Genomic DNA, 110,191 nt, shown 5'->3' with positions numbered 1-110,191 from the left:
GGCGCTCGGGCCGGCTTTCGTAGCCTCGGGCGCGATTGCCTTCGCGACGGCGATGGGGGCGTTCGGGACAGCCTTCACGCTTGCGACCAACATCGATGTGCTGCCAATGCTGATCTATACCGAGTTCACATTGGCGGCGAATTTTGCGATCTCGGCGGCGCTGTCGATCGGACTCGGCGTGATCGCCTGGGCAATCCTCGCGCTGGCCCGCTCAATGAGCGGCGGCGCTGTCGCGGCGGCGGGGTAAGCCGATGCGCGATCGCCTGATTTTCGCTGGCCAGCTCGGCTTCACACTGCTCGTCGCGGCGTTCCTCGTCGTGCCTGTTGTGCTGTCGATTTCCGCTGGCGTCACCGTCAATTACTTCCGTGGCATCCAGTCGGGCGTCACCCTGCAATGGGTGGTACAGGTCTGGAACCTCTATGCCGGTGAAATCGGGCTGTCGTTTCTGATCGCCTTCGCGACCCTGGCGGTGACGCTGGTTGTCGGCGTGCCCGCGGCTTATGGGTTACACGTGAAGAGCGGTAGGTTGTCGCGCGTGATCGAGGAGATCATCACGCTGCCGCTGGCAATCCCTGGCCTGGCCATCGCGCTGGCGCTGCTGCTCACCTATGGCGGTTTCGGTGGCTTCAGGCAGTCGTGGGTCTTCATCCTTACTGGCCACGTGATCTTCACCATGCCCTTCATGGTGCGCTCGGTGATGGCGGTGTTCGCTTCGGTGGACATTAAGACGCTGGACGAGGGCGCTGCCTCGCTCGGCGCCTCGCCATGGACGCGGTTTTGCAATGTCATCGTGCCGAACGCCATGCCCGGCATTCTCGCCGGATCGCTGATGGTGGTGACGCTGTCGCTCGGCGAATTCAACCTGACCTGGATGCTGCACACGCCGCTCACCAAGACGCTGCCGGTCGGCCTCGCCGATAGTTACGCGTCGATGCGGCTGGAAGTGGCATCGGCCTACACACTGATCTTTTTCATCATGATTGTGCCTCTTCTGGTGGCGATGCAGATGTTTGCCGAGAAGGGCGAAAAGAAATGAGCGGGATCGCAGGCCACGGTGCGGCCGTCCATATCGAGAACTGTGGCAAGACCTTTCCGGACGGTACGCAGGCTCTGGCGCCGGCTTCGCTGGATATCGTCAGTGGTGAGACGCTGGTGCTGCTCGGTCCCTCCGGCTGCGGCAAGACCACCATGCTGCGGATCATTGCCGGGCTGGAGACGCCCGATGTCGGTGGTCGTGTGCTGTTCGACAAGACCGACATGACGGCGGTGCCGATCGAGCAGCGCCATGTCGGCATGGTGTTCCAGTCCTATGCGCTGTTTCCCAACATGACGGTGGCCGAGAATATCGGCTACGGGCTCAAGATCCGCGGCGTCGACAAGGCCGCGCGGCAGGCGCGCATCGCCGAGATGGTGGCGCTCACCAATATTGGCGGGCTCGAAAACCGCCGGATCGATCAATTATCTGGCGGTCAGCGTCAGCGCGTCGCGCTGGCGCGCGCGGTGGCCGTGCGCCCACGGGTGCTGCTGCTGGATGAGCCGTTGACCGCGCTCGATGCGTCGCTGCGCGACCGGCTGCGCAGTGAACTCAACAGCCTGCTACGCTCGCTCGGGATCACCGCGATCTATGTGACTCACGATCAGGCCGAAGCGATGGAACTCGGTGACCGCATTGTGGTGATGCGCAAGGGCGCTATCGCCCAGATCGGAACGCCGCGAGAGATCTACTTTGCTCCCCAGAACCGCTTCGTCGCCGAATTCGTCGGCGCGGCCAATATCGTCGAGGGGCCGGTGAGCGGCGGTCGGCTGACGCTGCCCGGCGGCTGGCTGGCGCTCAATGACGCCGCCGACAACGCTGCGGCGGTGGCGATGATCCGGCCAGAGACCATCGGAATTGTCGCCGAGGCAGACGCCTTCCTGCGCGGCATGGTCGAAAGCGTCGCCTTTATCGGTGATCGCCAGCGTCTCGGGGTGACGGGTGCGGCGAACAAGCCGTTGACGGTGGACGCGCCGAACACCATCAATGTGCGTGCAGGGGAGCGCGTCGGCCTGTCGGTCGCGCCTCAAGCGGTTCGCGTGTTGCCGAAAGAAGATTGATGTCGAAGCCCACCATCATCGCGCAGATCTCCGATCTGCATATCAAGGCGCCGGGCGAGCTGGCCTATGGCAAGGTCGACACGGCGAGGGCGCTGGAGCGCGGTGTCGCCGAGCTGAACGCGCTCGATCCGCGGCCCGATCTCGTTGTCATCTCCGGCGATCTCGTGGATACGCCGACGCCGGGCGAATACGAGCATCTGTGGCGGCTGCTCGCTCCGCTCAAGATCCCCTTCATCGGCGTCCCCGGCAATCACGACGCCCGCGACATGATGCGCGCGGCATTTCCAGATTGGGCCTATGCCAAGTCGTTGGGCCCGCTCGATCAGGCGCGGACGGTTGGCCCGCTCGATATCATCCTGCTGGACTCGCATGTGCCGGGCAAGCCGCATGGCACGCTGGAAGTGGCAACGCTGGCGTGGCTGGATGCCACGCTGGCATCATCGCGCGAGCGGCCGGCTTTATTGTTCCTGCATCATCCACCGTTCCGCACCGGTATCGAGCACATGGACGTGCAGGACCTGTTCAACGCGGATGACCTCGCAACCATCGTCCGCAGGCATCCGCGCGTGCGCATCGTCGCCGCCGGTCACGTCCATCGCGCGACACTGACGACATTCGCCGGGACGGTTGCGACCATCTGCCCGGCGCCGAACCATGCGGTCGATCTCGACATCGCCGAATTGCGTCCGCCGTCCTTCCGTGTCGAACCGCCCGCTTTCCACCTGCATGTCTGGTTTCCGGATGGCGAGGAGGGCGGCCATCTGGTCACGCATCAGGTGCCGATCGGCGACTTCGACGGCCCGCATCCATTCTTCGGCGCTGACGGGAAGTTGCTCTGAGCTAGACCAGCGCGTTCGCCGCGATCAGGCTGCGATAGAACTCCGCGCTGAGCTTTGGCGTTCGTTTCTGCGTGGCGAAGTCGACGTGATAGAGGCCGAAGCGCTTTTCATAACCATCCGACCACTCGAAGTTATCCATCAGGCTCCAGTGGAAATACCCCGCTACGGGGATGTCTTCCGACGTCGCGCGCTGCAGATGCGTGAGATAGTTCCTGAGGTACATGACGCGGTCGAGGTCGTGGATCTTGCCGTCGCCGGCTGGCCGGTCGGCAGCCGATGTGCCGTTCTCGCTGATGTAGATCTGCTTGACGTTCCAAACCTTCGCAACATTGCGCGGCGCCCAATACAGCGCTTCCGGTCCGATCCGCAGCCAGTCTGAATCCATGCGCGGGAACGAGATCGGGAACGGCACCAGGGCGAAGCCGTGCTGATCGCCACTCGCTACCACATAATATTGCGGCATGTAGACGTTGAGACCGACGAAATCGACGGGGGAAGAAATGATCTTCAGTTCTTCGGCGGTGAAGCTCGGCGCATTCTTGCCGGCATAGGCCAGGAATGCATCGGTGTATCTGCCTTCGAGGATGACGGTCATGTAGCCACCATTCATCTCGCGCGTTGCGATTTCGGCTGCGCGGATATTGGCAGGCGTCTCGATGGCCGGAACGCAGGATGCGACATTCTCGGCAACGCCGACCTTGGTGTCGGCGCGTCCATTGGCGCGGATCGCCTGCACAGCCATGCCGTGGCCCAGTGCGACGTGATGGCGAACCTGGTTGAGCTGCGGCTGTGGCAGCTTGAGGCCGGGCGCGAGCTCGACCGGGCCGTGGCCATAGCCGAAATCCACGAAGGTCCCGCATTCATTGATGGTGAAGATGTTTTTGACGCGGTCGGTGATGCGCTGTGCGACATGGCCAGCATAGTCGCCGAACGCCTTCGGCGTATCTGATGACGCCCAGCCGCCAACGCTATCCTGCAGCGCCTGTGGCAGATCCCAGTGATACAGAGTGGCGAATGGCTCGATGCCATTGGCCAGCAACTCGTCGATGAGACGATTGTAGAAATCCAGCCCTTGCGGATTGGGCGTGCCCACGCCCGTCGGAAACACGCGCGACCATGAGATGGAGAAGCGATAGGCCTTCGCGCCCAACGCCCTCATCAGCTGGACGTCTTCCTTGTAGCGATGGAAATGATCCACCGCGTGGTCGCCGTTGCCGCCGCCACGGATCTTGTTCGGCGTGTGCGAATAGCTATCCCAGATTGAGGGGCCGCGGCCTTCGGCCGCGACGGCACCTTCGATCTGATAGGCCGACGTGGCGGTGCCCCAGACGAAATCCGCGGGAAAACGCCGGTCGTTGGCAAGCGCCGCCGGTGTGGCCGAGACTGTTTGAGCTTCGGCCTTTCCAGGCGGGACGGCGAGGCCGGCGGCGAGCGCGCCGGCCGCCCCAGTGAAATCGCGGCGCGTGAAACGATGGGACACTTATACTCCCTGCTAGTCCGGGACGCGACGATCAGTCGTCATGCGGCTCATGATAGTTCTCTGCGCCGCCTTTCCAATAGCCAGACGCCTTGACCCACGCCTTGGGATGCTGGCGCTCGTCGACGAGAATCTTGCGGAGGCGCTTGGCGACTTCGGATTCCGCGGCGATGAAGGCGTAGCCGTCTCCAACGGGAAGTTTGAGGCTGCGCAGGGCATCTTCCATCAGGGTGGTCGAACCGGCGCTCTGCTGGCCACGATGCAACCAGTTGATGGTGACGGAGGCCTTGGATGCGAAGATCTGCTCCTCGGCAGCATCGGCGACTTCCGCGATCACGATGGCCCGTGTGGCAGGACGCAGTTCTTCAAGTCGGCGGCCGATGGCGGGCAGGGCAGTTTCGTCGCCGATCAGCAGGTACCAGTCGAAGTCGTCCGGCACCACGAACGAACCGCGCGGGCCGCCGATACCGACTTTATCGCCTGGCTTGGCTTGGGTGGCCCAGGTCGTGGCAGGCCCCGCATCATGAATGGCGAAATCGATGTCGAGCTCTTTCGCGGCTTCGTCATAGCGCCGCGGCGTGTAGTCCCGCGCGATTGGCCGCGCGCTCTCATCGACCAGCACGCGGCCTTCGCTGAAGGCGGGCATCAGGGGCTCGGCTTCGCCGGGGCGCGGGAAGAACACCTTGACGTGGTTGTCATAGGACGCGCTGACGAAGCCATCGAGGTCGTCGCCCGTGAGGGTGATGCGCTTCATATGCGGCGTCACCGACGTCACGCGCTTGACGGTCAGCAGGCGGCGCTTCAGCTCGTGCCGAACGCGCGTGATGCGATGAAGATCGTTGGAAATGGTGTCTGAAGATGTGTCGGTCATGTGGATTCCCGGGGAATCCAGATCGGCCTGTTTGACGCGATGTCGCGCAGGTCGAGCCTGGATCAGGTTCGATCGGCGCGTTGGTTCACGTTAACGCTTACGTGCGGCCTCGCCGAGACAGCAATCACGGCAGAGGTAGCGAAACGTCCTTTTACGTGCAAGCCCGGGATTGTCGCACGCGACGCACGATGGCGTGAGGCCGGAAGCCTTCTAAACTGGCTGACGTCACCGCATGGACATTGCGGCCTTTCCGGGGGAGAACGGTTTCCGGATGTGGCGGCATGCCCCCGAAATCATTGGACGAGATCGACGTAATGAGCACTGAAGCAAAGTCTGCCACGCGCGTGGCCATTGTTGGCCTTGGCCCGATCGGCCGCAAGGTGGCGGAAGCCCTGGACCGCGGTATCGACGGTCTGGTTCTGGCGGCGGTCGCCGTGCAGAATCCGGAGAAGCATCAGGCGTTCCTGTCCGGTCTCGGCAAGGCGCCGCCGGTGCTGCCCATCGCAGGCCTCGTGGATGTCGCCGATATCGTGATCGAATGTGCGCCCGCAGCGTTGCTGCCCGAGATCGTCAAGCCGTTCGTCAGCAAGGGCAAGACCGCGATCGTGCTGAGCGCCGGAGCGCTGTTGTTCAATGACGATCTCATCGCGCTGGCCAAGGCCAATGGCGGGCAGATCGTGGTGCCGACCGGGGCGTTGATCGGGCTCGATGCCGTGACCGCTGCCGCCGAGGGCAAGATCAACACGGTGCGCATGGTGACGCGCAAACCGGTGAAGGGCCTCGCCGGCGCGCCCTATATCGTCGAGAACAAGATCGACATCGAGAGCATCACCGAACCGATGAAGATTTTCGAGGGCACGGCGCGCGAGGCTGCCAAGGGCTTTCCCGCCAATCTCAACGTCGCCGTCGCGCTGTCGCTCGCAGGCGCGGGCCCCGACGCCACAACGCTGGAAATCTGGGCCGATCCGGCGCTGACGCGCAACGTCCATCGCGTCGAAGTGGATTCGGATTCCGCGCGGTTCTCGATGCAGATCGAGAATATCCCGTCGGAGAATCCGAAGACCGGCCGCATCACCGCGCTGTCGGTGATCGCCTATCTGCGCAAGCAGCGCGCGGCGCTGCGCGTCGGGACCTGAAGCCTATTTGCTGCTTTCGGCTTGATGCGCAGGGGCTATCTGCTGCGCAGTCTCGATTCCCTGGGTCCGGGCGATCCTGGCGAGTTCGCAGCCTTCGCAGTAGCGGCGATCCTTATACTCGATCCAGTTGTGCGCGAACACGCGCTCGTTCGGGATATCGTAGCGGGCCTGCAACACGCGGACGAGTACGCGCCAGGCTGCGATCTGCGCGTCAGTCGGCGGCTTGCGGACATTGGGGTAGTTGCCGACGAACTCGACCCCGATCGATGAGTCATTGTCGATCTGCTGATAGGTCCCGCTGTTGTCGATATACTTGTTGTCGTTGCGGTTGCCGCGGTTGAGATGGTTCGGCACCGCCCATTCGGGCGTCGACCAGTAAACCGTGCCGTCGGTCTCGATCCAGATGGCGACGCCGCGACGATCGGGTTTCTGCATCTGCGCGACAGCGTTACGCCAGGCGGAGCCGACCGCGCCTTCCGACTGATGGACGACGATGTTGCGCCATTCACGGGCGTGGCGGAGATCGGTCCATGGCCTTAGCCAGACCATGTTGAGGCCGGGAATGTCGGGGGTGCCGCGGGAGCGGGCGGCGATCTCGAAGTTTGACAGCGTCTGGGCGGTCGCCGGTGTGGCGATCGCGCACAAAGCCAGCAATACCCCGACGATCCGATCTCTCATGTCCCTCGTTTCCGAAGGCGTCTCATAACGCCTCCGGAAAGCGTAACCGAGCCGCGCTGGGAGTCAAATCCGCGGCTCGGTATGATCGTCGCGCTAGGGCAGCCTGCGCGCGTAGGTTGCGCTCAGTTGAAGTATTCGGGCAGGGTGAAGCCGGCGTAGAACTTGTCGTTGCGGATCGCAGTCTTGAACGTGTCCGATTGATAGGCCGCAACGATGTCCTTCGCCCATGGCGCCTCGGCATTGCCCCGGCGGACGGCCACGACATTGGTGTAGGGCTTGGTCATCTTTTCCAGTGCGAAGGCCTCGGTCAGCTTCAGCCCGCTATAGATCGCGAAATTGCCCTGCACAGCGGCGAAGTCGGCATCGCCGAGGGCGCGCGGCGCCTGCGCGTTTTCCAGCGGGACGATCTTGATGCCCTTCGGATTCTTGACCACGTCGAGCTCTGTGACGTCGACGGGGTTGTTGTCCTTGATCTCGATCCAGCCGAGATCGCGCAGGATCCACAGCGCGCGCTGCAGGTTTACGGGATCATTGGGCACCACCACGGTGGCGCCGGCCTTCACGGCATCGGATGTCTTGTGCTTGGTCGAATAGAGACCCATCGGCGGCGTCGGCACCGTGATAATGCCGGTCAGGTCGGTCTTCTGGCGCTGGTTATAGCTGTCGAGGAACACCGTGTGCTGCATCACATTGGCGTCGATGTCGTTCTTGAACACTGCGGTGTTGGCTTCCAGACCCGTCGAGAACTCATAGTATTTGACGGTGTAGCCCTTCTTTTTCAGCTCGGGCTCGACGCCCTTCTTGAAGCCGTCGATATAGGGGCCGGGTACGAAACCGACCTTCAGTTCAGGCTTGGTGGCGGACTGCGCGTCGGCATGATCACCAAAGGAGACGAGTGCGAGCATCGCGGCGGCGATGGCGGAGAGGGCGGTCTTCATTGTCGTTGTCTTTCAGGGAATGTCAGAATGGGATTACTTCGGCGCCCAGATCTTCACGTCGCTGGCATCGACCTTCACGGGGATCAGCTTTTCGTTGAAGAAGGCGTCGGCGATGATCTGCTGCTCGGACAGGCCGGCCTTGGTGACGGCGCCGACCTTGTAGGAGCGGTGGCTGTTGGCTTCCTCGACAGTGGGGGCGTCGATGCCCCACAGGCTTGAGAGGAGCTTGGCGGCTTCCTTCGGCTCGGCCTTGGCCCATTTGCCGGTTTCATCGAGCTTCTTGAAAATGACGTTCAGCACGTCACCGCGCTTGTCGGCATAGGCGGCCGAGGACAGATAGTAGCGCTTGTAGCTGGCGAGGCCATTGCTGCCATCGGCAAGCACGCGGGCATTGGACTGGCGCTGTGCGCTGGTGAGGAATGGATCCCATGCCACCCACGCATCGACATTGCCACCGACAAAGGCGATGCGGCCGTCGGCCGGCGGCAGATAGGCCGGCTGGATGTCCTTGAAGGTGAGGCCGGCCTTGCTCAGCGCGGCGAGCAGCAGGAAGTGGCTGCCGGCGCCTTTGGTGACCGCGACCTTCTTGCCCTTGAGATCGCCGACCGTCTTGAGCGGCGATTCCGCCGGCACCACAATCGCCTGTGCGGCTGGCGAGGCGGCTTCCTCGGCGATGTAAGCGAGCTTGGCGCCGGCCGCCTGCGCGAACAGCGGCACGGTGTCGGCGACATCGGCGCCGAAGTCGACATTGTTGGTGTTGATGGCTTCGAGCAGCGGCAGGCCGCTGCTGAATTCATGCCAGCTGATCTTCACGCCGAGCGGCGCGAGCGCCTTCTCCAATTCGCCATTGGTCTTCAGCACGGCGATCAGCGTCGACGACTTCTGATAGCCGATGCGCACCGTGTCCGGCGTCTGCGCGCAGGCGAAGGAGACCGACAGCATCGAGGCTACGGCGGCCAGTTGCAGCGCCCGGGTGCGCCGGAACACGAAGCGTTCGATGAAGCGGGCGATGTGAATCGGAAGCATGTTGGGACTGCTTTGCTGATGATGTTTCGTGAGCAGCAAAGGTGCGAGAGCAGCGCGTTTCCGTCAATGAAATGGCCAACTGTAGTTCCGGGCGCGGCGATGCAGGCATGCTGCGATGGCCTTGTTGTGCAGCGGAAACGTTCTCTGCATGCCTTCCGGGTGGCTGCGGAAGAGCAGGTTATTTCCCTGCGGCGGAGATGAAGCTGCTCCCGGAGCTGACCTTCGGATTGCAAAACTTGCAGACTGCCCGCGACCTTTGAAAGCACAATCTTCGCAATCGCGCGTAGCGTTTGACCATCACGCCCTTGCATCCCCCGGGCGCAACTGGAGCAACAGCGCATGTCCTATTCCCGACGATCCGTGGTCGCAGGTTTCTCCGCAGCACTGTTGCTGTCCGCCGGGCTCGCCGCATCGCCAGCCGCGGCGCAGGAGTTGAAGGAAATCCGCATCGGCTTCCAGAAGGCCGGCATCTTCCCGGCCGTGAAGCAACGCGCGACGCTGGAGAAGGTGTTCAAGGAAAAGGGCATCAGCGTCCGATGGGTCGAATTCCAGTTCGGGCCGCCGATCCTTGAAGCCATCAATACCGGCAATGTCGACTTCGGCTATGCCGGTGATGCGCCGCCGATCTTCGCGCAGGCTGCGCGTGCCAATCTCGTCTATATCGCCGCCATCCCGTCGCGGGGCTACAATCAGGGCATTGTCGTTCCCGAGAATTCACCGATCAAGACGCTCGCCGATCTCAAGGGCAAGAAGGTCGGCTTCGGCAAGGGATCGAGCGCGCATAACACGATCATCGCCGCGCTGGAGAAGGCCGGACTGACCTATGCGGATATCACGCCGGTCTATCTCGGCCCCGCCGATGCGGTGGCGGCATTCGCCGGTGGCAATATCGACGCGTGGTCGATCTGGGATCCGTATCTGGCGCTCGCTGAGGGCAAACAGGCGCGGGTGATTGCCTTCTCCAAGGACGTGCAGGATTCCATTTCGTTCTTCCTCGCCAACAAGGATTTCACCACCAGGCATCCGGACATCGTCGCGCTGTTCAACAAGACCTTTGCCGATGAAGGAAAGTGGGCCGAAGCCAATCGCGCCGAGGTTGCGACGCGGCTGCAGGAGGCGACCGGTGTCGACAAGGCCGCCACCACGCGCGCCGTCGAACGGTCGAACTACACGGTGGTGCCGATCAACGACCGGATCATTGCCACCCAGCAGGAAACGGCGGATCGCTTCCACAAGCTCGGCCTGATCCCCAAGGCGATCAACGTGAAGGACATCGTCTGGACCTGGACCCCGGGCTCCTGAGCTCCCGAAAACTCGCCGGGAGACGATTAGCGCTGTCACCAGCCGTCTCCCGGCACTCTTTTACTCCCGCAGGCCATTGAAACCGCTGGATTTTCCTCATTTGTGCAGTGCGGTTGAAATAATGCCCGAAATCAGTAGGTTGCCGCCACGGCGCCCGCGACACGCAGGCCGGCCCCGTGCTTCACAACTGCGCAGAAACGTCATTCAATGAACGCTCCCCTGTCCAAGCCGACCGGAGCGCCCGTGCCAGTTCTCGATCCGCAAGATCCTGGCCAACAAGGGCGTGCCATCATCTACTTCGATGGCGTCAGCAAGATCTTCCCGTCGCGGAAGGATTCCGCCGAGGTGAAGGCGGTCGACAATATCGATCTCGTCGTGCCCGAAGGCGCCATTGTCGGCGTGATCGGCAAGAGCGGCGCCGGCAAGTCGACCCTCATTCGCCTCATCAACGGGCTCGAACAGCCGACCCACGGCAAGGTTACCGTCGACGGCCTCGACATCGGATCGCTGGATGAGAAGGCGCTGCGCCAGGCGCGCCGCTCCATCGGCATGATCTTCCAGCATTTCAATCTGCTGTCGTCGCGCACCGCCTTCGACAACATCGCGCTGCCGCTGGAGATCGCCGGCACGCCCCGCAAAGACATCAAGGGAATCGTCGAGCCGCTGCTCGACATGGTCGGCCTTGCCGACAAGCGCGACCGTTATCCCGCTGAACTCTCCGGGGGCCAGAAGCAGCGCGTCGGCATCGCGCGTGCGCTCGCTACCAAACCCAAGGTGCTGCTGTCGGACGAGGCGACCTCGGCGCTCGATCCCGAGACCACCGCGCAGATCATCGCGCTGCTCAAGCAGATCAATGCCGATCTCAACCTGACCATCCTCTTCATCACCCATGAAATGTCCGTGGTGAAGAAGCTGGCTCAGCGCGTCGCCGTGATGGAAGGCGGCCAGATCATCGAGCAGGGCACGACCTACGAGATCTTCTCGAAGCCCACGCACGCGACGACCAAGCGCTTTGTCGGCGAAGTCACCGGCGGCAATGTGCCGGAATGGCTGCAGGCCAAGCTGCTCGCGGACTATGCGCCCGGTCGTCAGGCCGTGATCCGCATCGCCTTCACCGGCGCCGATGCCGATGAGCCCGTACTCTCACGGCTGACGCGCGCCTACGGTGTCGATTTCAACATCATGCATGGCCAGATCGAATATGTCGCGGATCATCCGTTCGGCACGCTGATCGCCTCCGTCGCGGCCGAGCCGGAATTGCAGGCGAAGCTGATCGCCGACCTCACCGCGACCCGCAACACCGTGGAGCATCTCGGCTATGTCGCCTGAACTGATCAACATGATCCTGTGGTCGACGCTGGACACGCTCACCATGGTGGCGCTGGCCGGCATTTTCGGCACGCTGGCCGGATTGCCGCTCGGCATCTTTCTGGCGACGAGCCGCGCGGGTGAGCTGTTCCCGGCGCCGAACGTCAATCGGTTGCTTGGCCTCGTCGTCAATGCCACGCGCTCGACGCCGTTCATCATTCTCGTCGTCGCCATCGTGCCGCTGACGCGCCTGATCGCCGGCACCTCCATCGGCACCAGCGCCGCCGTGGTGCCGCTCACCATCGCGGCGACGCCGTTCATCGCCAGGGTCATCGAAGGCGCCATCCGCGAAGTCGATCAGGGCCTGGTCGAAGCCGCACGTGCCTTTGGCGCCAGTCCGCTGCAGATCGTCTGGAAGGTCTTGTTGCCTGAAGCGATGCCGGCGGTGACGCTGGCGCTCACGCTCGCGACCGTCAGCCTGATCGGTTATTCCGCCATGGTCGGCGCCGTCGGCGGCGGCGGGCTCGGCGATCTCGGCATCCGCTACGGCTATCAGCGCTTCATGCCGGAAGTCATGGCGACGGTCGTCGCCGTGCTGATCTGTCTCGTGCAGGGCGTGCAGAGCCTTGGCGACTTCATCTCGCGCCGCCTCGACAAGCGCACGCGACATTCCTGAGTGGTCACCCGTATCAGCGGGCCCGCTCACACTCGTTTACTCACAATGGAAAACACCATGTCTCTTCGTCACTATCTTCTCTCCATCCTTGCCTTTGCCGCACTCACCGGCGCCGCTTCTGCGGAGACCATCAAGGTCGGCGTGACCCCGGGTCCGCATGCGCAGGTGCTGGAAGCCGCCAAGGCCGTCGCCGCCAAGAAGGGCCTCGACATCCAGATCATCGAATTCTCCGACTATGTGGTGCCGAATGCGGCGCTGGAAGCCGGCGACCTGCAGGCCAATTCGTTCCAGCATCAGCCCTATCTCGACAACCAGGTGGCCGATCGCAAATACAAGATCGTTGCGGTGGGCAACACCATCAACTTCCCGATGGGCATCTATTCGAAGAAGGTGAAGACCTGGGACGAGGTGAAGTCGGGCGCCACGCTGGCGATCCCGAACGATCCGACCAATGGCGGCCGCGTGCTGATCCTGCTGCGCGACAAGGGCATCATCAAGCTGAAGGACGGCGTCGGCTTCAAGCCGACCCTGCTCGACATCACCGACAATCCGAAGAAGCTGAAGATCACCGAAGTCGATGCCGCGCAGCTCCCGCGCACGCTGCCTGACGTCGACGTCGCCGGGATCAACACCAATTACGCCACCCAGGCCGGTCTCGATCCCGTGAAGGATGCGATCCTGCGCGAGGATCCGAAGGGCCCGTATGCGAACATCATCGCCGTGCGCACCGCCGACAAGGACAAGCCCTGGGTGAAGACGCTGGTGGAAAGCTATCAGTCGCCCGAGGTGAAGGCGTTCATCGACGAGAAGTTCAAGGGCTCGGTGCTCGCGACCTGGTAAGGTCCTTCTTTTCCCTCCCCCTTGCGGGGAGGGTGGCCGGCCGCTTGGCCGGTCGGGTGGGGGTGCCACAAGCGGCGCCCTCACGTGGGGCAACCCCCACCCCGGCCTCCGCTTCGCTCGGCCGACCCTTCCCGCCTAGCGAAGCTTCGCTTCGCGCGGGGGGAGGGATATTTCTGGCGCCGTCGCGCCATCGCATCTCCAAAATTTCAAAGAGCCACGCGCTCGCATTCTCGCGGCGCCAATGGCGTCCGAGTTTTGCGCATTCCTTCCCACCCTCAATCGAGAGGGCGTGCGGAACGCCGGGTGCCCGTTGCACCCTTGGGCCTGATGCGATGCGGTCTTCCGCAATCTATAGAGTGCATCAGGACTTTCGGACGCGCTGGGCGAAGTGCCCGGCGTTCCGCCTGCGGTGTTTTTTCGGTTGCCTGCACATCTGCCTTGGCGAACGGCCCCATCACCAAAATTAGTGTCCCAGGGCGGAGGGACAGGGTAGCCTCAAGCACTTAAGCCGGACGCGTTTCGAATTGGTCGTCCGTCATACTGTCCAGGGGTCTTTCCCATCCCAAGGCCGGCCGTGTCCTTGCCAGTGGCAGTGCTGGCGCAGATCCGTCCTGCCCGAAGACAGACGTCACCCATGAACCGCGTAACGCCGCATCTCCGGCGTCCACCGCATCCAGCCTCGCGAACGTGACGATCGCGCTCGCCCCTCTCATCGAGGCCGGACGATAGGGAATATAATCAATATAGGGATACTGTCAACGTGATATAGGAAAAAATGTGTGAGCGCTGTCTTGCCCGCGCCACACTCGTCATTCCGGGGCGGGAGGAGGCGCCGAAGGCGGCGTATCGCGAACCCGGAATCTCGGCCTGTTCTGCGCTGAACATGTCGGGATTCCGGGTTCGCGTCCGGCAAGTGCCGGCCGCGCCCCGGAATGACGAGCAAGGCGGCCCGGCATCCACGGCTGGCCTTCAGCCTCAAACCCCATGTCCACATGCCATCCCCTTGAAATCCAACCGCAATCTGCCGGTAGCAGCGGGCAGGGGATGCGACCTCACATGAGGTTGAGACCCGCCGCGCAACGTGTTACCTGACGCGGCGCGCGGGTATAGCTCAATGGTAGAGCAGCAGCCTTCCAAGCTGATGACGAGGGTTCGATTCCCTCTACCCGCTCCATATAAATCAATGACTTAGAAGCCGTTTTGTTTGATGCTTAAAAGACGGGGTGCCCTTCAGGGTGCCCCTGTGGCGAAATCACCACGCACGATAATAAAGAATCATCCTGCGTCATCGTCGGCCGCGTCTTCGTCATCGTCCGTCGCCTTGTCCTGTTCGGCCTCGATTTCGCACTGGTAGCCCATCGACTTGCCCAGGCTGTGCACCGCGCGTTTCAGCAACCATTCGCCGTCAACGCCTTCACGGAAACCGCTGGTGTTCAACGTGGCTTCGGCCTGCACGTCGGGGTCGCCTGGCATCGTGATGGACAGCGTGCGTTCACCCCTGGTGCGCCGATCTAGTTCGGCTTGGGCGGCGGCCCGCGCCGCGTCTTCCGTCTGATACCAGTGGCGCAGCCGGCGCACGGGTTCGCCCTTTCCGATGGTGACGGGGATGCGCTGGGCGTTCCGCTTGTTGTGCCAGTAGGCAATCACGGTGCCGGGGCTGTCCTTGGTTGCCAGCGTCATGCGCCAGCTGGACACCTGGCTGGAATTCACCGCGATGGTTGGCAGGTCGTCACCGTCCGAATTCTTCGATTCGCCCAGCTTCACCATCACGATTTTGCCGCCGGCAGGCTTGGCCAGGGCGTCGTAGCGCTTGGCCACGCGTATCAGAAAACTGATGTCGGATTCGTCGGTTTGATCGAAGTGCGGCAGCGCGATGGACGCGAGCGACGGCGCAACAGCGGGCTGCATGCCGTGTTCCTTAGCGATCTTGGCCACCAGGTCGCCCAGCTTCACGCCCTTTTTCCAGCTGCGCGTTTTCTGCGTCTGCAAGTCGGTCTTGCCGCCCTTGCTGGTGTCGTATGGCGCGGCCTTCGCGCGGATGCACATCTGGCCAGGCCATCCGCTCAATTCTACTTCATCGACAATGTACAGGCCCTTGTCGGTCGTCTGCCCTTCGTAGCCCAGGAACACGCGCAGTTCGGCGCCCGTGGGCGGGATGGCGATAGGGTCCGCCGGGTCATGGTCGGCCAGCGTCACTTCCAGCATGTCCGAATCCATGCCGGCTTCGTCCGTCAGGCGCAGGCTGATAAACCGCGCCATGATTTTGCTGGTGATGTCTTCGCTGTTCGCTTCAAGGCGGAACGTGGGCAAGTGCGGCGCGATCACGTCCACAGCGTTACCCCGGTTGCTTTCTCCGTCGTGTCGATGTCGGGCAGCGTAACGATGACGCCGGCCGGCAACAGCGGCCCCATGTCTGCCAGGCCCTTGTTGGCGTCCAGCAGCTGTTCGACCACCAGGCGTTCCGTGGTGCCGTAGTGCTTCCAAGCGATGTAATCGGCGGTGTCGCCGTCGCGCGTACTATATTGCAATGCCATCGCTGAATTTCCGAAGTGACACGGTGAATTCTTGCTTGCGAGGAAGGCCAAGCGCAGCGAACACGCCCTGGCCTTCGTCCACCGTCGTGATAACCCACAGGCCAAACACATTGCCCATGCCGCTAATCAGTAGCTGCGGCTGACGCGTCGCTGCGATTGCGCGCAGCGCGTCAACCTGTGCGAAGCCGCCGCGATACACGGGCAGAATGACGCCGTTCAGCGTGATGGTGTCTTCGCCTGGCCCCGTGTACTGCAACGCGTCCAGCTGGCCGAAGCGTTCCTGCGCGGCCCATTTATATTCCGTGCGCCGCTTCAGTTCCTGATAGGCCGCCGTGTTCACGCTGAACGTGAACGAACCCAGGCGCAGCATCGGGAGAGAACCGCCAAGGCTATAACCGATCATTGCGCATAGCCTCCGTCGGGCATCGCGGCGCGCTCGCGGACTTTCTTGCGGCGTTCCTGCTCATCAAGGATTCGTTGCATCAACTGCGCGCCGTTCTCGCCGGGCAGCTGCGTGATGGTGTAGGTGTTGGTGCTGTTGTCGGTGAAGCCGCCAGGCGCAGTTCGTGCCGGCAGTCGCGGCAGTTCCGGCCCTGGGCTGTTCGCGGCATCACCCAGCGTACCAGGCTTCGCGCCGTCATCGCCCAGGCCGAAAAACGATTTGGTGTCTTTCCACTTCTGGCCCACCCACTCGATTTTATCGGTGATCCACTTCAGGCCGACTTTCCACACGTTCACGATGTCATCCACCAAGCCGGTGAAAAACACTTTCACCGGGGTGAATGCGCGCGTGGCCGAACCCATCACGTCCAGGCTGTCCCACCAGGTCGTAAGCGTAGCCTTCGCGTTGGTGAATATGTCGATTATTCGGTTCCACAGATTGCCGAAAAATTCCTTGATGGGCGTCCAGTATTTGTAAATCACGAATGCCGCCACACCGATGGCGGTTATCGTCAGCCCGATGGGGTTCATCAGAAGCGCGCGGCCAAGCCACAGCAGCGACGTGCCAACGAAACGCAGCGCGACACCAGCGCCACGCAGAGCGGCGCCGAATACTGGCGCGGCGCGCGAAGCCACATACATGCCGGCCGCCAGCGTTGTGACAGCGCCGCCCACGGTGATAAGCACAGGCGCGAGCGCAACCAGGCCCGCCGACAGCGCGACAAGTCCAACGGTCATGTACTTGGCCAGGCGCGGGTGCTTGTCGGTGAACGCGTTCAGGCGGTCCAACCCGTTGGCCGCCATTTCCAGCGCGCGCGAGTAGATGGGCAATATGTTTTCCCCCACGCGCAGTTTCAGGTCGGCCAGCTTCGCTTCGGCGTCCAGTTCCTTGCCGGCGGCCATGCTGCGGCCTTCGCGGTCCAGCGTGTCGATGTCGGCTGCGCCTGAATTCAGTTTTGCATTTTTGCGGATCTGGTCGCGCTGCAAATACATGGCGGCCATGATATCGGACGCCTTTCTGTTCGAATTGATGCTGCCGATGGCGTCAAGAATCGCGTCCTTCGACGTGATGCCATGTTTCGCCAGCGTGGGCAGTAGAACTTGCTCCATCCATTCGAATTGTGATTGCCGGAATAAGTCCGAACCTTTCAAAGCACCAGGGTTAAGATACTTGATTTGGCCGGCCTTATCCTCTGTCACTTTACTGTGGTCGGCAATCAGTCCAAGGTCTTCCAGGTTGTTGGCGGCGCGCTTCGTTGTCCGACCTTGGTACAGCGCAGCATAGCTAGACATGAGTCCAGTGCCAACGCGGTCGCCGCCCATTTCCTGCACCAAGGGTTCCATCTGGTAAAAAAACGCATCATCGCGCATGGACTTGGCAGCAAGTCCGCCCGTAGCAATCATGTGTCGCCATTCTTCTGGGCCAACGCGTCCACCTGTCGCGGAAATCACCCGCTGTATCATGTTCGCTTGGTTCTTGAATTCGTCTTCACTCTTCAAGCCGCCGCGAAGCTCGATCACCTTCAGCATATCCATGAACTTGGCTTCGTTTTCGTGGCCTTTCTCAGCGCCGAAGAACGCGGCATTGCCGAACTTCATTTTGGCCAGCGTAGGCGCCACCATTTCCGCATGGTGCAGGTCGCCAAACACAGACATGGCATCACGCACCAGCGTAAGGTTTTCCAGCTGGCTAGTGCCGTAGGTCTTCATGCTCTTGGCGAAGTCGAACGCCTTTTTGTTCGTGTCGTCGTCCATGCCCAGCTGCATGACGCGGCCCATTTCCGTCTGGTACGCCTTCGCTTCCTTGGTGCCCAGCACCAGCGGTGCGCCCAGGACTGCGCCGGCCGCGCCGGCTGCAACGCCAACGCCCGCAGCCTTGTGCGCAAACTCTTTCCGCGAAGTGTATTTGGCCTGGGAATTGGCAAGCTTTTCCTGGGCCTTTTGCGCGCGCTCTAGCTGCGTCGTCAGCTTCGCGTACTCGGTGCGCAGCCCGTCCACGTTCTTGCCCATGCGGCCGAACGTCTGAATTGATTTGCCCAGCAGCGCCTGGCGCTTCTGTAGCGCCTGGATTTCCTTACCGATGCTGGATAGACCTTCCTTCGCGCTGGTGAACGCGAATTTCAGGCTGCTGGATAGCGAACCGCCGATGGTGATGGTTGCGTTAAGCCGCTTATTACTTGCCATGTTCGTTTAGGCCATCCAGCCACCAAGTGAAACGGGATGTGCGCATGGCCATGATTTCAGCCTGCGCCCATCCCGTATGGGACGCGAGCGCCAACGCCCCGCCGCGTATGTACTCCGCGCTCAGTCGGTAAAAGACGCGTAGGCGGCTTGAACGCGGTTGTAATCACGGACGGGAAGCCGGCGGATGTCGTCGGGCGTCACGTCGCACAGATTGGCGAAGTAGGAAACTTCCTTGATGCCTTCGCTGCCCTTCGCTTCGGATGCCACCAGCTGGTCGTTGACGGTCGGCTCGCGCATCGTCAGAAAACCCACCTTCGCGCCGTCGATTTCCAGCGGGCGAGAAAGGTTGATGGTCATGGTGCCGTCGCCGTTGTCCTTGAACTTCGCTTCAGCTTCGGGGGTGGTAATTTTCGCCATGCTTCACCTGTGTGTCGTATTTTGTTTTGGGTAGGGCCGGCCGGCGCATGGTCGGCCCCGCGCCAGGCTTAGATGCCAAGCGCCGAACGGATGGCCGCCAGCGCGTCGTTGCCGCTGATGATGCGCACCATGTTTTCCACGTCGATTTCGTGAACCACCGTGCTGCCGTGCTGCATCTTGTAGTACACAAGGTTCATGGTGATTTTCAGCAGCGGGATTTCCCCCGGCTTGCTGGTGCCTTCGTCAATCTCGGTGATTTTCCCGCGCGCGGTGCGGATAACCTGCGTCACCGTGCCGTCGAAGGATTCCAGCGCTTCGCGCACGGTGATGGGCACCGTGGCACCTTCAATCACGCCGAACAGCGACAGCACATCACGGTCGTATGCCTTCAGGCTGAAATCACAATCCAGGGCTTCCATGCCCATGGTGACTTTCACGGGCGCGTCCATGCCGCCCGCGCGGAAGTCTTCGGTTTGAAGCGTCAGCTTCGGGGTGTTGAATTCTTCAACCTGTCCGGCATAGCCTTTGCCATCCACGAACAGGTTAAAGTTTTTGCGAATGTCACGGGCGGCCATTATGCGAAGATGTCCTTGATGTAGTCATCCACCAGGTGCGAACGGAACGTGATGTGTTCGGCCGGATAGACGGGGGTGAAGTCGAAGTCAAAGAACACTTTGCCCTGGGCGATTTGGTCCGGCGTGTTCAGGTCCGGGTCTGCCCAGCACGAACCGCCAAGGATGGCACCCTGCGTCACCAGATAGCGCAGATACGAGTTTACCCGCTCCACCACTTCGGTGATGTAGTTTTTCGTGATGCCTTGATCCACTGCCCACATGTGCGCGGCGGCCAGACTGTCGTCGATGATGTCCTGCGTGCGGCGAACACACAGGAACCCGCCGGACAGCGAACGGTTGCCCCAGAGCAGGAACCCGCTTTGGCGGATGATGGTGGCCACGTTCTTTTCGTTCAGCAGGTTCGCGCGCGCGTTGCTGTCGCCCAGCTTGAAATCGATGGCGCGGAACGTGCCCTGAATGCCGTTGATTTCCTGGTTGGACGGGGACCACCACCAGCCGCGCTCTGCGTCGGACTTGGCAATCAAGCCGGCCACGCACGGGCTGGCATAGGCGCTTTCGGTGTTGCCGTCGCTGCCAGTGCGGATCACCTGCGGGTCCACCAGATACACGCGGTCGCTGCCGAAGTCGCCCGCGTAGGCGATGGCGTCCGCGTCGTTCGTGTTCGGGCCGTCAGCGATGATGACGCCGCGCAGCGATTCCGCGATGCCGATAAGTTCGGCTACCACGGCATTGCCGGCGGTGCCGAACGACGCGGTGCCCACGGCGCCAGTGCCGCCGCCGCCAGTGAATGCGACGGCGGGCGCGCTGGTGTAGCCGCTGCCGTGCTTCGTGACGGTCACGGCGGTGACTGCGCCGCCGACAACGGTTGCCGTTGCTTCGGCGCCGCTGCCACCGCCCCCGGTGAACGTGACAGCCGGCGCGGTCGTGTAGCCCGTGCCTGCCGTGGTGACGTTCACCGCCAGCAGGCCGCCCGTAACGCGCTCGTCAGTGAAGCCAGGTGCCAGCAGGATGCGCGGCGCGAAACCCAACACGGATTCGGCGGCCTTGAATGCGTAGATGCCAAGATATTGGCCAGTCGCCGCATCGACGCCGCCCAGCACGTTGGCCAGCGTTTCCGCGTCGGTTTCGCCTTCCTCGACTCGAACGACGACGACGACGGCGCCGGACTGGTCCAGGATGCTGTCCAGCGCTTCGGGCAGCGTGCCTTGTTCGTCGCCGGTCGTGTCCAGCTTGGCAGCTTCAACGCGACTACCCGCGATCAGCACGGGGGTGTTCAGCGGGAAGGCGGTAGCGTCAGCATCGGGCGCGGTGCCAACGATGCCGATAACGCTGGCCCGCACGGTGGGAATGGGGCGCGCGCCGTCGTTGATGTCGATGACTTCGACGCCGTGCAGAAAAGTGTCAACGGCCATATTTTTCCTTGCGGGTGCCTAACGGTTTGATTGCCGCCATTGTCCGCGCGGATGGGTCGTGTTTCCTCCTGGGGGATTTCCGATAAAAAAAGCCACCCCGAAGGGTGGCAAACAGGCGTGCGGGAATTCTCGCTTACGATGACGCCGGGATTTCCAGCGCAGGCAGGGCGGCGATAAGTTCGGCGTCTTCGGGAATGGCCCGATTTCCGGCGTTCACGTCGTCCAGGATTTGATAGCAGGTTGCCCATACAAGGCTGCGCCAAGCGCGGAACGCCTGGCCTTCAGCCTGGAATTTCGGCACCGCCGGTTCGTCGGCATACGTCACCGCCGTTGCGATGTCGTCATAGTTCAGCTTGCGCGCTTCGTCGTCCATGAATTTCTGAACAACAGCAACCTTGCCGGCGGCGATGACGGACGGGTCGGGCACGGGCGGTTCCAGCGGGTCAACGATGAATTCACCGCCGCTGTAGCGCAGGTCAAAACGCGTTTCGAACTGCGCATCTGAAAGCGCCACGGCGCCTTCGGGAAGTTCGCTCACGGTGTCGTCGTTGTGTGCCGAAGTTATCCGGCCGGCTTCGTCAATGAATGCGTAGAGCATCGGTTATGCCTCTTTGATGATTTCGACGATCGAATAGACTTCACTGCCGCCAGCACTCACGGCACTACCCAGGCCATTTGTGGGCACGGCTTCCTGGCAGTAGTGCCGAAGCTCAAACACATTGTTTGCGGTGATCGTGATACGCCCATCAACATGGGAGCGCGTCTGCGTCGTTTCGCTGGGGGTTGCAGCCAATGAGGTTGTATTTTCGGATGTGCCGATAATAACCGTAGCGGCATCCGTCACGTTATAGAAGCGTGCATTATGCAGGTTCACGCCGTTGCCCGGAGTGCTGGCGCGAATTCGGTAAGTGCCAGCAGGGAGCGTGATTTGATTGGACAAAAGCGACGCGCCGGTAATGGTGTTCGCACGAACCGTGTTCAGAACGCGTACAACGAACGTGTTTGCCGTCGATGCGCCAGCGGCAACGCCGGATGACGTTTCATGCGTTACCAGCATATACCCGATGCCGATAGCTGACGCCGTGATGGCCTGCTTGGTCTTAAGCGGCGTCATCGTGTGCGTGTTGTTCGTGCCCGTCGTGGCCTCGGCAGTCGTCGCCAGCGTCGTGAACCCGCGCTCCGTTTCCGACGCGTCGGCAATCGTGCTGGTGGGGTCGTTCTGATACATGTGGACGCGGTAGCCAGCCGGGTACGAACGCGCCAGCGTGATGTGCGTGGCGTCGGTCTTCGTGTAGTCCAGCGACTCGATAAGCCGCACACCTTCGATGTAGACGGCAATTGCCTGCGTGGTCAGCGTTGCGAGCGTGACGACGGTTTGCGATGCGGCCAACGTCTGCCGCTCCGTCTTCGCATCGACAATCACCTGGACGGCGGCGGTAGGGTCCACCCAACGGAAATTTTCGCTGCTGTTGTCGGTCTTCGCCAGCACCTGGCCCGTGGTGCCGCCGGCCACCTTGGCGCGCAGCAGATAATTGTCGGCCACCCATTTCTGGCTGGCCAGCACAATGGCAGGGTCAATCTTCAGCGTCACCGTGCTGCTATTCGACACCAGGATGACGATACGCACCACCAGGTCGCGGCCGGACCCTTCGGAAATCTGCGGCTTGTAGGTGGCCGGGAAATTCGCCACCGCTACCATGTCGCCGGCAGAATTGAACACGCCGACTTCATAGACCACCCAGCCGCCCACATCCGTGGGAATGACAAGCTCCGCAATCATGTAGTTCGGATTGTCGGGGTCCACCGTCAGCTGGTTGATTTGCGCCCGGTATCGCTCGCGCACCAGCGCGGTTTGGTTTTCGTTCGGCGTGGTTGGGTTGCCGTTGCCATCGCCCACGGCCATGGCGGTCCATTCGACGGTTTGCCCCGTCGCAACGGCGTTTGCGATTTGCGCCTGGCCGGCTTTCGTCAACAGTGTGAAATAGGTGGATGCCACGTTTTCTTCCTTGGTAATCAGGACGGATAAACCGCCACGGTGTCGGCGGACTGTTCGCCCAGGGCGAAATACAGCGCGCCGTCCACGCCCACGTCGTCGGGTTGGTAGGGGTAAACAATCGTACTGACGCCGGACATCATCGCCGCCGCGATGTAAGCCGTGCCGCGCACTTCGCCTTTCAGCGTCAGCGCCACCATCTGCGAACGCACGTTCTTGTACGTATTGATGATGCGCGTCACGCGGTCGTACAGCCCGTCATCCACGCCCTGGTCGGACACGATGACTTCCAGGCGGAACGTGTAGGGTTCGCCCACGGGCGTGTCGGCGTACCATTCGATGATGTTGATGGTGTAGCCCAGCGGCGCGAGCGCGCCACGCAGCGCCGACAGCGTGCCTTTGTGCTTGTGCACGTACAGCGAATTTTTGATGACGCCGCGCTTTTGCGCTTCGGTCCAATCGTTTTGCCATTCGTCAACGCTGAACGCCCAGGCAAGCCATGGCAGCAGTTGCGCGGGGCATGTGTCTGGATTCCACGCATCACGCACAGGCACAGGCATATCCGCCAGGCGCGCGGTGGCCAGGTCGATGGCGCGTTCCTGGTCGGTCGCGTTCGGCGGCAACAGGGTTACGGGATCACTCACCGATGCCCCCATTGGTCAGCGTCACGCTGGTGCAATAGGTGGCCTGATTCCAATTGGCCACCACGTTGACCGTGGGCGCGGCCAGAATGACATCCTGCACGCCTTCCTGGAACAGCGCCGCGTGAATGCCGGCAATTGTGACATCACGCGCCATGCGGTGATTTTTTTCGATGTAAGCATCCAGCGCATCGCTGGCGGCCTGCATGACCACTTCCTGGTCGGGTCCGGCGTAAAACTTCAGCGTGGCGGCCACCGTGTAATTCACGATGTTGGCGGAACTTACTTCCACGTTGTCGGTAAGCGGGCGCACGTCTTCGGCGGACAGCGTAGTATTCACCGCCGCTATCAGGTCGGGTTCGGCCACTCCTGTGCCGTTGCGCGACAGCACAGCGACTTGCACCACGCCAGGCGTTTCCGGCGGCCCGTATACGCTGACATCCAGCACGCGCGCATCGGCACCCAGCGCGTGATAGATGTAGGCGCCTTCAGGCCCCGCCGTGCTGAAGCCTTCGAACGACAGCTGCACGCGGCGGCGCAGGTCTGCATCGGATTCCAGGATTTCCGGCGTCGGCGGAATGGTCGTGTTGTCCGCCGGCTGTATCACCAGGCGTTCGGTGTCGTAGTTGGCGGCGATGTTGTCCAGGTCGGCGCCGGTTGCGTAGGCCAGCGTGATAGCCTTCACGGCTTCATTCACACGTTGGCGCAGCAGCGTTTCGCGGTACGCGGCGACTTCCAGAATCTTGTAAGCTGGGTCCGATTCCACCAGGGCGGTGAACGTCGTATCTCGCGCTTGCAGGTCCGCAAGCATCGCCGCCAGGATCGTTTCGTAATCCAGCGTTTCGACAGCATCGGGGAAGGGAAGCTGCGACAGGTCAACAGCAGTAAAGGCGCCGGCCATTATTGGATAACGATTCCGTCAAGCGTGATTTGCTGGCCGTCCGGCAGGTAATTGCCGGTCAGGTCTAAGGCGACATCGCCAGGCGCTGCGCTCGCCAGCGTTACTTGCGTCACCTGTATGCGCGGCTCCCATCGCATCAGCGCTTCGACAGTGGCCGCGTAAATGTCCGTGATGGTGGTGCGGTTCATCGGCGCGTCCACCAATTCGAACAGCCGGCTTCCATAGTCGCGTCGCATCACACGGCTGCCTATCGGCGTCGTGAGAATGTCCCGGGTGGATTGGCGAAGATGTTCAATCCCGCCCAGGCTCTTGCCGGTCGTCGCGTTGGTGCCGTCCATGCTGACATTGTGGCCAGCATGGTGTTGGGCTTCCTCCTGGGGGATTTCCGATCAGTGCGGCGTGCCGGTGTCGCTGCCTTCGCCGTTTTCATGGTGAACGTGCGTGCTGTCGATGGTGACGCCTTCGTGCGTCAGCGGGCCATCCTTGAAATTCACGGGGCCGGAAATTTCAGACGTGACGCCATCGGCCCCGCCTGAACCTTTCTGGCCGCCCTTCCACGTCAGCAGGCCGTCAATCGTTACCATGCCAGTGAAGTGCGATTGCGGGCTGTCCACCGTCACGCTTTCGGCGGCCTGGATTTCCGCCGTCTTGCAAATCACCACAACGCTGCCCGCGCTCGCGGACACGTCGATGGTGTATTTATGCGCGGCGCGGTCGTATTCCACCGTGGTGCCGTCGTTGTAGACGGTGCGGTGAACATCCAGGCTATCCGCCGGCTCTGCGTGCGCGTCCTGGTACAAGCTGCCCAGGATGATGCCTTGCGACAGGTCGCCGCTGACTGCTGCCACCACAACCTGTTCGCCAACTTCAGGCGCCCACCAGGTGCGATCACCGCCCGCGCGCTGCGTCATCCACGGGATGCTGTCGGTTGTCGCATCGCCCAGCTTAACCGTGGCCACGCCGCTGGAAGGGTCCACCGATGCCACTGTGCCAATGGTGAAGACGTTGGCCAGGCGCCGGTCGGTGTCCGTCATCGCGTAGTTGCTCATTGCGCCCCCGCGTCAGGGATTGCCGGCTGGTATTTGTCTTCGTTGCCGGTGCCGATGTCGGGAAGCCAGCTGTACATCGGATGCCCAGGCGTCATGCCTTCGTCCGTCCAGATGGTGTTTCCCAGGTGCACGGTGTCTTGCAGCCATTCCACCGTCCACACTTCGAAGCGGTCCAGCACTGGCGAGAAATCATCAGGCATGATGCTGATGACGTAGGCGGGGCCGGTGGGCAGCGTTTGGCCGTCCTTCGTCGGGTTCGGATGGGACCAACGGCGCAGGCGCAGCCACGCAGCGAAGGCGCCCGCCAGCTTGCGCACTTCCAGTTTCGCTTGGGGCGTGCGGAATCCGACTATCAGGCGTGCTTCGAAACGCGCATGCACCGCCAGCTGTTCGGTGCCTGGGTCCACGTCGGGCGCCGGCTCCATTTCACACAGTGACAGCAGGCACGCCGGCAGTTCTTCCGGCTTCGGCGCCTCGCGGTCTGTTTCTTCACGGTAGAACTGCACGATTTTCAGCGCAGGGAATTGCGCCTGGATGTCGCGCACAATGGCGTCGTGCAGGTCCGCCAGGTCAACGTTGGTTATCGCGTTCGCCACTTCAATTCCCGTTCAAACACTTTCATGAATTGCGTTTCGAATTCCTGCGCGCCTATCAGCTTGTCTTCCAGGAAGGTGTTGGCCTGGTCCTGGATGGCGGCGGTTTCCTTGTCCAGCGGCAGGCGTTCTTTGCCTCTGCGTTTAAACACTTGCTGCGCGCCGTTGCGGCCCTTGGCGATGAACCCGCCGGGAACGTATCGGTTTCCGTCTGCGCTTACGCCCCTGGCTCGTTTCTTCGGGCGCATATAAATCAGCGCGATTTGGTCCAGGCCGTACCACACGGTGATGCTTTGCCCGTCGCCCGATTTTCGAAGCTTGAACGTCTTCAGGCGCCGCCGCAAAAGCTTTTGCTGGATCTCCAACGCCTGGGACAGGCCGCGAATTGAACGCGTCTTCAGCCACGCAGCCATTTTCACCAGCGTGGATTTCAGCGCGCGTTCGGTCTGTTGCTCTGTTGCGTTCAGGTCGCTGATGACTTCCTGAATGCCCATCGCGGACAGGTCCAGGTCCACCATCGCCATTACATCGGCTCCATGTGCAGAATGGCAATGCCGGTGCCGTCCTGCTGCGGCTGCGTCATGATGCTGAAGCGGTCACCGATGGGCGCGCGCGTCTTTTCGTCCACCTGTTGCCAGTAGTCGCCGCGATCGACATCGGGCACATCGACTTCCTTGCATGTGAATCGCGGCGCGCTGGTGTCGGCTTCGTACTCGCCCAGCTGCGCGTTTAGATACGGGTCATCAAAGATGCCGTGCACATACAGAACCTGGCCCGTACCCTGCAAAGTGATAGCGGCGAGAATTGCGAAATCCCCGCCGCTTTCAGGCTGCAAAAAGTCGTCCAGGTTTTCCCAGGACGGCGCCGGCATTACTTGGCCTTGGCTTTCGACTTCGCGGCGGTCGCGGCGTCGTCGTCAACGGGCGAAACAACGGGCGGGGTGGTCGCGGCCGGCGCGGCGACTTCGGGCGCGGGCGCGGGTTCAGCCGGCGCGGGCGGCGCGCTGTCGTCGTCGCTTTCGCTCATGCCCAGGTCGGCTTCCACTTCGTGCAGCACGGCTTTGCCACGGCGCAGCAGGTCTTTTGCCGTGGCTTCCACCACTTCCACCAGCGCGCCCGCGCGATGCACCAGGCCGCCCAGCACAACAGCGGCGGTCAGCTTCAGTTTGAAAAGTTCTTGCATGCCTGTTCCTCAGTCGATTGTGAAACGGGCCGCCGTATCAGGGCGGCCCGCTGTGCCTTACTTCAGTGTGCCGCCGGCTTAGGGCGCCTTCACGCCGTAGGTGAAGCTCTGAACGTGACGCACGTTCATGTCCACGTCCTGCAAGGCAACCAGGCGCAGGCCGCCGCTGGTGGACAGGCTGTAGGGGTCAACGGTCAATTCCAGGCCGCCCCACATGGCAATCACCAGGTCTTGCCAGTTGCCGAAGAACGCATCACCGGCCGCGATCTGGTTCGAAACGTTGGTTTCGTAGCCGTTCACGGTCTTGCCGGGTTCCCAAATCGTGCCGCTCGCGGCAGTGTCGGGGAATTTCAGCGCGGTTTTCATGTAGCCGCGCATGCCCGCGTTGAACGAATACGACATGGCGTCCACGTCGGCGTCGTCCAGCGCAATTTGCGTTTCCATGTCCACCAGTTCGGCAAACGTGGGGTTGGTGCCGGCGAACGTCACGGCGTTGATGCCGGTGATGTTCTTCACGCCGCGCGGCTGGTTGGTGGTGCCGGTGCCGTAGATGGCCACGCGGTCGATTTCCAGCGCCATGACTTTCAGCAGGTCGTCGCGCACCAGGGCTTCGGCGTCCGGCGTCGATTGCAGCATCAGCCGGCGGGTGATGTCGGTGTACGCGCCCACGGTCTTGGGCGTGAACGCGATCTGGTCCACGCCGGGTTCCGACGCGGTGGGGGCGCCACCTTCACCCACCCAATACGCCTGCGTGCTGGCGTTCTGGCGCGGGATATCGACGTTGCCAACCAGGCCCGCCAGCGTGCGAGCGCGGCGCATCACCCAGGCTTTCTTGCGCAGCAGTTCGATGAACGAACCGGCCAGCAGTTCGGTGGCGACGATGTTCGCGCCGGGGCCGCCGCTGGGGTTGGTCGTGCTGAAGGCGCGGCCCAGCACGTCGTTGGGGATGATGATGCCCTTTGGCGATTTGCCGTAGGCGTCGGCAGCGGCGCGCGAGCATTCCAGTTCGAAGGCGGCGGCCTTCTGGTAGTCCTGATTCCGCGGGTCGGCCATGGCGCGAATGGCGCGCATGATGCTGAACTGGCGCACTTCCTTGTCGGTCATGCCGATGTCGGCGCCCTTGTTCTGTTCGGACAGGGGCTTGTTGCCGCGCTCGCGGGCCAGGTCGTCCAGCAGGACGCGGCGCAGGTCTTCGGCGGTCTTGCCTTCGCCGATGAACTGCATGGCCTTTTCGGCGCAGTTGTACGTCTTGCCCAACGCGGTCAGGTCGGTGACGCGCTGGCGTTCGGCGGTCAAGCCGCGCTGTTCGGCGGCCTGCACGCTTTCGGCGCTGGCGGCACGCTCCGTGATTTCGACGGCGCCAACATCGTTGCCGGCATCGTCCACAGCAACGCGGCACAGATTGCCTTGGGCGTCGCGGAAAGTGCGATATTTCATGTTCGGGTGGTCCTCGGTTTGTACTCGCGCTGTGGCGGATTGTTTGATGCTGGCTGAATTGTCCGCCGGCTTCGCGCCGCGTTCCTCCTGGGGGATTTCCGCATTGCGGCCCACGCCCACGGTGTCGTCGGCGGGCACGGACACCATGCTGATTTCGTAGGGCGTCCAGCTGGTGACGCGGTACACGTCGGTGTTTTCGCGTTCTTCCGCCAGCTTGATGCCGTCGATGGTGTAGCCAACGGACACCTTCGTAACGATGCCGTCGATGATGTCCTGGAACAGCTGTTCACCAGCGGCGGATTTGCTAAATCGAACGACGGCGCGGCCCTTGCGGTCGCCGTCGATGCGCACCGACTCCACCACGCCGCGCTGGTCGCGCCAGTCGTGCATCCACAGCAGAGCGGCTTTGTTCGACAGGCGGGACAGGTCAACTTCGTGCGCATCGTGGCCCAGGACTTCGATGCCCCAATAACGCGGGTATTCGATTTCGCTGGAAAACGACAATTCCACCGTGCGCGCTTCCACGTCGATGGAATCCTGAACCACAGTCGCTTCACGGCGGTGCGGTTCGGTCGCGCCGCGCAGGCGCACCAACATTTCGGCCACCTTCGCGGTGCCGGCGCCGCTGGCGTCGCGCGTCATCAGGCCACGGGGCCGCATGGTTTCGGTGCTCACTATTTCGGTTCCTTGGCCACAGATTCATCGGCTTTGCTGGGCGCCGGTTCGGGCGCCGGCAGAATGCCGAAAATCACATTGATGAAATCTTCCGGCAGCTTCGCCGCCACCATCTGTTCGTAATCGTCCGCGATTTCCGCGAAGACTTCGGCGGGGTCGCGCCCGCGTTCGCGTATCACTTCGCTGATGGACTTGAACCCGCCGCGCACCGCCGTCACGTTCGCGGTAACGTCGGACTTCGGATCAATCCAATCCCATCGGCGCGGCTGCCAGTGGCGCGGCGACAGCCGCACCAGGGCGGCGGCGTCCAGCGGCTTGCCCTTGGCGACGATTGACTGGCGCAGCAGCTGCACTTTGAACCAGGACGAATGCACGCGCTCGCACAGGACTTCCACCAGCCACTGTTGGCATTCCATCCAGTTGTCACGCTCATCAAGCGCGCCCTGGCGGATGCTGGAATAGTTCACGCCTTCCAGGTCGTTGGCGATGGGGTTGTACGCCGTGCCCATGCCGGTGGCCGCGCCGCGCAGCATGGCTTTGTGGAAGCGTTCAAACTCGCCGTTGGGATACTGCGGCTTGAACTCGGCAAGTTTCGCGCCTTCGGGCAGTTCGTGGAACGACAGCGGTTCAGCGTCTATGCTGCCGGCTACGTCGTCGCCTTCCTCGCACTCAGGACCGAAGCCTGCCTCCCATTGGATGAAACCCATCTGCGACGCACCAGCGCGCGCATTCTGCACGGCGGCATCTTCGAAGCCAGCCAGGTGGTGCAGGCGAAACAGTGCCGTGCTGGCCCACGGGATGCCGCGCCGCTGGCCCACCATTTCTTTCACGAAACCGTGGATGATTTGTTCTGCCGGAACGCGCACGAACCCGCGCCCAGCGATCAAGTAATAATTCGCGTCCCATTCGTCGGTGCTGCTGAAATGGTACGCGACGGGCCGCCCGTATTTGTTGAACTCGATTCCATGGCGGATGAACGAACCATCCTTGCCATACTGCGAATTCTCATAGCTCACCGGCAGGCGTTGCGGGTCGATGGCCTGCAATGCGTAACCATAGGGGCCTGCGTCGTCGCCGTAGATTTCACGGAAAATGAATTCGCCATCGCGCGCCGCCGTTTCGATGGCCAGCACCTGAAGCTGGCGCCACGTCATCGTCCCGGTGACATCGCAATTGCCGGTGGCGCCCCAATCTTTCCAGGCGCTATCAATCGCGGCGTTGGTGTCGGTGTCCAGCTTGCCGCGCGGCAGCTTCACGCGGGCGTGCATCGTGATGCCGTGGCGGCCAACGATGTTCTGGCGCACGCGGCGGATGAACCCTTTCACGTAGTCGTTGTTCGACCACTGTTCACGCGAGCGCGCCACCAGGACAGGCTGGCGCAGCGAAATGAATTGATCGGGCGACACCGGGAAGGAAGACCACTTATCACGCTCGGTGACGGCGGATGCCTTGAACATGCCGCCCAGCGGGTTGCCCATGAAATACGAACGCTTGCGGCGCGGCGCGTCGATGGAAGCGGGCGCGGTGACGGCGCCGCTTCGGCGCAGGAAGGGAAACAGTTTCATCGCGGGCTGAAGTGAACGTGGATGGGACGGCCAAAACGCCGCTTGCCGCCGGACTTGCACGCGTTTTCATTGCGCACAGCGGTGGCGTAGTACGATTTGAGCGTCAGCAGGTCTTTGATGGACGTTCGGTAAAGCTCGCGGTTGTTGATGCGGTAGCGTTCCTGGTCCAGCGTCGCGCGCTTTGCCAGCACTGCGTTGATAGCGTCCAGCGCGATTTGGTTCGCGCTTCGGCCGTCGTATCCGTCAGCAGCGGTTGCCAGGTCGGGCGCGATGTTGATCTGCCCGCGCTCGATTTCCACCAGCTGGCCGGCGTTTGACGCGCGCAGCGCATACCAATACTGGCCGGCGGGCCATTCTGCGGTCGTTGCTGCATCAGCTGCGAACAGATGCGCGCCTGCGCTTGCGCTGGCCGTCAGGTCGATGGACTTCGGGCCGCGGATGTACGCGGTCAACGTCCATGCCGGCGCCGGATAGTCGGCAAGCGCCACCGTGGCCTGGAAGGGAAGGCCGGCGGTAGCGCTCGCGGGTAGATACTGATTTTGAGGTTCGCAGCAGGCCATTTTTACCAGTGTTTGGCCCAATTCCTTTTATTTCCGCCGGAAAAACGGCGTTTTGGACGGGCATTGTCTGGATTTTGCTGCTGTTGCGCCTGGCGTTCCTCCTGGGGGATTTCCTGGGGCGCCTTGTTGTCGTTCGCGTGCTGTTGCATTGCCTTCAGCGTGTCGTGAAGCTTCACCGCTGTGTCGGCAACCTTCGCGCTCCATTCCTTTGTCGCTGCGGGCGTTGTCGTCGCTGGCCGCTGTGCCGGCGCGACACGCTGCGACAGCCGCAAAGCAAGGCGTTTAAACACTGGCTGCATGATTTTCAGCGCGGCGTATGCGTACACGCGGCAGTCTAGCGCTTCGTTGCGGTCGCGGTCGTTCTTGTGCCACTCGCGCACGGGCTGGCCTTTCGAGTAGCGCACCACCAGGCGTTCGGCAGTCAGCTGCTTGAAAAATTCTTCGTTCCAATCATCCGCCAGCGGGAAGTGGCAATAGCCTGGTCCAACTTTCATCTGCGCCAGGCGGCGCATAACAACCAGCTTCGCTTCATCGACGCCGACGCGGAATAGGTCGGTGAACTTCGATTTCTTTTTGCCGGTTTGTTTGCGGTGCGGCTTTTCAACAATGGGGATGCCCCAGCCGCCCAGGCCCTTGATGCCGAAGATGCGGCGGCCCGTCTTGCCTTGCAGCCAGGCGTATGCCGCCGCCGTCATGCCGCCCGTGCCGCCGGTGTCCACGCATGTGCCTTCGATGCGCAGCGTGGCGCCGCTTTCATGCTGGAACGTCTGCGCCTCGACGGCTTCCAGGTCGTTCCACACGTCGGGCAGCAGCGGGTCACCCCAAATCACGCCGCGTTCGACGGACCACGATTCTTCACCGACGCCCCAGGCGACGATTTCGTATTCCAGGCGGTCGTCCTGCATGTCCACGCCCATGGACAGCCACAGGCCACCCATCGGCACCTGGGCCGCGTATTCCTCGCGCCGCTTCAGCAGGCCGTCCGGGTCCGCCTTTTCACCAGCGGCGAACGGCCAGCCCAGCGACACGTTGACGAATGACTGCAAGTCGCCCAGCGTCAGCTTGTCCAAGTAGGACTGCACAATGTCGCGCAGGCGCCGGAACGTCGATGCCATTTCAGGCGCGTGGAATGATGCGTGCCCCTTGAATGGCCTAGTGGCGATCCACCCGGCGCCTTGTGCGGCGGCCTCGCGGATGGCCATGATGCGTTCGCCGTCATCCCACAGCGTGCCGCATTCGGGATCAGCGCACAGATAGCGCGCCGTCGTCGGTTCATGCTCTACGCCCACATCCTTTTCGGCGTCTTCCACGCTGGTGGACTGGCGCCCATCCCAGCGCACGTTTTCCCATTTGAAGTATTGCGGGAATTCGCAGTGCGGGCACTTCACGTAATAGCGCCGCTGGTCGCCGGCCAGGAATCCTTTGTAGATGCGGCTTGTTTCCAGGTCCACGGGCGTGCTGCTGCGGATGTCCAGGCGGTCGTCGCCAAACGTCGCGCTACGCTGTGCCAGCAGTTCCAAGAAATCGCCTTCGGCCGTGGTGTCGTAACCGTCCACTTCGTCGGCTTGCGTCAGTGGCGCCGAACGCCCGCGCGCCGTCTTCGGGCTTCCCGCCCAGCTGAACATCAGCCATCCGCCGATGTACGAAATCATGCGGCTGTTGTTCACGCCGTGGCGCCCGCGCGGCTTCGCCATTTTCTTGGCGATGGCCGGGTTGGCTTCCAACATCGGTTTCAGCTTCGTTTCTTGAAACGTCGCCATGTCGCCTTCGGACGGCTGCGCCATTATCTGGCTGCGCGGTTCGTGGGCGATGTGATAGCCGGTGACGCACTGTAGAACCGTCGTCTTCCCCAGCTGCGCGCCCAGCATCAGGTCCATGCGGCGGATGCCGGGTTCCTTGATGGTGTCCAGGATGCCGCGCTGCATCGGCGCGTTATCGAAATTGATCGGGCCAGGGATGGCGTTACCGATGGGGATACGCACATTCTTTTCGGCCCACACGGACGGCAGCATGTCCGGCGGCGGCACCAGGTTGACGGCGGCGGAACGCTGGGCCGTCAGCACGGCTTCCAGGTTCGAAAACTGTTCAGTGGCTTGTGTCATCGTCCGGCGCGTCGTCTTCGTCGTCCACGTCTAGGTCCGCGCTGGCGGACTGTTCCAGCGCCAGGACAAGTTCGGCGCGCAGCTTCTGTTTGAAAGTCATTTCATCGGTGCAGCCCAGCAGCTGAAGCACGGCGCGAGTAGGCACGTTCATGATGTTTTGCCGGATGACTGCCATCATGGACGATTGCACACGCTGGAATTCGGCAATGGGCGCCACCTGGCCGCGCGCCTGGGCCAGTTCAAGTTCGGCGCGCTCCATCTTGGCGCGGGCCGTGCGTTTCTCGATTTCCGCCAGGTCATCGACGGCGCCGCCGGCCGCTTCCACCTGCCGCTGGGCGTACCACCGTATTACTTCCGAAAGGTCGAAAGTCCATTCAACGCCGCGCGCGCCACGCTGCACCACGGGCATGCCATCTTTCACCCACCTATCAACGGTGGGAAGCGATACGCCCATGTGTTCGGCTAGGCCGGAACGGTTCAGTTTTACGCCAGCCATCGCGGCCACGCCCTAATCATCAATTTTCGAAACAAAATGCACGCAGATATGGAAAGGCGCGGGACCCTTGCCCCCGTGAGGCGGCGGCCCTGGGAAGGACCCATCGGTGTGGCGTCCGCACCACACTTCCGTCATCGTGGTGCTATCTTCGACCATCGTCGGTCATCTGCCCGCAAATTTTCCTGTCGTCGGCAATGACTGCCTGGGCAGCCTTCAGCCTCTCCGCTACCTGCTGGGCGCGGGCGGCGAACCGGACAAGAATTGCCGCATCGACAAGTTGAAATCCTCCGTTACAGACTGCATCACGTTCGGCGGTGCTGGCGGCAACACCGGACACACTCGCAACGGAGCAGGTTCCTGCGGTAAGCGACTTGCGCAGCTGCAAAGTGCCAGCGCGCAAATCAGCAATGGTGCGGTCAGCAATATCCTGTGCATCTTTGTTCCTCTGTATCAGCTGGGTTTCAACCTGGGCCTGCCTCTGTGCTGCATCCTGTTCGATGGTGCGCGCATCAGCATGCGCCTGGGCCAGCGCCTGGGCGTTGGCCGTTCGTTCGTCCGCCAGCGTGCGTTCGTACTGCGCCGTCGTCACCGTGACGCCGTGGTGATACGCGCCGTACAGCGCGCCGAACACCACAGCCACGGCCAGCAGGTACGGCCAGGCTTTCTTCAGGAACGCGAGCGCGACGGCCATAGCATCAATCCCAAAACCACGTTTTGCTGTTGAACTTGTCGGGGTGTTGCGCGCGATAGGCCGCCATGGCGTCTTTCACCAGCTGGCGGCCCACCAGGCGCATGCGGATGGTTTGGGTAACGTCAATCGCCCAGCCCACCAGCACGCACAGCGCGATGTAGGCGCCCAGCACCCAGGCCGCGATAACGGACAGTCCCATTGCGATGGTGCCAAGCGTCTGCCACATCACGCAGCTTCCTGAACGTCGCGCATCACCGCGAATGCTGCCTGGTCGTACAGCTTCGCCCAGGCGGCCGGATGCGGCTTACCAGGCCGCCACACGCGCAGGTACAAATCCCAGGCGGCCTGTGCATCGCCAATCTTCGGCAGCGGCTTGGGATCGGTCCACAGGTTCAGCCGTGCGAAGGCAGCGGCCAGCACGTCTTCATTGACGATAGCCGCATACACGGCATCTTCGTTGAACGGCACATGGTGCAAGGCGCAGATGTCGGACGCGATGCCATTCGTGGTGCGATAGTTCATCACGCCACGAACGCCGCCTGCTTTCTCGAACTGCCAGAACCCATGCGCCGGGCCGCCAACCTGCACGCGCTCGCGGAATGCCGATTCCTGCAAGCCAATGGCCAACAGCATCACGCGCGCTTTCGCGCTGTTCATGGCATCAGGCAGCAATGCCAGCGCCGGGTTTACGGCGTTGGCCAATACGTCTTTCAATTCCATCAATAGGGCCTTTCGTTGTGGACTTTGCACCGCACGGCGTTGGCAAGCTTCGGCCATACGGTTTTCATCACGATGTGCCGCAGGCCCACCAGGCCCACGGACACATTCAGCGTGATTTCGGATTGCAGGGTGTCTTGCCCGTGCACCGTGCCAAGCAGCACGGAAAGCGCCGACATCGCGGCCAGTGAGAAAATCACCTTGCCCACGATGCCGTCGCGCACCTTCGGGTGCAGGGCGCAGAACGTGGCCCAGGCGAATATCGCGCAGCAGGCCAGCACGTTCCAGGTTGCCAGGGTTGCGCTCAACGATCACCCCCGAAGCGACGGCGGATCAATTCCCACAGGTCCGCATTCTTGATGCTGCGGCCAACGGCCTGCATAAGCGAGCCGCCGAACGCGCCCAGCAGAAAACCGATAGCGCCCGCGCTGTTGGGGCCGAACGTCAGCCACTCGACAACGCCAGCAGTGAGAAAGTGCGCGATGGCCGCGCCCGATGCGACGAACACAAAGTAGTCCGCTTTGCTCTGTAATTCGTCCCGATGAAAGCGCGAAACGATCATGGCGCCGACACACCCCGCAAAGGCCCATTTCAGGCTGTTAAGAAATTCGTGCAGTTGTAGCCAGGTCATTGTATCCGGCGAGCCATGTAAGCGGGTGTTAGGTTGGTATCATTGTTGTCATTCGCGGCCCGCAAATCCTCCGGGGGGATTTCCTTTGCCAGCGCGCGCACATGTCGGTCGGTTACTGCGAATATTTCCGCCAACGTCTTCACGGACTCACCAGCAGCAACACGCCGCCGAATCTCCGCTTTCCTGAACTGCTGATAGATGCCCTGGCAGTTGCCTGGCTTCAGTATCTCGCCGCCGAATGCGCGGCACATCTTCACCGCATCATTCCATCCAAGGATGCGCACCAGCTGATGGTCGGGCTTCATCCGCCGTTCGTGCGGCACATACAACAGGACTTGTTCGCCCCTGGATGTTTCGAAGCGCGGCAACTTCCCGACAAGAAATAACGCCCGATCACGCCCGATAACTTCGGCTATTTCCTGCACGCTCTTAGGTAATCGCATGTAATCGCCCCCGGCGTGTCAACCGTGGCAATTGTACATTAGTGTCCGAATGCAAGTAACTGTGCTACTATGCGCGCTCCATCCTCTATATGTGTTCTCAACATGCAAATTGAAAAAGACATACCAATGCCTGCGCCACGTAACGCGCCGAAGTATCCATTTATGCAGATGGGTGTTGGTGACTCATTCTTCGCGCCGGCAGATGAAACGAACGCATCGCGCCTGCGTTCGTCTGTCAGCTGGTACGAAGGAAAGCGCGAGTGTGCGGGCTGGAAGTTTGCAGTTCGAACCGTCGAAGGCGGTTACCGCGTGTGGCGAGTGTCGTAAACAAACAACGTTGAAACGAACGCGGGGTGCACCTTTAATGGGGTGCACCCCGCGTTTTTTTACGTAACTACATGATTTGAAAAGGAAAGCATGCCGGGTGCACCTTTTTTGGGGTGGACCCCACTTCCTATATAAGCCTCGCGCTTTTTCATCCCCTCTTAATTTACCCGTTTCCTTATATACAACATACACTAGGTACACAGGGTACACCTAATAAGGATAGGTGCTTGATTTCTAAGAAAAAGTTTTGGTGTACCCTTGGGTGTAGCCTTAAGTGAATTTCAGGACGGGTGCACCCGGCGGCAACGCCTCGCAACATCGCGGGCCGTCACCACCTGGTGCGAAGTGCATCAGATTTTGATGATGTGATTCAGCATCAACGTGGGTTGCATGATCGAATGCGGCGCGCCTCCACCAGCATCTTGTATAGTGATTCCGGTTCCTGCGCCGGCCACGGTGATGCCCGTGTAAGCGCCGTAAATTCCAATGCCGGTGCCTGCTGCGCTGATAGTGGCAGCGCCTACGCCGGATGAAATCCCGAAAGAGCCGCCGCCCGTGGTTGATGTCTGGCCTTGCACCAGCGCGTTGTGCCCGTGTGTGTGGCCAGGGTCTGCGACGCCGTGCGCGTGGGTCGGATCATTGACGCCGTGCCCGTGGCCAGGATCGCTCAGGTTGTGATTGTGCGTTGGCATGTGGGCGGTGGTCAGCGTTTGCGTTTGCCCGCCACCAGCCGCGCCTAGCAGCGTCGCATCGAACCCTACGGCGGCCTGCGTTAATCGTGTGGCAGCAACGCCGCCCATGTCATCCACGCCTGCGATGACGCGGCCACGGCCATCTGGAAGAACGAACGTAGTCTCGCCATCGCCAGCACCATGCGTCACGCCGATGGCGGCAAACAGGTTGCTGTAAGTATCGCGGCTGACTTCCTGCCCGAAGCACATCAGCCAGCCTTCGGGTGCATTCTCGCCAGCATAGGGCAGCACTGCGCCGGACAGGTCGGCCCATAGATCAAGAACGATTGCCATTTTGTGGGGGGGGGGATCGAATGTAATCGGACGGGCCTCAGCCCGTTGCGTCGGCGCAACAAAAAACGCCATGCCGAACTATGCCGGCATGGCGCTTGCTGATGGTGTCGCGTTGTTACAATTGATCTTCGATAGTTAGCGACTATCGATTAGTTGCGGGTGATCAGTTCCCAGCGCGGATGCCGCCGCGCCTCGGTCAGTCTTGCGCCGTTGCGTCACCGCGCTGGCGCGATAGGCCCGCGCCATCAACACGCCGAACACCAGCACCCATACAGCGGCGCCAGCGAACAGCGTGTAGACGGCGGCGTGCATGGTTATTCGGCCTTCGGGGCCAGCAGTTCGTCGCGCTTGGCCACCAGGCGTTCCAGCAGATTTTCGATTTCGTAAGCGCCATGACTTTCAGCAAGCGCGGGTGCCATCTGAAGTATCAACGCATCCACGAACTGTTCACGCCGAATGCTGGACATGTCGATGGCTTCAATACTGCAAACGATGCCCGTTTCCCCCGGCTGCGCCAGGCCCACAGCATCCGCCAGCATCCCGTCCGCGATGGCTTCGGCACTGGGCTTGTGGATCCGATAGGCCACGATGTCGCCGCCCACAGCCGGGCTGTCGTGCGTCCACGATTGTTGATTGGCGTGCAACGTGTATTCCTCGCCGTCATGGTGGCGAACGGTCACGATGGTATCGCCAGACACAGGGCATCCGACGCCATTGTGCGCGATCCACCCATCCGCATCCGCCTGGGGCGCCGTCTTCGCGCCCGTTTCATTATCCTGCTGCCGCGCCACAGCATCCGCCGCGCTGGTGTCCTGCTGCGTCACGGGCGCGGTGTGCGTGTGTTCTTCGATGGTGACGGGCTGGGGCACGTCCTCCACCAACTCCACCAGGTCGCGGTCGTCTTCCGTCCCGGTGCTGTAGTACATGCCGTTGGCGCAGTAGAAATTATAGCTGGCGTACATGGCTACGCAGCTTTCCACTTCGTCGCTGATTTCCTCAACCGTCACCACAACACCATCACGGCGCTTCCACTTCTGCCCAACAACAAATTTCGTTTCGCTCATTTCCTTTCCTATCTCGAATTGCCGGCGTCCGGCCGGCGTGGTGTCTTGCTGTCCTGTTCAGCGCGTGATGGTCAGCACGCTGCCGACCATGCGCGTCTGCAAACCACGGCGGCCACCCGGCAGCGTCAGCGTGCCAACGCTGGCCTTGCGCGCCACGCTGGTGTGCTTCGGGCGGAACATCGTATCGTCCATGTGCTTGTTGAACTCTTCCTTGCGCGCCTGGTGCACCTGAACACTGCGGCCCCAGCGGCGGTTCGTGCGCTTCGTGATGAATTGGGCTTTTGTGCCCTGGGGTTCATTCAGTTTCTGCGCGGCAGCTGCGGCGGCCAGCGCGGGCACAGCAACAGCGCCCATCAGGGCATTGCGAAGGCGCACAGCGATATTCGGACGTTGCATTATTCTTCCTTGTGAGTATCAGGAACAGCTCCTGTCATAGCCCAGCACGCTAGGCTATGGCCGGGGCTGTTAGGCGGGTTTCTGCTCGCTCGAAGCCGCGCCAGGAATAGCAGGCGAAATTTCGATTATCTGCATCAGAATAGGTTTCCACTTTGCCCACCACGCCAGCGCGGCGGAAGCCATCCGCGAAATCTGTTCATCGCTGAATTCCCACCAGCGCGCGATTTCGTGCAGTTGGCAACCAATCTGCATGTGCGTTGCTGTGTACGTCACGGGATAGGTTTCGCATTGAAGTGATTTCACTTCGCGCAGATTGCCGAACGCGCCGACCAGGTCCGCGCCGACCAGGTCCGCGCCGCCCAGGTCCGCGCCGACCAGGTTCGCGCGGCCCAGGTTCGCGCGGGCCAGGTCCGCGCCGCCCAGGTCCGCGCCGCCCAGGTCCGCGCCGACCAGGTTCGCGCGGCCCAGGTTCGCGCCGACCAGGTACGCGCCGACCAGGTCCGCGCCGCCCAGGTACGCGCGGGCCAGGTCCGCGCCGCCCAGGTTCGCGCCGCCCAGGTCCGCGCCGCCCAGGTTCGCGCCGCCCAGGTTCGCGCCGCCCAGGTTCGCGCCGCCCAGGTTCGCGCCGCCCAGGTACGCGCGGGCCAGGTCCGCGCCGACCAGGTTCGCGCGGGCCAGGTTCGCGCCGACCAGGTTCGCGCCGACCAGGTTCGCGCCGACCAGGTCCGCGCCGACCAGGTCCGCGCGGGCGGCCGTCGCCTTTTCCAGCGTGGCGCGTGCCTGCAACCCGCTGGGGATGTCATCAGGAATATCAGCAGAGAAAAGAACCGCATCCGTGTAGCGGTGCTTGATATCGAATTTCATACCTTTCCTTTGTGCGCCGTGGCGCGTTGCGTTGATGCTGCCCCGGCGAACCGGGGCGGGGTTGTTAGGCGGCGACGATGCGGCCGAACGACTTGCCGATTTCAAAGACGGCGGCAACCATCTCCGTATTACCCGCTGCGCGGTACTCATTCATCAGCGCCAACGTGTCGGCATCGGTCTTCCAGGTTTTTCCGTTGGCTTGGAAAGTCATGTTCGTTGCTCCGGTTCGTGCTGCGTTGTTGATGACTGAATTATACATACGTATAGTCACACACGCGCGCCGTGACCGATTGTATTTAGCTATCGCGTCGATAGCTGTTCCCTAATACGGCGCGTCATCATCCCAGCCGCTTTTGCCCTTCGGCTTCGGCGGAACGAATAACAAATTCTTTCCCTTTATTCGTTTGCTTACACCGCCGTTTAGTTTACGTATGAAAATAGCGGCTTTCGTTGCATCGCCTTGCGTCGGCCTGTCCATGCCCACGGATATCAGCGCCTCGGTGGACGTGCACCAGCCCCATGTGCTGGTGTCGGCATCCCATTGCAAACGTGTTTGCAGGCGTTCTTCGATGGGGTCAGCCACCTGGAATTCTTCGTTGTGGTCGTTCAGCGCCGCCATTTCTTCCGGCGTCAAATAGAACCCTTCGCCCTTTTGCCAGATTGCGTAAACTTCCGCCCACATCTGTTGCATGTCGATGGACTTCTGCGCTTCATGGTCGATGTGCTTGCACGAAATCGTCCAGTACCGCCGGTTTCCGGTAGGGTCGTGCAGATACCCGCGCGGGTTCACGCTTCCGAAGAACACAGTACGGCGCGCGAACTTGGATTCTTTCTTTGCGTAGGCGCGGCGCAACACGTCGGACTTACGAGTGATGAACGCTTTCAGCGCGGCAATGTCGGACTTGCGAAACGTCGCGTCCAACTCGCCCAATTCCACCATCCAGAAACTGCAAACCTGTTTCACGCTGTCGCGGTCCTGGGGGTTCAGCAGCATGCCGTCCTGGATGACGCCCATGTGTTCAGGCACAAGACGTTTAAACCATACAGTTTTGCCCAGGTACTGTTCGCCTTGCAGCGTCAGGATGCCGTGCGCGCTGACGCCATCGGGCTGGAACGCGGCGGCCACGGCGGATATCAGCCAACGGCGCACCAGGACATCGCGCAGCCGGCGGCCATCGGGCAGTTTCCTATCTTCGAACGGCGTTAGCGTGTCGCACAGCGCCTGAACGCGCGGCACGCCATCCCACGGCTTGCTGGTAATCCACTGCGCGACGGGGTTGTACAGGTTCTGGTCCGCCAGGTAGGTGACGAAATCACCGATGTTCCCCACGGGCATTCGGAAACGCGAACACCAGGAAATCAACCACGCCAGGCTGGCGTTACCGGCGTTGTCGATGGTGAATGCGTGGTTTGGGATCAGCAATTCTTCCTCTTTGCTGATGACGTTGTAGCGCACTACTATGCCCAGGCGGTTGCACACTTCGCCCAGGTTTTCGATGGTGGCCAGCGGCTTGGCGTCCTTACCCATCGATAGGTCCGGCAGCGGCTTGTGCGTATCGATGTGGCGGCCCTTCGGTTCGTTGTCGTTGGCCGGCACGGGCACGCGCACGATATGCGCGAACAATTGCGCCTGTGCCGCTTCGTCGCCTTCCAGGTTGGCCAAGTCGTTGAAGTCGGTGGGCTTCGTGGTCGTGTCCGCGAACGTCGGCACGATGACGCGGGCGTTAATCTCGCGTCCGACTTCCTGCGCAGCTTCCACGCCGGGGTTATATGGCGTGCCGTCATGGCGTTTCGTCCAGGCGTCGTTATCGGCCGCCACGATGTATTCGTACCCTGGGAATAACTCGCGCACCGTGGCCGCAATGGCGCCCATGTTGCCTTCGTCAAACGCGACGACGACGCACCAGCCCGTCAGGCGGTGTATGGTGGCGCCGGTTGCGTATCCCTCGCACAGCGCCACGGGCTGGCCAGGTGCGGGCGTGCCGATGATGTAGAGTCCGCCTTGCTTCTGGCCGTTTTTGAAATAGCGCTTGTCCATTTCGCCGTGGTCGTCCGTCATGATGCCTTGCAGGCTCACGATTTTGCCCTTGGCGTTCACGATGGGAATCAGCAACGCGCCGTCGATGTGCCGGAACACTTCGCCAGCTGCATTCATCAGCGGCCAGCGTCCGATGCGCAGGCGGTAGCCGCTGATGCCCTTGGCCACCAGGTACGGGTGGCTGTCGTCGGCGTCCAGCGCCTCATTCCACACGATGTTTGCCTGGCGCGCGGCCTCGCCGTGGCGGGCCTTCAGTTCGGCGGCGGCCTGGCGCGCTTCCTGTTCGCGTTTCGCCTTGCGTGCGTCGATGTCGGCCTGCGTCAGCCTGGGGCGTTCGGTTTCTTCGTCAAACTTGAACCCGCCTTGCTGCGCCTGGTAAATCAGCGTGCCGACGTTCACGCCGCCGGACGGCTTGATTGACTTCCAGGTGTCGCGCGCGGACTTCGCGCTGTAGGTATCGCCGCCCTTGCTCCAATCATCGAAAAGGCGGAAACCATCCTCGCCTAGCTCCGCCTTCAGCGCCATTGCAATGCGTGCCCATTCGCGGCGGGGCAGGTTGGCGTCGATGTACCCCAGGGCCGAAGAAATCGTGCCTTCGGTCAGGTCGTCATGCTGCTGATTTGTTTTGTGCATCGTTTTTGCGCTTGCGCCATAGCGCCATCATCGTTTTTTCAAGGCGTAGCCGTTCGGGTTCGCCGCGTTTCTTTTCTACCAGCGCGAGGAAGTCCCGCCGCGTCTTTAATCCTTGCATCGCCAGGATGGCGCGGGCTTCACATTCGTGCCTGTGTTCCTCGCTGGCGCAATCCACCAGCGTGCCGTCAAGCAACGTTACGATTGCCATCGCCCGCCAGCTTCATTTCCAACAGTTGCAGCATGTGCGCGGGGATCGTGCGCGGCGTGCCAACGCGCCACATGTCAACGGTGGCCTTGGCGCGGTCCAGCATGTCGGCCACCATCTGCGATGTAAGCGCGTGGGCGCGTATCAATGCGTGAAGTCGTTTCGTGCGCTTATTCATCGTGTTTCGTTTTGTGAGTAGTTACGCGCACATTGTAGCGTGCGGTTATACATTTGAAAAACGATGCGCCGGTACTTTGTGGTAACGGCGCATCATCGTGCTTCACCAATCCGAAAGTGTTTTTGCTTCCAGCATGTCTTCGACGCGCTGCCGCGCATCCTGGCGTCGCTTTGATTCGTCTATGACGGACACACGCGACGGGGGATCTATGTTGCGATGTGGCGTAAGCGCAACGCGCGCAGGCTTCGGCTTGCGCACACGCGGCATTCGTGCATCCGCCACGGCGTCGGCGGGTTCGTGCGTCGTTTCCCAGGTGTTGAACGTGAACCCGCACACCATGCACTTGCGCCGCCGCTTGATGAACGTGGCGCGCGGGCGTGAATCAATCACCTGGGTGTCGCCATTGCATCCGGTGCAGTTCATCGCGGCGCCTTCGATTGCCAGCCTGGTGCGGCTTCGGTTTGCTCCGGCTTGGCGGCGGAAAGGGCGGCGCGGGCGGCGTCGACGGCCGCATCGCAGAACGACTCTATGTCGCCAGGTTCGGGCCATCCGCTTATGGCTGCCGGAAGGTTGATCGCGTGCATAGAGCAAGTGCCATCGCCGTTGCCCGTCAGGCAAAGCTTGCGGCGGATATGGCGCCAGCGTGCGGCGTCGGCTGCTTCCGCGCTCGCCGGGGAGGAAGGCTGGCGAGATAGGGCGGCGCGTTGCCATATGATCCACCCAAATTTGAGTCCATCGTCGGCATAGCTTCCGTCGGCCATTTTCCAAGCTACCATGGCCGGGTGCTTGCCGGCAGCAACTGCGGCTTTCTCAAACGCCTCCCGCTCATCGCCCTGCGCGACCGTCAAGGAATGCGGGACGGTTGTGGCGGCGAGCGCGGCCATGATCTGTTCGCAAGCACACCTATGATCGGATTCCCGGACAAGGGCAACGGCGGATTCGAATCTCGATGGTTCCTGACCGGGCTTGAGCAGTTCGCCGCTATGGCTGTTAATGCGCGCGACAACGGGCACGTCCAGCATCGCAAGGACGGCTCGGATTTCTGGCTGAACAACGTTTCCCCCCGCATCCCCCTCGGAATGTGAAGTTTGCTTCTCAGCGTCGTAGGCCAAAATGTCGGGCGTGCATGAAAGCTCGCCGATCAGGTGTCGCACACGGTCGGGGTATTCCGAACGCTCGATGGTGACATGCGGGCCTTCGAATACGGGGTCGCATGCGCGGTGTAGGACCGCCGTCCAGTTGCTCTTGCCGTTGGATTCCGGCATGGACCCATACCAGACGGTCAGCGGCACCGCCCCGGCCTCGCTGGCGGCAGGCAGGCGGGCGTGTTCCAATGTCTCGCGCACAATTCGCAGCGCGACAGATTCACCGTACCGGCGTTCAAGCCACAGATACCACGGGCTGTTCTTCAATTCGTCGTTCGTCATTTCCTTTCCTTTTGCGCTCACGCGCTCAACGCCAAAATTCCACGCCACCATCACACACACGACGTTCAAGCCTGGGCCATTGCTGCTTGCGTTCAGCCACCACGCAATGCCGATGTGCTTCCCAGGTGTCACGATGCGCGATAGCGGCGTGCCAGAACCAAATGTATGCGGCCAGCGGGGCGGCCGAAGCCACCACGCCAAGCCAGTGCAGCGCACGTTTCAAGCGGCCACCTTTTCGAACTGCGCCGCCTGGCTGGTCAGATGCCAGCCGAAACAGTACGGGCACTGATACGAACGCACCGGCACGCGGTGATTATTCCAGTTCGAATCTGCGGCGCGCACCACTTCCGCATCAGCGCCGGCCTGGTCCTTGTGCCGGTACTTCACGCAAACAATTTTCCCATCTGCCAGGCGCCAGCCCGTCACCTTGTTTTCCATGATGATGACGGTGGCGCCGGCCTCGCGCACCAGGCGACGCATGGCCGCGTTGCGCTTGGATTGGTCAGGGAAGCGGCGCGCGATTTTCTCACGCTCGCGGATGAAATCGCGGACGTTCATGTTAGAACGCCTTCCCGCCAGTCAGCGCGCGGATTTCCGGCTTGTGGTCCGCGCGTTGGGCGTTGTAGGCCAGCTTTTCAGCGATGGCCCCGCCCAGGTCCATATCCAGGCCGCCCGCCAGGTCGAATATGCGTATCACCGCGTCCGCCAGTTCGACTTCCAGCATGTCGCGGTGGGGCAGATGGTCATCCTTCAGTCCCTTGCGATAGCCTTCCAGCCCCTCGCTGACTTCGGAGTGCACCAACGCCAGCTTGGTGCCTACCCACAGCTTCAGCATTTCTTCCGGCCAGTCGCGCACGTCCTGGCCGTTCTTTGCGTCCCACCACCCCGCCTGATTTGCCAGCCCGTGGCAGACGCGCACAACTGTGTTTGTGGAAGTCGCTATGGTCGCCTGAACAGCGTTTTTAGAAATTTCATTCTGATAGTTCATACCTTTCCTTTAGCCCTGGCGATTGTCGCCACGGCATCATCAACGGAGCGCCATACGTCTGCCGCGCCGCCGTTGTCGTTGATGGCCCGCAGATAGGCCGCTTGCTTGTCCGTCACTCGCGCGCCGGCTTTGATTTCGCCAGCGATGTAAACGCCCAGCTTCGTGCCCACGTCGTCGGCCGTGATGATACGTGCGGCCAGGCCGAACGTGTCACCGAAGCCAGGCGGCAGGCCCGTGGTGAACGGGCGCGGGTTCTTAATCAGCACGTCACCATTAGGCAGGCGGTGAACTTCGCCCGTCCACCCGGTGCCCACATTCGCGCGAAACAGCAGGCATTCGCCCGCCAGCGCGTTGCGGATGGTGTTTTGCAGGGCGTGTTCTTTGCTCATGCCGCGATTTCCTGCTGCGCCGCCTTCGCTGCGCGGTCGCGCATGCGCTGTTCGGATTTCTCGCGCGCTGCGGTTACGTTGGAAAATTCAGACATCAGCGACAGCAACGCCGACGCGGGCACGCTGACTTCCTGGCCTTCGGGCAGCTGCCCGCGTTTCACGGCGTCTTCGATGCCTGCCAGGCGTTCGCGCGCCTGGGCGGGCAGCGCGCCCATGAACACGTCCAGTTCTTCGACAATGCCCTGGACGACTTGCTGGGGCAGCTTGGCGCCCTTGATGGTGCCGGCCGTGACTTTCTTTTTGCCGGCGGCCTTCGCCTTGTCCGCTTCACCGCGCAGCACCTGGCCGGCATTCTCGCCATGCTTTCGCACCACGTCGATGGCGACATGCGCGGCCACCACGCCTTCGCGCACCAGCTGGTGAACATCGTTGTTCGCGTTGCCCAGGATCAGCAGGCCGTCCACATGCGTGCGGGTCTTGCCAACGCGCGCCGCGATCTGGTCCGGCTCCCAATTGAACGCAGCCAGGCGCTTATACGCCAGCGCGGTTTCCAACGGCGTCAGCGCCTCGCCCTGGCTGGTCGTGATGGCGGTGGCCACGCGGTCGGCGTCGTTGCCAGTGTCGGGCTGCACGTCCACCATTTCGATTTCGCAGCCTTCGGCAATCGCCAGGCCGTAGGCAGTGAAGCGGCATTCGCCGTCCGTGATGACGCCGTGGCCGTCCACGACGCGCACCAGCAGCGGCGGGATGAACGCGCCGGCCTTGATGGATTCCTTGATGCCCTGGATTTTCGCTTGCGTTTCCGGCTTGCTCAGGTCGCGCGGGTTGAAACCCGGCTGCACTTTCAGCAGCGAATACGGCATGCGGAAAATGTCTTTCTTCTTGATGTCGCCATCCTGGTACAGCTGTTTAAACGATGTTGCTGCGGTCATTGCTGTTTCCTCATTGATGCGGCAGCTGCCGCGATTTCGTCATCCGTCATGTGTCGGTCGTTGAAGTCAACATCACCAGGTAATCGCTGATAACCGTCTGCCCGATACCAACAGAACTTTGAACCGATGCGGTGCGGGAAGTGATAGCCGGCGCAGTCGCATCGCATGCCGCCGTGGCCCGTGTTGCGTTTGTTCATCCATGCGTCTGTGCGCCAGTCGCGCGCGCCGCATGATTGCTTCGGGCACTTCGGTTGACGTGCCATTGCATCGGGATGAACGGGCAGTACCTTGCGTGTTTCGCAGTGACGGCACCGGCAGTGATAGCGCGCCATGGTCAGGCGAATGCAGCGACAACCGAAAGCGCGACGACGATAACGCCAAGGATGCCCAGCACGGCCAGGTCGCGGCGGCTGAAGATGGGTTCGGGGCGAGCGCCGAATTCCAAACCGCCCATGGTTTTTGGTTGCGGCACGGGGTTAACAGTCGGGATGCGCGGACTGCGCACGGGTGGCACCTGCGGATTGCGTTGCGAAGCGTCGCGGCGTTGCTTCGTCGGGATGTACAGGCTGGGGTCGATTTTCATAGTCAGATGTAAGTATCAGCGCACGCCCCGCAAAGCCTGATGGTGGCCCATTTGCTGCGGCTAGTCGGATTGTGCTGGTTGGTGTCGAAATACCTTGTTCCTGGTGCGATGTCCGCCATGCATCGCAGGCCGTAATGATTCACTCGATTACATCGGTGTCCGTAGCGCGCTGTGCGCCATGAGCCGCCGCATTGACGCGTGAACCATTCGGCGCGCGTCACGGCATCAGCGCCAGGATGAACAGCCCCACGGTAATCACCAGCACAACGCCGATGGTGAATTTGCGCCAGGCCGGCGGTAGGCTGTCCAAGTCGTCGGGCAGCGGCCCCAGCATTTCCGGCATCATGTGATCGCCGTAAGGTTCTGTGTCTCGTTTCACATCTTCCCCTGGTGCCGCCTGTAACCGACAGGCCCGGAAACCCATGACGAAATTATACGTTCGTAAAGTCTTTCGACGATTGAATTTCGCTATCGACGCATTAGGCCGATAGCTTGCCGTATATCCTGCGCGGGTCCGTGTTGTAGCGTCGAAGGCCCCAGCCGTGCTTGTGCCCGCGTCGCTTTTCCAGCGCTATCCAATCGCTCGCGGTGCGGCATGCGCGTTCTTCCTCTTTCAGCTTCGCGCGCACGGCGGCTTTGTCGTTGTCGTTGGCCGCGATCAATTCGCCTTCGCCCACTTCGATGGGCTTCACTTCGGCGCGCAGTGGCTTGTTGCAATGGTGGCACAGGGGCGGCGCAGGGCGGCGTATGGCGTTGAAACAGCCTTCGCAGATGATAGGGGGGGGCGGGCCATCGTTCGCGCCACCAGCGCCCGATTTCTCGCGTCCTTGCAAGCTCCATTCGCGTTCATCGTCCGGGAAGCCGTGGCGCAGCATGTTGCCCGCGTGGTCCAGGATCACGGCATGTTCGCCACGCATTGCGCGGCCCCATCGCTGCATAGCCATGTTCAGCGCCATGGTGGGCGCGGCATCAATCACGCAATCAATCGTGATGTCACGCTGCGCGATGGCCGCCAGGTCGAAACCTTCACCAAAAAGGTAACGGTTCCATAGCACATCAATCTGGCCATCCGCATATGCGCTGATGATATTACGGCGCTCATCCTTCGGCGTGTTCCCGTCCAGGTGTTCGGCGCGAATGCTTGCTGCCTGAAATTCGCTGACCATATACATGCTGAAATCCAGCGATGGCGCGAACGCTATCGTGCGACGCCCACCAGCGTGTTTGCGCCAATGCTTGATGATGTCGCCCACCAGCTTTGGACGATTCACCTTCGCTTCCACGTCTTTAGCGATGAAATCGCCCATGCGCTTGCCGACTCCCGCAACATTCATTCCGCCTTCGGGAATGAACGCGGTGTAGCGGGCCAGGTGGCCGTGTTCGATCAGCCATGCGACGGACGGCCCTATAATCATTTCGTCAAACATCGCATCAAGGCCGGCACCGTCAGTGCGCTGCGGCGTCGCTGATAAGCCGATGTGGTACGCGCGTTTCCATCCTTCCATAACGGCAAGCCAGCCAGCTGCGGCGATGTGGTGGCATTCATCCCACACGGCAAGGTTCGGTTCTGGAACGACGTGTTTGCGAACCTTCAGCGTGTCGATGCTGCAAATCTGCACGCGCTGCCGCGCGTCGTAAGGCATGCCGGCCGCGATAAATGAATGCTGAATCCCGTACTTCGAAAACGTGCGGCTGGTCTGAGTAATCAACTCAGAACGGTGACAGATGAAATATGCAAGCTGTCCGCGTTGTGCTGCCCCGCCAATCATGAACGACGCGAGCGCGGTTTTCCCGGCACCCGTCGGCGCTTGCATCAAGACACGGCGAGCGCGCCGCAACAGGCTGCGCGCGCGCGCCACCATGTCGTGCTGGTAATCGCGCAAAACAATCGTCATCGGAATAGGTCGCCGTAGCAAAAGGAAAACAGTTTAGACCAATCAAGGGAGAGTTTAGCGATGCGAAAAGAAAATGGGATCGAGATTGCCAAGCTGCTGTTGTTTTTAATGCAGCAAATCTCTTCCGCTATGTTTCACGATGGAGCATTCGGGGTGCGTGCTGACGACGCGCTGCTGTGCTGCGCGGTGTATATCGGGCACGCTGAAGGCAGGCCGATGAAAGCCGCGAACCTTGCAGAGTATACCGGCATCCCGCGTTCAACAGTAACGCGAAAGCTAAAGGGATTTAAGCGCGCGGGGCTGTTCGATGTTGATGGCGAAGGGCGTGTGACGTTCACAGACGAATACATGCGCGAGGTCATACCAAATCTGTGGGAGTCCAACAGAGAAATTATCAACAGGTCCGCAACCAGGTTGGCCAAAATGGCCATGCCACGCGTTGCAAAGAAAAGCGCGTAATAGCATCACATCATCGCGGCAGTGATTTGTTGTAAGAGCGCATCATCTTAGCTCACTCTTCGTAACGCTGGGTCATTGACGATGTACAATTGAGTTTCTTGATAACGTGAGGAAGCCATGAAACCAGGCGTGTACGAAAACATCAGCAACGCGCAGTACCACGGCGGGCCAGGCATTTCTAAGTCCGGCCTCGATCTCATCGCGCGCAGTCCGATGCACTACAAAGCCGTAGTGGATGCCGCGAACGACAACGAACCCCGCGAACCGACGCCAGCGCAAATTATCGGCACGGCATTTCATTGCCTGTTGCTCGAACCCGAAGTGTTCTCGCGCGAATACTGCCTGGGCCTGCGTCAGTCGGATGTGCCCGATGCCATCGACGGGCGCGATGCGTTGGTGGCGATGGTCAACGAACTGAACGCCACGCGCCTACCGAAGCTGTCCACCAGCGGAAGCAAGGATGAATTGGTGGCGCGTATCCTCGACGCGGAAGCCAACGAAGCCGTTTCCCGCAAAACATCGGGCGATTTGGCCGCGATGAAAGCCACCGAACTGAAAGAGTACATTGGCCATCTGAACGCCAGCCGTACCGGCCTGCTATCCACCGGCGGCACAATCGCAGAACTCGCGCAAACTCTGCGCGACGCCGGCCGCGAATTCACGCTGTGGTCCGAAGTAAAGGCGCAATGGCTTACGAACAACGGCCACCGCATCGTGCTGGAACAGGAGGCATGGGACCAGCTGCACCGCATGCGCGCCGCTGTCATGGCGCACCCTGCCGCCAGCAACTTGATGACCATGGCCGGCGGCGTCGCTGAACGCAGCGTATATTGGGTGGACCCGAAAACCGGCGTGCTGTGCCGCTGCCGGCCGGATTGGTGGATTATCCCGCGCGGCATCGTGGTGGACGTAAAGACGACGGACGACGCGAGCGCGGAAGGCTTCGCGCGGTCCATCGCGGATTGGCGCTATCACATCCAGCATCCGATGTACCTGGACGGCATCAACGAAATGCGCCGCCAGGTGGAAGCGGGCAACGCTGATGCGGCATTCCCCGCCGACGTGCCGCCGGAAGTGAAGGCGTTTGTTTTCCTGGCCGTCGAAAAGAAAGCGCCTCATGCTGTCGCCGTGTACATGCTCGACACGGAAACGCGCGACGACGAAGGAAACATCATCCCAGGTCAATCCAGCGTTGATCTAGGCCGAGCTCTTTATCGGCGCGATCTGGACACCTACGCCGCTTGTGTGGCGAACGACAACTGGCCCGGATACGGCGACAAAATCCAGCCCATCACGGTCCCGGCCTGGAACTTCACCAAAAACCAAGCGCTGCTGGACAACGCAGCATGATGGCGCTGCTGAAATTTGGCATCGGACTGATGGCTGGCGGCTTCGCGCTGCTGTTCGCCGGCCTGATGCTCATTCCCGCCGCGCTTGCGGCGTTCCTCATGTACTGTTACTTTTTCGGGTGAACTAACAATGGGCGTTTTGAATATTCGCAAGGCCGAACGCGCGGGCGCACGGCTTGTTATCGGCATCGCTGGTGTCAGCGGTAGCGGCAAGACTTACAGCGCGCTGCAATTGGCCTGGGGCCTCGCCAAGGGCGACGCCAATAAGGTCGGATTGCTCGATACGGAAAACCGGCGCGGGTCGCTCTACGCCGATATCCTGGTGGGCAAGGACAAGAAAGTGCATCCGTTCCTTATCGGGGATCTGGACGCGCCGTTTTCGCCCCAGCGCTACATCGACGCCATTCTGGAATTCCAGGCGGCCGGTGTGGAAGTTCTGGTGATTGATAGCGTGTCGCACGAATGGAACGGCCTGGGCGGCGTTCTGTCCATCGTGGATGGCTACGAGAAGCCCATCACCGGCTGGAAGAAAGGAAAGCCCGAACACAAACGCTTCATGAATATGATGCTCCAATCCGATATGCACATCATCGTGTGCATCCGCGCGTCGAACAAGACGGACTGGAAAGACCCGAAGAACCCGCGCACGCTCGGCATCACGCCCGTGCAGCACGAAGAATTCATGTTCGAAATGACCGCCAGCATGATGATGTGGGACGGCGGCAAACAGCGCGAAGTCATGAAGTGCCCGCAAGACTTGGTGCCGATCTTCGGGGAGAACGGCGGCATTGCCGAAGGCTACCTGACGGCCAAACATGGCTTGCAGCTGCGGGCCTGGGTGGATGGTGCCGCGTCGCTTGATCCGAAGGTGGAGAATGCGCGCAACACGCTGCGTTCCATCGCTGAACAGGGCGTGGCCGCGCTGAACAAACAATGGGGCAAGGTGCCCGCCGATGTGCGCGAAGCGCTGGGCGGTATCATCCCTGACGAAATCAAGTCTGCCGCCGAAGCCTTCGACCGTCAGCGCACGCAAGCGCAACCCGGCGGCGAAGAACTGGCGGACTTGAATAAGGAAGTGCTTGGCGATGCCGCCAACACAGAAGCCGCATAGAAAGGGGCATATCGAAATGAAAAATCCGGAGCCGCGAAAACTCACCTCCCGCGAAGTCATAGAGCGCTGGGGCAACGCGGTGACGGAAGGCACGCTGAACAACTGGCGGCACAAAAAGAAAGGTCCGCCATACATCAAGTTCGGTACGCGCGTCCGTTACCCGGAAGACAAGCTGGCAGATTGGGAGGCATCACAAGAACACCTGGCACCAGCGAACGACAACACCGAAGCGGCCGAAAGGGCCGCGTAACAAAACACTGAAATGGGCTGAATCCATCATGGGAAACGGGGCTACACGACGCCAGCGCGATGAACGCGTGTTGGCAAATTACATCGAAGAAATGGGCGCACCAGGTTACGAACGGCTGGCGGATGTCCTGCACCGCGCGTTCTTGCAAGCGTCCGAAGGCAAGGGCCATGAACGGCACTCCAACGGCGAACCGTTCCACGAACAGGTGATGCAGACTGGCGCGCAACGCTTCGGCGTCGGTTCGCTGCTGTACCAGGCGTTCAAGAAATCGGAAGAGTCCCAGCGCCTGCCGCACGATGCCGCCGTGCGCGAACTGCTGGGCGCCATCAACTACCTGGCGGGCGCCGTCATCGCCATGGAGCGCACACACAGCGCGGCCACGGTCGCACCGAAGGCGGCGAACGACAACGCGCCGCAGCGAGCCAACACCGATCACGATAGGCGAGCATATGCGTCCGTATTCGGCCAGGTGTGCTGCGTTGGCTACACGCACCGCGAGAACTGCGCCGGGTGCCCGTGCAATCGCCATGGATGACATCGACAAGGCGCAAGACGCCGACGCGGTGAACCTGGCCGATGCCATCGCGCGCCAGCGTGCGGCGTCGGCGGCATCCTCCCGGCTTCGCGCTATCGGTGAATGCCGTAGCCCGAAGTGCGGAGAACTGTTCCCAGCGAACGACAACAGGCTGTTTTGCAACGCTGCATGCGCCGATGTCTTCGCACGGTATCACCGCTGATTTTTCAACTCACGCGGCCGGCGTAGTGCTGGCCGCGTTTCTCACGGATGCAAATACATCATGCTGAATAAGGTTCAACTAATCGGGCGCCTCGGGCGCGATCCTGAAATTCGCTACACGCCCAGCGGTGGCGCTATCGCCAACCTGTCACTGGCCACCACGGAAACGTGGAAGGACAAGGACAGTGGCGAACGCAAGGAAAAGACGGAGTGGCACCGCGTCGTCGTGTTCGGCAAGCTCGCGGAAATCTGTGGCGAATACCTGAAGTCGGGCGCGCAGGTTTACTTCGAAGGCAAGCTGCAAACTCGCAAGTGGCAAGACAAGGACACCAACGCTGACCGCTATAGCACCGAAGTGGTGGTGGACAGCATCGGCGGCGCCATGAAGATGCTGGGCGGGAAGTCCGAAGGCAGCGGCGACAGCGGGCAGCGCCAGGAACGCCAGCAGCAGCGGCCCGCGTCGCAGCCGCAACAGCGTCAGCAGGCCGCGCCGGCGAACCTGGCGGACATGGACGACGATATCCCGTTCTGATGTCGCGCGCACACAACACATGATGATGAACCCGCCCGCGTGGCGGGTTTTTCATGACACAATTCAATCTGTTTAAACGTACTTAGGAATTCACGATGAACCGCGAAACCTGGTTGAATGAACTGGCCGCCAAGCTGGCGCCGCGTTTTGAAGAACTCGGCCACCCGCTGCCGAAATTCCGCGTATCCATCGGCTTTACGTCGGGCGGAGCCAACGGCGGCGCGAACGGGCAATGCTGGTCCGACGCATGCACGGATGACAAGCACTACACCATTTTCATATCGCCGTCCGAAGCCACCAGCATGGCGATTGCCGCGATTCTGAACCACGAACTTATCCATGCAGCTGTCGGCCTGAAGGAAGGCCACAAGGGCGAGTTTGCGGCCATGATGAAAGCCACGGGCATGGTGCGGCCCTTCACGTCGTCGGTGCCAGGTGACGAATTCAAAGCTTGGGTGCAGCCGTTCATTGACGAACTAGGCGAGATACCGCACGCACAGCTGAAGGTGCGCGGCGAAGGCGGCGTGAAGCTGTTCAAGAAAGGCGGCGGCGGCGTCGATGCTGCCGGCGGTGATGGCGACGGCGAACCCGTCAACGATCTGCCGAAGAAACAAACCACCAGGCTGCTGAAGTGCGAGTGCACCGAATGCGGCTACACCGTGCGCGTGACGAAACGCTGGCTTGATGTCGGCGTGCCTCATTGCCATGAACACGGCGCGATGGAAGCGGCGAACGACAACGCACCAGGTGAAGATAGCGAAGCCGCATAAAGGCGAAACCCCCGGCGCGTAGCCGCATCGGGGGTTTCTGGTTGGCGGCTAATGCATTTCGCTGCGCCGTGCCCTATGCCGGTTTCCGGCGTCATCGGGCTTTCGTGGGGGAAAAGTTAATTGCGGCGGCCAGTTCAAACAAATGCGCTTGCGCGGCGCATGGGCGAACTTTCCCTGGCTATCTTTCGCGTATTCCTCGCCACACGGCTGCGCACTAAAGAACGCGCTTAGATAGCCGAAGCAAGGCGCATTCCGTAATCCGCATGCGTGTGGCCCCTGTTGCCAGGGATCAAACGCCCCGTCTCTCCGGGATGTACGGGCCAGAAGCTTGCCATTGTCGCCATGCTCATAGTTTTCTGGTTCGTCTCGCCGGAAGGTTGACACCGTTGCAGGGTGGCTCGCTACTTGGATTCACCGTACTGGCTGGTCGCATCCTTAAATTCGTTTCTCGCTGGCGGCGGGTCGCAATCCGCTGATTTCCGTTGCAGGGCTAGTCACCTAAGTGATGCAACCAGCGAGAAACGCCAGTATACCCTAAGCCGCCATCTTCATGTCATCGTCCTGCGGCTTGCGTTGTTTTTTCGCAACCTGAGCCACGTTCTTTTCAAACCACTTGCCCCACTTCACCATCGCGGTGCGCATCTGCGGCAGATAGTCCGTGTGGTCGTAGTGAATGCCGCCGGCATCCTTGCGCGCATGCTGCTGCAAAAGGTCGCGCGTGAAGCGGTCCACCAGGGCGCCGTCGCCCATGCGCGATTTCCAGGTGCGGCGCAGGTCGCGCGCCTGGAACGCATCGCAGCACTTCAGCGAAGCGATGTGATGCGACACGGCCAGGAACCCCATGCGTTCGGCCTTCGATCCTGTGCGGGCAGGGAACAGCGGGCCATCGCCGTGCCAGCGCTTCAGGCGCTTAAATATCTCGTTGGCCTGGGGCGGCAACGGGATGATGTGCTGGTGCTTGCGGCCCTTCGTCTTTTTCGCCGGGATCGTCCACAGCGCGCGCGCCGTATCGACTTCGCGCCCGTCCACCTTGATGGTTTCCTGCACGCGTTGGCCGCACAGCATCACCAGGCGTGCGCAGTCGCCTGAACCTTCGTCGGTCAGGTTCGCCCAAACGGCGGCCATTTCTTCGGGCGATAGATTGCGATCACGGGCCTTGTTCGCGCGCGGGTCCTTCGGCACAGCTGCAACAGGGTTCGACGTTATCCCCCAATCGTATGTCACATCCTGCGTGTAGTCATTCGCCGCCCGCATTCCCCACCCGAACGCCGCCGACATGCAAGTACGCTGGATGTCTGCCGTTCGAAGCGCCTTGCGCTTCGCTGCGGCAACCAGCGGCTTTCGAACGTCGGAAGGTGTTACGTCGCCGGCCAACGTGGAGCGGCCGATTTGGTCGGCGGCGTTGTATTTTCCCGACAGCAACGCGTGCTTAACGTGCGGGGCGGAACCGGCTTCGCGGGCTTCCAGGTGTGCAACGTATTTGATGAACAGGTTTTCAACGGTCGGCGTTTCGTTCTGGTGGGCAATCGCAATCTTCGGCTTCGGCGACGCCTTCACCAGCGGCCTGATTTCGTCGGTGAACTTCGCGCGGGCTTCGGCCAGCGACATATCGGGGAACCGGCCCAGCTGCTTTTTGCCGCGCTCGCCGGCTTTCTTCCAGTGGGCGAACCAGATTGCATTCACGCCCGCGCTGGTGCGGCGGATGCGAATCCGCAGGCTTCCTTCGCCTCGCTGGCGCGCGCCGTCGTACAGCACGGTTTCGCCTTCACACTCTCGGATGGCGGCCTCTATTTGGGTTTTCGTTAGCACGTTTCACGCCTCATTTTCTTGATGCTCAGGGTGCCCTTCAGGGTGCCCCAGGGGCCAAAGTGACCCCCGTCTGAAGCGTAAGCGAAATTTTCCGTTCGGGTCAATTTCGCCTTGTGAATCAATGACGTGCGGCGAGTGCGGGTTACGTGTGATGACGTTGGATTATCGGGTCCACGCAGCCTTCCAAGCTGAATACAAGGGTTCGATTCCCTTTACCCGCTCCACCCTCCCTATCCAAAAAATCACTTACGATTCAATGAGTTGCATAGGGCGAAACCGTCGTCAAGAGTCGCTAATCAGACTGTCCACGACATTCTTGGGGCGCTCCTCGGGCGCGCGCTAAATCGCCAATAGATTCAATGCCTTATAGCCGAAACTATCAATGAATCGCGGATCTCCCTGTTTTGAAGGTGATTCCGTGAAGTCGGGTGATTTTTAGTGCGCTAGGTATTCAGACTACAAGGCTGGTGCCGGCTCATTAGTCGGCATTGCATCGAACTACCAATTCCCGTCTCCGGAACATTTGGTTACAGTTCACCTCAGGGTAGGGTTGGAGGGGTGATGACCGCAGCAGATGTGGCATCTGCGGTGGACGACTTTTTACGTAGACCGAAGGTAGCGGTAGGCGTCGAGATTCCGATCCCGTGGGCGAAAGGGTTTAACCCTTATGAAAAAGTCAAACATTACCCTCTTTCCATAGACGGTGAGCTGACCGGCGCGCAGTTGATGGTTGTCAGCTTCCCTGACGCTCGATTTCTTAAGTTCAGGCTCGGAATACTGTTTCCTGGGGCGGTATGTCGCCTCGACCACACCGACGAGACGCATCCAAATGCGAACAGGATTGAAGACGACAATGTCCCTATGATCGTCAAAGGGCCGCACTACCACTCCTGGCGAGTGAACCGACGATTCTGCAGGAGCGGCAGTCTGCCTGTTAAGCTTCACAACGCCGAGAATTTCGTCACCGGCGCTCGTAGTTTTGACGCTATCCTGCGTTGGTTCTGCGCCGACAATAACGTAATCGGTCTAGGTCCAGATCACATGATCGACCTGCCAAGGCCGGAAAGACTATTCTGATGACCCAGTCGCTGGAACATATAGCTGACGCGATCCAAAGCGGGATGCGAGATCTCTCTGAGATTGAAGTTATGCCTGATGGCGTCCGCTTCACAACACACTGTATGTACCCGTCCAATGGCTTGGTCAGGGTTGTAGTTCGCGGTGGAGTAGAGACGCTCTTTGCATCTGACGAAGGCGAAGCTGTGGGCGAAGCGTTAAGCGCGGGTGCTGTGATCAGGAACCCTGATCAACTGCTTCGCGGGCTCGTTCGCCCCCAAGGTCTGGAAATAAGCGAGGGGATAATCAGGTCTGCGCGTATGCCTATCGAAGCTGCACCTTTGGCAATTCTGGCGGTGGCTAATGCATCACGTGATGTTGCCCAATGGCTATATGACCATCATCGGCTAAAGAGCAGCCGAGACTTCCGCCGGATGCTCGCTGAATTTCTCAAGAATAAGTATGAGGAGCAGGTCACGCCAGCAACGATCGTTGGAAAAAGCAATAAACCGCATAAGTTTGCGAATGTGATCTCGTTTCCAAACGGACGCCGATTGATCGTTGACGCTGTCGCTAACGACCCTTCATCTATCAATGCTCGTGTTGTCGCGCATCTGGATGTCAGAAGCACAGACGATGCCACTATCGACCAGCGTATTGTATACGATGACGCAGAGCGGTGGTCGCCTGCTGATCTGAATCTGCTTCAAGTTGGCGCAAAGCTAATTCCGTTTTCTCGGGCGACTGATGTTATTCAGCGCGCTGCCGATCTCGCGCGTGTTGCGTAGAAGTCACGCAGTACCCCCGCTTTACACGGGAAGCCATTAATCAAATATAATACGTGAAACTAACCTACCAGCTGCGCAACAACGCGGCGTTGATCATATGAATATCTATCGACATCAATTTGTCATTGCCTGCCCAGCTAACAGCAAGCCGATCATCTACGACTTGGAGATCCAGTCCAAGAAGATGATATATGTCGAAAAGGTGGTCGTGGCCTGCCAGATGTGGCAGCAGGAGTACCACGAGAAAATGGCCGACGCGCTGATCGCGCAATTTCCTGGCACCGTCCAGGTTCTACGCGCGCATCACCACGGCGTCGATGTCGAAACGCGTCGCGGCGAATGATCCACTATCACGGCACCCCAATCGGAGGGTCGCGCCAGGATGCCGCACGTTTCTTGGTCGGCCGTCACGCTCTAGTGCCATGGTTCAGGCGTGATGACATGGGCGCGGTCGCCGAGTTCTGCCAGACGTTTTGCTTCGACAACAGCGCGTTCTCAGTCTGGAAAACCGGCGGCCAGCTCGACGTAGCCGGCTATATCGCATGGTGCGAGGAGTGGCATCGCCATCCTGGCTTTGACTGGGCGCTGATCCCCGATGTCATCGATGGCAGTGAGGAAGAAAACGATGCTCTGATCGAGCAGTGGCCGGCGAACATCCGTGGCGTGCCGGTCTGGCATATGCACGAGTCGATCGAACGCCTGCTATACCTGGCACTGGAGTGGCCGACCGTGGCCATCGGCTCGTCGGGGCAATGGCGAACGCCTGGTACGGCGGCCTGGTGGCAGCGGATGGGCGAGGCAATGACCGCTCTGTGTGACGAGCAAGGCCGGCCACCGTGCAAGCTGCATGGTCTAAGGATGTTGGACCCAGCGATTTTCTCAAAGCTGCCGCTGTCATCGGCCGACTCGACCAACGCAGCCGTCAACTGCGGATCGCTGTCGCGCTTCGGCTCGTACCTGCCGCCCACGGCAACTCAGCGTGCGGCTGTGATTGCTGAGAGGATCGAGTCGCAGAACTCGGCGGCCTTGTGGGATACTACCCTGGGGGTGCAACAGGATATGTTCGGGTGATGTCGTGACCGTATCCTTGCTACATGATCCTATTCCTCAAAACCCTCGACGGCTCCCACGAGAAGCGCCCGCTGCATGAGAAGCTGGTGCTGATCTTCAAACAGCGTGTGGAGGATGCCGAGGATGATGATGAGCGGGCGAGGACGAAGCGGCAACTAGCGAAGCTGACCAGGCATTCGCGGTCCAAGAAAAGAAGTGATAAAGAGAGCGCCGTGGATTGACACGGCGCTTTTTTCTTTTCCGGTTTTCGCCGGGCAGCCCAAATTCTAGGGCGCTCATCGGGCGCAGCGAGGGGTGATTTAGGCGTCGATTTGGGTAATTGGAGTGAATTCGCGGGAGTCTCAAAAATCAGCAAAGTGCTTGTTTTACGCTGTTTAGTGAACATCAGTGATGTTGCGTGAGGGATATGGACGAGGCTTCCAAGCTGAATACGAGGGTTCGATTCCCTCTACCCGCTCCAAATCAAACAATACAATTAAAATCAATGCATTAGATTGCGGTTCGTGTGCGGATTTGTAGCCCAATTGTGGACCTGCGTTTGGAGCAAATCACGCTAATTTCGACCTACAGCTTTTAGGCATTGCGAAGCACCTGTGCAGCGAGAATCATCTAGGCCGTAAGGATCAGGGGGCCGGGGATGCTAAGGCACAATACTGTTTTCGTGGTTGGGGCTGGCGCCAGCAAAGAGTTCGGCCTTCCCGTTGGCAGTGAGTTGGCGGCCGAGATCAGCAAAAAACTTGATATCAATTTTGACAGGTTTGGCCGAGAAGTCTTGAGCGGCGACGGCGAGCTTTTCGAGGATATCCGTCGTCAATTTCCAAAAGAGGCGCGAGAGTATCAGTTAGCCGGATGGTTCATCCGCGACGGAATTATCCTCGCAAGTTCGATTGACGATTTTCTTCACGTGCATCAACACGACCAGAGAATAGTCAATTATGGGAAGGCGGCCATTGCGAAATGCATCTTAGAAGCAGAGCGCTCATCGCTTCTTCACTTCGACCCTACGACTGCCATGGCGCACGAATTGGCGACTATAGATTTTCGGGAATGTTCGAATACTTGGCTTGTAAAGTTGATGCGACTACTCGGACGGGGATTACCTCACGCAGACAGACACAAGATTTTCGATCAATCCAAGTTCATCATCTTCAATTATGATCGATGCGTTGAGCATTTTTTCATAAACGCGCTTCAACGTTTTTATAACATCGAGCATACCGAAGCGATCTCCATACTCATGAAGGCGGAGATCATTCATCCTTACGGGACAACTGGTGAGCTTGATGGAATAATGGGAGTCAGCGCGCGTGCGCCCTTTGGCGCAGAGACCGCTGACTATCTTGCAATCGGGAGCAAAACGTTAAAAACCTATACGGAGCGTGTTGAAAGCGAGCGTATAAAAGAAGTTATTCGCGAGGCCGGGCAGATCGTTTTTCTTGGTTTCGCGTATCACGACCAAAACCTTCGGTTGTTGGCTGATGGTGGAAGTCTTCACGAAAGACCAATGATCGGAACAGCGTTAGGAATGTCGCCCAACGATACGAAGATCACAAAAGCTCAATTGCACAGTTGGTTCAGTCCTAGGCCGTCAAACGAGTTCCGGTTGGGAGAAATTACGGAAATGGAAATGCACCTCGGCTGCAGTCAACTTTTCGACTCTTATTCGAAGTCACTCTAGCGACCAATCGCGATTTCATCGATCTAGCCCTTTGACATCAAGACTTTAAATTCTTGATTCTATGAGAACATGCGAGAATGCTGGAGGGGGACAGTCAGGATGCCGGGAATTTTGATCACCGAAGGCGCGACGTTTGCGCTGTCAGGACTATCGATAACGATTAATCAAGAAACTGGCGAAATCACAATGGGCGAAGTTAAAGCTTCGCTCCATTACGACGTATGTCCATCTTGGCTTGCTATCGCCGTTGACCACCTCAAGGCTGCGAAGATGGCTCGGCAGGAGCTGCTTGAGGGCCGTGATTCCAATGACGATGAAAAGCGCAATCGCGCCCTGGAGCAAGAGTTCGCGACATCGATGCAGGTGATAACCTCTTCGGCAATAGCTATCGATGCATTTTATGCGGCAATCAAGAATCGGCTGAAATCAGACGCTGAGCCTTATGATCCAACAAAACGCAGATCAGCTAGGCATGCTCAGGTTTCAGAATTAATTCGCCAGGCGTTTCAGTTAAAGCCAAAGACCTTCGATCAAGTGCGAAACATCGTCGAACAAATTTTCAAATTTCGAGATCAGGCAGTGCATCCGACAGGCGATTTTTCTGATCCAACCGAGCACCCTGAATTGAAGGTCGGCGTTGAACGCCGCCTAGTCGTATTCGGATACGAGAACGCATTTAAGATAATTCAAACAACGGTCGTTGTTTTGAGCGAGTTGGCGACCAATGGCGACGCAAAGAACACAGCGATTGGGGATCACATGAAATACTTAAAATTCAAGACGGACCAGATTCGTGCCGAGCCCATACTTGAACTTGGGCCGGTAAAGACAAAAGAGCCGGTCCAATCGCCATCAAGCCCAACGTAAGAAAGGGCGTGGTTGCCCACGCCCTTTAGTCGAGATAATTTTTTATCAGTGCGCGCGAATAACGCCGGGCGGGCGTTCGTCATCTTCCTCCGAAATGAATTCAGGGTCTGGCGTTGGCGTTTCGCCATCTTCGACGAAGTCCGCCTCGTCTTCATCCTCACCTGCCATCAGAGCGAACCAAAAATCCAAACCGGCGAGTTTCCTTAATTCACCCATCGTGAAGTTGTCGAGTTCGCCGTAGGTGCATTCAGACAACAACTTCCCGTTGGGCATCACTAACTCATGATGATTGTTGCAAGGCGTGCTGAACGCTGGCTTGGCAATTGAGATCGTCGGTATAGCACTGATCATTTTGGATACTCATCTGTTACTGGTAATTTGCCTATAGCGGTGAGATCATGGTTCTACACACGATTTCGATCCCGAAATGTGTAGTCCTCATTTCAGCCCATCTTCTCGATGACGCGATAACCGCACTCCCCAAATCACTCGCGCAGTCGTCGCTTGCCGCCGCCCCCCATCCGGTCAATAACCGCCGCTTGTCATCCAAAGTGAGCCTGAATTCCCCATGACAGACCCCCGTTATTTCCCCGCCGCAAACGCCTGGGACAAGGTCGATCCGCGCGCCGCCGGCTACGCGCCGGACAAGCTCGCCGCTGCTGTCGCCTTTGCGCAGGCCAATGAAACGCCGTGGCCGCGCGGCTTTTATTACGATGATGGCCGTTACGCGCCGAATGTGGACTGGAATGAGGTCGGGCCATGGAGCGCGGTGCTGGGTCCCGTGCGCGAGCGCGGTGGCTCGGCGGGCATGGTGCTGCAAAATGGTCGCGTGCTGGCGGCGTGGGGCGAGATCGCGCGGGCGGATATGACCTTCTCCATCGCCAAGAGCTATCTCGCCGTGCTGACCGGCCTCGCGGTCGATGACGGGCTGATCGGGGATATCGACGAGCCGGTGGCCACGCGCGTGCCCGGGCCGCTATTTGCGGATGCGCATAACGCCAAGGTTACCTGGCGGCATCTGCTGGAGCAGACCAGCGAATGGCGCGGCGAGCTGTTCGGCAAGCCCGATCAGATCGATCACAACCGTCTGGTCGCGCCGAATGCCGACAACAGCCGCAAGGGCGAGCTGCGCGAGTGGCAAACGCCGGGCAGCTTCTACGAATATAACGATGTGCGCGTGAACCTGCTGTCGCTCTGCCTGCTGAACCTGTTCAAGCACCCGCTGCCGGAGGTGCTGCGTGCGCGCATCATGGATCCGATCGGCACGTCCCGGGACTGGGAGTGGGTCGGCTATGACAATTCCTTCGTCGAGATCGACGGCCAGCGGATGCAGTCGGTGCCGGGCGGCGGCCATTGGGGCGGCGGGATGTTCATCGGCGCCGAGGATCATGCGCGCTTCGGCCTGTTGATGGCGCGCGGCGGCGACTGGAATGGAAAGCGGCTGCTGTCGCAGGGCTGGATCGATGCGATGTGGGCGCAGTCTGCGCAGCAGCCGAATTACGGCTTCCTGTGGTGGCTGAACCGCGGGCCGCATGCCAACAAGGGCGCGCCGGACACAGCCGTCTATGCGCTCGGTGCCGGCGGCAACATGATCTGGATCGATCGCGACGCCGACATGATCGCGGTGACGCGGTGGTTGCCCAGCGCGAAGGCGCCGGAGTTCATCCGTCAGCTGATCGCGGCGCGGAGCTAGGACGCTTCCGTTCAGACGTGGAGCTTTCAAGCTCACCTTGGCGGTGCCGCGCAAGGGAGGCAACGCAGGCAGGGCGTTGCGGGATAGCGCATTCTTCCGCTTCCGGATGAGCCGCTGCTCGGCTTCCGCGTTGCTTTATCTCAAGCCGATTCCGGTCGTGAGATAAACGGCGATCAGGAAGGCGCAACCTGCCAGTGGCAGGGCAATCAAACGTAAAATTTGTGCTTCCGAAATCATCTGAGGCACCTATGTCGGCAGCTTCGATGGGAAGATGGCAGTTTATGCTTAATGCGCGGTAAATAGCTCTCCGGCCAGTCGTTGCGTCCGGCATCGAGCAGGGCCCGTATCAACCCGTCATCTCGTCCAGCAGTGCCTGCGCCAGTCCCTTCTGCGCATCCGGCAACTGATCGCGGCGCGGATCTAGGACGCTCCCATTCAGAACGCAGACGTCGCCTCCCATGCAACGGATTGCACGGGGCCGCGTTGGCTTGCACAGGGAGGCACCAGTATGAATGTTCGTAAGCCAGCGGAGCGGGCCCCGGAAGGTCCGGGCGAAAAGCCGGACCCGCTCACGATTCTCGGAGATCACCCCGCTCCGGAGGATCAGTTCGGCGGCGGCGACATCTGCTCGCCGGAGGCAGAGCCTCCGACCGACGACGACAAACCGCTCGACTGATCCCCGGCGCAATGCGCTTCGCGCGGGCTACATCGGCGGCACGACGCCATTGGTGCCGGCGACCACGTTGCCGGTGGTGAGCGTTCCGTCGTCCGCCTTCTGCGACGGTACGAACACCGTCATGCCCGGCTTCAGGTCGCCCTGCGCGGCAGCCGCAAAGGTTACGACTGTCGTGTCATCCGCGACCGAGATGGTCTTTTCCTTGCCGTGGAAGGTCACCGTGATGTTGCGGCCGTCGACGTCCTTGACGGCGTTGGTGACGGTGGCGTTGGTCATCGTGCTGTTCGGCTTCAGATCCCAGGGATAGCTGCCTTCGCCGGTGCCCTTCATGCCCGCCGGGAAGATCAGCACCTCGAGGGCGCCGTCGCCGCCGCGCGATTTGGGCAGCGAGGCGATGCCGACGAAGTCGCCGGGCTTGATGTCGTTGAGCGAGGCCTTGGCCACGCCGGTGACTTTCCAGTTGTCGTTCAGCTTGATCGCGGTCGAATTGCCCTCGCGGGTTTTGACCGTCAGCTTCGCGCCGTCGACACTCTCGACCGTGCCGCGCACGCGAACCGTCTCGGCTGCGCTTGCGGCGGAAATGGTGGCTGCACTCAGCAGGGCAATGCCCAGCCCGGTGACTGCCGCATAAAACGCTCTCATATTTCGTCCTTTCACGTAACGCTTTGGCGTGGTGCCGTGAGAGTTACGTTCGGGGATCGCGATGATTACGTGGGCGAGGATCACGGTGCGGTGATCGGGAACACTGGTGCGCTCTCGCAGCCTCGTTCCATGTGCCATGTGATTATCGGAACGATTTTGCCTTGCGCTGCTTGCTCAGGTCGGAGAGGTTCGAACTATGACCATCATGTCAAAGAAAGCTGCGCTGCTCATCCTGGCTGCCGTTGCTGAACTCGCGCTCGCTGACGCGGCATCTGCCCGAGGCGGTGGCAGCAGCTTCATGAACTCGCCGGGCTATCAGCGCCGGCTGCAGGAATCCCGCGGCTACGTCACAAACCAATCGGGCTCACTCGTGTCGCAGCCGGCTGCGCCTGCGCCAGTCCAGCACTCACGCAAATCGCGGCGCCGATAGCCGGTGGCGGGGAGGGCGTCAGCCCCTGGATATGAATGTAGCGTCGCGCGACGAAGGGACGGAAATACTCATCGATCATGTCGGCTGTTGGTCGTGAGCGGGGTCGTGCATTCGCCATCACGAACCGGCATGGCGCTTAGCTTCCGGTGCAGGCCCATCGCTGGTCCCCATCTCGTCCAGCAGCGCCTGCGCCAGTCCCTTCTGCGTATCGGGCAGGCCGCGATTGCGCGCTGACTGCTCCAGCGCGAAGGTCGCTTCCATGTGAATGCGGAAATGCGCGGCGTTCTGCTCGACGCCGGTGCCCTCGGGTACATCGCCGAACACCACGTCGTGGCAGCGCGCCACTGAACGTGACGTGAAGGCGCGGCAGGTCAGTGGGCGGACCTCATAGACCGTGCAGCGATTGTCCGATCCGAGCAGCGCGCAGCGCATGCGAAGTTTCATGACGTCGGCGGCATCGCGTGCGGCAGCCGCGGCAACTTCGAGGCGGGTGCGGAGTGCCGTCTGTTCGTCCGGCGTGAAATGCGCGGCGATATGTCTTGCCATCACGGTCGCGGTGCCGGGCGGCACCTGGACGTAGAGATGACAGCAGGCGGCGCAGCCGCTGGTGCAGGCATTGCCCGGCTGGTTCGGGATGTTGTCGCGAATGGCTGTCGTGGCGGCGTCCGCAATGGCGGTCGCATCGCGTGCGGCGTCCGCGATGCTGTTCGCCTGTTCGAAGGCGACGCCATAGGCGGCGCGCAGATTGCCGAAGATGCCTTCATAGCGGCCGGACAGCGAGCGCATCAGCGTGCCCACTTCCGCGATATTGTCCGACACGAAGTCGATGGCGTCCTGTGCGCTCATGCTGGGGTCCCGATCCGCTCCCGTCCTACGCCGCGAATCGGCGGGACGTCACCAGCAATCTGCAGCGGGAACCGGGCTTTACCGTTCAGGCGCGCGCTTTCGCTTTGGCCGGTTCCTTCAGCGCCGCCTTGGCCGGCTTCCCCGTCAGCGCCATGACCGCGACCGCGACCACGCGGTCGGTGATCGCCTGCACATCGTTGAGGTCGCACAGCCCGTCGGACATGCGCGTCAGGCGTTCGCTGTCGCGGATGGTCTGGTGCGCCATGGCCAGCGCAAAATGCAGCGCCCAGAAGATATCCGCGGGGTCCTGATCGGGCAGGGACCGGCGCATCGCCGCGGCGAAGCGCTTGAGGTGATCGACCTCGCGGTTCTTGATCTTGCGGATCGGCGGCACGGATTCGATCGAGGCGCGGATCATGAAGCGCGCGGCGTCCGAGCGCTGTTTCTCGGGGCCGAGGCAGCCGCGCAGCGTCGGGCCGACGAGGGCGGCGAAGATCGCATGGATGTCGGCGCGGCCGTCGCCGGCTTCCTCCGCCGCCTTCAATTCGCGCAGACGCTCGCGATTGGTGGCGAGGCTGCGCGTCACGAACAGTTCGGCGATCAACTCGTCCTTGCTGCCGAAATGATAATTCACCGCCGCGAGATTGACGTCCGCCGCAGCCACGATGTCGCGCATGGTCACATCCGCAAAGCCGCGTTCGGCATAGAGCCGTTCGGCTGCGGTGATGATCGCCGTCCGTGTGTGGTCTGCTGCCATGCGATCGTCCTGATCAAAACGGTCCTTTTGCAACATGGCCCCATGCAAGCGGCGCGGATCGGGGTCATTGCATTTCAAACGCGTGTATGAAACTATCGTTTGAGCGTCGGGAAATGTCAATGTGCGCCTGATGGCATATTGCATCTGCTCAACGCCATCGCCCCCGCGCGGATCTGTGCCGCATCAGCAGAGACAAATTTGCTCTTGCGGTGATCCAGCGACGGGACAACAGTGCCGCCAACAATTCTAAAAAACGCGAGGATCGCCCCATGGATTTCAATATGTCGGACCGCCAGCGCGAATGGCTCGAGCGCGTGTCCTCCTTCATGACCAAGCATGTCCGCCCCGCCGTGCCGATCTATCGTCAGCAGGACGAAGCGGGCGAGCGCTGGAAGGTGATCCCGATCGTCGAGGAATTGAAGAAGAAGGCGAAGGCCGAAGGCCTGTGGAACATGTTCATGCCGCCGTCGTCGCATGAAGACGACGAATTCCACGGCGCGGGACTGAGCAATCTGGAATATGCGCTGCTCGCCGAACAGATGGGCCATATCGGCTGGGCCTCGGAAGTGTTCAACTGCTCCGCGCCGGACACCGGCAATATGGAAGTGTTCATGCGCTATGGCTCGAAAGAGCATAAGCAGAAGTGGCTGAAGCCGCTGATGAACGGCGAGATCCGCTCCGCCTTCCTGATGACCGAGCCGGATGTCGCGTCGTCGGACGCGACCAATATCGAGACCTCGATCAAGCGCGACGGCGACGAATACGTCATCAACGGCACCAAGTGGTGGTCGTCGGGCATGGGCGATCCGCGCTGCGCCGTGATGATCGTGATGGGCAAGACCGATCCGAGCGCGGCGAAGCACCAGCAGCAGTCGCAGATCCTGGTGCCGCGCGATGCCAAGGGTGTGACGATCGAGAAGATGCTGCCGGTGTTCGGCTTCGACGATGCACCGCACGGCCATGCGCGGGTGAAGCTGGACAATGTCCGCGTGCCTGCCAGCAATATCCTGCTCGGCGAAGGCCGCGGCTTCGAGATCGCACAGGGCCGTCTCGGTCCGGGCCGTATCCATCACTGCATGCGCACCATCGGCAAGGCCGAGGAAGCGCTGGAGAAGATGGTGCGCCGGCTGTCGTCGCGCACCGCCTTCGGCAAGAAGATCATCGAATATTCGATCTGGGAGCAGCGCATTGCTGAAGCCCGCACCGATATCGAGATGAACCGTCTGCTCTGCCTCAAGGCCGCCGACATGATGGACAAGGTCGGCAACAAGACCGCCCAGCTCGAAATCGCGATGATCAAGGTCTCCGGCCCCAACATGGCGCTGAAGATCATCGACAACGCGATCCAGGCTTATGGCGCCGCTGGCGTGTCCGACGATGCGGGTCTCGCCCGTGACTATGCGTCGATGCGCACCATGCGTCTCGCCGACGGTCCGGACGAGGTGCACAACCGTGCCATTGCGCGGCTCGAACTGCGCAAGTATGCCAATGAGTCGAAGCACTAAGAAACGCTAAGCGGAGACTGACGTGACCGATGGTGTGAAGCGCGACGACGAGTATAACGGCACGAGGCCAGTGGAGGAGCGGCATCGCTTCGACGAGATGAGCCTCGAGGCCTGGATGCGCGAGCATGTGGAAGGCTATGAGGGACCGTTGACCGTCCTGCAGTTCAAGGGCGGACAAAGCAACCCGACCTATCGGCTGAATACGCCGAAGCAATCCTACGTGATGCGGCGCAAGCCGTTCGGCAAGCTTCTGCCATCGGCGCACGCCGTCGATCGCGAATACAAGGTGATCGCGGCGCTTGGGAAGCAGGGCTTCCCGGTCGCCAAGGCCTACGCACTCTGCACCGATGACAATGTCATCGGTTCGGCGTTCTACATCATGTCGATGGAAGACGGCCGGATCTTCTGGGATCCGGCGCTGCCGACGGTGCCGAAGGAAGATCGCCGCGCGATCTTCACGGCGAAGATCGAGACGCTGGCGCAACTGCACAGCTACGATCCCGAAAAAATCGGGCTCGGCGACTTCGGCCGTCCCGGCAATTACTTTTCCCGTCAGGTCGATCGCTGGACCAAGCAGTACCGCGCCTCGGAGACGCAGCTCATTCCGGAAATGGAACGGCTGATCGAATGGCTGCCGACCTCCGTTCCGGAGCAGGAGCGGGTGTCGGTGGTGCATGGCGACTACCGCATCGACAACATGGTGTTCCATACGACGCAGCCGAAGGTGCAGGCGGTGCTCGACTGGGAGCTGTCGACATTGGGCGATCCGATGGCCGACTTCACTTATCTTTTGATGCAGTGGATCATGCCGGGCCTCGACGGGCTCGATTTCAAGGCGCTCAACATCCCGACTATGGATGAAGCCGCGAAAATCTATTGCGAGAAGGCCGGCCGCAAGACCGTGCCGGATCTGAACTGGTACTATTGCTACAACCTGTTCCGGCTCACCGGCATTCTGCAGGGCATTGCCGGCCGTGTTCGCGATGGCACCGCGTCGTCGGCCAAGGCGATGGAATCCGCCAAGCGCACCGTTCCGCTGGCGCAGGCGTCGTGGAAATACGCACAGCTCGCCGGCGCGAAATAAACGATTGAAGAGGCGCGACCGATTGGGGATCGCGCCTCTTTCATGATCGCTTTAGAGATGCCCCGCTAAGAGGGCCGGCCGCAGCAAGTGCTGCTGCGTCGATCGACCTGGAAACGCACTTGTCTCTCTCTCCCAATCTTCGCGGCAGCGTGCTGATGGCCACGGCCATGGCCGGCTTCAGCCTCAACGACGCGCTCACGAAATTCCTGACGCTGCACATGAACTTCGGTCAGGTGATGCTGGTGCGGGGTCTGTTCGCCGCCGTGCTGATCGGCGCGCTCGCCACCCAGCAGAAGGCCCTGCGTCCGCTGCGTATCCTGTTCGTCCCGTCTGTGGCGCTGCGCGTATTCGGCGAGATCGGCGGCACCGTGACTTTTCTGGCGTCGCTCGCACATCTGCCCCTTGCGAACGTATCGTCGATCTTTCAATCGCTGCCACTCGCGATCACGCTCGGTGCGGCACTCATCTTCGGTGAGCAGGTGGGCTGGCGGCGCTGGCTGGCGATCGCTGCGGGCTTCGTCGGCGTTCTCATTGTGGTCCGGCCCGGCATCGAGGGCTTCAACCAGTTTTCGCTGCTGGCGCTGTTGTCGGTCGCGTTCTGTACCGTGCGCGATCTCGCGACCAAGCGCATTCCGACCGAAATCCCTTCACTGTTCGTCACGTTTTTGACGACGATCGTCGTGACGATCGTCGGCGCCATCCTGCTCGTTCCGCTGGGCGGCTGGACGCCACCCTCGAACCGGTCGCTCGGCCTGCTGGCGCTCGCCGCTGTGCTGGTGCTGATTGGATATCAGTGTGTGATCCTGGCGTTGCGCGCCGGCGATATCTCCGCTGTTGCGCCGTTCCGGTACTCGCAACTGCTGTGGGCCATGTTGCTTGGCTACCTCGTGTTCGGCGATGTGCCGGACGGCCCGATGGTTCTCGGCGCGTCGGTGATCGTGCTGTCCGGTCTTTATGCGTTCCATCGCGAGCGTGTTCGCAACCGGTTGCCGGCGGCCAGTGCGCCGAGCATGCCGCCGGATGGGTTGTAGGCTTGGCGCCCGGCCATCAGTCCGGCGCACAGTGAATGGCAGGGACGCGTGAGCCATCTGGCTCGCACGTCCGTCTTCGTGCACATGAGGCGCAATCATTTGGCCTGAGTCTTGCTCCTTTCGGAGCCTGTCTGCTCTGACCGTAACTCACCCAGGATTGTCTTGCCTCTCTCTCCCAATCTGCGCGGCAGCCTGCTGATGGCTGTCTCCATGGCAACCTTCAGTGTCAACGACGCCATTGCCAAGTTCCTCACCGTGCAGATGCATTTCAGCGAGGTAATGATGCTGCGCGGGCTGTTCGCCAGCGTCATGATCGGTGCGCTGGCGGTGCATCAGGGCGCGCTACGGCCTCAGCGGCTGCTGTTCGTGCCGTCAGTGGCGCTGCGCATCTCCGGGGAGATCGGCGGCTCGGCGCTGTTCCTGGTCGCGGTCAGCGCGTTGCCGCTCGCCAATGTGACCGCCATCGTTCAATCGCTGCCGCTGGTGATGACCTGTGGCGCCGTGCTGATCCTGGGCGAGCCGGTGGGATGGCGGCGATGGCTGGCGATTGCCGCGGGCTTCATTGGCGTGCTGATCATCGTGCGGCCGGGCGCCGACGGGTTCAGCCAGTTCACTTTGGTGGCGCTGCTGTCCGTGTTGTTCTACGCCACGCGCGATCTCGTCACCAAACGCATCCCGGCCGAAATTCCCACGCTGTTCGTCACCTTTCTCACCGCCGTTGCGGTGACTCTGGCAGGGGCAGTGTTCACGCTGCTGCACGGGGACTGGACTGCGCTATCGTTTCATTCGCTCGCTTTGCTGGCGCTGGCGGCAGTGATGACGCTGATCGGATTCCAGTGCGTCATCCTCGCGCTGCGCGTCGGCGATGTCTCGTCGGTCGCGCCGATGCGTTATTCGCAGATGCTCTACGCGATGCTGCTGGGCTATCTGGTCTTCGGTGACGTGCCCGACGCCATGATGGTGCTCGGCGCGAGCGTGATCGTGCTGTCCGGCATCTACACATTCCACCGCGAGCGCGTGCGCGACCGCTTGCTGGCGACGAATTCGTCGAACGCTCCGCCTGACGGCGTATAGCGCGGCGAGTACGCCGCGCTATAGCGACGCGGCTAGATCGGTTTGCCCGCGTAAGGCATCGACGCCGTGAGGCCGCCGTCCACCGGGATCGCCTGGCCATTCACATAGGACGCTTCGTCGCTCGCCAGAAACAATCCCATCGCCGCGAGTTCATGCGGCTGGCCGGCGCGCTTCAGCGGATTGAGCTGGCCGATCTTGCCCTGCGTGCCGCGCTCCTTGGCATTGTCGAAGATCGGCTTGGTCATGCCGGTCTCGATCAGGCCGGGGCACACCGCATTGATGCGCACGCCGGTGCCGGAGAGCGAATAGGCCGTGGTCTGCACCAGGCTGATGACGCCGGCCTTGCTCGACGCATAGGGATGGCCGGAGGCGCCGGACTTCAGGCCTGCGACAGAGGCGGTGAGGACGATGGAGCCGTGCCCCTGTTTCACCATATGCGGCATGGAATGCTTGATTGCGAGGAACGGCCCGATCAGATTGATGCGCAGGATCTCCTGCCATTGCTCGACGGTCTGCTCCAGCAGCGGCACGAGGCCGCCTGATATGCCGGCATTGGCCCAGATCGCGTCGAGCTTGCCGTATTTTGACAGTGCCTTCTCGACATAGGCTTTCACATCGCTCTCGGAACCGGCATCCGCCGTGATCGCTTCAATGGTGCCGCCGGCATCGCTCACAAGTTTGGCTGTCTCATGCACGCTCTCGCTGCGGTCGACGATGATGAGCTTCGCGCCTTCCAGCGAGAACAATTGCGCTGCGGCGCGGCCGATGCCGCTACCTGCGCCGGTGATGATGACGGATTTGCCTGCGAGGCGGCCCATAACTCTCTCCCTGTATGTTTTTTGTGCGGCGTGCCGCCATATGGAATTCAATGATGCGTGCCAAGCTGCGAAGATGCTTGAGGCGCTTCGCGCTCTGACGTAGGACGGATGAAACAGTATTGAAGGGTGGTCACGATGTCCAACGCCGAGAAACCGTTCGTGGCGCAGCATACAGTCCCTCAAGGTGTGACGGCGACGCGGTGGTGGTGGGTGCGACACGCCCCGGTGCGGAGTGACGGCGGCAACATCTACGGCCAGAAGGACATGGACTGCGACTGCAGCGACCGCGTGGTGTTCGATGCGGTCGGCAAGATCCTGCCACGCAATGCCGTCTGGGTCGCCAGCAATCTCAAGCGCACGCATCAGACGGCGAGTGCGATCTGGGCCGCAGGATTTCCGAAGCCCGACGCGATGCCGCATGAAGCGGATTTCGCCGAACAGCATCTCGGCGACTGGCAGGGCATGAACCGCGCCGCGTTCTTCGCCAGCCGTCCCATCAATGTCGGCAGCTACTGGTTCGCGCCCATCGATGAACCATCGCCGAATGGCGAAAGCTTCATGGACCTCTACAACCGCGTGCGCCGTGGCATCGAGCGCATCAATGTCGAGCACGCCGGCAAGGATATTATTGCAGTGGCGCATGGCGGCACGATCAAGGCGGCCATTGGTCTTGCGCTCAACGATCAGCCGGATCGCGGTCTCGCTTTCACCATCGACAACTGCTCGGTCACGCGGCTCGATCATCTCGCCAGCGACGGCCATAGTGGCTGGCGCATTCCAATGGTCAACCAGCAGCCCTGGATCGCCGATCCGTCGCATGCAGCGATGCATCAGCCGGCGGGGCCGGAAGTGACGCCGACGAAACTGGCTTAGTCATAGCCGTCATTGCGAGGAGCCTCTTGGCGACGAAGCAATCCAGTTCTTTTCGTCAACAAGAAGGACTGGATTGCTTCGTCGCTTCGCTCCTCGCAATGACGGAGGAAAACTCAAACAGAAAAAACTAGGGAGAAACACACATGAACCTGTTCGACATGACCGGAAAAGTTGCCGTCATCACCGGCTCGACGCGCGGCATCGGCCGTGCCATTGCCGAGCGCATGGCGGAGCACGGCGCCAAGGTGGTGATCTCGTCGCGCAAGCAGGATGTCTGCGACGAAGTGGCGACGGAGATCAACGCGCAGTTCGGCAAGGGGACTGCGGTGGCGATCGCCGCCAACATCTCCAGCAAGGAAAACCTGCAGAACCTCGTCGACGAAAGCAAGAAGGCGTTCGGCAAGATCGATGTGCTGGTGTGTAACGCTGCGTCGAATCCGTATTACGGGCCGCTGGCCGGCATTTCTGACGATCAGTTCCGCAAGATTCTCGACAACAACATTGTCGCCAACAACTGGCTGACCAGCATGGTCGTGCCGGACATGATCGAACGCAAGGACGGCTCGGTGATCATCGTGTCGTCGATCGGCGGGTTGAAAGGCTCGACGATCCTGGGCGCCTATGCGATCTCGAAAGCGGCTGACATGCAGCTCGCGCGCAATCTCGCCTGCGAATACGGCAAGTTCAATGTCCGCGTGAACTGCATCGCGCCCGGCCTCATCAAGACCGACTTTGCGAAAGCGCTGTGGGACAATCCGGAGAACCTCAAGGCCTCCACCGCACGCTCGCCGCTGCTGCGCATCGGCATCCCCGATGAAATCGCAGGCGCTGCGGTGTTCCTGGGATCTGCAGCCGGGAATTTCATGACCGGCCAGACCATGGTGATCGACGGCGGCGCTACGATTAGCTGAGATCAATCTCGTCATTCCGGGGCGAGGACGTCGCCGAAGGCGGCGGCCGCGAACCCGGAACCTCGACGTGGGAGTCTCCGTCGGTGTCAGGCCATTTCGAGATTCCGGGTTCGCGTCCGGCTTGCGCCGGCCGCGCCCCGGAATGACGAGTTTTTCTTGCTTACTCCACCGCCGCGTAGACGAGACTCCGGATCAGCGTCCTGAAATATTCCCGCTGGCCGGGTCCCTGCGACATGAACACCGCAAACAGTTCTTCCTGCGGATCGATCCAGAAGAACGTGCCGGCGACTCCGCTCCAGAAGAACTGGCCCTTCGATCCCGCATAGGGCGCGTGACCATCGTCGGTGCGTACGGCGAAGCCGAGGCCGAAGCTGTGGCCGGGCGGTACGAGATGTGTCTCCAGCTTCACGTTAGGGCTGAGGTGATTGGACGCCATCAGGTGCAGCGTGCGGCTGCCGATCACGCGGTTGCCGTCCAGCGTGCCGCCGTTGAGCAGCATCTGGCAGAAGCGCGCATAGTCCATGGTCTTCGATACCAGTCCGCCGCCGCCGGATTCCATCTTCGGAATTTCGAGCGGATCGAACAGCGCGACTTTCTCGCCGGTCCAGGGATCGGTGGGGAAGGGCTGCGCGATACGGTCCTTGTTCGTGCCTGCTGTGTGGAAGCCGGTCTCGGCCATCTGCAGCGGCGCCAGAATGTTCTCGGTGAGATAGCTGCCCAGCGTCTTGCCGGACACGACCTCGATGACGCGGCCGAGAATGTCCGTGGAGCGGCTGTAATTCCACTCAGAGCCGGGCTGGCAGATTAGCGGCAGGCCGGCAACGATTGTCGCGTGTTCTTCGTTGGTGATGTCGCGATTGCGCAGGTTCGACTTCTGGTACATCCGCTGCACCATGCCATTGCCGGTGATCTCGTAGGAGATGCCCGAGGTGTGGCGCAGCAGGTCCTGGATCGTGATCGGTCGAACAGGCAGCGCCAGTTCGAGCGCGCCATTGCGCTCGACGCCGACCTTGGTGTCGGCGAATGCGGGGATGTATTTGGCGAGGGGATCGTTGAGCAGGATATGGCCGTTCTCGACCAGCTGCATGATGCCCAATGACACGATCGGCTTGGTCATCGAGAAGATGCGGAACAGGCTGTCCTTCGACATCGCAGTGGCGCCGTCCGGGGTCTGCTTGCCAAAGGCCTCGAAATAGCCGATCTGGCCGCGGCGGGAGACCAGCATGGTGACGCCCGGCGTGGTGCCCTTGTCGATCTCGCGCTTGAACGCGTCCGACATGATTTGAAGACGGTTTGATGACAATCCCAGCGTTTCCGGCCGGGCCTGCGGCAGCTCGGGGGTCTCAAGGGAAACGGCGTGTTTTGCGGCAGTTTGGGCGTTCATGGGGGCTCCCGATAGTGCTTTGATTGATCTTGTCATTTGCCGGCTTACATAGGGGGCTCGCCGGCATGGTTGGACGAGCTTGGCCCAGAAGTTCGGGCTTGAACAGGGCCGTTTTCCCTTGTAACCAGCCGCCGGTTTGGTGCTGCGCACGGGCGTGGCTTAACAGGTGGATCTATGGCCAAAGCAAAATTTGAACGTAACAAGCCGCACTGCAATATTGGTACGATCGGTCACGTTGACCACGGCAAGACGTCGCTGACGGCGGCGATCACGAAGGTGCTGGCAGAGACGGGCGGTGCCACGTTCACCGCTTACGACCAGATCGACAAGGCGCCCGAGGAAAAGGCCCGCGGCATCACCATTTCGACGGCACACGTCGAATACGAGACCGCCAACCGGCACTACGCCCACGTCGACTGCCCCGGCCACGCCGACTATGTGAAGAACATGATCACCGGCGCCGCGCAGATGGACGGTGGCATCCTGGTCGTGTCGGCCGCTGACGGCCCGATGCCGCAGACCCGCGAGCACATCCTGCTCGCCCGCCAGGTCGGCGTGCCCGCGCTGGTCGTGTTCCTGAACAAGTGCGACATGGTCGATGATCCGGAACTGCTCGAGCTCGTGGAAATGGAAGTGCGCGAACTGCTCTCGAAGTACGACTTCCCGGGCGACGACATTCCGATCATCAAGGGTTCGGCGCTGGCCGCTCTCGAAAACTCGGACCAGAAGCTCGGTCACGACGCCATTCTCGAACTGATGAAGAATGTCGACAGCTACATCCCGCAGCCGGAGCGTCCGGTTGACCAGCCGTTCCTGATGCCAGTGGAAGACGTGTTCTCGATCTCGGGCCGTGGTACGGTCGTGACCGGCCGCGTCGAGCGCGGCATCGTCAAGGTCGGCGAGGAAATCGAAATCGTCGGCATCCGCGCCACGCAGAAGACGATCTGCACCGGCGTTGAAATGTTCCGCAAGCTGCTCGATCAGGGCCAGGCCGGCGACAACATCGGCGCGCTGCTGCGCGGCACCAAGCGTGAAGACGTCGAGCGCGGCCAGGTGCTGTGCAAGCCGGGTTCGGTGAAGCCGCACACCAAGTTCAAGGCCGAGGCTTACATCCTCACCAAGGAAGAGGGTGGCCGTCACACGCCGTTCTTCACCAACTACCGTCCGCAGTTCTACTTCCGCACCACCGACGTGACCGGTGTGGTGCATCTGCCGGAAGGCACCGAAATGGTGATGCCGGGCGACAACATCGCCATGGAAGTGCACCTGATCGTGCCGATCGCGATGGAAGAAAAGCTGCGCTTCGCCATCCGTGAAGGCGGCCGCACGGTTGGAGCCGGAGTGGTTGCATCGATCATTGAATGATCGACGCAACAACTCCGAAAGGTCCAACCTAAAGAAAATGAGCCAAGTGCGGTATACCGCACTTGGCTGCGGTGCAGGCGTCGTCGCGAGCATCATCGAGTAATCGACAAAAACGGCGGGCAGGGGCTGGTTCCCTTGTCCGCCGTTTGGATTCCGGCGGGTTTTGATCAGGGTGGTGCGCTTCGCCTCTTGCAAATCAGGCGTCGCATATGCTTCAAACGGCGCGAAATGACTGATGTGTCGTTTCCGTAGGGGTGTAGCTCAGTTGGTAGAGTACCGGTCTCCAAAACCGGTTGTCGTAGGTTCGAGCCCTACCGCCCCTGCCATTTATCTAATTGATTTTGCTCGAATTTTCTATTTTCGTTCTCGGAGTGCTTGGCTCTCCGGAGCTCGTGGCTGTGGCCTTTTCGCCGGAGTCGCGGCGAGAATGCCTTGAAGGGCTCAGAACAGCTACGATCAAGTCACCAGGCGCCAATAAGCACGCCGCTATGAAGCGGCTCAAAATACGCTGCCAAAATGCAAAAAAAAATGATCGCGACAAAAGTGATGCTGCGTACGTCAACAATCGGCTCTATATAAGCGTTAAGGAATCATAAGTACCGTAAGGTACAGCGCAGGAGAGACCTATGGCAGAACGAAAACCCGTATTGGGTCCAACACCAAGTCACCCAGAACTGGACCGTCTCCTGGAGCAGACCCGCCATATCAAGGTTTCGGAGGCTGATTTGCTGGAGCAACGGATCAGCTTTGCATATGGGAATGCCCCCCATTCGTCGAATGTGACGAAAGAGTCGGTGCGAGATGCGACAAAGACAATATTAATCGGATAATCAGGGGAGCCCGGCTAGACCGGGCTTTTTTTTGGGCATGTTGGTCTTAGAAAAAGATGATTTAGCGCTGTACACTAGAATTCAAGAAAAGAACCTTATTCGCCAGTACGATTTATTGACGAACTGTATTGAGATCGGCCTGAAGCAAGGTCAAATTTCTTTTGATAAATACTTTCTCTGGTCTTTGAACCACGCTGCAGTTGCTAATATTTCGCAGTTTGGCGGGCGCTTTCGCCAAGAGCCGATTTACGTGGGTAACCACACGCCTCCACATTTTAAAGAGGTGGCGGATCTCATGGATCGGTTCATCTCATTCATTCACGAGAACTGGTTCACGCTTTCGGCCACCCAACTTGCAGCTTATGCATTGTGGCGAATGCTATGGATACACCCATTCATTGAAGGAAACGGTCGGACGGCGCGTGCCATTTGTTACTACATACTGAATGCAAAAATTGGACGAGTGCTTCCTGGAAAAGTGATTGTCCCTGAGCGTATTCGAGACAATAGAGGCCCTTATATAGCTGCTCTTCGAAAAGCGGATGATGCGTGGGAGGCTGGCCACTACGACATCAACGATTTAGCAGTTTATCTGGCTGGATTGCTGCAAGAACAGCTTAGAGAGGCTGCCGAAGCAGCAGCTGAAGCTATCAAGGATTAGCCTCCAGAACGGCAGTTCAGCTGAGAACAGTGGTTCTCAGCTGAACTGCCGTTTTTGCGGCGCTGCCACCACGCGGTCGCGGCCGGTATCCTTGGCTCTGTAGAGCGCAAGGTCGGCGCGCGCCAAAATGTCTTCCGGCGTATCGTTGGGCCTGATGGCGCTGATCCCGGCGGATATCGTCAGAGTCAGATCCTGCGCAATCGCTGACCAGTTCAGTTCCGTGATCAGGCCGCGCAATCGATCCAGCGTCTGGATCGCAAGATCAATGTCGGTGTCCGGCAGGATCAGTAGAAACTCCTCGCCGCCCTGACGGCCGAACCTGTCGATGGTGCGGATATTGGCGAAGACAGAGATGGCGAAGGCGCGCAGCACTTCATCGCCCACCGGATGTCCGAAGTGATCATTGATCTTCTTGAAGTGATCGAGGTCGATGATCGCGATGCAGCAGGTTGTGGCGTTGCGCTGGGCCTTGGCGATCTCGTCGTTCAGGCACTTCATGATGTAGCGCCGGTTCAATGCGCCGGTGAGCTCGTCGAGTTGCGCCAGTTCCTCGATCCGCACATTGGCAGCCGCGAGGTCGTTGCTGCGACGATACAGCAGTTCGCGCATCGAGCTGCCGTAGAGGCCGGCGCTGGCACAGCGGCCGAGCGCACTGACGAAACAGGCCAGCGCCAGAGCGCGCTCGGTCGCGGTGGCCATGGGAATGCCGATCGGCTTGTCGGTCATCAGGAAAAGTAGTGCGAGGCCCAGCGTTGCGGTCGACCAGACGATGCCGGTCTGGCGCGCACTCATGCGGAGTGCGGCGAAGCCGAGCACGACGAAAATGATGGAGATGAAGTAGAAGCCGATCTGCGGCACGAGATAGATCGCGCCGATCTGGACGATGATGCTGACGATGGAGAGGGGGACCGTGAGGTAGGGGTCCTTGAAACGGTCGTTGACCTGGATTTCCGAGAGATAGGCAGCAATGCCGACCACAGCGAGCCTGATGGCCAGATACACGACCCCCGTCGCCACGGTGGTCACGCCGATCATGGCGTACAGCAGCAGGATTGCGGCATCGATCAGATAGCTCGACGCCTGCGCGATATAGGCGGTTCGCCGCCGCGCGATCCGCAATGCCGAATCCTTGCGGAGGTCCCTCGTGGAGGCGTCGGTTCCCTCGGACAGGGTGGTGATGCTGGTCATTCGCTGATGCCCGTCGCATTGCCGATCAAACAAGCAATCTGCCGATCAAAACATTTAGGTCTGCTAATACATCCACTTACTGGAGTACCTGGGTAGTTTCTCGCGTTTTAGTCTGGCCGCGGGGTTAATGGAATCTGACGATCCGCGGGGCAATTTGCTCAATAGGCTGATGGCCATGTCCGACATCGGCTTTGCCAATCATGCGCGATCGTGCTGCTCCCCGCGTTTCCGTTGCGCTGCGTCCCTGCGGCGTGCGGTCGCGGCGATGAACCTGGCTTGCCGCGCGCGCGACACACCCGTTGGGAATTCAGCCGGAAGTCGAGAATGAAATTACTTGTGACGTTCGTCGTGGGGGCCACGACGTTGCTGTTGTCGTCCTTTGGTCTTCTGTCATTGAGCCGTGGCGCTCATGCCGCCGATCTGCTCTGGCAGGTGGAAAGTCCATTTCGCTTCTTCAAGAATGCCGCATCCTTCGCGATGTATGAGCGCGGCTATCCCGCTGCGCGCAACGAGATGGTGCTGCCGCCCGCCGATGTGGTGTGGCGCACCGAGCGGCGGCTGAACGATCCCGATTGCCGCGACATGACCAGCCCGACCAGTTGCGCGGACACCGCGCGGGCGCGCTACGATCGCTCGCGTCTCGGCTGGGCGTCGCAGACCATCGACGCCGTCTGCTATGACAGCCGGCAGGGCCGCTATCTCGCGAGTTGCGACCGGCGTTATTCGTGGGGCACGGCCAAGGAAGATTACGTGCTGCCGGATGCGCATACGGTGCTGATCCGGCTGTCGCCCGAGCGCATTGCCGAAGCCGGCGCGTATGATTGCGTCTGGAGCTGGACGCCGCGGAGGCCGGGCAGCAGGACCGAGACCACAACGCAATCCTGCGCGACGCCGCTCAAGATCACGCGCCTGCCTTATGCCGTCGATCGCAGCCTGTCCGGTGCATCGGTCCAGGTCAGATTGCCCGACGGTCGTACGTTGAACGACCCGCAGGTCGTGGTCGAGGATCTCTTCATCGTGGCGCTCGGCGATTCCTTTGCCTCGGGCGAAAGCAATCCGGACGTTCCGGTGACATTCAGCGCCGTCCGCGAGATGGTCTACGATCCAACCCTGATGCGCGAGGAGATGGCGACACGCAGCACCGCCAAGTCGCTACAGAAACTGACCCCCGCTGCACCGGTGGGAAGTTTCGACTACAAAAATCTGCCGCGGCGCAAGCTCGCCGACGAGGAGCAGGAGCTTTATTTCCCACTCGCATCGGCGCAGTTCGACAAGGCGTTCAATGCCGCCAATCCGCGCTGGCTCAGTCCCGATTGCCACCGCTCGCAATACGGCTATCCGTTTCGCGTCGGGCTGCAACTCAGTTTGGAAAATCCGCACCGGTCGATCACGCTGGTCAGTCTGGCCTGCACCGGCTCGGAGGTGACCGAAGGTCTGTTCCTCGAGAAGAAGGCGCGCGAGGGGGCCGGCAACGCGATGGTGCGTTCCCAGCTCGATCAACTCGCCGATCTCATCTGCAAAAGCCCCGCGGGCCGCACGCAGCGTGCGACCTACAATCTGCCGACCTATGCCAGCGGCAGCGTGCAGGTCGCCAATATGCCGGTGACAAAATCCTGGTGTGCGCCGAATGAGCGCAAGCGGCCGATCGACACACTGCTGCTCTCGATCGGCGGCAACGATGTCGGCTTCTCGCCGCTGATGGTCTATGCGATGACCGAATCCGCCGGCGATCTCGCACCGATCGCGAACCTGCTCGGCAAGCAGATCCGGTTCTCGCCGCAAGTTTCGCGCGCTTACATGGAGCAGCTCGACGAGCGCATGGTGGCGCTCCGCGATGCCTTGCGCGACGGCTTTGGCGTGGCGCCCGCGAAGGTCCTGCAGACGGCTTACGAGCCGATCCAGTTCGACGAGACGGGCGCGCTGTGCGGCGCGCAGCCGACGCTCGGCCTCGACGTCCACAAGAAACTGTCGCTGTCGCGCGAACGGCTGGCCGAGACGGTGAGCTTCCTCAACGATTTCTTCGCCCGGACCGCTTGCATCACCAACGGACGGGGCGGGGGCTGCCCGGCGCTGGCCACCGGCGCCGGAACCGGCTTCCAGCTCATCACCGATCACCAGAGCGAATTTGCCAAACGCGGGCTCTGTGCGCGCGATCCGAAGCGGCCGCAGGCGGACGGCGAGGCGATGGCGATGCCGCGACGCTGGATCGGCAAGGAGGAGTTTACGCCGTATTCCCCGGCGGCCTATCTGCCCTATGCGTCCCGCTGGCGCCTGTTCCGGACCCCGAATGATGCGTTTCTGACCGCAAACGTGCATGCAACGGGCTTTACCCAGTTCGACATCCTGCAGCCGGTCTATGCGGCCATGTATAGCGGCGCGGTGCACCCGACCGCGGAGGGCCACGCCATCGTCGCCGATCATGTCGTCCGGCACGTCCGTGCGGCGGTCGGCAAACCGTCGCCGGGGGTGGGCGGGCGCTAATCCAGGTGGTATCCGGTGGCGGGAAGGGTTCCCGCCCGTCCGGCCCGGATACCTTGACCTTTGGTCCGGTCCGAAGTAGGAAGCTGCACTCGCTGTCGGCCCGGTGACCGGATATCCGACGCGGCAAATCCCCGAACGAACGAGCCCGCTTGGCGGCTCATCCTTGAATAAAGGGTTGGGCGCAAGAGGGCTGTTCGGATTCTGAAACCAATTCAATCGTCTCACGACGGATGCGGATCACATAACGATGGCGTTCAGCCCGTTCAAATTCCTGCAGGAAGTGCGCACCGAGACCAACAAGGTCACGTGGCCCTCGCGACGCGAGACGACCATCACGACCATCATGGTTTTCGTCATGGTGGCGCTGTCGTCGATCTTCTTTTTTGCGGCGGATCAGGTCATCCGCTACCTCGTCGCCTTTTTGCTCACGATGCACTGACGGAACAGAATTATGAGCATGCGCTGGTACATCGTTCACGCCTATTCGAATTTCGAAAAGAAGGTGATGGAGTCGATCAAGGAACAGGCCAAGCAGCGTGGCCTGGAAGACCTGTTCGAACAGATCCTGGTTCCGGTCGAGAAGGTCACCGAAATACGTCGCGGTCGCAAGATGGACGCCGAGCGCAAGTTCTTCCCGGGCTACGTGCTGGTGAAGATGCAGCTCACCGACGAAGCGTTTCATCTGATCAAGAACACCCCGAAGGTCACGGGCTTCCTCGGCGCGGAAAACAAGCCGATGCCGATTTCGGAAGCCGAAGCCATGCGCATTCTGCACCAGGTGCAGGAAGGCGTGGAGCGCCCGAAGGCGTCGGTGTCGTTCGAGATCGGCGAGAACGTGAAGGTGGCCGATGGTCCGTTCGCGTCGTTCTCCGGCGTCGTCGAGGAAATCGACGAAGCACGCTCGCGCGTGAAGGTCGCAGTGTCGATCTTCGGCCGCGCCACGCCGGTCGAACTGGAATTCGGTCAGGTCGAAAAGGTCTGATCGCAATAGCGTGAGGTTCGCCTCGCGTTTCTAAGGCCGTGGGAGGAAGAGGGCGGTTGCCAACCGCTTGTCGACCGAACCACGAAACCTGAAACAGCCGGTCGATGACCGGCACAACAGGAGTGACACATGGCAAAGAAAGTGACCGGATACCTGAAGCTTCAGGTGCCGGCCGGTGCGGCGAACCCTTCGCCCCCGATCGGTCCCGCGCTTGGTCAGCGCGGTTTGAACATCATGGAATTCTGCAAAGCGTTCAACGCGCAGACGCAGAAGGAAGAAAAGAACACCCCAATCCCGGTGGTGATCACGATCTACGCCGATCGTTCGTTCACCTTCGCCCTCAAGACCCCCCCGATGTCCTTCTTCATCAAGAAGGCCGCCAAGCTCACCTCCGGCTCCAAGCTGCCGGGTCGTGACAAGGCCGGCGCGGTGACCAAAGCGCAGGTGCGCGAGATCGCCGAAGCGAAGATGAAGGATCTGAATTGCGACACCATTGAATCGGCCATGAAGATGGTTGAGGGCTCTGCCCGTTCGATGGGTGTCGAGGTCGCGGGGTAAACGGTCATGGCAATTGGAAAACGTTTGAAGAAGGCCCGTGAGGGCATCGACCGCGAGAAGCTCTATCCGGTCGCCGAGGCCATCAAGATGGTCAAGGAACGCGCCAAGTCGAAGTTCGATGAGACCATCGAAATTTCGCTGAACCTCGGCGTCGATCCGCGTCACGCCGACCAGATGGTCCGTGGCGTCGTCACTCTGCCGAACGGCACCGGCCGTACGCTTCGCGTCGGCGTGTTCGCCCGTGGCCCGAAGGCTGAAGAAGCCAAGGCTGCCGGTGCAGACGTCGTCGGTGCAGAAGACCTGTTCGAGAAGGTCCAGGCCGGTCAGATCGATTTCGATCGCTGTATCGCAACCCCCGACATGATGCCGCTCGTCGGTCGCCTTGGTAAGGTGCTCGGTCCGCGCGGCATGATGCCGAACCCGAAGATCGGCACCGTGACCATGGACGTCACCGGCGCAGTCAAGGGTGCCAAGGGCGGTTCGGTCGAGTTCCGCGTCGAGAAGGCCGGCATCGTGCAGGCTGGTATCGGCAAGGCATCTTTCTCGGAAGAGAAGCTCGTCGAAAACATCAAGGCTCTGGTCGATGCCGTCTCCAAGGCGAAGCCGGCTGGCGCGAAGGGCACCTATCTGCAGCGCGTTGCCGTGTCTTCGACCATGGGCCCCGGCGTCAAGGTTGAGACGGGCACCGTGCTCGGCTAAGCCGGAACAAGGCTTGCAAGAAACCAGGGCGGAATCGGGCAACCGGTTCCGCCCTTTCTTTTGTCTTCCGCTCTTTCACCCAGCAGGAATGTCCCGATGGCCGAGAAGGTTCTGATCTATTCGCGTTTCCCGAAGTCCCAGATGGTGCGCATCGGCGAGCACTTCGATCTTCTAGACGCTGCAGGCAAGCCACCGCTGCAGACCTTTTCCGCTGACCAACTGAGAGACGTGCGCGCGCTGATCACCGCTGGCGGTCAGGTGCTCAAGGCAGACGTGATGGACATGATGCCGGCGCTCGGCGCGATCATCTGCTACGGCACCGGCTATGACGGCGTCGATTTCAAGGCCGCGGCCGAGCGCAAGATCGTGGTCGGCAACAGCCCGGGCGCAAATGCGGCCTCGGTCGCCGATCTGGCACTCACGCTGATGCTCGCGGTGACGCGGCGCTTGCTGCCTGCGGATCAGTATCTGCGCGAGGGTGGCTGGTCGTCGGCAAAGCCGTCGCCGCTGATGTCGCCGCAGCCCGGCAATCCTGGCCGCAGAGTGGGCGTTTATGGCATGGGCGAGATCGGCCGCAAGATCGCGTCGCGCGTCGCGGCGTTCGAATGCGACGTCGCCTATCACAGCCGCAGCAAGCATGATGTGCCGTATCGCTATGAGCCCAGCCTCGAAGCGCTGGTCGAATGGTGCGACGTGCTGATGATCGCGGTGCGGGCAGGCACCGATACCAACCGCATCATCGATGCCGCGATGCTGAAGAAGCTCGGCGCCAATGGCGTCGTCGTGAACATCTCGCGCGGCTCGGTGATCGATCAGGCTGCGCTGACAGCGGCGCTGACGGACAAGACCATCGCCGGCGCCGGCCTCGACGTGTTCGAGAAGGAGCCCCACGCGCCCGACGCACTCACGGCTTTGCCGAATGTTGTGCTGACGCCGCATATCGGTGGTCACACACTCGACTCGCACACGGCGATGCAGGACTGCGTCATTGCCAATCTCGACGCGTTTTACGCGGGCAAGGGGCTGCCCTACGCGGTGGCGGTTTAGGGCAGCTATTCGGCGATCTGGAAACTGGTGAACAGGTCAACCACGCTCTGAGGCGCGTTGTCGTTGAAGAACAGCTTCAGATTCCGGTCGGTCTCAGCGGCAACAGACGCGCTGCGGGGAAAGAGGTCCGTTTCATAAGTGATAAGCGCGGCTTCGACGTCTTCCGGATTGGCGGCAAGTGCCCGTCCGAGCTCGGCGCCGTCATACATTGCGAGATTGGCGCCTTCGCCGGCGAATGGTGACATCAGGTGCGCCGCATCGCCGAGCAGCGTCACGCCGGCTACGCGATCCCATCGGTGTTCGATCGGCAGCGCATAGATAGGGCGAAGCATAGGGGCGCCCTCGCTGTTGGTGATGAGCGCTGTCAGTTCCGGAGCCCAGTCCTCGAATTCCGCGGCGATGCGGGCGAGGGCATTCGTCCGGTCGGAGAAGTCGATGCGGGCAATCCAGTCCTCCGGTCTGTTCAGGGCCACGTAGCCCTGCAGTGTGCCATCGGCGTGTCGGTGCGCAAAGATTCCCTGGCCCGGCGCAATCGCCATCAGTGTGCCCCCGCCAACCGCGTCCGCGCTGGCCTTGTGACGGGTGTCGGCGTTGAAAAGAAACGTCTCGACGAATGACGTGCCGACATAGGCCGGTTTCGCTGTTGAAAGAAGCGGACGAACGCGTGACCACGCGCCGTCGGCACCGATGAGGAGATCGGTCGTGACCGTCGAGCCGTGGGAGAAGGTCAACACGTGCCGCCCGTCGCCGAGCGGAGACGCCGATGTAAGCTTGTGTCCCCAGCGGATCGTGTCGGCAGGAAGGGAATCGAGCAGAATCTGGCGAAGCTCTCCTCGATCCACCTCAGGTCGACCGCCGTTGCCCATGTCGGGCCTGTCAAACAGCAGCTTGCCGTCCTTGTCGCGTATCCGCTTGGCATCGGCACCGACAATGATGATGTCGCGGAAAGCTTCGAACAATCCCGCAGCCTTGAGTGCGAGCTGCCCGTTGTAGTCGTGAATATCGAGCAGGCCTCCTTGTGCCCGCGAGTTGGCCGAGGCTTCAGCTTCATAGATCGTCGCTGCGATACCGTGAACATGGAGCACGCGGGCAAGCGTCAGGCCGCCGAGCCCCGCGCCGACAATCGCCACTTGAGTATTCATCTCGCCACCTTCGCAGTCGCAGGCTGTCCCGGGACATTCCCCAAGACCTAGAATGGAACGCCATTCCATTCTATTGGAACGTCGTTCCATTTATGTCAAGGTGGGGACATGGCCAAGAAAACTCGCAGCAGCCCACGACGCGAAGACTCGCTCTCCCGGGATCGCATCATCGAAGCGTCGATCGCGATCCTGGACGGCAGCGGGGAAGGTGGTCTGACGTTCCGCGCCCTCTCGGAACGGCTGGCCACGGGCCCCGGGGCTATTTATTGGCACGTGCCCAACAAGGGCGATCTGCTGACTGCCGCCTGCGACGCCATCATCGCCCGCGCGATGAACGCGCCCCCGGTCGGCGCGACGCCTCAGGCCATCATTCGCACCCTCGCGCTGGGCATGTTCGACGCGATCGACGCGCATCCGTGGGTTGGGTCGGCGCTCACACGGGCTCCCGGGCAGTTGCCCATGGTGCGAATACTCGAACGCATCGGCCGGCAGGTTCGCGCCCTTGGCGTGCCGGACGAGGAACAGTGGGCGACGGTGGGTGCGTTGCTGAACTACATCCTCGGCGTCGGTGCGCAGAACGCGGCCAATGGGCAGCTCGGCCGGACGCGAGGAATCGACAGGTCTGACTTTCTGGACGCGGTCGCAACCACCTGGTCTCAGCTCGATCCGGACGCGTATGCATTCACCCGCAGCATGGCTGCACATTTGCGGGGGCACGACGACCGCAGGGACTTTCTCGCCGGAATCGATCTCATCCTGAGCGGCATCGAAGCGTCGCGGCGCCTCTGACAAGCTGACGACTGGTCTGAAGGGCCGTTTCGCAAGAACCAATTTCGTTCCCGCGCGGTACAAAAATAATTGAATGGGTTATTCCGCAATGCGGATGTAGATGTCGGCTGTTTAGAACAACTCGAATGTAGGCGTACATTCGACGACATAGGACATCAGCGATGGCTGCGTTCACTCTCAAGATCAACGGTCAGGCCCGTCAGGTCGACGTCGATCCCAACACACCTCTGCTCTGGGCAATTCGAGATGGGGCCGGTCTCACCGGCACCAAATATGGCTGCGGGGTCGCGCAATGCGGCGCTTGCACGGTCTATGTGGACGGCCAGACCGTCCGCTCGTGTTCAATGCCCGTCTCGGCCATCGGCACCAGCGAAATCACTACCATCGAAGGGCTCGACTCCAAGGAAGCCAAGGCAGTGCAGGCGGCCTGGGTCGCGCTTGACGTGCCGCAATGTGGCTACTGTCAATCCGGCCAGGTGATGAGCGCCACCGCGCTGCTCAGCGTCAATCCGACCCCCACCGACAACGATATCGATCTGGCGATGAACGGCAACATCTGCCGCTGCGCCACCTATGTCCGCATCCGCGCCGCCATTCATGGCGCCGCCAAATCTCTGGAGGGTTGAGCCATGACCGTTCATGACACCAAACTCTCCCGTCGTACGCTGCTCAAGGGCAGCGCTGGCCTCGTGCTCGGCGCTTACGTTGCCCGTGCCGACAAGTTGTTCGCGCAGGCGGCGGCAAAGCCGTCAGTCAATATCGCGCCGAACACCTTCCTGATCATCAAGCCCGACAGCACCGTCACGGTGCTGTGCAAGGGCATCGAATTCGGGCAGGGGCCGTTCACCGGCATGGCGACTTTGGTTGCCGAAGAACTCGACGCAGACTGGGCGCAGATGCGCGCCGATCATGCACCGTCGAATCCGCAGCTCTACAAGAATCTGGCGTTCGGCATGCAGGGCACCGGTGGCTCGACGGCCATCGCCAATTCCTACATCCAGATGCGACAGGTCGGCGCCGCCGCGCGCCAGATGCTGGTCGCGGCTGCTGCCGATGCGTGGCAGGTGCCGGCAGGCGAGATCACCGTCGATAACGGTGTGATCAAGCATGCGTCAGGCCATGAAGGTCGCTTCGGCGAGTTCGCCGACAAGGCGATGGCCATGCCGGTGCCGGCTGATCCGAAGCTGAAGGACCCGTCGCAGTTCAGGTTGATCGGCAAGGAAGGCGTCGTGAAACGCCTCGACAGCGCCGACAAGACCAATGGCAAGGCCTTCTACACGCTCGATATCAACGAACCGGACATGCTCACGGTGGTCGTGGCGCGTTCGCCGAAATTCGGCGGCAAGGTCGCATCCTTCGATGCGACGGCTGCGAAAGCCGTGGCTGGTGTCGTCGACGTCAAACAGGTGTCGAACGGCGTCGCTGTCTATGCCAAGGGTTTCTGGCCCGCGAAGATGGGCCGCGACGCGCTGAAGATCACCTGGGACGACAGCAAGGCGGAGAAGCGTGGCAGTGCCGAACTGCTGCAGCAATTCCGTGGGCTGTCGAAGACGGCCGGCAAACTCGTCAAGGCCGAGGGCAAGTTCGAAGAGTCTATGGCCAAAGGTGGCCGCGTGATCGAGGTTGAATACGTCTTCCCGTATCTGGCCCATGCCGCGATGGAACCGCTCAACGCCTATCTGAAATGGGACGGCGACACCGCCTATGCGCGCTATGGCTGCCAGTTTCCGACGCCGGACCATATGGCGATCTCCAAGGTGCTCGGGCTGCCGATCGAGAAGGTGAAGATCGACGTTCTTCTGGCCGGCGGCAGCTTCGGCCGCCGCGCCCAGCAGAGCACGCATCAGGCCATCGAGCTCGCCGAAGTCGCGAAAGCGATCGGACCGGGCAAGCCGGTCAAGCTGGTGTGGACGCGCGAGGACGATATGCGCGGTGGCTATTATCGGCCGTATTGCATCCACCGCATGCGCGGTGCGGTGCGCGACGGCAAGATCGAGGCGTGGAGCGACACCATTGTCTCGCAGTCGATCATGAAGGGCTCCTTCTTCGAGTCCATGATGTTCAAGGACGGCCTGGACCCGACGTCCTATGAAGGCTCGAACGAAATCCCGTACGACGTCGAGAACTTCCGCTGCGACATGCATCAGGTTGATGTCGGCGTGCCCGTGTTGTGGTGGCGCTCGGTGGGCCACACCCACACCGGTTATGTTGTCGAAGCCTTTGTCGATGAACTGCTCGAGGCCGCCGGCAAGGATCCGATCGAAGGCCGGCTCGAGTTGCTGAGCAAGAAGCCGCGCCATGCGGGCGCGCTCAAGGCCGTCGCCGAACTCGCCGACTGGAAGAACTACAAGGTGCCGGCAGGCCGCGCGCGCGGCGTTGCGGTGGTCGAGAGCTTCAACACCTTCGTCGCGCAGGTCGTCGAACTGTCCATGACCGACGATGGTCCGAAGGTGCACAAGGTGTGGTGCGCGGTGGATTGCGGCGTCGCCGTGAACCCCGACATCATCCGCGCGCAGATGGAAGGTGGCATCGGCTTCGGCCTCGGTCACATCCTCTATGCGGAACAGACGCTGGATGCCGGCGCGCCGGTGTCAGGCAATTTCGACACCTATCGTTCGCTGCGCATCAACGAGATGCCGGAGATCGAAGTGGTCATCGTGAAATCGACCGAGAAGCCATCGGGCGTCGGCGAACCGGGCGTGCCTCCGCTCGGGCCTGCCGTTGCCAACGCGCTGGCGAAACTCGGAGTGGGAAGACCGCGGCAGTTGCCGATCGTACCAGGAGCCTCAGCATGAGCTTGTTTAAGAACTCGATGTTGGCGCTGGTCGCCGGCGGTCTCGCGGCGGGTCTCCTCGCATTCGCGGAGCCGAGCTTCCAGGAGGCCGATGCAGCGGTCAGCAATCCGACCAAGCTGCAGTCGGTCTCGGCCTTCGCCAAGATCAAGAACAAGAACGAGCGTGCGGTGGCGCTGTTTACGGAGGCCGGCAAGGTCATCCAGTCGCCGCGCTGCATGAACTGCCATCCGGCCACCGAACGCCCGACCCAGACCGACCGCATGCGGCCGCATATCCCGCTGGTCGTGCGCGGCGAGGGCGGTGTCGGCGCGGCCGGTGGTCTCGCTTGTGCCACCTGTCACCACGAGAACAACTTCGATGCCGCCAACGTCCCCGGCAATCCGAAGTGGGCGCTGGCGCCCATCGAGATGGCCTGGCAGGGCAAGACGCTTGGCCAGATCTGCACCCAGATCAAGGACAAGGAGCGCAATGGCGGCAAGGACATGGCCGCACTTGTGAAGCACATGGCCGAAGACGAACTAGTCGGCTGGGGCTGGCATCCCGGTGGCAACCGGACCCCGGCGCCGGGTACCCAGAAGCAGTTCGGTGAACTGATCAAGGCCTGGGCCGATGCCGGAGCGGCCTGCCCGAAGGGGTGACAGCTCCGCTTGGCATGAACGTCTAACTGAAGCGCGGGCGCGTCACGGCGTTTGCGCTTCAGCCATTCATGATCACGGCGCGCGTTCGACGTGATGGGTCATCTGCACCGACCAGCGTCGCGCGGTCCGTCGCTAGAACAACTTCCGGCAGCGACAGTGGCTCAATGCCGGCGAACCAGCGATAGACCAGTCCCATCATCACTCCGGCGACGGCGGTGATCGGGATGGTCAGCCAGAGCGAGATGAATGGGCTCGCCAGCACGGCGCCTGCACCCGCGACGGCTGCGCCAATCCCGGAATAGTCAATGCCTCTGGTGCGTCGCGTGCTGCGGGCTATGGCATGGGTGATGGCGATGACGATCGCAGACGGCAAGGACGTCGTCATCAAAGTCAGCATGAAGAAATAGGCGGGGAACGCCATTTCGTTGACCTGCTTGCTCCAGTTGAAGCTGTGACTCCCGTCGGCGCTGAAGTGGCCGAATATCGACGTGACGAAGGGGATGGTGACCACGGCGACAATCGCAGCAGGCACAGCCGCCGCGATCGCGACAGCGGTGAGTGAGGTGCGGACCTGGACCGGGCCGTCGAAAGTGACGGCCGGCGTTGCGGGAGCTTCCGTCGCCGCGTCGGGTGTTTCACCCGCCGGCACGGCCCGCATCTCGCGTCCAGCGAGTTTCACGTACATGACACCGGCGACCATGCCGACCAGAATTGGCAGCACTGATGCGGTCAGGCGCGTGCCGTCCAGCGGGGGCATGATCAGCAGGTTGTTCGACAGCGCGATGCCGTAGCCGAGAGCCGCTGCTGCACCACCCATCAATCCATATGCGGCGCGGGTGCTGTAGCGCAGCGAGCGCATCAACCAGTGGCCGGCCACCATGAGTGCTGCGTCGGTGCCGACCTGCAACACGAATATTTGGAATGCCCGGTCGGGGGAGGGCGGCTCCATCTGGTCCGCAAGGAATGTGGCGAGCCCGAGAACCAGGATGACGCCGTGGAACAGCCCAAGGAAAACAACTACCGCCATAAATGCGCGGGTGGAACTGCGAACAACGGACATCTGACGCTCCATGAGGCGCGACGGCAGAGGGTCGCAGCCACTTGTTTTCGGACAGGGTGGCAAGCACGGGTTGCGCGCGAGTTAATCCGATTGCGGGATTACTGCTCGGTCAACGCGATGACTGACAGCGGCTTACCAAAATGTGTAGAATTGTCCGGATGCAGCGCGCGGGGCTGGGGGGCGATCACGGCCCCCTGCAGAAAAGATGCCACATCGGCATTTCGCGCTTGGCAACACGAAAAAGACTCGTTAAACAACCGTTTCCGGGCGTGCTGGCTGGTAGCTGGCGCGTCTGTGTTCGCACTCCGACAACCCACATCGCAGGAGACTTTTCCTTTCAGGCCGTCCATACGGATCGCTCGACGGGGATGGGACGCGCGACGCGGATTTGAGGAAGGCGGGCAGGGGTCACCAATAGGCCGGATGATGGCTTATCGATGATCCTGAATCCTGTCCGAGACTGCTGGCGCCTTAGATAAACGCAAGTTTCATCAACGGCTTAATCGTAAAACTTGATGCAGCCAGCATAGACGGGTGAAGACTGGATTTCGCCAATGTCGTTTTGTGCGACATGACGCGTATTTGGTTCGAACCTCGACACCCCGCGCCAATACTGGTTCGCCAGGACGGTTCGGGAGGGCAGGCTATCATATCGTCTCGCCCGACGTGTCTTTAGGCCATGTGTTTTAACGAGCATGGGTCTTGAGGTCAGGTTCAGGTGGGACGGTGGGTGTAACCCGGCGGTCCTATCTCGATAGAGGCCGCCAACCGGAGAGAGCTTGCTGTGGAAAGAGCGGCTAAAAAGGACGCGGTCGACGCGCTGAACGGGGTCTTCAAGACCACCAGCGTTGCGGTCGTCGCCCATTATTCCGGCCTCACCGTTGCTCAGATGCAGAATCTGCGTTCGCAGATGAAGCTGGCTGGCGCCTCGGTGAAGGTCTCGAAGAACCGTCTCGCCAAAATTGCTCTTGAAGGCACGGATGTTGCTGCCATCGGTTCCCTGTTGAAGGGCCCGACTGTGATCGCCACTTCGGACGATCCGGTAGCTGCACCGAAGGTTGCCGTCGAATTTGCCAAGGCGAACGAGAAGTTCGTCATCCTTGGCGGCTCGATGGGTAAAACCGTCCTGAACGTCGACAGCGTCAAGGCCTTGGCCGCGCTGCCCTCGCTCGACGAACTGCGCGCGAAGATCCTCGGCCTCCTTGTGGCGCCGGCGACCAAGATCGCTCAGCTCTCGACAGCTCCCGCGGCGAAGCTCGCGCGTGTTGTTCAGGCCTATGCCTCAAAGAGCGAAGCGGCCTGACGCCCTTCGCATTCAAACCCTGGTTCGAACCAAATACGCTTAAGGAAATAGACAATGGCTGACCTACAGAAAATCGTTGACGATCTCTCGAGCCTGACCGTGCTCGAAGCTGCCGACCTCGCCAAGATGCTCGAAGAAAAGTGGGGCGTTTCGGCTGCTGCTGCTGTTGCAGTTGCTGGTCCGGCTGCTGGTGGCGGCGGTGCTGCTGCTGCTGAAGAAAAGACCGAGTTCACTGTCGTTCTGGCTTCGGCCGGCGACAAGAAGATCGAAGTCATCAAGGAAGTCCGTGCGATCACGGGTCTTGGCCTCAAGGAAGCCAAGGACCTGGTCGAAGGCGCTCCGAAGCCCGTCAAGGAAGGCGTTGCCAAGGACGAAGCCGAGAAGATCAAGGGTCAGCTCGAGAAGGCTGGCGCGAAGGTCGAACTCAAGTAAGGCCCTTTATGGGTTCCATCTGGAGGGCGGCCATTTGGTCGCCCTCTGGGCCGGAACCCGATGGACTACACAGGAATGTGTGGGGATGCGCTGGGAACCACCCTCGAATCTCCATGATTGCCATCCCATATCGGGACGGCAGCACGAAAAACACGGTCTGACAGCGGAAACGGCGACGTTTCCGGTTAAGCCGTTGGGAGATGGGCAATTTTCGGGCTTTTCGGTCCGTAGCTAGGCGGTTTGGACGGGCGAGATGCAGTCGGGCATCGCGCACGTCGTTTTGCGTTCTGCGATTCAAATGCTCGGGAGAGGGATTTTGTTCCTCACATTGGGTGTCGAATTCGGAACGTTCTTGGAAATTCAACCCGGAGGCGATGGCAGTCGCGCTCTGGAAGGTTCGCCCCTTTCGGGCGACGCAATGAGAGGCCACGATGGGTCAGCAGACGTTCACAGGTCGCAAGCGCGTTCGCAAGTTCTTCGGTCATATTAAAGAAGTCGCAGAGATGCCGAACCTCATCGAGGTTCAGAAGGCGTCCTACGACCAGTTCCTGATGGTCGATGAGCCGACCGGCGGTCGCCTCGACGAAGGTCTGCAGGCTGTTTTCCGTTCGGTGTTTCCGATCTCGGATTTCTCGGGCACCTCGATGCTGGAATTCGTGCGCTACGAATTCGAGCCGCCGAAATATGACGTCGATGAGTGCCGCCAGCGCGGCATGACCTATGCTGCGCCGCTGAAGGTGACGCTGCGCCTGATCGTGTTCGATATCGATGAAGAAACCGGCGCCAAGTCCGTCAAGGACATCAAGGAGCAGGACGTCTACATGGGCGATATCCCGCTCATGACCATGAACGGCACCTTCGTCGTCAACGGCACCGAGCGCGTCATCGTCTCGCAGATGCATCGTTCGCCGGGCGTGTTCTTCGACCACGACAAGGGCAAGACCCATTCGTCGGGCAAGCTGCTGTTCGCTGCCCGCGTGATCCCGTATCGCGGCTCCTGGCTCGACATCGAGTTCGACGCCAAGGACATCGTGTTCGCGCGTATCGACCGTCGCCGCAAGATTCCGGTGACGTCGCTGATGTTCGCGCTGGGTCTGGATGGCGAGGAAATCCTCTCGACGTTCTACAAGAAGATCCAGTTCAAGAAGATCAAGGAAGGCTGGCGCGTTCCGTTCGACGCCACCCGTTTCCGCGGCTACTCCACCGTCAACGACCTGATCGATGCCGACACCGGCAAGGTCGTGCTCGAAGCCGGCAAGAAGCTCACCGTGCGCGCTGCCCGTCAGCTCGCCGAGAAGGGCCTCAAGGCGCTGCGTCTGACCGACGAAGAGTTGGTCGGCAACTATCTCGCCGAGGACCTCGTCAACGTGAAGACCGGTGAAATCTACGCCGAAGCCGGCGAGGAAATCACCGAGAAGTCGCTGAAGGCGCTGAACGAGGAGGGCTACAAGGAACTCCCGCTGCTCGACATCGACCATGTCAATATCGGTGCCTATATCCGCAACACGCTCTCGGCAGACAAGAACCTGACGCGTGAAGACGCGCTGTTCGACATCTATCGCGTGATGCGTCCGGGCGAGCCGCCGACGCTCGAATCCGCGCAGAACATGTTCCAGTCGCTGTTCTTCGACTCGGAGCGCTACGACCTCTCGGCCGTGGGCCGCGTGAAGATGAACATGCGCCTCGAACTCGACGCGCCGGACACTCATCGCACGCTGCGCAAGGAAGACATCCTCGCCGTCATCAAGACGCTGGTGGATCTGCGCGACGGCAAGGGCGAAATCGACGACATCGACCATCTCGGCAACCGCCGTGTGCGTTCGGTCGGCGAGCTGATGGAAAATCAGTATCGCGTCGGCCTGCTGCGCATGGAGCGCGCCATCAAGGAACGTATGTCGTCCGTCGACATCGACACCGTGATGCCGCAGGACCTGATCAACGCGAAGCCTGCGGCTGCCGCGGTGCGCGAGTTCTTCGGTTCGTCGCAGCTGTCGCAGTTCATGGACCAGACCAACCCGCTCTCGGAAATCACCCACAAGCGTCGTCTTTCGGCGCTTGGCCCCGGTGGTCTGACCCGCGAGCGCGCCGGCTTCGAAGTCCGCGACGTGCATCCGACCCACTATGGCCGTATCTGTCCGATTGAGACGCCGGAAGGCCCGAACATCGGTCTGATCAACTCGCTCGCCACCTTCGCGCGCGTCAACAAGTACGGTTTCGTCGAGACCCCTTACCGCAAGGTCAAGGACGGTCGCGTCACCGATGAGGTCGTGTACCTCAGCGCGATGGAAGAGGGCCGCTACTCGGTCGCGCAGGCGAACGTGTCGCTCGACGCCAAGGGCAAGTTCACCGAAGACATGATCATCTGCCGTCATGCCGGCGACGTGTTGCCGCTGCCGGCCGACAAGGTCGACTACATGGACGTGTCGCCGAAGCAGCTCGTTTCGGTCGCTGCGGCGCTGATCCCGTTCCTCGAGAACGACGACGCCAACCGCGCGCTGATGGGCTCGAACATGCAGCGTCAGGCCGTGCCTCTGGTGCGCGCCGAAGCGCCGTTCGTCGGTACCGGCATGGAAGCCGTCGTGGCCCGCGACTCCGGTGCTGCGATCGCTGCCCGCCGTTCGGGTGTCATCGACCAGATCGACGCAACCCGCGTGGTTATCCGCGCGACCGAAGATCTCGATCCGACCAAGTCGGGCGTCGATATCTATCGTCTGATGAAGTACCAGCGTTCGAACCAGTCGACCTGTATCAACCAGCGTCCGCTGGTGAAGGTTGGCGACGTCATTCGCAAGGGCGACATCATTGCCGACGGTCCGTCGACCGATCTCGGTGAACTCGCACTCGGCCGTAACGTGCTCGTCGCGTTCATGCCGTGGAATGGCTACAACTTCGAAGACTCGATCCTCCTCTCGGAGCGGATCGTGAAGGAAGACGTCTTCACCTCGATCCACATCGAGGAATTCGAAGTCATGGCCCGCGACACCAAGCTCGGCCCTGAGGAAATCACCCGCGACATTCCGAACGTGTCGGAAGAAGCGCTGAAGAACCTCGACGAAGCCGGCATCGTCTATATCGGCGCTGAAGTCCGCGCCGGCGACATCCTGGTCGGCAAGATCACGCCGAAGGGCGAAAGCCCGATGACGCCGGAAGAAAAGCTTCTGCGCGCCATCTTCGGTGAGAAGGCGTCGGACGTTCGCGACACCTCGCTCCGCGTGCCTCCGGGCGTGCAGGGCACGATCGTCGAAGTCCGCGTGTTCAACCGGCACGGCGTCGACAAGGACGAACGTGCTCTGGCGATCGAGCGAGAAGAAATCGAACGTCTTGCCAAGGACCGTGACGACGAACAGGCCATCCTGGATCGTAACGTCTACGGCCGTCTGGCTGATCTTCTGGAGAACAAGGTCGGCATCGCCGGTCCGAAGGGCTTCAAGAAGGACGGCAAGATCACGCGCGCCGTGCTCGACGAAAATCCGCGGTCGCAGTGGTGGATGTTCGCCACCGCGAACGACAAGCTGATGACCGAAATCGAAGCGATGCGGAAGCAGTACGACGAGTCGAAGAAGGGCCTTGAACAGCGCTTCCTCGACAAGGTCGAGAAGCTGCAGCGTGGCGACGAACTGCCGCCAGGCGTGATGAAGATGGTCAAGGTCTTCGTCGCGGTGAAGCGCAAGATTCAGCCCGGCGACAAGATGGCCGGACGTCACGGCAACAAGGGCGTGGTGTCGAAGATCGTTCCGATCGAAGACATGCCGTTCCTTGAAGACGGTACGCATGCGGACATCGTGCTGAACCCGCTCGGCGTGCCGTCGCGCATGAACGTCGGTCAGATCTTGGAGACGCATCTTGGCTGGGCCTGCGCAGGCATGGGCAAGAAGATCGGTCAGACTATCGACGCCTATTACCAGAAGCAGGATCTGAAGCCGCTGCGCGACACCCTGAAGAAGGTTTACGGCGAAGACGAAGTCATCAAGTCGCTGAACGACACCGAGCTGCTTGAACTGGCGCGTAACCTGAAGCCCGGCGTGCCGATTGCGACGCCGGTGTTCGACGGTGCGAAGGAAGCCGACATCGAAGAGATGTTGAAGATGGCTGGCTTCGACGCGTCCGGTCAGTCCACCGTCTATGACGGCCGGACCGGCGACCAGTTCGATCGCAAGGTGACTGTGGGCTACATCTACATGCTCAAGCTTCACCATCTCGTGGACGACAAGATCCACGCGCGTTCGATCGGTCCATACTCGCTCGTCACGCAGCAGCCGCTGGGTGGTAAGGCGCAGTTCGGCGGTCAGCGCTTCGGTGAAATGGAAGTGTGGGCGCTCGAGGCTTATGGCGCGGCGTACACGCTCCAGGAAATGCTGACGGTGAAGTCGGACGACGTCGCGGGCCGTACCAAGGTCTACGAGGCGATCGTGCGCGGCGACGACACGTTCGAGGCCGGTATTCCGGAATCGTTCAACGTGCTGGTCAAGGAAATGCGCTCGCTCGGCCTCAACGTCGATCTGCACAATTCCAAGCTGCCGGGGCCGACCTCTGAAGCTGCCGAGTAAGAACAAGCGTTACGCCCGGCCTGATGGCCGGGCGTCCGCACCCAGCCGGGACGTGGGGCAGGGTGTGTGGCTCTAAAGAATTTCGAATTTGCTGCTGATGGCGATCGGCACGCGAGGAGAAGACGATGAACCAAGAAATTATGAATCTCTTCAATCCGACGACTCCGGCTCAGGTCTTCGACCAGATCCGGATCTCGATTGCGTCCCCGGAGAAGATTCTGTCGTGGTCCTACGGCGAGATCAAGAAGCCGGAAACCATCAATTACCGTACCTTCAAGCCCGAGCGCGACGGCCTGTTCTGCGCCCGCATCTTCGGGCCCATCAAGGATTACGAGTGCTTGTGCGGCAAGTACAAGCGCATGAAGTACAAGGGCATCATCTGCGAGAAGTGCTCGGTCGAAGTGACCCTGTCGCGCGTCAGACGCGAGCGCATGGGCCACATCGAACTAGCCGCTCCGGTTGCGCACATCTGGTTCCTGAAGTCGCTGCCGTCGCGCATCGGCCAGTTGCTGGACATGACGCTCAAGGATCTCGAGCGCATCCTGTATTTCGAATACTACGTCGTTCTCGAGCCGGGTCTCACCGCGCTCAAGGACCGTCAGCTGCTGTCTGAAGAAGAATATCTGAAGGCGCAGGACGAATACGGCCAGGACTCGTTCACCGCGATGATCGGTGCCGAGGCGATCCGTGAACTGTTGAAGGGTCTGGAGCTCGAGAAGCTCGACGAGCAGCTGCGCGTCGAGATGAAGGAGACCGAATCCGACATCAAGCACAAGAAGCTCGCCAAGCGCCTGAAGATCGTCGAGGCCTTCCGCTATTCCGGTAACAAGCCGGAGTGGATGATCCTCACGGTGGTGCCGGTGATCCCGCCGGATCTGCGTCCGCTGGTGCCGCTGGATGGCGGCCGCTTCGCGACGTCGGATCTGAACGATCTGTATCGCCGCGTCATCAACCGTAACAACCGCTTGAAGCGTCTGATGGAGCTCCGCGCGCCGGACATCATCATCCGCAACGAAAAGCGCATGCTGCAGGAGGCCGTCGACGCACTGTTCGATAACGGCCGCCGTGGCCGTGTCATCACCGGCGCCAACAAGCGTCCGCTGAAGTCGCTGGCTGACATGCTGAAGGGCAAGCAGGGTCGTTTCCGTCAGAACCTGCTCGGCAAGCGCGTCGACTATTCGGGCCGTTCGGTCATCGTCGTCGGTCCGGAACTGCGTCTGCATCAGTGCGGCCTGCCGAAGAAGATGGCGCTCGAACTGTTCAAGCCGTTCATCTATTCGCGTCTCGACGCCAAAGGTCTGTCCACCACGGTGAAGCAGGCGAAGAAGCTCGTTGAAAAAGAACGTCCCGAGGTCTGGGACATCCTCGACGAGGTCATTCGCGAACATCCCGTGCTGCTGAACCGCGCGCCGACGCTGCATCGTCTGGGCATCCAGGCGTTCGAGCCGGTGCTCATCGAAGGCAAGGCGATCCAGCTGCATCCGCTGGTCTGCTCGGCCTTCAACGCCGACTTCGACGGCGACCAGATGGCCGTGCACGTTCCGCTGTCGCTTGAAGCGCAGCTGGAAGCACGCGTCCTGATGATGTCGACCAACAACATCCTGCATCCGGCGAACGGTCAGCCGATCATCGTGCCGTCGCAGGACATCGTGCTGGGTCTGTACTACCTGTCGACCATGCGTGCGGGTCTCCCGGGCGAAAACAAGCTGTATCGTGAGATGGCGGAGATCGAGCATGCGCTGCATGCAAAGGTCATCCACCTCCACACCAAGATCAAATACAGCTGGTCCGGTCTCGATGCGGATGGCAAGCCGGTCACGCGCATGGTGGAAACCACTGCCGGTCGTGCGATGCTCGGTCAGGTTCTGCCGAAGTCGCCGAAGATGCCCTTTGACGTCATCAACAAGCTGATGACCAAGAAGGAAATCTCGGGCGTCATCGATCAGGTCTACCGTCACTGCGGTCAGAAAGAGACCGTGATCTTCTGCGATCGCATCATGGCGCTCGGCTTCTACAACGCGTTCAAGGCGGGCATCTCGTTCGGCAAGGACGACATGGTCGTGCCGGGTTCGAAGTGGAAGATCGTCGACGCCACCCGTGCGTTCGCGAAGGACTTCGAACAGCAGTACAATGACGGTCTGATCACCCACGGTGAGAAGTACAACAAGGTCGTCGACGCCTGGTCGAAGGCGGGTGAAGAAGTCGCCAAGGAGATGATGAAAGAGATCTCCTCGGTGAAGAGGAATGCGGCTGGTGAAGAAGCCCAGATCAACTCGATCTACATGATGGCGCATTCCGGTGCCCGTGGTTCGCCGGCCCAGATGCGTCAGCTCGGTGGTATGCGCGGCCTGATGGCCAAGCCGTCGGGCGAGATCATCGAAACGCCGATCATCTCGAACTTCAAGGAAGGTCTGTCGGTTCTCGAATACTTCAACTCGACCCACGGCGCTCGTAAGGGCCTCGCGGACACCGCGTTGAAGACCGCGAACTCGGGCTATCTGACCCGCCGTCTCGTCGACGTGGCGCAGGACTGCATCATCACGCAGACCGATTGCGGCACCAATCTCGGCATCAAGATGCGCGCCATCATCGACTCCGGCTCGGTGGTCGCATCGCTGGCGTCGCGTATCCTCGGTCGTTCGGCCTGCGAAGACATTCGCGATCCCGCGACCAACAAGGTGCTGATCAAGCGCAACACGCTGATGGAAGAGAAGGACGTCGATCTTCTCCAGCAGGCCGGCATCCAGGAAGTGAAGATCCGTTCGGCTCTCACTTGCGAACTGGTCAACGGCATCTGTGGCACCTGCTACGGCCGCGATCTGGCCCGCGGCACGCCCGTCAACCACGGTGAGGCCGTCGGCGTCATCGCGGCGCAGTCGATCGGCGAGCCCGGCACGCAGCTGACGATGCGTACGTTCCACATCGGCGGCGCGGCGCAGCTCAACGAGCAGTCGGTGATCGAGTCGAACTTCGACGGCAAGATCACGATCAAGAACGAGAACATCGCCAAGAACGGCGAAGGCCACATGGTTGCAATGGTGCGCAACATGGTCATCGCCATCTCTGACGCCGATGGCACCGAGCGTGCGACGTACCGTATCCAGTACGGTGCTCGCGTTCACGTCGCCAACGGCGACATGATCAAGCGTGGCCAGCGTATTGCGGAATGGGATCCGTATTCCCGTCCGCTGCTGACCGAAGTCGACGGCACGATCGGGTTTGAGGACCTGATCGACGGCCAGTCGATTACGGAAACGCTCGACGAGTCGACCGGTATCGCCAAGCGCGTCGTTACCGACTGGCGTTCGTCGCGTGGCGGTGCGGACTTGCGTCCGGCTATCGTCATCAAGGGCAAGGACGGCAAGGTCCTCAAGCTCGCACGTGGCGGCGACGCCCGTTACATGCTATCGCCCGACGCCATTCTGTCGGTCGACGTCGATGCCAAGGTGACCTCGGGTGACATTCTTGCCCGTGTCTCGATGGAAAGCGCGAAGACGCGTGACATCACCGGCGGTCTGCCGCGGGTGGCCGAACTGTTCGAGGCGCGCAAGCCGAAGGACGCGGCGATCATCGCGGAAATCGGCGGCACCATCCGCTTTGGACGCGACTACAAGAACAAGCGTCGCATCTCGATCGAGCCGCTCGACAAGAACGAGGAGACCCGCGAGTACCTCATTCCGAAGGGCAAGCAGATCCATCTGCAGGACGGCGACATCGTCGAAAAGGGCGATTACATCGTCGAAGGCAATCCGGCGCCGCACGACATTCTGGCGATCAAGGGCATCGAGGAACTCGCTGCCTATCTGGTCAACGAAATCCAGGAAGTTTACCGGTTGCAGGGCGTGCTCATCAACGACAAGCACATCGAAGTGATTGTCCGTCAGATGCTGCAGAAGGTCGAGATTACCGATCAGGGCGAGACCGACATGATCTCGGGCGAGCAGATAGACAAGATCGAGTTCGACGCGCTGAATCTGAAGGCGAAGGAAGAAGGCAAGAAGATCGCGACCGGAAACCCTGTGCTGCTGGGCATCACCAAGGCCAGCTTGCAGACCCGTTCGTTCTTCTCGGCAGCGTCGTTCCAGGAGACCACGCGCGTGCTCACCGAAGCTGCCGTCAACGGCAAGGTGGACCCGCTCGAAGGCCTCAAGGAAAACGTCATTGTCGGCCGTCTGATCCCGGCCGGTACCGGCGCCTCGATGGCGAAGATCCGCGAAGTCGCAATGAAGCGCGACAAGATGATCCTCGACGAGCGCGAGAAGCAGGCGGCGATCGTGCCGTCGGCTCCGGCAGAAGAACCGCTGATGCTGCCGTCGGCCGAGTAATCGGACCGGGCAGACTTAAGAAACGAAAGGGCCGGCGCAAGCTGGCCCTTTCTCGTTTTGATCTGTTCATTCGGTTGGTAACGGAGAGCGGTCAGATGACATGCGATATTCGGCCGGCTCAAGCCGGCGATGCAGCAGGTATCAGCCGCGTCATCATCCGCGCGCTGCGCGAAACCAATGCGAAGGATTACACGCCCGATATCATCGCGCGCGTTGAACTCAGTTTCAGCTCGGCGGCTGTCGAACGATTGATCGACCAGCGCGATGTGTTCGTTGCCGAGATGGACAATCGTGTTGTCGGCACGGCGAGCCTGGATGGGCAGACCCTGCGGACCATGTTCGTCTTGCCGGACGTGCAAGGGCGCGGCATCGGCCGTTTGCTGGTGCAGCGGATCGAGAGGGTCGCCCGCGAACGACAGCTTGCGATTCTGACGGTTCCGGCGACGGTCACCGCAGAGGCTTTTTACGCGAGACTGGGCTTCACGGCCGTTCGCGAGGCCTATCACGGTGAGGAGCGGACCATCGTCATGGAGCGTGTCTTGTCGCCGACCAACTGACCTGCCACTGCAGATCACATCAATGCCATGGAAAAGGCCGGCGAAAGCCGGCCTTTTTCGCGTCTGACGTGTGTTGCGGCGCACTACATGCTTTTGTTCATCTTTCCTTCAGCTGAAAAATGTTTTCACTTGGAGGGGGTTAGCGCGAGTCGACGGGGTCGACGGGCCAGCCTTGCAGCGTCAGCGGATTCCGCTTTGGCTGGGAATACGTTACATCGACCGTTGCCGGATATTGCCGCCGGCAAACACGACGCGTGAAAGAAACCTATGCTTGATCTAGCAATTGTTGGTGGTGGTCCAGGCGGCCTGATGAGCGCCTGGTATCTCAAGAAGAAGCTCGGCGATCTCTGTCGTGTCACCATCTACGAGGCGTCCGACCGCGTCGGCGGCAAGATTCTCACGCGCAAGTTCGATACAGCGCCAGCCATGTACGAAGCTGGCGTTGCGGAAATCTACGATTACTCGATGACCGGGCCGGATCCGCTGCGCGAGCTGATCCAGCATTTCGGCCTGCAGACCATTCCGATGGATGCCGAGCAGGTGCAGCTGGACGGCGAGCTGCTCAACGACGTGCCGGGCATGCGCAAGAAATACGGCGCCAAGACCGCAGCCGCCATTGAAGCCTTCCGCAAGAAGTGCGCGAGCATGGTGTCGCCGATCGAATATTACGAAGGCGTCGGTTCGCACGACAACGAACACCCATGGGCATGGATAAATGCCGAGGAGCTGCTTGATAAGGAAGTCAGCGATCCCATTGCCAAGCGCTTCCTGAAGGTGATGGCGCGCTCCGACATCGCGACCGAGACGCACAACACCAACGGCCTCAATGCGCTGAAGAACTTCGTGATGGATGTCGATGGCTATATCGGCCTCTATTCGATCCAGAACGGCAACGAGCAGCTGATTTCCTGCCTGCAGTCGGAAGTCGATGCCGACATCCGGCTCAATCACCGTGTGCTCAAGGTCGGCAAGACCGAGCAGGGCCGCTATCAGCTCGACATGATGAATGGCAAGGGGCCGGACACCCGCGACTTCGATCTCGTGGTGATGTGCCTGCCGCATTCATGGCTGGCGACCATGCGCTGGGACGGCGAGCAGCTGCGCAAGTCGATGGTCAAGCACGTCGCTTACTTTGACCGCCCGGCGCATTATCTCCGGATCTCGCTGCTGTTCGACACGCCGTTCTGGGGCGAGCAGATTCCCGGCGCCTGGTTCATGTCGGAAGCCTTTGGCGGCTGCTGTGTCTATAACGAGGGCGCCCGCCACGATGTAGGCAAGCACGGCGTGCTGAACTGGCTGGTGCCAGGCTCCGACGCGCTGGCCTTTGCCAACCTCACAGACGATGAGTTGATCGATGCCGCGCTGAAGTCGTTGCCGGTCTCGTTTGGCGATGCGCGCGAGCATCTGCTGGAAGGCAAGATCCATCGCTGGCTGTCGTCGGTCAATGCGATCCCCGGCGGCATGCCGGTGCGCGACGTCATGACCAATCACCGGCCGGAGCCGAAGGATCATCCGGGCCTCGTTGTGGTCGGCGACTATCTGTTCGACTCGACGCTGAACGGTCTGCTCGACTCCTCGGATGCGGCCACCGACATCATCCTCACCGAGATGATGCGCCTGCGCCGCGCGCAGGGTCAGAATGGTACGACGATCTCCGACAAGATCGATCGCGACTATTTCCAGAATTATCGCGGCGTCGGTCCCTACAGCGAGGTCTGGAGCCAGTTTACCGACCCGGCCTATCTGACAAATCTCATCAAGATCGTCTGGGGCCGCGCCAAGGGCTACAAGCTGCTGGTCGCCGGCTCGGCATCAGGCGAACTGGTCGGCGCGTTGCGTGCCAGGGGGATCGACGCCTGGGGTGTCGAGAACAACAAGGCGATCCACGCCAGGACGCCAAAGGCGCTGCAGAAGTTCAACAAGCTCGGCTCGATCACCGATCTGCCCTTCAAGGCCGGGCAGTTCGATTTCGTGTTCGAGACCAGCCTGTGTCACGTGAGCGACAAGCAGGTGGTGACGGCCGTGCAGGAGCTCAACCGCGTCGTGAAGACCGGCCTCGTGTTCGGCTCGGTCACGTCCGACATGGCGCCGGCGGTGATCGATCGCTATGACCTGCTGCGCGGCGTCAAGAAGCTCGGCACCTGGTGGGAATGGTCGGAACTGTTCTTCGGCAACGGCTTCGACCTGTCGATGCATCGCCGCGACTGCACCGAGGCGGTGTGGGAAGCCACACTGGCCGCCGGCAAGGGACCGGGCCACTGGTATGCCGACGCGGACAGCCTGCGCTACTCGTTCTTCGACAAGGTCGATGCCGAGGATTGATCTTTGGCATCCGCCTTCGGTTGCTTTGCCGAGGACATTCTGATCGCATAGGATCATTGCCGTGGCTGTCCGGGCCGCTTCATTGATTCTTGCGGTCGAAGGACCGTGCAGCAACGGTTCGTTCCATGGCGTCGAAGCCACCTCCAAAGCCTCCATCTGACGACAAGAACGCGGCCGAGCCGGCCACGCCGCTCGATGACAAGTTTGCGCTCCCGGTTGGCGCTGCCGCCGCTTCGGTTCCCAGCACGAAACCGCCGGCTGTCGAGAAGACGGCAAAAGCCAAGCCTGCCGTCGATGATGACGACGAGGATGAAGACGACGAGCTCGATGACGATGATGACGAGGAACTGGTCGTCTTCACCGCGCGCGAGGCCGCCGGCGCCTTCGGGACGGTCTATCGTTTCACGCGGCCGTTGCTCGGCAAGTACCGCAAGTTGCTTGGCTTCGTTGGCTTCGGCGTTCTGGTCGAGACGCTGTTCAACGTCATCATGCCGCTCAGCCTCAAATATCTGATCGACGACGCGCTCGGCGAGGAAGACTTCGACGCGCTGTTCAAGATCCTGTCGGTGCTGGCCGTCGCCGGCATTGTCACGTCGATCGTTGCGATCTGGTACGAGCGCTGGGACGCCAAACTGGCAGCCTCGATCATCACGGACGTCCGCTCGCGTCTGTTCGATCACGTGCAGGATCTGCCGTCGGCCTATTTCGCCCGCACCAAGCGCGGCGAGATCCTGTCTCGCTTCTCGATCGATCTGTCGTCTTTCGAGACGGCCATCAAGAGTTTCGCCAACAGCGCATTGCTGCCGTTCCTCGAACTGATCGCCGGCATCGGACTGATGCTGTATCTGAACTGGCAGCTTGCCGCCGTCGCGCTATTGATTTTCCCGATCACACTGATCGGCCCGCGCATCCTGACGCCGAAGGCCGTGCAGGCCAATTACGACCAGAAGCTCAGCGAAGCGTCCGTGCTCGGCATGGTGCAGGAAAACATCGCGGCACAGGCGGTGATCAAGGCCTTCAGCCTGCAGCGGCGTACCATGGGCTGGTTCCGGCTACGCAACAACGAAACGCGCGACAGGATCGCGGCGGCGACCTTCCTGTCGACCATGGTCGAGCGCTCGGTCACCGTCTCGGTGTTGCTGCTGCATTTGGTGGTGCTGGCGATCGGCGCCTATCTCGCCACCAAGGGCCAGATCACGGTCGGTACCTTCGTCACCTTCGAAAGCGCGTTCTGGGAGGTGTCCTACAACATCGCCCACGTCATGCATTTCATCCCGGTGTCGATCCAGGCAGCGGCGGCCGTGCGGCACATGGAGGAGATGCTCGACGAGCCGACACGCGGCGCCGACAAGCCCGGCTCACCGGAGCTGCCGCGCATCGTCAACGACATCACGTTCGATCGCGTCTCGTTCAAGTATGAGAACAGCCAGCAGCCGGTGCTCGACAATCTCAGCCTCAAGATCAATGTCGGCAAGACCGTCGCCATTGTCGGCCCATCCGGTTCCGGCAAGAGCACGTTGCTGAACCTGATCCTGCGGCTCTATATGCCGGACGAGGGCAGGGTGACCATTGACGGCGTCGATATCCGCAAGATCACGCGCGAGTCCCTGCGCGGACACATGGCCGTGGTGTTCCAGGAGAACATGCTGTTCAACATGTCAATCCGCGAGAACATCCGGCTCGGCAAGGAAGGCGCCACCGACGAGGAAGTCGAGCAGGCGGCGCGCAAGGCCGAGATCCATCGCTACATCATGAGCCTTCCGGACAAATACGACACCCAGGTCGGCGAGCGCGGCGATACGCTATCCGGCGGCCAACGCCAGCGCATTGCGATCGCGCGGGCCGTCGTCCGCAATCCGTCGGTGCTCCTGCTGGATGAGGCGACATCCGCCCTCGACCAGACAACCGAGGCGGCGCTCAACAAGACGCTGTTCAAACTCGCCAAGGGCCGCACCCTGATTTCGTCGACGCACCGGCTGGCCGCCGTGGTGGATATGGACGAAATCATCGTCATCAATGGCGGCAAGGCGATCGAGCGCGGCTCGCACAAGGAGCTGCTGGCGCTGAACGGTACCTATCGCCAGCTCTGGGACGACCAGCGGCACAGGTCATCTGCCAGCGACGATGATGATGACGACGACGAGTGAGCGCATCTGAAGATGTGTGAGGCGGTCATCCCGCCGTTCGCAGCAAGCCCGCCGCGAGCTGGCGGAAAGCCTCGACAGCTTTCGCAAGGACCGCGTGGGGATCGTCGGCGGCAGCGATCCAGAGGGCGGCGTTGAGCGCCGCGCCATTGATCAGACGGGCCGCCGCTTCGGCATCGACAGGCTTGACCGTTCCATCGTCGATCAGCCGTTGAATCGCCTGTGTTGTTGTGCGCAGACAGGCAGTTTGGTTCGGCCATTGCGAGGGATCGCCGAGCACGGCGGGGCCATCCAGCAGCATGATGCGCTGGATCTCCGGCTCGAGGGACATTTCGATATAGGCGACGCCCTCGTTGAGAAACCCGTCCCATGCGGTGTCCGCCTGGCCGCGGGCAGCGCGCATCCGTGCCAACATTTCCGCGTCGATCTGATCGATGACGGCCTGCAGCAAACCCTTCTTGTCGCCGAAGTTGTGATAGAGCGCGCCGCGCGTCAGGCCGGCTTCGGCGGTCAGATCGTCCATCGACGCGGCCGCATAGCCTTTGGCGGCGAAAGCCGTCCGGGCCGCCCGGATGAGCTTGGCCCGGGTTTCCTCCACCATTTCTGCACGCCGTCTCGCGACCACTGTCATCTCTGCAAAGTAACATACGCGCTGTATGCGTATTGACATACGAGGCGTATGCCTGAATATTCTGACATACGGAGCGTATATAATCTTTGAACAGGACTGACACCATGACCAAACGCGACGCGATTTTCCCGGCCGGCCGGCAGCCGCTTTACGAGATTAACCGGTATTCGGCGGCGATACGCTCGGGCGATCTCTTGTTTGTCTCCGGCCAGGTCGGCAGCCGGGAAGATGGCTCACCGGAGCCGGTTTTTGAAAAGCAGGTCCAGCTGGCATTCGATAACCTCGCGGCCGTGCTGAAGGCGGCAGGTTGCACGTTCGACGACGTGGTTGACGTCACCACCTTCCACACCGACCCGGCCACCCAGTTCGCGGCGGTCAATGCCGTCCGATTGGCCGTGATTGGCGAGCCGCCTTACCCGAATTGGACCGCGGTCGGGGTCAACTGGCTGGCGGGCTTCGATTTCGAGATCAAGGTTATCGCACGCATCCCTGTATCCGCCTGATTGGCTGGTCGCGAGTGTCGGGTGGGGTGGGCTGTGTCCCTCTCCATTCGGCCCCTGGTAATATTTGCTGCTGATCGATGCTGGCCCGGTGTGTCGATTCGGGACGCGGTACGGTTTGCATCGGATGCGAGTCGGCGGGGCAGGGCGCAAAAAATCCGCAACCCAGGCGATTCTCTTTCATCAAACTGCAACGAATCCGAGTCGCGGATTCTTTCGTGGATGACATGGCGGGCGTCGAAATCGCGTATGTTCTGTCATGATCCACATGCTAGAAGATGCAGTGCGAGAAGCGTTTCTTTCATCGCGCTTTGTTGTTGACTTGGGTATCCCCTGCGGATACAACCCGGCCATTCAACGACAGGCGGTGAGCTTCGCCAGTGTCGGAACGGATCACCCGGTCGGCTTTTCGGAGCTGATTGGGCACCAACCTCGACCAAGAAGCTCAAACGCTGTCGCTATATCAAGGCAATGCCAAAACGACGTTTGTCTCCTGAGAGACTTCTCTCCTGAGATTAAATTCGAATGCATGACCTCGGTGCAGACCTGAAGACATAAGTCTGGCGGTCATGATCGCGGTCCTCTGTGGCGTTAAGCGCTTTCCGTTCAGCAATGAATGGTTGGCGTGATTTCGTTTTGCGTGAAGCTTTTCACGTGATGCGAACCGTGGGGCAGGTTGCTCCGAGTGATTTTGAGGAAGCCGTTACGGCTTCGAGCGAACTAAAGGGTGAAGGCTGACATGCCGACGATCAACCAGCTGATCGCTACTCCGCGCGCAATTCAGAAGTCGCGCAAGAAGGTTCCTGCGCTGCAGCAGTCGCCGCAGAAGCGCGGCGTTTGCACGCGCGTCTACACGACGACTCCGAAGAAGCCGAACTCGGCGCTTCGTAAGGTTGCCAAGGTGCGTCTGACCAATGGCTTCGAAGTCATCGGTTACATTCCGGGTGAAGGTCATAACCTTCAGGAGCACTCCGTGGTCATGATCCGCGGCGGTCGCGTCAAGGATTTGCCCGGCGTTCGTTACCACATCCTCCGCGGCGTGCTGGATACCCAGGGCGTCAAGAACCGTAAGCAGCGTCGTTCGAAGTACGGCGCGAAGCGTCCGAAGTAAGCCGGGGTCTGATCGATGTCTCGTCGCCATTCTGCTGAAAAGCGTGAAGTTAACCCGGATCCGAAGTTCGGGAACGTCATCGTCACCAAGTTCATGAATTCGATCATGTATGACGGCAAGAAGTCTGCCGCCGAAACCATCGTTTACGGTGCTTTCGAAATGATCGAAGCGAAGACCAAGCAGGGTCCGCTCGGCGTGTTCGAGCAGGCTCTGGAAAATGTGATGCCGACGATCGAAGTTCGTTCGCGTCGCGTCGGTGGCGCCACCTATCAGGTGCCGGTTGAAGTCCGCAGCATTCGGCGCCAGGCGCTGGGCATTCGCTGGCTGATCACCGCTGCGCGCGCTCGAAACGAGAAGACCATGACCGAGCGTCTCTCGGCTGAGCTGCTCGATGCGTCGAACAACCGTGGTAACGCCGTGAAGAAGCGGGAAGACGTGCACAAGATGGCGGAAGCCAATCGCGCATTCTCGCACTATCGCTGGTAACGGCGAAACTCCGGAATTTAAGGAACATC

120 protein-coding genes and 3 tRNA genes (1 of these 123 running past the window's edge) are annotated in these 110,191 nt (G+C 61.0%); 59 read left to right on the top strand and 64 right to left on the bottom strand.

The annotated features are described in order from the left end of the window. The 4 genes in view from AB7813_RS08525 to AB7813_RS08510 are tightly spaced (at most 4 nt apart) and all read left to right on the top strand, a layout consistent with a single transcriptional unit that may run on beyond the window. Positions 1-247, top strand: the end of a protein-coding gene (locus AB7813_RS08525) for an ABC transporter permease (protein WP_068732044.1). The gene continues 569 nt to the left of window position 1, outside the view; the window shows 247 of its 816 coding nt (coding positions 570-816); the start codon falls outside the window, past its left edge; the stop codon is at positions 245-247. A gap of 4 nt (positions 248-251) precedes the next feature. Next, on the top strand, positions 252-1,037 hold the full coding sequence (locus tag AB7813_RS08520) for an ABC transporter permease subunit (RefSeq protein ID WP_120293094.1): 786 nt from the start codon (positions 252-254) through the stop codon (positions 1,035-1,037). After that, entirely contained in the window at positions 1,034-2,095 is a 1,062-nt protein-coding gene (locus AB7813_RS08515) for an ABC transporter ATP-binding protein (protein ID WP_439064244.1), read from the top strand. The genes AB7813_RS08520 and AB7813_RS08515 overlap by 4 nt, the downstream gene beginning before the upstream one ends. Then, positions 2,095-2,934 (top strand): phosphodiesterase, encoded by an 840-nt coding sequence (locus tag AB7813_RS08510; RefSeq protein ID WP_439064243.1) that lies wholly within the window; start codon positions 2,095-2,097, stop codon positions 2,932-2,934. The genes AB7813_RS08515 and AB7813_RS08510 overlap by 1 nt, the downstream gene beginning before the upstream one ends. A 1-nt stretch (position 2,935) precedes the next feature. On the opposite strand, the gene AB7813_RS08505 is transcribed toward AB7813_RS08510, so the two are convergent. Then, complete coding sequence (locus tag AB7813_RS08505; RefSeq protein ID WP_441228027.1) at positions 2,936-4,414, bottom strand: GH1 family beta-glucosidase; 1,479 nt, start codon at positions 4,412-4,414, stop codon at positions 2,936-2,938. 31 nt (positions 4,415-4,445) lie between these two features. After that, the gene (locus AB7813_RS08500) at positions 4,446-5,282 is read right to left on the bottom strand and encodes a siderophore-interacting protein (RefSeq protein ID WP_439064241.1); all 837 of its coding nucleotides are present in this window, start codon (positions 5,280-5,282) and stop codon (positions 4,446-4,448) included. 314 nt (positions 5,283-5,596) lie between these two features. Here AB7813_RS08500 and AB7813_RS08495 point away from each other — a divergent pair, with 314 nt between their 5' ends. Further along, entirely contained in the window at positions 5,597-6,418 is an 822-nt protein-coding gene (locus AB7813_RS08495; RefSeq protein ID WP_439064240.1) for an aspartate dehydrogenase, read from the top strand. A gap of 3 nt (positions 6,419-6,421) precedes the next feature. On the opposite strand, the gene AB7813_RS08490 is transcribed toward AB7813_RS08495, so the two are convergent. From AB7813_RS08490 to AB7813_RS08480, 3 genes are all read right to left on the bottom strand, one after another. Next, on the bottom strand, positions 6,422-7,096 hold the full coding sequence (locus AB7813_RS08490; RefSeq protein ID WP_439083211.1) for a peptidoglycan recognition protein family protein: 675 nt from the start codon (positions 7,094-7,096) through the stop codon (positions 6,422-6,424). Positions 7,097-7,218: 122 nt separating this feature from the next. Further along, complete coding sequence (locus AB7813_RS08485; RefSeq protein ID WP_439064238.1) at positions 7,219-8,034, bottom strand: MetQ/NlpA family ABC transporter substrate-binding protein; 816 nt, start codon at positions 8,032-8,034, stop codon at positions 7,219-7,221. A gap of 33 nt (positions 8,035-8,067) precedes the next feature. Beyond that, positions 8,068-8,976, bottom strand: coding sequence for an aliphatic sulfonate ABC transporter substrate-binding protein (locus tag AB7813_RS08480; RefSeq protein WP_439084224.1), 909 nt, complete (start codon positions 8,974-8,976; stop codon positions 8,068-8,070). Positions 8,977-9,399: 423 nt separating this feature from the next. On the opposite strand from AB7813_RS08480, the gene AB7813_RS08475 reads away from it, so the two are divergent. From AB7813_RS08475 to AB7813_RS08455, 5 genes are all read left to right on the top strand, one after another. Further along, the gene (locus tag AB7813_RS08475; RefSeq protein WP_439083212.1) at positions 9,400-10,362 is read left to right on the top strand and encodes an aliphatic sulfonate ABC transporter substrate-binding protein; all 963 of its coding nucleotides are present in this window, start codon (positions 9,400-9,402) and stop codon (positions 10,360-10,362) included. A 207-nt stretch (positions 10,363-10,569) separates the two neighbouring features. Further along, positions 10,570-11,691, top strand: a complete 1,122-nt coding sequence (locus tag AB7813_RS08470; RefSeq protein WP_439083213.1) for a methionine ABC transporter ATP-binding protein — start codon at positions 10,570-10,572, stop codon at positions 11,689-11,691. Then, positions 11,681-12,346: a methionine ABC transporter permease gene (locus AB7813_RS08465; protein WP_068732062.1), complete on the top strand. Its 666-nt coding sequence runs from the start codon at positions 11,681-11,683 to the stop codon at positions 12,344-12,346. Before AB7813_RS08470 ends, AB7813_RS08465 begins: the two co-directional genes overlap by 11 nt. A gap of 45 nt (positions 12,347-12,391) precedes the next feature. Then, a complete protein-coding gene (locus AB7813_RS08460) occupies positions 12,392-13,186 on the top strand; it encodes a MetQ/NlpA family ABC transporter substrate-binding protein (protein ID WP_439083214.1) in 795 nt (264 codons plus the stop codon). Between the two features lie 1,100 nt (positions 13,187-14,286). Then, positions 14,287-14,360: transfer RNA gene (locus AB7813_RS08455), tRNA-Gly, on the top strand. A gap of 101 nt (positions 14,361-14,461) precedes the next feature. On the opposite strand, the gene AB7813_RS08450 is transcribed toward AB7813_RS08455, so the two are convergent. The 48 genes from AB7813_RS08450 to AB7813_RS08215 all read right to left on the bottom strand — a co-directional run bounded on the left by AB7813_RS08450 (position 14,462) and on the right by AB7813_RS08215 (position 49,369). Beyond that, positions 14,462-15,517, bottom strand: a complete 1,056-nt coding sequence (locus AB7813_RS08450) for a hypothetical protein (protein WP_441228026.1) — start codon at positions 15,515-15,517, stop codon at positions 14,462-14,464. After that, complete coding sequence (locus tag AB7813_RS08445) at positions 15,508-15,720, bottom strand: tail protein X (RefSeq protein WP_441228025.1); 213 nt, start codon at positions 15,718-15,720, stop codon at positions 15,508-15,510. The genes AB7813_RS08450 and AB7813_RS08445 overlap by 10 nt, the downstream gene beginning before the upstream one ends. Then, entirely contained in the window at positions 15,704-16,090 is a 387-nt protein-coding gene (locus AB7813_RS08440) for a phage tail protein (protein WP_441228024.1), read from the bottom strand. Before AB7813_RS08440 ends, AB7813_RS08445 begins: the two co-directional genes overlap by 17 nt. Before the next feature lie 29 nt (positions 16,091-16,119). Then, a complete protein-coding gene (locus AB7813_RS08435; protein WP_441228023.1) occupies positions 16,120-18,345 on the bottom strand; it encodes a phage tail tape measure protein in 2,226 nt (741 codons plus the stop codon). Between the two features lie 120 nt (positions 18,346-18,465). After that, positions 18,466-18,762 (bottom strand): phage tail assembly protein, encoded by a 297-nt coding sequence (locus tag AB7813_RS08430; protein WP_441228022.1) that lies wholly within the window; start codon positions 18,760-18,762, stop codon positions 18,466-18,468. A gap of 68 nt (positions 18,763-18,830) precedes the next feature. Beyond that, a complete protein-coding gene (locus tag AB7813_RS08425; RefSeq protein ID WP_441228021.1) occupies positions 18,831-19,337 on the bottom strand; it encodes a phage major tail tube protein in 507 nt (168 codons plus the stop codon). Then, a complete protein-coding gene (locus AB7813_RS08420) occupies positions 19,337-20,749 on the bottom strand; it encodes a phage tail sheath C-terminal domain-containing protein (protein ID WP_441228020.1) in 1,413 nt (470 codons plus the stop codon). Before AB7813_RS08420 ends, AB7813_RS08425 begins: the two co-directional genes overlap by 1 nt. Positions 20,750-20,882: 133 nt before the next feature. Continuing rightward, positions 20,883-21,347, bottom strand: coding sequence for a hypothetical protein (locus AB7813_RS08415; RefSeq protein ID WP_441228019.1), 465 nt, complete (start codon positions 21,345-21,347; stop codon positions 20,883-20,885). A gap of 3 nt (positions 21,348-21,350) precedes the next feature. Then, positions 21,351-22,745, bottom strand: coding sequence for a phage tail protein (locus AB7813_RS08410; RefSeq protein ID WP_441228018.1), 1,395 nt, complete (start codon positions 22,743-22,745; stop codon positions 21,351-21,353). Positions 22,746-22,762: 17 nt separating this feature from the next. Next, the gene (locus AB7813_RS08405) at positions 22,763-23,386 is read right to left on the bottom strand and encodes a phage tail protein I (protein WP_441228017.1); all 624 of its coding nucleotides are present in this window, start codon (positions 23,384-23,386) and stop codon (positions 22,763-22,765) included. Beyond that, complete coding sequence (locus AB7813_RS08400; RefSeq protein WP_441228016.1) at positions 23,379-24,284, bottom strand: baseplate assembly protein; 906 nt, start codon at positions 24,282-24,284, stop codon at positions 23,379-23,381. The genes AB7813_RS08405 and AB7813_RS08400 overlap by 8 nt, the downstream gene beginning before the upstream one ends. After that, entirely contained in the window at positions 24,284-24,622 is a 339-nt protein-coding gene (locus AB7813_RS08395) for a GPW/gp25 family protein (protein WP_441228015.1), read from the bottom strand. The genes AB7813_RS08400 and AB7813_RS08395 overlap by 1 nt, the downstream gene beginning before the upstream one ends. 51 nt (positions 24,623-24,673) lie before the next feature. Beyond that, the gene (locus tag AB7813_RS08390) at positions 24,674-25,333 is read right to left on the bottom strand and encodes a phage baseplate assembly protein V (RefSeq protein ID WP_441228014.1); all 660 of its coding nucleotides are present in this window, start codon (positions 25,331-25,333) and stop codon (positions 24,674-24,676) included. Continuing rightward, entirely contained in the window at positions 25,330-25,929 is a 600-nt protein-coding gene (locus tag AB7813_RS08385; protein ID WP_441228013.1) for a hypothetical protein, read from the bottom strand. Before AB7813_RS08385 ends, AB7813_RS08390 begins: the two co-directional genes overlap by 4 nt. Next, positions 25,914-26,450, bottom strand: coding sequence for a phage tail protein (locus tag AB7813_RS08380; protein WP_441228012.1), 537 nt, complete (start codon positions 26,448-26,450; stop codon positions 25,914-25,916). The genes AB7813_RS08385 and AB7813_RS08380 overlap by 16 nt, the downstream gene beginning before the upstream one ends. Further along, positions 26,450-26,797 (bottom strand): head-tail joining protein, encoded by a 348-nt coding sequence (locus AB7813_RS08375; protein ID WP_441228011.1) that lies wholly within the window; start codon positions 26,795-26,797, stop codon positions 26,450-26,452. The genes AB7813_RS08380 and AB7813_RS08375 overlap by 1 nt, the downstream gene beginning before the upstream one ends. Continuing rightward, positions 26,797-27,108, bottom strand: a complete 312-nt coding sequence (locus AB7813_RS08370) for a hypothetical protein (protein ID WP_441228010.1) — start codon at positions 27,106-27,108, stop codon at positions 26,797-26,799. The genes AB7813_RS08375 and AB7813_RS08370 overlap by 1 nt, the downstream gene beginning before the upstream one ends. Positions 27,109-27,186: 78 nt before the next feature. Continuing rightward, positions 27,187-29,220 (bottom strand): phage major capsid protein, encoded by a 2,034-nt coding sequence (locus AB7813_RS08365; protein ID WP_441228009.1) that lies wholly within the window; start codon positions 29,218-29,220, stop codon positions 27,187-27,189. Continuing rightward, the gene (locus AB7813_RS08360) at positions 29,220-30,785 is read right to left on the bottom strand and encodes a phage portal protein (protein WP_441228008.1); all 1,566 of its coding nucleotides are present in this window, start codon (positions 30,783-30,785) and stop codon (positions 29,220-29,222) included. Before AB7813_RS08360 ends, AB7813_RS08365 begins: the two co-directional genes overlap by 1 nt. Further along, on the bottom strand, positions 30,782-31,366 hold the full coding sequence (locus AB7813_RS08355; RefSeq protein ID WP_441228007.1) for a hypothetical protein: 585 nt from the start codon (positions 31,364-31,366) through the stop codon (positions 30,782-30,784). The genes AB7813_RS08360 and AB7813_RS08355 overlap by 4 nt, the downstream gene beginning before the upstream one ends. Beyond that, a complete protein-coding gene (locus tag AB7813_RS08350) occupies positions 31,348-33,447 on the bottom strand; it encodes a phage terminase large subunit family protein (protein ID WP_441228006.1) in 2,100 nt (699 codons plus the stop codon). Before AB7813_RS08350 ends, AB7813_RS08355 begins: the two co-directional genes overlap by 19 nt. Next, positions 33,431-33,943: a terminase small subunit gene (locus AB7813_RS08345; protein ID WP_441228967.1), complete on the bottom strand. Its 513-nt coding sequence runs from the start codon at positions 33,941-33,943 to the stop codon at positions 33,431-33,433. Before AB7813_RS08345 ends, AB7813_RS08350 begins: the two co-directional genes overlap by 17 nt. Positions 33,944-34,085: 142 nt before the next feature. After that, positions 34,086-34,634, bottom strand: a complete 549-nt coding sequence (locus AB7813_RS08340) for a DUF2514 family protein (protein ID WP_441228005.1) — start codon at positions 34,632-34,634, stop codon at positions 34,086-34,088. Between the two features lie 4 nt (positions 34,635-34,638). Beyond that, entirely contained in the window at positions 34,639-34,860 is a 222-nt protein-coding gene (locus tag AB7813_RS08335; RefSeq protein WP_441228004.1) for a hypothetical protein, read from the bottom strand. Next, a complete protein-coding gene (locus tag AB7813_RS08330; RefSeq protein WP_441228003.1) occupies positions 34,860-35,354 on the bottom strand; it encodes a hypothetical protein in 495 nt (164 codons plus the stop codon). The genes AB7813_RS08335 and AB7813_RS08330 overlap by 1 nt, the downstream gene beginning before the upstream one ends. Continuing rightward, complete coding sequence (locus tag AB7813_RS08325; protein ID WP_441228002.1) at positions 35,354-35,659, bottom strand: hypothetical protein; 306 nt, start codon at positions 35,657-35,659, stop codon at positions 35,354-35,356. Before AB7813_RS08325 ends, AB7813_RS08330 begins: the two co-directional genes overlap by 1 nt. Beyond that, positions 35,656-35,982, bottom strand: a complete 327-nt coding sequence (locus tag AB7813_RS08320; RefSeq protein WP_441228001.1) for a hypothetical protein — start codon at positions 35,980-35,982, stop codon at positions 35,656-35,658. The genes AB7813_RS08325 and AB7813_RS08320 overlap by 4 nt, the downstream gene beginning before the upstream one ends. Further along, on the bottom strand, positions 35,979-36,425 hold the full coding sequence (locus AB7813_RS08315) for a hypothetical protein (RefSeq protein ID WP_441228000.1): 447 nt from the start codon (positions 36,423-36,425) through the stop codon (positions 35,979-35,981). Before AB7813_RS08315 ends, AB7813_RS08320 begins: the two co-directional genes overlap by 4 nt. A 677-nt stretch (positions 36,426-37,102) precedes the next feature. Next, the gene (locus tag AB7813_RS08310; protein WP_441227999.1) at positions 37,103-37,849 is read right to left on the bottom strand and encodes a phage tail protein; all 747 of its coding nucleotides are present in this window, start codon (positions 37,847-37,849) and stop codon (positions 37,103-37,105) included. Positions 37,850-37,912: 63 nt separating this feature from the next. Continuing rightward, on the bottom strand, positions 37,913-38,089 hold the full coding sequence (locus AB7813_RS08305; RefSeq protein ID WP_441227998.1) for a hypothetical protein: 177 nt from the start codon (positions 38,087-38,089) through the stop codon (positions 37,913-37,915). 2 nt (positions 38,090-38,091) lie between these two features. Next, on the bottom strand, positions 38,092-38,841 hold the full coding sequence (locus AB7813_RS08300) for a hypothetical protein (RefSeq protein WP_441227997.1): 750 nt from the start codon (positions 38,839-38,841) through the stop codon (positions 38,092-38,094). Between the two features lie 57 nt (positions 38,842-38,898). Next, positions 38,899-39,237, bottom strand: a complete 339-nt coding sequence (locus AB7813_RS08295; protein WP_441227996.1) for a hypothetical protein — start codon at positions 39,235-39,237, stop codon at positions 38,899-38,901. Between the two features lie 69 nt (positions 39,238-39,306). Further along, positions 39,307-40,101 (bottom strand): pentapeptide repeat-containing protein, encoded by a 795-nt coding sequence (locus tag AB7813_RS08290; RefSeq protein ID WP_441227995.1) that lies wholly within the window; start codon positions 40,099-40,101, stop codon positions 39,307-39,309. A gap of 64 nt (positions 40,102-40,165) precedes the next feature. Further along, entirely contained in the window at positions 40,166-40,312 is a 147-nt protein-coding gene (locus AB7813_RS08285; RefSeq protein ID WP_441227994.1) for a hypothetical protein, read from the bottom strand. A gap of 111 nt (positions 40,313-40,423) precedes the next feature. Beyond that, positions 40,424-42,772, bottom strand: coding sequence for a VapE domain-containing protein (locus AB7813_RS08280; protein ID WP_441227993.1), 2,349 nt, complete (start codon positions 42,770-42,772; stop codon positions 40,424-40,426). Continuing rightward, positions 42,747-42,980 carry a DUF7696 family protein gene (locus tag AB7813_RS08275; protein WP_441227992.1) on the bottom strand — a complete coding sequence of 78 codons (234 nt, stop codon included), beginning with the start codon at positions 42,978-42,980 and terminating at the stop codon, positions 42,747-42,749. Before AB7813_RS08275 ends, AB7813_RS08280 begins: the two co-directional genes overlap by 26 nt. Beyond that, positions 42,958-43,155 (bottom strand): hypothetical protein, encoded by a 198-nt coding sequence (locus tag AB7813_RS08270; protein ID WP_441227991.1) that lies wholly within the window; start codon positions 43,153-43,155, stop codon positions 42,958-42,960. The genes AB7813_RS08275 and AB7813_RS08270 overlap by 23 nt, the downstream gene beginning before the upstream one ends. Positions 43,156-43,257: 102 nt before the next feature. After that, the gene (locus AB7813_RS08265; RefSeq protein ID WP_441227990.1) at positions 43,258-43,578 is read right to left on the bottom strand and encodes an NrdR family transcriptional regulator; all 321 of its coding nucleotides are present in this window, start codon (positions 43,576-43,578) and stop codon (positions 43,258-43,260) included. Further along, entirely contained in the window at positions 43,575-44,582 is a 1,008-nt protein-coding gene (locus AB7813_RS08260; RefSeq protein WP_441227989.1) for a hypothetical protein, read from the bottom strand. The genes AB7813_RS08265 and AB7813_RS08260 overlap by 4 nt, the downstream gene beginning before the upstream one ends. Positions 44,583-44,607: 25 nt before the next feature. After that, positions 44,608-44,805 carry a hypothetical protein gene (locus AB7813_RS08255; RefSeq protein ID WP_441227988.1) on the bottom strand — a complete coding sequence of 66 codons (198 nt, stop codon included), beginning with the start codon at positions 44,803-44,805 and terminating at the stop codon, positions 44,608-44,610. Next, positions 44,802-45,140, bottom strand: a complete 339-nt coding sequence (locus tag AB7813_RS08250) for a hypothetical protein (protein ID WP_441227987.1) — start codon at positions 45,138-45,140, stop codon at positions 44,802-44,804. The genes AB7813_RS08255 and AB7813_RS08250 overlap by 4 nt, the downstream gene beginning before the upstream one ends. 1 nt (position 45,141) lies before the next feature. Next, the gene (locus AB7813_RS08245) at positions 45,142-45,570 is read right to left on the bottom strand and encodes a hypothetical protein (RefSeq protein ID WP_441227986.1); all 429 of its coding nucleotides are present in this window, start codon (positions 45,568-45,570) and stop codon (positions 45,142-45,144) included. Continuing rightward, positions 45,567-45,959, bottom strand: a complete 393-nt coding sequence (locus AB7813_RS08240; protein ID WP_441227985.1) for a hypothetical protein — start codon at positions 45,957-45,959, stop codon at positions 45,567-45,569. Before AB7813_RS08240 ends, AB7813_RS08245 begins: the two co-directional genes overlap by 4 nt. Next, complete coding sequence (locus tag AB7813_RS08235) at positions 45,956-46,891, bottom strand: ParB/RepB/Spo0J family partition protein (protein ID WP_441227984.1); 936 nt, start codon at positions 46,889-46,891, stop codon at positions 45,956-45,958. The genes AB7813_RS08240 and AB7813_RS08235 overlap by 4 nt, the downstream gene beginning before the upstream one ends. Further along, positions 46,888-47,088: a hypothetical protein gene (locus AB7813_RS08230; protein ID WP_441227983.1), complete on the bottom strand. Its 201-nt coding sequence runs from the start codon at positions 47,086-47,088 to the stop codon at positions 46,888-46,890. Before AB7813_RS08230 ends, AB7813_RS08235 begins: the two co-directional genes overlap by 4 nt. 137 nt (positions 47,089-47,225) lie before the next feature. Then, the gene (locus tag AB7813_RS08225) at positions 47,226-47,474 is read right to left on the bottom strand and encodes a hypothetical protein (protein ID WP_441227982.1); all 249 of its coding nucleotides are present in this window, start codon (positions 47,472-47,474) and stop codon (positions 47,226-47,228) included. A 217-nt stretch (positions 47,475-47,691) separates the two neighbouring features. Continuing rightward, a complete protein-coding gene (locus AB7813_RS08220; RefSeq protein WP_441227981.1) occupies positions 47,692-47,853 on the bottom strand; it encodes a hypothetical protein in 162 nt (53 codons plus the stop codon). A gap of 100 nt (positions 47,854-47,953) precedes the next feature. After that, the gene (locus tag AB7813_RS08215; protein ID WP_441227980.1) at positions 47,954-49,369 is read right to left on the bottom strand and encodes a DEAD/DEAH box helicase; all 1,416 of its coding nucleotides are present in this window, start codon (positions 49,367-49,369) and stop codon (positions 47,954-47,956) included. Positions 49,370-49,429: 60 nt separating this feature from the next. Between AB7813_RS08215 and AB7813_RS08210 the strand changes: the two genes are divergently transcribed. The 9 genes from AB7813_RS08210 to AB7813_RS08170 all read left to right on the top strand — a co-directional run bounded on the left by AB7813_RS08210 (position 49,430) and on the right by AB7813_RS08170 (position 54,576). Beyond that, positions 49,430-49,828: a helix-turn-helix domain-containing protein gene (locus AB7813_RS08210; protein ID WP_441227979.1), complete on the top strand. Its 399-nt coding sequence runs from the start codon at positions 49,430-49,432 to the stop codon at positions 49,826-49,828. 117 nt (positions 49,829-49,945) lie between these two features. Beyond that, positions 49,946-51,178: a PD-(D/E)XK nuclease-like domain-containing protein gene (locus tag AB7813_RS08205; RefSeq protein WP_441227978.1), complete on the top strand. Its 1,233-nt coding sequence runs from the start codon at positions 49,946-49,948 to the stop codon at positions 51,176-51,178. After that, the gene (locus tag AB7813_RS08200; RefSeq protein ID WP_441227977.1) at positions 51,175-51,300 is read left to right on the top strand and encodes a hypothetical protein; all 126 of its coding nucleotides are present in this window, start codon (positions 51,175-51,177) and stop codon (positions 51,298-51,300) included. Before AB7813_RS08205 ends, AB7813_RS08200 begins: the two co-directional genes overlap by 4 nt. A gap of 7 nt (positions 51,301-51,307) precedes the next feature. Then, positions 51,308-52,288 carry an AAA family ATPase gene (locus tag AB7813_RS08195; protein ID WP_441227976.1) on the top strand — a complete coding sequence of 327 codons (981 nt, stop codon included), beginning with the start codon at positions 51,308-51,310 and terminating at the stop codon, positions 52,286-52,288. Between the two features lie 16 nt (positions 52,289-52,304). Continuing rightward, positions 52,305-52,538, top strand: a complete 234-nt coding sequence (locus AB7813_RS08190) for a helix-turn-helix transcriptional regulator (protein WP_441227975.1) — start codon at positions 52,305-52,307, stop codon at positions 52,536-52,538. Positions 52,539-52,608: 70 nt separating this feature from the next. Then, positions 52,609-53,073: a hypothetical protein gene (locus AB7813_RS08185; RefSeq protein ID WP_441227974.1), complete on the top strand. Its 465-nt coding sequence runs from the start codon at positions 52,609-52,611 to the stop codon at positions 53,071-53,073. After that, on the top strand, positions 53,066-53,275 hold the full coding sequence (locus AB7813_RS08180; protein ID WP_441227973.1) for a hypothetical protein: 210 nt from the start codon (positions 53,066-53,068) through the stop codon (positions 53,273-53,275). The genes AB7813_RS08185 and AB7813_RS08180 overlap by 8 nt, the downstream gene beginning before the upstream one ends. 60 nt (positions 53,276-53,335) lie before the next feature. Further along, positions 53,336-53,806, top strand: a complete 471-nt coding sequence (gene ssb / locus AB7813_RS08175; protein ID WP_441227972.1) for a single-stranded DNA-binding protein — start codon at positions 53,336-53,338, stop codon at positions 53,804-53,806. Positions 53,807-53,901: 95 nt separating this feature from the next. Further along, positions 53,902-54,576 carry a hypothetical protein gene (locus AB7813_RS08170; RefSeq protein WP_441227971.1) on the top strand — a complete coding sequence of 225 codons (675 nt, stop codon included), beginning with the start codon at positions 53,902-53,904 and terminating at the stop codon, positions 54,574-54,576. 534 nt (positions 54,577-55,110) lie between these two features. Here the strand turns inward: AB7813_RS08170 and AB7813_RS08165 are convergent. Further along, positions 55,111-56,331, bottom strand: coding sequence for a tyrosine-type recombinase/integrase (locus tag AB7813_RS08165; RefSeq protein WP_441227970.1), 1,221 nt, complete (start codon positions 56,329-56,331; stop codon positions 55,111-55,113). A gap of 191 nt (positions 56,332-56,522) precedes the next feature. On the opposite strand from AB7813_RS08165, the gene AB7813_RS08160 reads away from it, so the two are divergent. The 8 genes from AB7813_RS08160 (at position 56,523) to AB7813_RS08125 (ending at position 61,845) form a co-directional block, all read left to right on the top strand. Continuing rightward, a tRNA-OTHER gene (locus AB7813_RS08160) sits at positions 56,523-56,609 on the top strand. A 337-nt stretch (positions 56,610-56,946) separates the two neighbouring features. After that, entirely contained in the window at positions 56,947-57,462 is a 516-nt protein-coding gene (locus AB7813_RS08155; protein ID WP_439083215.1) for a hypothetical protein, read from the top strand. After that, the gene (locus tag AB7813_RS08150) at positions 57,462-58,229 is read left to right on the top strand and encodes a hypothetical protein (RefSeq protein ID WP_439083216.1); all 768 of its coding nucleotides are present in this window, start codon (positions 57,462-57,464) and stop codon (positions 58,227-58,229) included. The genes AB7813_RS08155 and AB7813_RS08150 overlap by 1 nt, the downstream gene beginning before the upstream one ends. Before the next feature lie 97 nt (positions 58,230-58,326). Beyond that, a complete protein-coding gene (locus AB7813_RS08145; RefSeq protein ID WP_439083217.1) occupies positions 58,327-58,572 on the top strand; it encodes a hypothetical protein in 246 nt (81 codons plus the stop codon). Between the two features lie 98 nt (positions 58,573-58,670). After that, a complete protein-coding gene (locus AB7813_RS08140) occupies positions 58,671-59,300 on the top strand; it encodes a hypothetical protein (RefSeq protein WP_439083218.1) in 630 nt (209 codons plus the stop codon). A 23-nt stretch (positions 59,301-59,323) separates the two neighbouring features. Then, positions 59,324-59,521, top strand: coding sequence for a hypothetical protein (locus tag AB7813_RS08135; protein ID WP_439083219.1), 198 nt, complete (start codon positions 59,324-59,326; stop codon positions 59,519-59,521). Positions 59,522-59,937: 416 nt separating this feature from the next. After that, the gene (locus tag AB7813_RS08130; RefSeq protein ID WP_439083220.1) at positions 59,938-60,978 is read left to right on the top strand and encodes a hypothetical protein; all 1,041 of its coding nucleotides are present in this window, start codon (positions 59,938-59,940) and stop codon (positions 60,976-60,978) included. A 99-nt stretch (positions 60,979-61,077) separates the two neighbouring features. Then, the gene (locus AB7813_RS08125; RefSeq protein ID WP_441227969.1) at positions 61,078-61,845 is read left to right on the top strand and encodes a hypothetical protein; all 768 of its coding nucleotides are present in this window, start codon (positions 61,078-61,080) and stop codon (positions 61,843-61,845) included. A gap of 45 nt (positions 61,846-61,890) precedes the next feature. Here AB7813_RS08125 and AB7813_RS08120 read toward each other — a convergent pair whose 3' ends face one another. Next, complete coding sequence (locus AB7813_RS08120; RefSeq protein ID WP_439083222.1) at positions 61,891-62,196, bottom strand: hypothetical protein; 306 nt, start codon at positions 62,194-62,196, stop codon at positions 61,891-61,893. 217 nt (positions 62,197-62,413) lie between these two features. Here AB7813_RS08120 and AB7813_RS08115 point away from each other — a divergent pair, with 217 nt between their 5' ends. After that, a complete protein-coding gene (locus AB7813_RS08115; RefSeq protein WP_439083223.1) occupies positions 62,414-63,538 on the top strand; it encodes a serine hydrolase domain-containing protein in 1,125 nt (374 codons plus the stop codon). Positions 63,539-64,046: 508 nt separating this feature from the next. Continuing rightward, complete coding sequence (locus AB7813_RS08110) at positions 64,047-64,214, top strand: hypothetical protein (RefSeq protein ID WP_158596884.1); 168 nt, start codon at positions 64,047-64,049, stop codon at positions 64,212-64,214. Positions 64,215-64,241: 27 nt separating this feature from the next. Here AB7813_RS08110 and AB7813_RS08105 read toward each other — a convergent pair whose 3' ends face one another. After that, the gene (locus AB7813_RS08105) at positions 64,242-64,856 is read right to left on the bottom strand and encodes a hypothetical protein (RefSeq protein ID WP_439083224.1); all 615 of its coding nucleotides are present in this window, start codon (positions 64,854-64,856) and stop codon (positions 64,242-64,244) included. Positions 64,857-65,052: 196 nt separating this feature from the next. Between AB7813_RS08105 and AB7813_RS08100 the strand changes: the two genes are divergently transcribed. Next, the gene (locus AB7813_RS08100; RefSeq protein ID WP_093762152.1) at positions 65,053-65,286 is read left to right on the top strand and encodes a hypothetical protein; all 234 of its coding nucleotides are present in this window, start codon (positions 65,053-65,055) and stop codon (positions 65,284-65,286) included. Positions 65,287-65,403: 117 nt separating this feature from the next. On the opposite strand, the gene AB7813_RS08095 is transcribed toward AB7813_RS08100, so the two are convergent. Beyond that, positions 65,404-66,132 (bottom strand): YkgJ family cysteine cluster protein, encoded by a 729-nt coding sequence (locus AB7813_RS08095; RefSeq protein WP_439083225.1) that lies wholly within the window; start codon positions 66,130-66,132, stop codon positions 65,404-65,406. Between the two features lie 85 nt (positions 66,133-66,217). Next, positions 66,218-66,889, bottom strand: a complete 672-nt coding sequence (locus AB7813_RS08090) for a TetR/AcrR family transcriptional regulator (RefSeq protein ID WP_231080272.1) — start codon at positions 66,887-66,889, stop codon at positions 66,218-66,220. A gap of 269 nt (positions 66,890-67,158) precedes the next feature. Between AB7813_RS08090 and AB7813_RS08085 the strand changes: the two genes are divergently transcribed. The 4 genes from AB7813_RS08085 (at position 67,159) to AB7813_RS08070 (ending at position 71,583) form a co-directional block, all read left to right on the top strand. Next, positions 67,159-68,394: an acyl-CoA dehydrogenase family protein gene (locus tag AB7813_RS08085; protein ID WP_068731553.1), complete on the top strand. Its 1,236-nt coding sequence runs from the start codon at positions 67,159-67,161 to the stop codon at positions 68,392-68,394. A gap of 22 nt (positions 68,395-68,416) precedes the next feature. After that, positions 68,417-69,478: a phosphotransferase family protein gene (locus AB7813_RS08080; RefSeq protein ID WP_116661769.1), complete on the top strand. Its 1,062-nt coding sequence runs from the start codon at positions 68,417-68,419 to the stop codon at positions 69,476-69,478. A gap of 119 nt (positions 69,479-69,597) precedes the next feature. Beyond that, a complete protein-coding gene (locus AB7813_RS08075; protein ID WP_320444609.1) occupies positions 69,598-70,509 on the top strand; it encodes a DMT family transporter in 912 nt (303 codons plus the stop codon). 162 nt (positions 70,510-70,671) lie between these two features. Further along, positions 70,672-71,583 carry a DMT family transporter gene (locus AB7813_RS08070; protein ID WP_439083226.1) on the top strand — a complete coding sequence of 304 codons (912 nt, stop codon included), beginning with the start codon at positions 70,672-70,674 and terminating at the stop codon, positions 71,581-71,583. A 32-nt stretch (positions 71,584-71,615) separates the two neighbouring features. Here AB7813_RS08070 and AB7813_RS08065 read toward each other — a convergent pair whose 3' ends face one another. Beyond that, positions 71,616-72,401, bottom strand: a complete 786-nt coding sequence (locus AB7813_RS08065; RefSeq protein WP_120293134.1) for an SDR family NAD(P)-dependent oxidoreductase — start codon at positions 72,399-72,401, stop codon at positions 71,616-71,618. 135 nt (positions 72,402-72,536) lie between these two features. Here AB7813_RS08065 and AB7813_RS08060 point away from each other — a divergent pair, with 135 nt between their 5' ends. Together AB7813_RS08060 and AB7813_RS08055 are read left to right on the top strand one after the other, a co-directional pair. Beyond that, positions 72,537-73,274, top strand: coding sequence for a histidine phosphatase family protein (locus AB7813_RS08060; protein WP_120293136.1), 738 nt, complete (start codon positions 72,537-72,539; stop codon positions 73,272-73,274). Between the two features lie 143 nt (positions 73,275-73,417). Further along, complete coding sequence (locus AB7813_RS08055; protein WP_089264737.1) at positions 73,418-74,185, top strand: SDR family NAD(P)-dependent oxidoreductase; 768 nt, start codon at positions 73,418-73,420, stop codon at positions 74,183-74,185. A gap of 160 nt (positions 74,186-74,345) precedes the next feature. Here the strand turns inward: AB7813_RS08055 and AB7813_RS08050 are convergent, their stop codons facing one another. Then, positions 74,346-75,569, bottom strand: a complete 1,224-nt coding sequence (locus AB7813_RS08050) for a serine hydrolase domain-containing protein (RefSeq protein WP_439083227.1) — start codon at positions 75,567-75,569, stop codon at positions 74,346-74,348. Positions 75,570-75,743: 174 nt separating this feature from the next. Here AB7813_RS08050 and tuf point away from each other — a divergent pair, with 174 nt between their 5' ends. The 3 genes from tuf to AB7813_RS08035 all read left to right on the top strand — a co-directional run bounded on the left by tuf (position 75,744) and on the right by AB7813_RS08035 (position 78,425). Beyond that, complete coding sequence (gene tuf, locus AB7813_RS08045; RefSeq protein ID WP_184517871.1) at positions 75,744-76,934, top strand: elongation factor Tu; 1,191 nt, start codon at positions 75,744-75,746, stop codon at positions 76,932-76,934. Positions 76,935-77,184: 250 nt separating this feature from the next. Next, positions 77,185-77,260: transfer RNA gene (locus AB7813_RS08040), tRNA-Trp, on the top strand. A gap of 541 nt (positions 77,261-77,801) precedes the next feature. Beyond that, positions 77,802-78,425 (top strand): Fic family protein, encoded by a 624-nt coding sequence (locus AB7813_RS08035; RefSeq protein ID WP_439083228.1) that lies wholly within the window; start codon positions 77,802-77,804, stop codon positions 78,423-78,425. Between the two features lie 36 nt (positions 78,426-78,461). Here the strand turns inward: AB7813_RS08035 and AB7813_RS08030 are convergent, their stop codons facing one another. Continuing rightward, entirely contained in the window at positions 78,462-79,613 is a 1,152-nt protein-coding gene (locus tag AB7813_RS08030; RefSeq protein ID WP_089268283.1) for a GGDEF domain-containing protein, read from the bottom strand. A gap of 324 nt (positions 79,614-79,937) precedes the next feature. On the opposite strand from AB7813_RS08030, the gene AB7813_RS08025 reads away from it, so the two are divergent. From AB7813_RS08025 to AB7813_RS08000, 6 genes are all read left to right on the top strand, one after another. Beyond that, complete coding sequence (locus AB7813_RS08025) at positions 79,938-82,094, top strand: hypothetical protein (RefSeq protein WP_439083229.1); 2,157 nt, start codon at positions 79,938-79,940, stop codon at positions 82,092-82,094. 247 nt (positions 82,095-82,341) lie between these two features. Next, positions 82,342-82,533, top strand: a complete 192-nt coding sequence (gene secE / locus AB7813_RS08020) for a preprotein translocase subunit SecE (RefSeq protein ID WP_068731532.1) — start codon at positions 82,342-82,344, stop codon at positions 82,531-82,533. Between the two features lie 12 nt (positions 82,534-82,545). Next, positions 82,546-83,076, top strand: coding sequence for a transcription termination/antitermination protein NusG (gene nusG / locus AB7813_RS08015; protein ID WP_068731530.1), 531 nt, complete (start codon positions 82,546-82,548; stop codon positions 83,074-83,076). Between the two features lie 129 nt (positions 83,077-83,205). After that, complete coding sequence (gene rplK / locus AB7813_RS08010; RefSeq protein WP_068731528.1) at positions 83,206-83,634, top strand: 50S ribosomal protein L11; 429 nt, start codon at positions 83,206-83,208, stop codon at positions 83,632-83,634. A 6-nt stretch (positions 83,635-83,640) separates the two neighbouring features. Beyond that, positions 83,641-84,333: a 50S ribosomal protein L1 gene (rplA, locus tag AB7813_RS08005; protein ID WP_089268281.1), complete on the top strand. Its 693-nt coding sequence runs from the start codon at positions 83,641-83,643 to the stop codon at positions 84,331-84,333. A 96-nt stretch (positions 84,334-84,429) separates the two neighbouring features. After that, positions 84,430-85,380 (top strand): 2-hydroxyacid dehydrogenase, encoded by a 951-nt coding sequence (locus AB7813_RS08000; RefSeq protein ID WP_439083230.1) that lies wholly within the window; start codon positions 84,430-84,432, stop codon positions 85,378-85,380. A 5-nt stretch (positions 85,381-85,385) separates the two neighbouring features. Here the strand turns inward: AB7813_RS08000 and AB7813_RS07995 are convergent, their stop codons facing one another. Then, positions 85,386-86,522, bottom strand: coding sequence for an FAD-dependent oxidoreductase (locus tag AB7813_RS07995; RefSeq protein WP_439083231.1), 1,137 nt, complete (start codon positions 86,520-86,522; stop codon positions 85,386-85,388). A gap of 108 nt (positions 86,523-86,630) precedes the next feature. Between AB7813_RS07995 and AB7813_RS07990 the strand changes: the two genes are divergently transcribed. The 4 genes from AB7813_RS07990 (at position 86,631) to AB7813_RS07975 (ending at position 90,744) form a co-directional block, all read left to right on the top strand. Next, entirely contained in the window at positions 86,631-87,311 is a 681-nt protein-coding gene (locus tag AB7813_RS07990) for a TetR/AcrR family transcriptional regulator (RefSeq protein ID WP_439083232.1), read from the top strand. Between the two features lie 161 nt (positions 87,312-87,472). After that, positions 87,473-87,937 (top strand): (2Fe-2S)-binding protein, encoded by a 465-nt coding sequence (locus AB7813_RS07985; RefSeq protein WP_068731522.1) that lies wholly within the window; start codon positions 87,473-87,475, stop codon positions 87,935-87,937. Positions 87,938-87,940: 3 nt separating this feature from the next. Next, entirely contained in the window at positions 87,941-90,106 is a 2,166-nt protein-coding gene (locus AB7813_RS07980) for a molybdopterin cofactor-binding domain-containing protein (protein ID WP_439083233.1), read from the top strand. Beyond that, positions 90,103-90,744 (top strand): Isoquinoline 1-oxidoreductase subunit, encoded by a 642-nt coding sequence (locus AB7813_RS07975; protein WP_068731517.1) that lies wholly within the window; start codon positions 90,103-90,105, stop codon positions 90,742-90,744. Before AB7813_RS07980 ends, AB7813_RS07975 begins: the two co-directional genes overlap by 4 nt. A gap of 58 nt (positions 90,745-90,802) precedes the next feature. On the opposite strand, the gene AB7813_RS07970 is transcribed toward AB7813_RS07975, so the two are convergent. After that, a complete protein-coding gene (locus AB7813_RS07970; protein ID WP_141137218.1) occupies positions 90,803-91,804 on the bottom strand; it encodes a hypothetical protein in 1,002 nt (333 codons plus the stop codon). Positions 91,805-92,588: 784 nt separating this feature from the next. On the opposite strand from AB7813_RS07970, the gene rplJ reads away from it, so the two are divergent. From rplJ to AB7813_RS07935, 7 genes are all read left to right on the top strand, one after another. Next, positions 92,589-93,107 carry a 50S ribosomal protein L10 gene (rplJ, locus tag AB7813_RS07965; protein WP_089268275.1) on the top strand — a complete coding sequence of 173 codons (519 nt, stop codon included), beginning with the start codon at positions 92,589-92,591 and terminating at the stop codon, positions 93,105-93,107. A 54-nt stretch (positions 93,108-93,161) separates the two neighbouring features. Then, positions 93,162-93,539 (top strand): 50S ribosomal protein L7/L12, encoded by a 378-nt coding sequence (rplL, locus tag AB7813_RS07960; RefSeq protein ID WP_089268274.1) that lies wholly within the window; start codon positions 93,162-93,164, stop codon positions 93,537-93,539. A 431-nt stretch (positions 93,540-93,970) separates the two neighbouring features. Beyond that, positions 93,971-98,086 (top strand): DNA-directed RNA polymerase subunit beta, encoded by a 4,116-nt coding sequence (gene rpoB, locus AB7813_RS07955; RefSeq protein ID WP_120286934.1) that lies wholly within the window; start codon positions 93,971-93,973, stop codon positions 98,084-98,086. 125 nt (positions 98,087-98,211) lie between these two features. Then, positions 98,212-102,411, top strand: a complete 4,200-nt coding sequence (gene rpoC, locus AB7813_RS07950) for a DNA-directed RNA polymerase subunit beta' (RefSeq protein WP_093762211.1) — start codon at positions 98,212-98,214, stop codon at positions 102,409-102,411. A 95-nt stretch (positions 102,412-102,506) separates the two neighbouring features. Beyond that, complete coding sequence (locus AB7813_RS07945; protein WP_439083235.1) at positions 102,507-102,968, top strand: GNAT family N-acetyltransferase; 462 nt, start codon at positions 102,507-102,509, stop codon at positions 102,966-102,968. A 267-nt stretch (positions 102,969-103,235) separates the two neighbouring features. Beyond that, positions 103,236-105,290 (top strand): FAD-dependent oxidoreductase, encoded by a 2,055-nt coding sequence (locus AB7813_RS07940; protein WP_175365589.1) that lies wholly within the window; start codon positions 103,236-103,238, stop codon positions 105,288-105,290. 125 nt (positions 105,291-105,415) lie between these two features. Then, positions 105,416-107,437, top strand: a complete 2,022-nt coding sequence (locus tag AB7813_RS07935; RefSeq protein WP_439083236.1) for an ABC transporter ATP-binding protein — start codon at positions 105,416-105,418, stop codon at positions 107,435-107,437. 25 nt (positions 107,438-107,462) lie between these two features. Here AB7813_RS07935 and AB7813_RS07930 read toward each other — a convergent pair whose 3' ends face one another. Then, on the bottom strand, positions 107,463-108,059 hold the full coding sequence (locus AB7813_RS07930) for a TetR/AcrR family transcriptional regulator (protein ID WP_441227968.1): 597 nt from the start codon (positions 108,057-108,059) through the stop codon (positions 107,463-107,465). A 110-nt stretch (positions 108,060-108,169) separates the two neighbouring features. On the opposite strand from AB7813_RS07930, the gene AB7813_RS07925 reads away from it, so the two are divergent. From AB7813_RS07925 to rpsG, 3 genes are all read left to right on the top strand, one after another. Next, positions 108,170-108,568: a RidA family protein gene (locus AB7813_RS07925; RefSeq protein ID WP_439064216.1), complete on the top strand. Its 399-nt coding sequence runs from the start codon at positions 108,170-108,172 to the stop codon at positions 108,566-108,568. Between the two features lie 736 nt (positions 108,569-109,304). Beyond that, entirely contained in the window at positions 109,305-109,676 is a 372-nt protein-coding gene (gene rpsL, locus AB7813_RS07920) for a 30S ribosomal protein S12 (RefSeq protein ID WP_068731626.1), read from the top strand. 15 nt (positions 109,677-109,691) lie between these two features. Further along, positions 109,692-110,162, top strand: a complete 471-nt coding sequence (gene rpsG / locus AB7813_RS07915) for a 30S ribosomal protein S7 (RefSeq protein WP_068731502.1) — start codon at positions 109,692-109,694, stop codon at positions 110,160-110,162. The last annotated feature ends 29 nt before the right edge of the window (positions 110,163-110,191 follow it).

This window comes from Tardiphaga sp. 20_F10_N6_6 (assembly GCF_052076045.1).
Classification (GTDB): Bacteria; Pseudomonadota; Alphaproteobacteria; order Rhizobiales; family Xanthobacteraceae; genus Tardiphaga; species Tardiphaga robiniae.
Note: the sequence above shows the minus strand (reverse complement) of the source record. Positions and strands in the feature narration are given on the sequence as shown.

Excerpts from the sequence above, each read along its gene's own strand:
- AB7813_RS08520 (WP_120293094.1), top strand. The coding sequence starts at position 252 with ATGCGCGATCGCCTGATTTTCGCTGGCCAGCTCGGCTTCACACTGCTC.
- AB7813_RS08515 (WP_439064244.1), top strand. The coding sequence starts at position 1,034 with ATGAGCGGGATCGCAGGCCACGGTGCGGCCGTCCATATCGAGAACTGT.
- AB7813_RS08510 (WP_439064243.1), top strand. The coding sequence starts at position 2,095 with ATGTCGAAGCCCACCATCATCGCGCAGATCTCCGATCTGCATATCAAG.
- AB7813_RS08500 (WP_439064241.1), bottom strand. The coding sequence starts at position 5,282 with ATGACCGACACATCTTCAGACACCATTTCCAACGATCTTCATCGCATC.
- AB7813_RS08495 (WP_439064240.1), top strand. The coding sequence starts at position 5,597 with ATGAGCACTGAAGCAAAGTCTGCCACGCGCGTGGCCATTGTTGGCCTT.
- AB7813_RS08490 (WP_439083211.1), bottom strand. The coding sequence starts at position 7,096 with ATGAGAGATCGGATCGTCGGGGTATTGCTGGCTTTGTGCGCGATCGCC.
- AB7813_RS08485 (WP_439064238.1), bottom strand. The coding sequence starts at position 8,034 with ATGAAGACCGCCCTCTCCGCCATCGCCGCCGCGATGCTCGCACTCGTC.
- AB7813_RS08480 (WP_439084224.1), bottom strand. The coding sequence starts at position 8,976 with ATGCTGTCGGTCTCCTTCGCCTGCGCGCAGACGCCGGACACGGTGCGC.
- AB7813_RS08475 (WP_439083212.1), top strand. The coding sequence starts at position 9,400 with ATGTCCTATTCCCGACGATCCGTGGTCGCAGGTTTCTCCGCAGCACTG.
- AB7813_RS08470 (WP_439083213.1), top strand. The coding sequence starts at position 10,570 with ATGAACGCTCCCCTGTCCAAGCCGACCGGAGCGCCCGTGCCAGTTCTC.
- AB7813_RS08465 (WP_068732062.1), top strand. The coding sequence starts at position 11,681 with ATGTCGCCTGAACTGATCAACATGATCCTGTGGTCGACGCTGGACACG.
- AB7813_RS08460 (WP_439083214.1), top strand. The coding sequence starts at position 12,392 with ATGGAAAACACCATGTCTCTTCGTCACTATCTTCTCTCCATCCTTGCC.
- AB7813_RS08445 (WP_441228025.1), bottom strand. The coding sequence starts at position 15,720 with ATGGCATTGCAATATAGTACGCGCGACGGCGACACCGCCGATTACATC.
- AB7813_RS08440 (WP_441228024.1), bottom strand. The coding sequence starts at position 16,090 with ATGCTGCGCCTGGGTTCGTTCACGTTCAGCGTGAACACGGCGGCCTAT.
- AB7813_RS08435 (WP_441228023.1), bottom strand. The coding sequence starts at position 18,345 with ATGGCAAGTAATAAGCGGCTTAACGCAACCATCACCATCGGCGGTTCG.
- AB7813_RS08430 (WP_441228022.1), bottom strand. The coding sequence starts at position 18,762 with ATGGCGAAAATTACCACCCCCGAAGCTGAAGCGAAGTTCAAGGACAAC.
- AB7813_RS08425 (WP_441228021.1), bottom strand. The coding sequence starts at position 19,337 with ATGGCCGCCCGTGACATTCGCAAAAACTTTAACCTGTTCGTGGATGGC.
- AB7813_RS08420 (WP_441228020.1), bottom strand. The coding sequence starts at position 20,749 with ATGGCCGTTGACACTTTTCTGCACGGCGTCGAAGTCATCGACATCAAC.
- AB7813_RS08415 (WP_441228019.1), bottom strand. The coding sequence starts at position 21,347 with ATGCTCTACGCATTCATTGACGAAGCCGGCCGGATAACTTCGGCACAC.
- AB7813_RS08400 (WP_441228016.1), bottom strand. The coding sequence starts at position 24,284 with ATGGCCGGCGCCTTTACTGCTGTTGACCTGTCGCAGCTTCCCTTCCCC.
- AB7813_RS08395 (WP_441228015.1), bottom strand. The coding sequence starts at position 24,622 with ATGGACGGCACCAACGCGACGACCGGCAAGAGCCTGGGCGGGATTGAA.
- AB7813_RS08390 (WP_441228014.1), bottom strand. The coding sequence starts at position 25,333 with ATGAGCAACTACGCGATGACGGACACCGACCGGCGCCTGGCCAACGTC.
- AB7813_RS08380 (WP_441228012.1), bottom strand. The coding sequence starts at position 26,450 with ATGGCGATGGTGGACCTGGACCTGTCCGCGATGGGCATTCAGGAAGTC.
- AB7813_RS08375 (WP_441228011.1), bottom strand. The coding sequence starts at position 26,797 with ATGCCGGCGCCGTCCTGGGAAAACCTGGACGACTTTTTGCAGCCTGAA.
- AB7813_RS08370 (WP_441228010.1), bottom strand. The coding sequence starts at position 27,108 with ATGCAAGAACTTTTCAAACTGAAGCTGACCGCCGCTGTTGTGCTGGGC.
- AB7813_RS08360 (WP_441228008.1), bottom strand. The coding sequence starts at position 30,785 with ATGAAACTGTTTCCCTTCCTGCGCCGAAGCGGCGCCGTCACCGCGCCC.
- AB7813_RS08350 (WP_441228006.1), bottom strand. The coding sequence starts at position 33,447 with ATGACACAAGCCACTGAACAGTTTTCGAACCTGGAAGCCGTGCTGACG.
- AB7813_RS08345 (WP_441228967.1), bottom strand. The coding sequence starts at position 33,943 with ATGGCTGGCGTAAAACTGAACCGTTCCGGCCTAGCCGAACACATGGGC.
- AB7813_RS08340 (WP_441228005.1), bottom strand. The coding sequence starts at position 34,634 with ATGGCCGTCGCGCTCGCGTTCCTGAAGAAAGCCTGGCCGTACCTGCTG.
- AB7813_RS08335 (WP_441228004.1), bottom strand. The coding sequence starts at position 34,860 with ATGTGGCAGACGCTTGGCACCATCGCAATGGGACTGTCCGTTATCGCG.
- AB7813_RS08330 (WP_441228003.1), bottom strand. The coding sequence starts at position 35,354 with ATGGAATTGAAAGACGTATTGGCCAACGCCGTAAACCCGGCGCTGGCA.
- AB7813_RS08320 (WP_441228001.1), bottom strand. The coding sequence starts at position 35,982 with ATGACCTGGCTACAACTGCACGAATTTCTTAACAGCCTGAAATGGGCC.
- AB7813_RS08315 (WP_441228000.1), bottom strand. The coding sequence starts at position 36,425 with ATGCGATTACCTAAGAGCGTGCAGGAAATAGCCGAAGTTATCGGGCGT.
- AB7813_RS08310 (WP_441227999.1), bottom strand. The coding sequence starts at position 37,849 with ATGGCGTTTTTTGTTGCGCCGACGCAACGGGCTGAGGCCCGTCCGATT.
- AB7813_RS08305 (WP_441227998.1), bottom strand. The coding sequence starts at position 38,089 with ATGCACGCCGCCGTCTACACGCTGTTCGCTGGCGCCGCTGTATGGGTG.
- AB7813_RS08300 (WP_441227997.1), bottom strand. The coding sequence starts at position 38,841 with ATGAGCGAAACGAAATTTGTTGTTGGGCAGAAGTGGAAGCGCCGTGAT.
- AB7813_RS08295 (WP_441227996.1), bottom strand. The coding sequence starts at position 39,237 with ATGCAACGTCCGAATATCGCTGTGCGCCTTCGCAATGCCCTGATGGGC.
- AB7813_RS08290 (WP_441227995.1), bottom strand. The coding sequence starts at position 40,101 with ATGAAATTCGATATCAAGCACCGCTACACGGATGCGGTTCTTTTCTCT.
- AB7813_RS08285 (WP_441227994.1), bottom strand. The coding sequence starts at position 40,312 with ATGACTTTCCAAGCCAACGGAAAAACCTGGAAGACCGATGCCGACACG.
- AB7813_RS08280 (WP_441227993.1), bottom strand. The coding sequence starts at position 42,772 with ATGCACAAAACAAATCAGCAGCATGACGACCTGACCGAAGGCACGATT.
- AB7813_RS08275 (WP_441227992.1), bottom strand. The coding sequence starts at position 42,980 with ATGGCAATCGTAACGTTGCTTGACGGCACGCTGGTGGATTGCGCCAGC.
- AB7813_RS08270 (WP_441227991.1), bottom strand. The coding sequence starts at position 43,155 with ATGAATAAGCGCACGAAACGACTTCACGCATTGATACGCGCCCACGCG.
- AB7813_RS08265 (WP_441227990.1), bottom strand. The coding sequence starts at position 43,578 with ATGAACTGCACCGGATGCAATGGCGACACCCAGGTGATTGATTCACGC.
- AB7813_RS08260 (WP_441227989.1), bottom strand. The coding sequence starts at position 44,582 with ATGACGAACGACGAATTGAAGAACAGCCCGTGGTATCTGTGGCTTGAA.
- AB7813_RS08250 (WP_441227987.1), bottom strand. The coding sequence starts at position 45,140 with ATGAACGTCCGCGATTTCATCCGCGAGCGTGAGAAAATCGCGCGCCGC.
- AB7813_RS08245 (WP_441227986.1), bottom strand. The coding sequence starts at position 45,570 with ATGAACTATCAGAATGAAATTTCTAAAAACGCTGTTCAGGCGACCATA.
- AB7813_RS08240 (WP_441227985.1), bottom strand. The coding sequence starts at position 45,959 with ATGAGCAAAGAACACGCCCTGCAAAACACCATCCGCAACGCGCTGGCG.
- AB7813_RS08235 (WP_441227984.1), bottom strand. The coding sequence starts at position 46,891 with ATGACCGCAGCAACATCGTTTAAACAGCTGTACCAGGATGGCGACATC.
- AB7813_RS08230 (WP_441227983.1), bottom strand. The coding sequence starts at position 47,088 with ATGAACAAACGCAACACGGGCCACGGCGGCATGCGATGCGACTGCGCC.
- AB7813_RS08225 (WP_441227982.1), bottom strand. The coding sequence starts at position 47,474 with ATGAAAATCGACCCCAGCCTGTACATCCCGACGAAGCAACGCCGCGAC.
- AB7813_RS08215 (WP_441227980.1), bottom strand. The coding sequence starts at position 49,369 with ATGACGATTGTTTTGCGCGATTACCAGCACGACATGGTGGCGCGCGCG.
- AB7813_RS08210 (WP_441227979.1), top strand. The coding sequence starts at position 49,430 with ATGCGAAAAGAAAATGGGATCGAGATTGCCAAGCTGCTGTTGTTTTTA.
- AB7813_RS08205 (WP_441227978.1), top strand. The coding sequence starts at position 49,946 with ATGAAACCAGGCGTGTACGAAAACATCAGCAACGCGCAGTACCACGGC.
- AB7813_RS08200 (WP_441227977.1), top strand. The coding sequence starts at position 51,175 with ATGATGGCGCTGCTGAAATTTGGCATCGGACTGATGGCTGGCGGCTTC.
- AB7813_RS08195 (WP_441227976.1), top strand. The coding sequence starts at position 51,308 with ATGGGCGTTTTGAATATTCGCAAGGCCGAACGCGCGGGCGCACGGCTT.
- AB7813_RS08190 (WP_441227975.1), top strand. The coding sequence starts at position 52,305 with ATGAAAAATCCGGAGCCGCGAAAACTCACCTCCCGCGAAGTCATAGAG.
- AB7813_RS08180 (WP_441227973.1), top strand. The coding sequence starts at position 53,066 with ATGGATGACATCGACAAGGCGCAAGACGCCGACGCGGTGAACCTGGCC.
- ssb (WP_441227972.1), top strand. The coding sequence starts at position 53,336 with ATGCTGAATAAGGTTCAACTAATCGGGCGCCTCGGGCGCGATCCTGAA.
- AB7813_RS08170 (WP_441227971.1), top strand. The coding sequence starts at position 53,902 with ATGAACCGCGAAACCTGGTTGAATGAACTGGCCGCCAAGCTGGCGCCG.
- AB7813_RS08155 (WP_439083215.1), top strand. The coding sequence starts at position 56,947 with ATGACCGCAGCAGATGTGGCATCTGCGGTGGACGACTTTTTACGTAGA.
- AB7813_RS08150 (WP_439083216.1), top strand. The coding sequence starts at position 57,462 with ATGACCCAGTCGCTGGAACATATAGCTGACGCGATCCAAAGCGGGATG.
- AB7813_RS08145 (WP_439083217.1), top strand. The coding sequence starts at position 58,327 with ATGAATATCTATCGACATCAATTTGTCATTGCCTGCCCAGCTAACAGC.
- AB7813_RS08140 (WP_439083218.1), top strand. The coding sequence starts at position 58,671 with ATGGGCGCGGTCGCCGAGTTCTGCCAGACGTTTTGCTTCGACAACAGC.
- AB7813_RS08135 (WP_439083219.1), top strand. The coding sequence starts at position 59,324 with ATGATCCTATTCCTCAAAACCCTCGACGGCTCCCACGAGAAGCGCCCG.
- AB7813_RS08130 (WP_439083220.1), top strand. The coding sequence starts at position 59,938 with ATGCTAAGGCACAATACTGTTTTCGTGGTTGGGGCTGGCGCCAGCAAA.
- AB7813_RS08125 (WP_441227969.1), top strand. The coding sequence starts at position 61,078 with ATGCCGGGAATTTTGATCACCGAAGGCGCGACGTTTGCGCTGTCAGGA.
- AB7813_RS08120 (WP_439083222.1), bottom strand. The coding sequence starts at position 62,196 with ATGATCAGTGCTATACCGACGATCTCAATTGCCAAGCCAGCGTTCAGC.
- AB7813_RS08115 (WP_439083223.1), top strand. The coding sequence starts at position 62,414 with ATGACAGACCCCCGTTATTTCCCCGCCGCAAACGCCTGGGACAAGGTC.
- AB7813_RS08110 (WP_158596884.1), top strand. The coding sequence starts at position 64,047 with ATGAATGTTCGTAAGCCAGCGGAGCGGGCCCCGGAAGGTCCGGGCGAA.
- AB7813_RS08105 (WP_439083224.1), bottom strand. The coding sequence starts at position 64,856 with ATGAGAGCGTTTTATGCGGCAGTCACCGGGCTGGGCATTGCCCTGCTG.
- AB7813_RS08100 (WP_093762152.1), top strand. The coding sequence starts at position 65,053 with ATGACCATCATGTCAAAGAAAGCTGCGCTGCTCATCCTGGCTGCCGTT.
- AB7813_RS08095 (WP_439083225.1), bottom strand. The coding sequence starts at position 66,132 with ATGAGCGCACAGGACGCCATCGACTTCGTGTCGGACAATATCGCGGAA.
- AB7813_RS08090 (WP_231080272.1), bottom strand. The coding sequence starts at position 66,889 with ATGGCAGCAGACCACACACGGACGGCGATCATCACCGCAGCCGAACGG.
- AB7813_RS08085 (WP_068731553.1), top strand. The coding sequence starts at position 67,159 with ATGGATTTCAATATGTCGGACCGCCAGCGCGAATGGCTCGAGCGCGTG.
- AB7813_RS08065 (WP_120293134.1), bottom strand. The coding sequence starts at position 72,401 with ATGGGCCGCCTCGCAGGCAAATCCGTCATCATCACCGGCGCAGGTAGC.
- AB7813_RS08060 (WP_120293136.1), top strand. The coding sequence starts at position 72,537 with ATGTCCAACGCCGAGAAACCGTTCGTGGCGCAGCATACAGTCCCTCAA.
- AB7813_RS08055 (WP_089264737.1), top strand. The coding sequence starts at position 73,418 with ATGAACCTGTTCGACATGACCGGAAAAGTTGCCGTCATCACCGGCTCG.
- AB7813_RS08050 (WP_439083227.1), bottom strand. The coding sequence starts at position 75,569 with ATGAACGCCCAAACTGCCGCAAAACACGCCGTTTCCCTTGAGACCCCC.
- tuf (WP_184517871.1), top strand. The coding sequence starts at position 75,744 with ATGGCCAAAGCAAAATTTGAACGTAACAAGCCGCACTGCAATATTGGT.
- AB7813_RS08035 (WP_439083228.1), top strand. The coding sequence starts at position 77,802 with ATGTTGGTCTTAGAAAAAGATGATTTAGCGCTGTACACTAGAATTCAA.
- AB7813_RS08030 (WP_089268283.1), bottom strand. The coding sequence starts at position 79,613 with ATGACCAGCATCACCACCCTGTCCGAGGGAACCGACGCCTCCACGAGG.
- AB7813_RS08025 (WP_439083229.1), top strand. The coding sequence starts at position 79,938 with ATGAAATTACTTGTGACGTTCGTCGTGGGGGCCACGACGTTGCTGTTG.
- secE (WP_068731532.1), top strand. The coding sequence starts at position 82,342 with ATGGCGTTCAGCCCGTTCAAATTCCTGCAGGAAGTGCGCACCGAGACC.
- nusG (WP_068731530.1), top strand. The coding sequence starts at position 82,546 with ATGAGCATGCGCTGGTACATCGTTCACGCCTATTCGAATTTCGAAAAG.
- rplK (WP_068731528.1), top strand. The coding sequence starts at position 83,206 with ATGGCAAAGAAAGTGACCGGATACCTGAAGCTTCAGGTGCCGGCCGGT.
- rplA (WP_089268281.1), top strand. The coding sequence starts at position 83,641 with ATGGCAATTGGAAAACGTTTGAAGAAGGCCCGTGAGGGCATCGACCGC.
- AB7813_RS08000 (WP_439083230.1), top strand. The coding sequence starts at position 84,430 with ATGGCCGAGAAGGTTCTGATCTATTCGCGTTTCCCGAAGTCCCAGATG.
- AB7813_RS07995 (WP_439083231.1), bottom strand. The coding sequence starts at position 86,522 with ATGAATACTCAAGTGGCGATTGTCGGCGCGGGGCTCGGCGGCCTGACG.
- AB7813_RS07990 (WP_439083232.1), top strand. The coding sequence starts at position 86,631 with ATGGCCAAGAAAACTCGCAGCAGCCCACGACGCGAAGACTCGCTCTCC.
- AB7813_RS07985 (WP_068731522.1), top strand. The coding sequence starts at position 87,473 with ATGGCTGCGTTCACTCTCAAGATCAACGGTCAGGCCCGTCAGGTCGAC.
- AB7813_RS07980 (WP_439083233.1), top strand. The coding sequence starts at position 87,941 with ATGACCGTTCATGACACCAAACTCTCCCGTCGTACGCTGCTCAAGGGC.
- AB7813_RS07975 (WP_068731517.1), top strand. The coding sequence starts at position 90,103 with ATGAGCTTGTTTAAGAACTCGATGTTGGCGCTGGTCGCCGGCGGTCTC.
- AB7813_RS07970 (WP_141137218.1), bottom strand. The coding sequence starts at position 91,804 with ATGTCCGTTGTTCGCAGTTCCACCCGCGCATTTATGGCGGTAGTTGTT.
- rplL (WP_089268274.1), top strand. The coding sequence starts at position 93,162 with ATGGCTGACCTACAGAAAATCGTTGACGATCTCTCGAGCCTGACCGTG.
- rpoB (WP_120286934.1), top strand. The coding sequence starts at position 93,971 with ATGGGTCAGCAGACGTTCACAGGTCGCAAGCGCGTTCGCAAGTTCTTC.
- rpoC (WP_093762211.1), top strand. The coding sequence starts at position 98,212 with ATGAACCAAGAAATTATGAATCTCTTCAATCCGACGACTCCGGCTCAG.
- AB7813_RS07945 (WP_439083235.1), top strand. The coding sequence starts at position 102,507 with ATGACATGCGATATTCGGCCGGCTCAAGCCGGCGATGCAGCAGGTATC.
- AB7813_RS07940 (WP_175365589.1), top strand. The coding sequence starts at position 103,236 with ATGCTTGATCTAGCAATTGTTGGTGGTGGTCCAGGCGGCCTGATGAGC.
- AB7813_RS07935 (WP_439083236.1), top strand. The coding sequence starts at position 105,416 with ATGGCGTCGAAGCCACCTCCAAAGCCTCCATCTGACGACAAGAACGCG.
- AB7813_RS07925 (WP_439064216.1), top strand. The coding sequence starts at position 108,170 with ATGACCAAACGCGACGCGATTTTCCCGGCCGGCCGGCAGCCGCTTTAC.
- rpsL (WP_068731626.1), top strand. The coding sequence starts at position 109,305 with ATGCCGACGATCAACCAGCTGATCGCTACTCCGCGCGCAATTCAGAAG.
- rpsG (WP_068731502.1), top strand. The coding sequence starts at position 109,692 with ATGTCTCGTCGCCATTCTGCTGAAAAGCGTGAAGTTAACCCGGATCCG.